Raw genomic sequence first — 112,252 nt, 5'->3', positions numbered from 1 at the left:
CGGTGCGGCGCGGGCGGTCGGAGCTGCGGCGCCGGGCGCGGGTAACGTCTCGCTGCCACCCGGGGGCGCCGCTCGACTGCGCTCCCGGGGCCAACAGCGCCCAGAGCGCTGCGGAATCGTCCACCACGAGCGCTTCGTCGGTACCCGCCCCCGGCGTGCCGGCACCCATGCGGAAGCCGAGGTCCGCCCGGTTTCCCCAGAGTGAGCCGAGCAGTAGTGCCTGCACCTGTTCTTCCTCAGGTTGGGCCGCCAACTGCTCCAGCGCGGCCAGCTCCTGTTCGGTTTCGACTGTGTCGAGCTCGGCCCGCTTGAACGGCCCGAAGGGGTCGACTCCCTGCCAGGGCCCCGCCTCGAAGTACCCGACGGCACCCAACAGCCTCCGGTAGAAGTAGCTCTCCGCCCACAGGAACGGCGCATCGAACCAAGGGCGTCCCAGCAGCCCCTTCCCCCACGTCTGCCACTGCTCCCGGTCCCGGTCGTCGCCGGGCGGCGGCAGGGCGATCACGCCGTGCGCAGTCTCCTCCTGGAGCGCGTCGAGGGCCCGGTGCTGTGCGGGTCCGTACGGAAACGCGGCGCGCACCCGCTCGATGAGCGCCGGGTGCCGCTCGGCGAGGACACTCCGGGCGAAGGAGCCGGGCTCGTCGCAGCGGATCACGGGGGCTTCGGTGAAATCGGCCATGCGGGGATTCTGCCTGCTCACGGCGCGCGAGGCCTGCGGTGGGTAGCTGCTCACGGTGGGCGGGGCCTGCGGTGGGTAGCTGCTCACGGTGGACGGGGCCTGCTCGTCACGGGCGGGGCCCACCCGGGGGGGGTACCTGCTCGTGGCGGCGGGGCGGCGCGGTGGGTACGGTCGGGCGGCTCTCGCGACAGACGCGGCCGATCCGCCTGCGTGCGGCAGATCCGCCTATCCGAAGGTCGCGGCCTCCAGCACCACGAACAACCCGGCGGCCGCATTGAGCGTCGACAGGGTGGACGCGGCCGTTCCCGCTGCCGCGACGACCGGCGCGAGGGCGGCGGAGGTCAGCGCGGACGACCAGCCGTTTACGGGCGGAACCGGGCCGAGCAGCGCCGCCACCCGCCGGGGCACCGGGCCCGCTTCGGCGAAGGCCGCGAGGCCCGGGAAACGGACTCCTCCGGAGGTGGGACCGGAGGCGGGACCGGAAGCGGCGCGCGCGGAAAGGAGCGCGGCCTTGGCGACCGCGCGGGCAGTCGTACGGCGGTCCCCGGTCGCCCGCGCGGCCTCCTCGTCCGCCCAGCGTTCGGTGCAGTAGCCCACGGCCTCGCGAAGCGGGCGCAACAAAGGGTTCGCGCAGCCCGCCAACCGGACGGCGAGCAGCAGCCGGTGGTGCCGCCCGGCCAGGTGGGCACGCTCGTGCGCGAGCAGGGCGTGGCGCTCGGTGTCGGTCAGGGCAGCCAGCATGCCGGTGGACACGAGAACGCGACCGGGCCGCCCGCCACTCCTGCCGGATGCGCTGCTTGCGCCAGGAAGCGCATAGGCGTACGGCTCTTCGTCGGTGAGGACCGCGATCTGCGAAGCCGTACGGAGCCCGGCAAGTGCGCGATGGGCCCCGGCCCGATAGCGGAAGTGCCGGCGGACCGTGGAACCCCAGCCCAGCAGGACCAGCGCGAGGGCGCCGATCGACACCTTCCCGGCGATCTCGTCGCACGGGACCGCCTCGCGCACTTCGGGGTCCGACCAGCTGTCGGGCAACGGGTTACCGGGAAGCTGGGCGGTGCCGACGATGACGAGGAGAACGAGGCTCACGGTGCTGCAGAGCGCGAGGATCGCGGCCACGGCGGTGAGGAGGCGGGCAGCGGCACGCGGATGCAGGTGCTGCTCGGCGAAGCGGGACATGGGGAGGGCGGTGAGCGGAAGGATCAGCGGGAGAAAGACGAAGATGCCCATCTGTCAGCGCTCCGGCCCCTCGGAACCGCCCGCTCCGCCCCATACGTCCGAGCCCCGAAGCCCCTGGCCCTCCTCCCCCAACCCTCCCGCCACACCTTCACTCTCACTCTCACTCTCACCGAGCAAGGTGCGCAGCAGTCGTTCGTCATCCGGGGAGAGGGCCGACACGAAGCTGGAGAGCACGGCGTCACGGTCGTCCTCCCTGTCGAGAAGTTTGCGCATCCGCAGCGCGACCAGCCCGGCCCCGTCAGCCACCGGCGTCCACTCGAAGGACCGCCCGGAACGGGTACGGGTGACGGCCCCCTTGGCGTAGAGCCGGGTCAGGATGGTGATGACGGTGGTGTACGCGAGTCCGCCACCGAGCTGCTCCTGCACCCATGCGGCAGTCACAGGACCGGGTGCCGACCCGAGCACGGACAGCACCTGCGTCTCCAGCTCCCCCTGCCCACGCCGATGCTCACGCGCCGGCATGCCCTCCGAACGCTCCGCCATGTCCGACTCCCTTCCCACCTGCCTCCCGCTGACCTCTTTGTCCGGCGGACATCGGGGCATCGTAGCTACTCGCAGCGCACCGGCACACGTGCCGGTCCGAGGACCGAGGGACTCACGGACCGGGAGACTCAACATGCCTGAAGCAGGGACATGCGCACCACGGACACCAACTGGCGCCATTTCGATGCCAGTTAGCATCTCTACATATTGTCATGACGCCACTGTGATGCCACACTGGCTCCGCTGGCGGATGAGGCCGTACCCCACCACAGCCTCGACCACCGCACCTTCCCTTTCCCTGCACCTGCATCCACACCCACACCCACACCCACACCCACTGCACCCACACCCGCTTCGGAGGACACATGCGGCATGAGACGTCGGTCGACCCGTCTGAGACCAGCACCCCAAGGACCGAGGGAGCCAAAGGGGCTGAAGGGACCGAAGTAGCGAGTGTGCGCGACGGCGAGCCCGTCACCTTTCCCGCTGCACGCCCCGTCGGCTGCCCCTTCAACCCACCTGAACTGCTTGGCGAATTGCGCGAGCGGGACCCGCTGGTGCCTCTGCAGTTTCCCGACGGCCACGTTGGGTGGCTTGCCACGGGGTACGACTCGGTCCGGTCACTGTTCGCCGACACCCGATTCAGTTCGAAATACGAACTCATGCACTACCCCTTCGCGGACATCGGGGAGCTCCCCGCCGCCCCGATCGGCGACATGACCGGGATGGATGCTCCCGAGCACACCCGGTTCCGCAAACTGCTCATGGGTAAATTCACGGTCCGCAGAATGCGGCAACTCACTGCACGCGCCGAGCAGATCACGGCCGAGTACCTGGACACCATGGAGCGCCGGGGTGGGCCGGTGGACCTGGTGACGGAGTTCGCCCAGCCCATACCGGCCCTGATGATCTGTGAGCTGCTGGGGGTGCCCACCGGTGACCGTGCGATGTTCCAGGACTGGACGATGCAGCTCACCAGCCATGTCATCGATCAGCAGGCGCAGGCGGACGCGATGAACGCCTTCGGCGAGTACATGTACAAACTGGTGCTCGCCAAGCGCGCCAACCCCACTGACGACGTGCTCAGTGAACTCACCGGCAGCGACCTCACGGACGAAGAACTCACCGGCGTGAGCAGCTTCCTGCTTGCTGCAGGCCTCGAAACCACCGCGAACATGATCGCCTTCGGCACGTACGCTCTCCTCCGCAACCCGGACCAGTTCGCCGCCCTTCGCGACGACCCCTCCCTCGCACCGAGGGCCGTCGAGGAACTGATGCGCTACCTGACCGTCGCCCAGACCACCCTCAAGACGGCGCTGGAGGATGTTGAGCTGCACGGCAAGGTCATCAAAGCGGGGCAGACCGTTGTGATGTCCATCGAGGCCGCCAACCGCGACCCGCTGCGCTTTCCTGATCCCGACGCTCTCGACCTGCAACGGAAAGCCACCGGTCACCTCGGTTTCGGCCATGGCATTCACCAGTGCCTGGGCCAGCAACTGGCCCGCGTGGAGATGCAGGTAGCCCTCCCCGCGCTGGTCACCCGGTTCCCCGACCTGCGACTGTCGGTGCCTGCGGAGAACGTGCCACTTCGAACTGGGATGAACATCTACGGGGTGCACAGCCTCCCGGTGACCTGGGGCGAGGCGTAGGGCGATGGCGGAAACCGAGCACGCCCGAGGCGGAGCCGAAGTCACTGTCACCGCCGACCGCGAACGCTGTCTCGGCGCCGGGATGTGCGTACTGACCGCCCCGGCGGTCTTCGACCAGGACACCGAGGACGGTCTCGTGCTCGTGCTCCGTCCCCGCCTGCCCCTCGCGGACACGGAGATGGCTGCCGTACAGGAAGCGGCCGCCCTGTGTCCCGCGAAAGCCATCAGCTGGTGATCAACGCAGCCACGAGAGGGCCGACCACCTGCTGATCAACTATGGCACGAGAGGGCCAATCACTTTGCGATCAATGCGGGTACGAGAGGGCTGGCAAGGTGGCAGGCTGCGCGGCGCCTACGGTGTGGTGGGCAACGACGCCAGCCACTCGATGAGGATCCGGTTGACGTCCTCAGGGCGCTCCTGCTGGATCCAGTGGCCGCAGTCCTTGAGGAGGTACGACCCGAAGAGGCCGGGCAGCGTGGCGGAGTACGCTTCGATCGCTTCGGACAGCCAGACGGTGGAAGCGTCCCTGTCACCTCCGACGAACAGCGCTGGCTGGGTGATCGGAGCGCCGTCGAAAGCGGCAAGACCTTCCCAGTCCCGGTCCATGTTGCGGTACCGGTTGAGTGCGCCGGTCAGACCGGTCCTCTCGAACTCACCGGCGTAGTGGTCAAGTTCGTCCTCACCGAGCCAGCCGGGTGTCCGTCCGGTGGGAAACCTGTCCCGCAGGGTCCCACCGGCCGCAGCGAAGTGCGGGTCCGGCTCGTCCGCTCCGGGCATGGTGTCGCCGGACATCGCAGCGTAGAAGCCAGCCAGCCACCCCCGTACATCCGGCTCAATCTCCGCCTCGGCCCGGCCTGGCTGCTGGAAGTAGGAAACGTAGAACTCCTCCCCGCCACCGTCCCGGCCCATCTGCGCGAAGACCTCGCTGAGCCGCGGGCCACCGCGCGGGGTGTAAGGCACACTCAGCAGTCCGACGGCGCGAAAGACATCCGGTCTGACCAGGGCGGAGTTCGCGGCGATGGTCGCGCCCCAGTCGTGCCCCACGACGATCGCACTCTGCTCACCGAGCGCGTGCACCACGGACACGTTGTCCTCAACCAGGTCGAGCATCCCGTACGCGGCTACGTCCGCAGGCCGGGAGGAACGGCCGTAACCGCGGACATCAATGGCGACCGCACGGTATCCGGCCGCCGCCAGCACCGGAAGCTGGTGCCGCCAGGAGTACCAGGACTCGGGAAAGCCGTGCACAAGCAGCACCAACGGCCCGCTCCCCTGCTCGACCAGGTGAACCCGCCCCGCGGTCGAGGGAACCAAGCGGTGGCTGGGGCCGTGGTCAGAAGCAGTTCTCAGAACGGGCTGCGGCATGGAATTCCTCCGGGTCCGAAACGACGTACAGCTCTGCCAACGATCATCTTGCGAACCAGCTCAACCCGCGAATCGTGTTGCCGTTCCGGCAAGTTGCAGTGCCTGCCGATTCGGTCCGCGCCCCACAAGTTCTCTCCTTCACCACGTCAGCGAGCATCGCAGCGCTACCGGAACCGCGCTCTCCCGTACCGCTGGGCGTGACGAGAGCGCCTCACCCACGCAACGGCACGCGACACCGAGCCGACTGCGCTGGAGCACCTACTCAGCGCCAACACCGTGAACGCCGCTCTGCGCGAGTCCCTCCAGCCCGCCCTCTCCCCCGCGGCGACCCCGTCGCCGCGAACGCCACGGCCGCCGCGGTGTATGCGGCGGCCGCGGACTCGCGCGACTCCATCACGGACTGCGTCTCAGGGCGTGATCTAGCGAAGGCGGGTTCGGCGAAGACGTGTGCCTCGCAAGGAAGTTGGAGGTCTGCACGACGGTCCCGGTACCCATCGAGGGCGCACTCAGGGGTGACGACTGACCGACCCGCGCTAGACCTCCTCCCCCGCGGCGGCCGCAGCCTCCCTGGCTACTCCCTCCAGCCGCTCCCAGTACTGCTCACGAGAGAATTCCGTGGGCATGTTCTCGTTACCGTCCTGCAGGCCGGCAGCCCCATCGATGTATTCGCGGACGATGTCGGCATGGCCGCCATGCCGGTTGGTCTCCGCGAGCATGTGCACCAGGATCCGATGCAGGGTCGCCTCGCTCCGGTCCGCCGGCCAGTGCGGGACCCTGCCGACGGAGTCCCACGACAGGGCCTCGATAGTGGCGTCTGCGTGCGCACACGCCTTCTGGTACAGACCGACGATGAACTCGCGGGACTCGTCGGCAGTGGCCCACATGTCCACCATCGGGTCGTCGTCGAACTTTGCCAGCCAGGGCATCGGCTCGCCGGTGAACGGCCGCCCGAAGGTGTCACCGAAGTATCCGACCTCGCATCCAGCCAGATGCTTGAGCAACCCCAGCAGGTTGGTACCGGTAGGGGTCATGGGTCGGCGGGCGTCATACTCCGAAAGCCCTTCGACCTTCCATACCAACGATTCACGCGCGGACTTGAGGTAGCGGTGCAGGTCCTGTTTCGGATCCGATGAGTTCATGCCCCACACCATCGCACCCAGCACTGACATCAGCCTGCTACGGGTAAGCCACTGGATCCCCCACCAAGGCCCTCCACCCCCTCCACCGAGGGGCCGAAAACCCACAGGAGCCCCTCTGGGGGCCTCTCGGCACCCCCGACACCCCATCACACCAGGTGCTTCGAGTTCGGCCGCCTAAGGCCCCATTCTGTGGGTCAACTTTTATACCGATTCACGAAAATCGTGGCTTTCGCACCTTTTGCCTCTGCACTCGGCTGACTCAGGACACGCATGTGAGAGGCGGCTCCGCAACGAGCACGCCGGAGAGATCCTCATCGCGGCGCTCGCTCTTTCGATGGAGCGACGCATAGCCAGGCTGGGGCATCGAGCAGTTCGCAGCCTTCACCGGAGCGACCCCCGCGGCTGGCATGCTCCCGGCGCTTTCCAAACCGGTCCAGTTTGCTCGGGTGGGCTGTCGAGCCGGGAGAGCTTGGGCATCCCACCGACCAAGGCACCGACGCGTGCTCTGGCTCTGACGCCTGCTCTGGCTCCGACGCCTGCTCTGGCTCCGACGCCTGGTCTGGCACCGGCTGGACGAACGTCGGCGCCCACGGTCACGGAGTAAGTGGAGCAACGTAACAGCCCTTACACCGGCCGGCTCCTCGCTCGGTGCCTTGGATTGGGAGGAATGATCACACCGAACCTGGTTGACCCACGCATCCCCACTCCCACTCCCCACTCGTCCAACAACATCTAGTGGCCATGCACCCACCTTTACCGGCTGCTGCCGCGACCGGTGGCTGGTGTCACTCTGGCGCAACTGCACCACGACACCGGTGCTGGTAGTCGGTGCGGAATCTCTTACTCTTCGACCGTTCCACGCGTGCGGAGCGCTGCTCTCGCTTCCCAGGTACTTGCCAAGTGTCTGGGGCCGGTGAAGGGGCCGCCTTCGGAGACGTGTGTTGTCCGCGGACAACAACTTCAGCCTCCCCGATGCTCTGCCCCACTCCCCCACTTGGCCGCTCGCGGTCTCTGCAAGCAGCTTCACTGCCCCGACCCGCCGCCCCCGTTGTTGTCCGCGGACAACACATCCACCCGTAGCAATCGGCCAGCCGGCCAACGGCACTCCTACTTCCGACCCATTCGGCGTTGTCCGCGGACAACAGAACCAGAGGTACTCCCTCGGCGGCCGCCCACCACCCAGTTTCATAGCCCATCAACCGGCCACTCATCCTGAACCCCAGCCCCAATGTTGTTGTCCGCGGACAACACTCTCTCGTAGACGATCTTGCGTTTGCCGGAAGACGGCCCAGCCTGGCGGCCTTGCGGATCGCGTCCCCACCTTCGCGACGCAGAACCGTCTCCAGCTCGCCGGACCGACGCGGGCCGAGAACGAGCCCAAAAGCTCACATTGCTTCTGCACCTACCGCGAGCCGACGACGCCACCAGAGGTCGGCACGCCACGGCCGAAGGTCGGCGAAGGGATCAGGCAGGGTGCGCTCAAGGTATATGGCGTCCAGAGAGGCCACCTGGTGCTTCAATTCGGCACGGGGCCGAAGAGGCAACTGTTGCAGAATCTCTTCGAGCACGTCACGCGCGTGACGCACATCGTCGAAGGAGCAGCCGCGGCACGAGCAGAAGGCATCCTGCGGGTATATGGGTTGCCGCCCAGGCGGGTGTAGGAACGCTTGATAGCACCGCAGTGCTTGGGCCGTGGCACCAGGGAAGATGTAGTAATTCATCGAGAGGCGCTCTGCTCGGTGTATTGCCAGGCTGGTTCGGGCGGAGAGCCTGTGGATCCGGCTAGGCGGCGGGACCTCCCAGGCCCGAGGACCATCGTGTCGACCGCGCAGAAGACTAGGCCGCTTACGCGGCATCGGTCTTTCGGTTTGAGGTCATGGTCAACATCCTGTCAGCCTCACGCCTTTGGATCCAAGGGTTAACGGGATAACTCATCGGCTCCGGCGCTCCTGCTGCATCCCCACACAGGCGGTCCCGGATGTTGTCCGCGGACAACATATCCACCCGCAACAAGCGGCCAGCCGGCAACCACCACCCCCACTCGACCCGCCACTTCCTGTTGTCCGCGGACAACAAAATGGGAGTTCCCTCGACCCACCACTTGTCCCGGGCCTGTGTCCGCACCCTCGGAACGAGTACTCAACGGAGGTGTTGTGTTGTCCGCGGACAACGAATGCACGACCGGGCAGAGAGTGGCTTCGGTCCCTTCAGCGTTCAAGTGAAGGCTTGGTTGTTGTCCGCGGACAACAGAGCAGTTAGTCACCATGTGAAGGCCGCGCGGGGGTCGCCAGGGAACGACAGCGGGGCGGGGTGTTGTCCGCGGACAACACATTCCGATGGGTGCGACCTCCCCCGGCGTCTCTATCGAGATCCGTTCCGTACCTCGGAGGCGCGCCATGAGGCGGCGGCTCCGCGTTCGGGAGCGAGTGCACCAGCGTCAACGCCTCATCCAGGCGGTCAATCTTTCGCAAGATTCAGCCCTGACATTGCTCAGTCCAGTCCCTCCAGTCCCTCCCTCCAGCCTCTCCCTCCGGCCCTCCGCAGTCGTGCAGCCGTCGATCACTACCGGCCCCCCCCAGGGCCGGACATTCGTGTTCGCCCTCGACCCGCGAACAAGTCGACGCTGCGAACCGGACCCTGCAGCCGCTGCCCTGTTCGTCGGCCGACGGTAGCCAGGGGAGTGGAGTTGCGCGGAAAGATCGGTCCCGGGGAGTGCCCTCGCCCGCGGGTCTTGCACACGGAGAAAGACGTCCAGCGCACGCTGCGGCGTTGCCGTGTAATGCCGCTCGCCCAGGCGGCATTCGCTTCGATCACCGCCCAGCATGTCCCCATCCTTCCCACGTCCACGACGATGGCAGAGGGCAGCGTCGCCTCGTACGCGGATACCAGCTCCGCCCCGAAAGCCGCCGCGCCCTCGCTCAGCGGGCCTGGACTCAGACGACCGTTTTTTCCGCGTACCGGCTCGTTTGTAGTTGAGCGTTTTGGCGAACACCGGAGCTGTAGATCTAACGCAGAGGCATGAGGAGAATCTCGCGACCGGTGAACCTGCGGGGGAGTTGAGCAAGCCAGTTCTCCGGCGCCTGGAGCAGTCCAATGCCCAGAACCGGGCGCTGCGTCCGCGAAACAGAGCCCAGCGTGCAGGTGCCCGGCTCGCAACCGAGTGGTACGACGAAGGACGGCAGCTGAACTGTGGACATGCCGCGCTCGTGCGCAGCCGTACGCATGGTCCGGGCGGGGAGGCTGTGAGCCGTGGTGGCAGTACAAGCGTGACGCTCTCCACCGCATTTCAGCCGGCCCCGCGCATATCGTCGACGCCACGAAGTGAAGCTCCGCAATCGGGATGTAGTCCCTCGCGCCAGAATCGTCACGGCTCACCGGCGCAGGGGAGTACGAGCCCAGTTCGCGGAAGGCCTGGAACGGACAGCCTGCAAGCGGAAAGGGCGCGCTACCGGTGGCTGCCAGCCGGTAGCGCGCCCCTGATGAGGATGGCCGCGGATCACATATAGGTGTGCAACTCCTCGATGAGTTCGACCAGTTCCTCCTTGGTGAGGCCGGCCGCCAGGGTGCGTGCCTGTTCCGCCTGGGATGCACCGAGCTGCCGTACAAGACCGCGCGCCGCATCGGAAGAAGATGCCTCGGCGGGACCGCCGCCCCTGTGGGAAGAGCGGGCGGATTTGTTGTCCGCGGACAACAGCTCGGGTTCTTCCTTCTGCTGATCCTCAGCGGCCTGTGCCGGTACAGCGATCGGCGAGGGGGGCGCAACAGAGGTAGGCGCGGGTTCCGCCACTGCGGTTCCAGCGGCCGGTGCAGCAGCCGGCGCAGGGGCGGCCGATGACTGCGGGGCGGAACCAGGCACGGGTGCCACGGGTGCTGCAACCGTTTCCGGAGCGGGCGCGGACGGTGTCCGAACGCCTGAAGAAGCCGCAGCGGGCCCAAGGCCGGGGCCAGCCACGTGGGGGACAGGAGTGAAATACGCTTCCGGCCCAGCGACGGAGTGCGGTGTGTTGTCCGCGGACAACAGAGACGTGGTGTTGTCCGCGGACAACACCTGCCCATCTTCAGCCCCCTCGGCCGCGGCCGCCGCCGCAGTCCTCCGCGCGAACGCCTCTTCGGTCTCGCTGGGAGTCCGGCCCGTCCTCTTGATCTGGTCGGCGAGCGCCTTCGCTTCCTCTCGCGCCTGCGCCTCCTGCTCCCGGTACTCCCTGAGATAGCCGAGAAGTCCCGGCACACCCAGTCCGGGCTCCTCCTTCAGCCGCCTGGCAAGCAGCCTGCCATCACGTTCGGGCAGCGAGCCGGTGCTGAGCATCCCCTGCAATTCTTCAGGGAGTTCAAGAAGAGCGAGCTGATTGGTGACCCATGAACGGTCGCGCCCGAGCCGCTTTGCCGCGCGCGCTCGGGCGCCCGTCGCCGACTCCTCACTACACACCAGCACGAGTTGCTGCACACCCCGGGCGCGTTCGACGACGTCGAAGTCCTCGCGCTCCAGGTTCTCCTTCAGCAGGTGGTCTATGAACGCCTCTCGGGAAGACGCAAGGTCGTCGCGGACGACGAAGTCCAAGGACTCCAGTCCTACGTGCGAGGCGCTCCGGTAACGACGTTCCCCGTTGATCAGGACGTACTGGGCGTCGCCGATCGAAGCCTCGTGCTGGGGCCACACCTTGAGGTAGGCAGCACGCGAGATGGCTACACATGCGGCGAGCTGCGTGTTGCGGAGTTCCTCGCCGAAGCGGGTCATCTCCTCGTCCGAGCCGAAGTTGCGGCGCGGGTTGAGGGGAGTGGGTGCAACGTCCTCAAGGCGGATCCGGGACAGCTCGTACGACGGTACGTCCCCCTGGACAAGGGCCTTGGCGCGGCCGCGGGCACTGCGGCCGCGCGGTACGCCGCCGAAGGAGGAACCGGTGCCGAGTCGGTCGGCGACGCTCATGAGGTGATCCTCCGTGCAATGGTGCGCATGATCTCGGACTGCTCGCAATCCGGGGCGTAGGTCAGCAGCGGTTGCTTCAGGCGAACGGCCTCACGCTGCTCCTTGCGCTCGGGCATGATGCCGATGACCGGCGGATCCCCGATCGCCTTCCAACTGTCAAGCGAGGAAGTGGCGATGTAGCCCTTGCGGCTGTCGTACATGTTGACGATGAAGCCGAGCATGGTGATCTCGACCTCCATGTCCGCGGTCAGATCCTGGATCTGGTCGAAGAGCATGTCGTAGGCGTCCGCGGAGGAGTCCTCGGCGAGAACCGGCACGAACACCCCACAGGTCTCCGGCTCTTCGTCCTCACGGGTGCGGCAGTAGTAGAGCGCGGTGTCCATGGAATAGCCAAGGCTCGGCGGACAGTCGACGACGATGTAGTCGAAGTCCCGCTCCAGCGGCTCCATGGCCTTCTCCAGGGCCGTCTCCTTCACCCGAACGAACCGGCTCGTGGCCAGCTTCGCGTCGAGCAGGAACGCGTCCTTGCACGCGGGCAGCAGGAACAGCCTGCCCGCGAAGCCGCTTTCCTCTATGGGGACGAGCAGTTCACGCAGTTCGCCCTTGGCCTCGCCGAGCATGTGCTTGGCCAGGCTGGGCTCCTCGATCCCGAACAGTTGATAGCCGAGCTGCTTGGTGAGGTGGCCCTGCGGGTCGAAGTCGATGAGCAGGACACGGTTTCCGGCCTCGGCGAGGGCCTGGGCGACACCGGAGGAGGTCGCGGTCTTACCGACGCCACCCTTCTGGTTGCCGAAGATGATGCGCCGTGCTCCGTTGGGGCGGGCCGGCCGGCGGGGGGAAGGGTGCGCCCCGAGCCAGAGCCGAATGGCCTGCGCGATGCCCTGGTTGAAAGGGAGGCCGCGTTCCTTGCAGTCGTTCTTGAAATCCCCGTACAGACCGGTGGGGAGATACGTCGAGAAGGAGCTGCCGCCGGTGGTGTCCACGATGGGGTGTTCGGACTTGGCCGAACGCCATTCCTGGACGCCTTCGGTGACGGCGTCCTTGATGTCGACGCCCAACTCGGCTGCTCTGACTTTGAGTTCTTGGCGCAGAGATGCTGGAAGCTTCGCCACTACCTTTTCCCGGTCGTCCGGGGCGTATGGGACGGTCATGCGGTTACCTTACTCACCTCGCTGGGGGTTTTGGTGACATTGGGGGCACGGAGGCGCCGCGTGTCGGCTACGAACAGGGGATGTTGACGAGGTGTCGAGGAGAGGGTGACCCGCAAGCGGAGGCTGAAGCGGGTGGTATCCACCCTGGTCCGCGGGCATTTCACACTCCCGCCAGCAACATCCCTCCCATGGTCACCATCGTCGCTGCCACCATCCCGTCCAGCACTCGCCACGCTCCCGGCTTAGCCAACAGCCCGCTCAACAGACGCGCTCCGTATCCCAACGTGGTGAACCACGTCAGGCTCGCCAGGACCGCCCCACCCCCGAACGCCCAGCGCAGGGAGCCGTGGTCGGAGGCAACCGAACCGAGCAGAAGAACGGTGTCGAGGTAGACATGGGGGTTCAGCCACGTCATCGCCAGACAGGTCAACACGGCGGCGCGTGCCGAACCTGTCGCCTCGCCGGACGCGCTAAGAGCAGCATCGGGAGCCGGGCGCAACACCCGGCGGGCGGCCAGGAGCCCGTAACAGATCAGGAAGGCTCCACCCGCGAGTCCGACCACCGTGAGGGCCGCGGGCCAGGCGGTGACGAACGCCCCGACGCCGGTCACTCCGAGCGCGATGAGAGCGGCGTCGGACACCGCGCAGATCGCGACCACGGCGAACACCGCATGCCGATGGGCTCCCTGCCGCAGAACGAACGCGTTCTGGGCGCCGATGGCCACGATGAGGGCGAGTCCGGTGCCGAAGCCCGCGAGGAGGGCCGCGACTACTCCTGAAGTGCTGGGTGTCATGGTGTCGACGCTAAGGACCCAGTGCTTTTCAGTCCAGCTAAAGATTCTTACGTACCATTAGCTCTCGTGATGGACGAACTCCCGCTGGACCAGGTGTACACACTGCTCGCCGTCGTGGACGAAGGCACCTTCGATGCCGCCGCCGCAGCACTCCATGTCACTCCGTCCGCCGTCAGTCAACGGATCAAGGCACTGGAACAGCGCACCGGAAGGGTGCTGCTCATGCGTTCCAAGCCGGTACGCCCCACCGAGTCGGGCGAGGTGATCGTACGGTTCGCCCGCCAGCTCGCCCTGCTGGAGAAAGACGCCAGGACCGAACTGGGGCTCGCGGAAACGGGCAAGAGCCGGCAGTCTTCGCGGCTGACCATCGCGGTGAACGCCGACTCGCTCGCCACATGGTTCCTGCTGGCTGTACGGCAGGTCCCTCAGGACCCGCCGATCTGTTTCGAGCTGCGCCGCGAGGACGAGGCGCACACCACGGCTCTGCTGCGCGAGGGCCAGGTGATGGCCGCAGTGACGTCGTCTCCGGTACCGGTGGCCGGATGCTCGGTCCGTCCGCTCGGGCTGGCCCGTTATCTGCCGGTGGCCACGCCAGAGTTCGAACAGCGGTATCTCGCCGGCCAGGGGTTGGCGGACGGACTGCGTGAGGCGCCGGTAATCGTCTTCGATCGCCGGGACGACTTGCAGGACGCCTTCGTGCGCTCGCTGCCCGGCAACAAAAAACAGGGAGCGTGGGGCGCGGGGACACTCCGGCACCACGTACCCACCTCAGAAGGCTTCTGCGACGCAATCGCAGCCGGGCTCGGCTGGGGACTCGTCCCCGAGCCACAGGCACTGCCGTTGCTGCGCTCAGGGGCTCTCAGCACCCTCACGACCGACCACACCGTGGACGTCCCGCTCTTCTGGCAGCAGTGGAAACTCGACTCGCCGGCATTGGCCGCCGTCGCGGGCGCGGTAGCCGAGACCGCAGCACGGGAGCTCCTACCCGCACACTGAGAGCACCTCGCGCCCCGAGCTAGGGACCTGTGGGGGGCCGCCGGGGGACAGTCCAGCTAGCGGGGGAGTACCGCCCTGATCGTCTTGCCGCGGCCACGCGCCCTGCGGCCACGGCCGGGCCGGGGGGACGTCGATACCGTGACCTCGCGGGCCAGCAACCGCACCATGTGCCAGCCGAAGCCCCCTCCACCCCCGTCGAAATCCGGTGTGCGCTCGTACGGGGCTTCCGGGCTGGGGTCGCTCACGTCGACGGTGAAGGTGTCGGGCGCCGCCGAGAGCGCGAGGGTGTAGCGGCCGCCACCGTGCCGTACCGCATTGGTGACGAGTTCGGAAACCACCAGGACCAGGGACTCCGCGGCATCCGGGTCCGGTGCGGGGGACAAGCCCTCCGCGAACGCCCTCGCGGCATCTCGCGCGTGCACGACCCCGGCAGGGCCCTCGCCGCTGACCTCTACGCCCGACGCCGCTCCTGACCGGCTTTCTGTCCTGCGGTCCGACTGTTCGATCAACTGCCTGCTGTTCATGCGCGTACGCCCCAATCCGTGATCGGTTGTACCGCCTTGAGGCAGGCGTATGCCCGATCCATCGGCACTCAGACGCACAGAGAGCGTTGCGGATGCGAAATACAGCTCGTACGGGTGATGGCGAGTGGCAGCCCTCCCACGATCTGACCGTAGATAAACTGTGCTGAGTAAGTGAAATACCCGAGTCTACGTACCCTAGATTTTGGGTCGCCACTGCAGATGCGGCCCGAATAGCGGGCGGCTGCACGTCACCCGCCGAGGGAGTCGCTTCCGGCAATGTCTGTCCCGCAGGCGGCGGCCACCGTTGCGACAGCTATCTGACGCGGCCAGCGGGGGTTGGGGGACCGCCCGCCACGGCCGTATGCGTGAGGAACGGGAGTCCTGACTGCCGCACGCTTTCCCGCCGGGCGCCGCATGCCGCGAACCGTCTCTTGTTGAAAAATCCGGTCCTTCAGTCCCTCCGTCCCTCAATCGTCCCTCCGAGTGCTCACGTCGTCGGCAGCTGGTCGGCAGATGGTCGGAAGCTGCACGGGCGTACGGGATCCGATCAGGCGTGCCTTTTTCCCGGCTGGGGGGAGGTCGCAGGGACCAACGCCGTTCAGTCCCTGCCGTTCGGTCCCTCCGTTCAGTCCCTCGGTAAAACACCAGGTCAGAGGGGTGAGCCTGGTTCTGCGGGAGGGACTGAGGGACTGAAGGGACTCAACTTTGCAGTATCCATCCCAATTGTGTGCGCGTGTGTATGCGGACGCGTGTAGTAGACAGGTATAAGCCTGAAGCGTTCATAACTAGGATTTTCAGTCCCTTCAGTCCCTTTCAGTCCCTGCTGGGGGTGAGTGCAAGCCGTTGACCTGCAGGTTTACCGAGGGACTGAAGGGCAGGGACTGAACGGGACGGTCCCCGCTGCTTTGGTCCCTCAGTCCTGGGAAGCGGAGAAACGAACGCTTGCCGGTCAGGAGTACGACGGCCGGCCACCGGCTGCTGCCCTTGCGGGCCAAGTCTGTGACCGACGCGCAGGGGAACGCGCCGATGGAAAGACCGCTCGCCCGCCGACGGCCCAAAGGGACTCAAGGGACTGAAGAACTGATACAACGGCAGTTCCCCGCGGAGAATGCCCACCCTTGCGCTAGGCTCAGGACCTCATAGGAAAGTTCAGTCCCTTCAGTCCCTCTTGCAGGCACTTACAGGGCGCTGACCAGCGCTTATCAGAGCCAGGTACGAAGAGGGACCGAACGCACCATCGCTGACCTCGACAAGGACGACCGCGTGCCGCGCCACGGTGAAACCAGTACCCCAGTCCCTTCAGGGACTGTGCGGGCACACGACGTTGCCCGCTGGTGTGCGGGCAACGGCTGGCCGGTTCACCCGTTGGCCCCGGGCCGGAAGACTCCCGCTGCCAACTGCCCGACCTGCAGGGAAGCCGGACACCACTCCCCGCGGGGCTGCCCGTGCCTCCCCGCGGGACGCTGGTGCCACGGCTTCCGGGCCGCGACCACCGACCTGGCCCGGATCGACACCTGGTGGGGCACGAATCCCGCGATGGGTGTCGGCGTTGCCTGCGGGCCTGCGGGTCTCGTCGTCCTGGACGTGGACGCGCACAGCGCCGAGGTCCCCGACCGGAGCAGGCTCCTGCCGGGAATCCCCATCCATGAACGTGTCGACCTGACGGGCCTGGGCTCGGGGTTCGACACGCTCGCCCTGCTCGCCGCGTACCGCAGCCAGCCGGACCCCGCCAAGGACGAAACGACTCTCCGCGTACGCACTCCCTCGGGAGGTCTCCACATCTGGTACCGGAACCCCCGGCCCGACACCCGCTACCGCTCGTCCACCGGCTCCAGCTCCAAGGTCGCCCTCGCCTGGCAGGTCGACATCCGGGCTGACAACGGCTACATCGTCGCTCCCACGAACCGCACGCTGCACGGCAGCTACGCCCCGGTCGGCGACGCGCGGCAGCCAGCACCGCTGCCCGCCTGGCTGGCCGACGAACTGGCGCGGACCGGGCACACGGGCGGCCAGGCCGCCGCAGGAGCCCCGGCAGGAATCGCGACCAGTCCCCCCGCCAGTCCCCCCGCCGGGATCCCCAGCGTGGCTCCCTCCACCACGCCCGAGGCGCTCAGCGCCTCTCTGACGCCCCGGAGTGTCCCGAACCCCCGTCTACGCATCCGACGTGCCCCAAGGACGGCACAGCGCCTTCTGGAGCCCCTCCTGGCCGAGGTCGCGGCTTGTGCGGCGACCCCGCAGGGGGCCAGCTTCACCGAGAAACTCAACCGGGCCGCGTACACCGCGGGAGGTCTCGTGGCCGGTGGTCACCTCACCGAGCCGCAGGTACGCGATCTTCTGGCGGAGGCTGCCGGAAGGGCCCGTCCGCACCAGCCGCAGCGCAACTCCACGATCATCGATTCCGGCCTTGCCGCAGGTGCCACCCGACCGCTTAACCCCCAAGGACGCCCATGAGCAGCGCCGAGAGCATGAGCTTCGACGCCACTGCCGCCGCTCAGCAGATGCTCGAATTTCCGGTCCCCGAACCCGATCAGGACCCTGCGGCGGGCACGGCGTTGCCCGCGCAACAGGCCGCAGGGCAGCCGGTGACGTCGTCCGCAGGCGTGCACGAGCCGTTCGACGCCCTCGGTCTGCTGCCGGGCATGCTCACCGACCGTGGCAACGCGAAGTTGTTCGCGCAGCTCTACGGAGACCAGTTCCGGCACGTGGAGGGCCTCGGCTGGTACTCCTGGGACCAGTACCGCTGGAAGCGCACCGGTGGCGAGAAGGCCGCGCTGTGGGCCGCGGGGGACATGGCCGAGCAGATGCCGGCCCAGGACCCGCGTGGTTTCTTCAGCGACCGTGAGCTGTACGCCCACCGCAAGCGCACCATGTCGACGCCCGGCATGAAGGCGCTCCTCACGCAGGCGAAGGCGTCCCCGGCGCTGACCCTCGACCCGGACGTGCTGGACGGTGACGCGTACGCGCTCTGCACCCCGGAGGGGGTGGTGGACCTCCAGACCGGGGACATGCGCAAGCCCAACCCGGTCACCGACCGGCACTCGCGTGCCACCAGCGTCGCGCCGGAGAACATGCCGACACCCCGCTGGCACAAGTTCCTCCACGACACCTTCGGCGACGACGACAAGGGCGTGGAGACCATCCGGTTCCTGCACCTGTTGCTCGGGTACTCGATCACCGGGGACGTCGGCGCGCAGGTCCTGCCGTTCCTCTTCGGCGCGGGCGCCAACGGCAAGTCCGTCCTGCTCGACGTGATGATCCAGATCCTCGGCGACTACGCCGACGCCGCCCCGCCCGGCTTCCTGATGGAGAAGGGCAAGTTCTCCGAGCACTCCACCGAGCTCACCGAATTGCACGGCCGACGGATCATGGTCTGCTCCGAGCTCAAGCCCAACGACAAGTTCGACGAGTCCCGGGTGAAGCTGCTCACCGGCGGCGACCGCATCAAGGCCCGCCGGATGCGCCAGGACTACTTCTCCTTCGCCCCCACTCACAAGCTCTGGCTGCTCGGCAACCACCGCCCCGAGGTCGGCACCGGCGGCCACGCCTTCTGGCGGCGCATCCGGCTCATCCCGTTCGAACGGGTCGTGCCCAACAAGCACAAGATCGACAACCTCGCGTTCGAACTCGTGCGGGACGAGGGCCCCGGCATCCTCCACTGGCTCATCGAGGGTGCGATGAAGTACCTGGAGACCAGGGACCCGCTCACCGGTCCTGATTCCGTACGCATGGCCACCGAGGCATACGAGTCGACGGAGGACCATATCGGCCGCTTCCTGAAGGAGTGCTGCATCAAGAGTCCGCCCACCGCCAACGGGCACGACCGCGCCTCCGACCTCCGCGTCGAGCAGGGCGTGCTGTACGCCGAGTACGGCACCTGGTGCAACGCGAGCGAGGGGATCAGGCCCGCGACCTCGCGTTCCTTCGCCAGCCGCATCCGTCAGGAGCTCGGACTGGCGTCGCCGAACGACATGATGAAGTCCAGCGGAAAGAAGTACTACCCGGGTCTGGGCCTGCTCTCGGACGAGGACGACCCCGCAGGTTCCGGACTTGTTTCCGGTCCTTCGAACGGCCCGGCAACCACATGACGCCCATTCGTGCACTGTGCCGCAACACCGGGCAGCCTTACGATGGGTACCGAGCCTCCGGGCAGACGCACAGACGGGGCCCGAAGAGTGGACCCGGCCCGGAGCGAGAAAACCGAGGCCGGTGCGTGGCCGGACACAACGAGGAGGGGCTTCAGCCATGAGCTCGCTACTGAACGAGAGCGATCTCGCCCACGAGAATGCGGTGGTGTGGCTGGAAAGCCCCGACGACCTCGACTACGTCCGCCAGGCGCTCGACAAGACGCCCCGCCGCCGTGGCAAGCCGCGCTACGCCAGGGACGGCCGGCTCGTCGGCTACACCGAGCTCGACGAGCACGCCGAGGCCGACCCCGACAGCGGCCTGCACAAGCGCCGCGTCTTCTTCCTGCTCCCGCACGACAGGGACACGGCTCCGGGCGGGTACTACGCGGAAGGCGCCCCTGGCGAAGCTGTCGACCCGCGCACCATCGACCCGCAGAAGGTCGGCGAGAAGACCCCGCGTTCCCAGCAGGGATCTGCTGCCGCTGCCATAGCGATGCCGTGACCGCACGCGACCGCGGGGCCGGGAGCTACTGAGGTACTCCCCGCGCGGGGCGTTGCGCGGGCGTTTTCAGCGCCAGGGAATGTGCCGCCAGGGGCTTCCCTCGTGCTCCGTCAGGAGGCGGTGGGCGGTGACGTTCTGCTCGTAGAAGGCGCCGTACTCCTCCTGGTCGAAGCGCAGCACCCGGCCCAGCGCGTACCCCGCGGAGAAGCTTTCCCAGGAGTCGTAGGCGGACTTGGTGAGGGCGCCCGCGTAGACGATGGCCTGTTCCGCCTCGGCCGGGGCGCAGTACCGCGCCGACAGCCCCCAGCGGGCCAGGTTCACCGCGCGGCCGTAGTCGTAGCCGACCGTCGTCGAGACCCAGCCGTCCGGGGGCAGCAGGCCGTCGGCGCGGAAGCGGGCCTCGTAACGCAGGATGCGACGGACCAGCGCCTCCATGGACTTGATCGTGTCGTGGTCGGCGCCCCTGTCGTGCAGGTGCCCGGCGGCGGTTTCGCGCCACAGTTCGGCGGAGGGGAGGTCGCCGCCGAGCCCTCGGCGCAGGTCCTCGCGGACGTGCAGCGCGAAGTCGGGCGCGGGCGGGCTGTTGCGGGCGTCCAGCAGCGCGTCCAACTGCAGCCGCCAGGTGGGGTGGTCGGTGACGGACCAGGAGTCACGGAGCGCGGCACGCTCCTTGTGGTACTCGCGGCAGACGGAGCCGACCTCGTTCCACGGCACGCCGTTGCCCACCGCGAGGTGCACCCCGCAGGCCAGGCCGTACGCGAGGGGGCCGTGCAGCGCGCCGTGGCGGATGGCGAGAAGGCGGCCGCCTGACGGAGTGTCGTCCTCGGCGTAACAGCGCAGCCAGAACGCACGGTGTGCGGGCGTGGAGGGGAGCAGGAGCTGGGCCGGGGTACCGACGTTCACACCGAGAAGCTGGTGCGGGTCGGTCCAGTTGAACTCGGCGATCCACTTGAGCGAGACCCCGTGGAACACCATGTCCGGGTGCCACGGCGGCAGCATCCCGCGAGTGAGTACGGGTTTGCAGCTGCGGCCTGCCGGATCCAGGTGCGGACGCCACCAGATCACGTCGGGCTCCGCGTCGGCCTCGGCGCGCGGAACCGGAATGTAGAGCTCCGCACCGGCGAGAGCACGGATCTGGGCCTCGGCGTCGCCGCGCAATGCCGCTTCGTGCAGCAGGCCTTCCGTCTCGGAGGGGGGCGTCCAGGCCGGGGGAGCGGACGGCGACATCGGTGCCGGAGCGGCCGGGAAGGACGGCGGCCGGTGGGGCGGATCGGGATTCATGACCACGGAATGTTCCGGTAGGGGCTGGTGGGGTCCTGGGTGAGGATGCGGTGCTGGGCGAGTGACTCCTGGTACTTGCGCTCGGCGATCTCGGCCCCGTCCTGGTCGAAGTGGAGTACTCGGGTCAGGGCGTAACCGAGGGAGAAGCCGGCCCAGGACGTATATGCCGTGCGGGCCGCCTCGCCGAGGGTGAGCACGGCTTGTTCGGCCTCCGGCGGCGTGATGTAACGGGCGCCGAGGGCCAGTCGAACCACGTTCACCGCTCGCCCGAGGTCGAAGGCGGCGAGGGTGTCCACCCGGCCCTCGGGGGCGAGGGCGCCGTCCGCCCTGAACCGCTCCTCGTACCGGACGACGGCCCGCAGCGTGTTGTCCGCCTCCGCCAGTTCGGCCGCGGACGCGTCGTGCGCGTGCAGCGTGCTGGAGACGGCGGCCGACCACTCCTGGTACGACGGCGTACGCCCCAGCCGTCGTACCAGCCGCCGCCTGGTGTGCAGTACGGACTCCTGGACGCGGCCGACCAGGCGGGTGGTCAGCAGCGCGTCGAGGGTCTCGCGGTAGTCGGCGCGGTTGTGGACGCCCCAGGGTGAGCGGAGGCGGGCGATGTCGGTGGCGTAGTCCTCGTAGGCGGCCCCGAGCTGGTTCCACACGAGGCCGTTGTGGACGGCGAGTTGGGCGCCGAGGGCGAGGCCGTGCGCGAGGGGCCCGTGCAGGGGACCGCCGCTGTGGGTGAGGAGCCTGCCGCCGAGCTGAGCGCCGGTGCGCGCGCAGGCGTCCTCCCATGCCTTGCGGTGCTTGGGGCGCGCGTCGAGAGTCACCGCGAACCGGGTGCCGAGGTTGACCGCGAGCTGCCATCCGTTGTCCGGCCAGATGCGCGCGAGCTCGCCGAGCGTGATCTGCCGGAACACCCACTCCGGATGCCAGGGCGGCAGCACACCGGGGGTCAGTACGGGGACACAGGTGCGGCCGGTGACCGGGTCGCGGTGGGTGGGCAGGGGCGGGGCGTAACCGGGAGTGTCGGCGTACAGACGCGGAACGAGGAGGTAGAGGCGGGTGCCGGAGAGAACGTCCAGGACGGCGTCGGTGCGCGCGGCGCCGTTCCTGCCCTCCTTTGCGTTCGCTCTTCGTCCTTCGCCACCGGGCCCGGCTCCCGACCCGCCGTCGCGGGCAGGCTCGTGCGCTGCGTGCAGCCGACGCTCGATCTCCGTCGGCGGCAGCGCGGCCCGCCCCGCCCCCGTCGACCCCGTCCCGGTCTCCTGCTCTGTCCCCGCCCCCGTGATCACCTGTTGATCCTACGAAACGCGGTGGCGGGGTGCGACAAGAGGTGAGGGTCGGCCAGGACGGAATCTCCGTGGCCACGGCGGCCAGGGAGTGCCAGAATTCCCGCCGTGAACAGCAACGACAGCATCAGCGGCAACGGCAGCAGCGGCGAAGACAGCAGCGGCGAAGACAGCAACGACGGCATCCTTCTCACCTCCTTCGCGGACCGGCCCGAGTTGATCGGGCAGGCGTACGAGATCGCTGACACCTGGCCGGAGTTCACCTCTCATGAGCCGGTCGTCGGAGCGTTGCTGAGCAGGGTGGTCGAGGAGTTCCCCGAGTACTGCGTGGTGGCGACCGAGGGGGGCCGCGTGGTCGCACGCGGGTTCAGCGTGCCCTTCAACGCGGTGCTCGAAGGCAGGGAGGAGACACCGGACCGGGGTTGGGACCAGGTGTTGTTGTGGGCGTTCGCGGACCGGCGGCACGGCCATGCGCCCACGGTCGCCAGCGCGCTGGAGATCACCGTGGACGCCGGTCACCTCGGCCGGGGCCTGTCCTACCGGGTGCTCGCCGCGATGCGCGAAGCCGTCGGCAAGCAGGGGCACGACGTGCTCCTCACCCCGGTACGCCCCAATGCCAAACATCTCAGGCCCCGACTGCCCATGGCCGACTACCTCACGGAACTCCGGACGGACGGGTTGCCGGCCGATCCGTGGCTACGGGTCCACGTCAAGGCGGGCGGCACCGTCGAGAAGGTCGCGGTCGCGTCGATGACGGTCAGTGGTTCCCTCGCCGATTGGCGACGGTGGACCGGCCTGCCTTTCGACCGTGACGGCGAGGTCGTGGTGCCCGCCGCGCTGGTTCCGGTGCAGTGCTCCCTCACGCATGACCGCGCTGTGTACGTCGAGCCGAATGTGTGGGTGCGTCACCGGTTGTCGCCCCACGCCCATTAGGCGCGGGGCGACAGCAGCAGCGTCACCCTGCGCAGAGGGGTCCGGTGCCAGTTACCGGAGGAATGCCGTCCACGTACCAGGCGTCGTCCTGCTGAGTGATCTGCCAGGCCACGCAGACGGGGCCCGCGGGGGCCGTGCCCTTGATGCGGAGGAACTGCCCACCGTGGAACGACTCCAGGGTGACCGGAGCGTTCCCGGGGCCGGCCGCCCGCAGCCGGTCCAGCAGGTCCTGGGCGTACTCGTCCGCGACGCTGTCCTTGAGGAAGAGGTTCTGCAGGCGGTCCGCGTCCTGCTCCCGTACGGAAGCGGCGACGTCGTCGCGCAGGGCGTGCGCCGAACGCGAGCCTTCCGGGGGTTCGTGAGCGATGGAGACGCAGATACCCGTGATCCAGAGGGCGAACGCGAGAAAGAGCAGGGTGACCAGGAGCTGCTGCTTTCGGGGGCGCACCGGGCGCGAGGTCAAAGCGACTTCTCCTTGGAGCGGGCGGTGTGCGAGGCGGGTTGCGGTGCGACGACTGGTCAGCTTAGTGCTCGTACGAATGTCATGGACGCGCTTAAATGCTGAGGGAACGGGACGGACCGGTCTTCGCGGGGTTGCGGCGATCGGTCAAGTTTTGCCGGGGTGCAGGTGGGTGCGTCGGCCGTCGTGGTCGAGGATGCAGAGGATCTCGGCCGGTCCGCCGTGGGCCCCGAAGGCATGCGGGATCATGGTGGAGAACTCCGCCGCCTCACCCGCCTCGACCAGAATCGTCCGTTCACCCAGGACCAGTTCGACGGTGCCGGAGAGGACCGTGAACCAGTCCCTGCCGGGGTGCACGCCCAGCGTCTGTGGCGGCCGCGTGGACGCGGGCTGGGTGACACGGAGCTTGGCCACGGTCGTGCCCTGCGGACCGGCCTCCCTGCTCAGCAGCCAGCTGGTCACGCCGTGCGCCTCGTCGCGCCGCGGCCGGATCACCACATCCTGGTCGGCGGCCGTCTCCACCAGTTGGTCCAGGGACGTCTCCAGCGCACGGGCGATCGGGGCCAGCTGGTCCAGGGCGATCCTGCGGTGGCCCGTCTCGATGCGGCTGAGAGTGGAAGGGCTCAGGAAACAGCGGGCGGCGAGGTCGTCGAGAGACCAGCCCTTGGCCACCCGGAGGCTTCTGATCCGCTTGCGTACGAGGTTGTCGAGTTCACCGTCTTGCGTCATACGCAAGAGTGTATGTCGTCCGAGCAACCTCGGCGTATGGTCGAGGCATGGATAATCATCAGCAGCACGGCCACATCCACGAGCACGGTTCCAGCCCTGGTTCCAGCCACGGTCCCGGCCCCGGCCACGGTTCCGGCCACACCCATGAGCGCAGTCTCACTCACGATCACAGCCACTCGCACGATCACAGCCACGCCCACGGCGAGGCGGACCAGTCCGGTCTGCCCGAGCTGCTGGACCTCGACGCAGAGGTTCTGCACTCCTACCTCTCCGAGGTGACCGACCTGCTCGGCGAGCTGACCGTGGACGCGCCGCCGCGCCACATCCTCGACCTCGGGAGCGGCACCGGCACCGGCACCCTGGCGCTGCTCCGTCGGTTCGAGGGGGCCGAGGTCACTGCCGTGGACATGTCGGAGGACATGCTGCAGCGCGTCACGGACAAGGTGCGGAACGCGGGAATCGACGGCGGCCGGCTTCGTACCGTTCAGGCGGACCTGGACACCGACTGGCCGCGTGACCTCGGCCCTGTCGATCTCATGTGGGCCTCGGCTTCGCTGCACCACATGGCTGACCCCGACCGGGCGCTTGCCGAGATCCACGCGACGTTGCGGCCGGGCGGGCTGCTGGCGGTCGCCGAGATGGACGCGTCCCCCTTCCCGCGCTTCCTGTCGGAGAAGATCGAGGCGGAGCTCGGCCGGCCAGGACTTGAGGAGCGCTGCCACGCCGCGCTCGCCGGACAGCACGCCGAGGCCGTGCCGCACCTCGGTGACGACTGGGGTTCGCGGTTGACCGCCGCCGGGTTCGCCGTGGCGGCCGAACGGCGTTTCGACATCCGGCTGAGCGCCCCGCTGCCCGCCGCCACCGGCCGCTACGCCCGAGCGACTCTGGCGCGTCTGCGCGACCACTTCAGGGACGACATGGACACCGAGGACATTGCCGCGCTTGCCGTACTCCTCGACGGGGACGGCCCCGGGAGCATCCTGCGCCGTGACGACCTCACGGTCCGGACGACGCGGCTGCTGTGGGTGGGCAGGAAGGTCTGACCGCGCAGCCCCCTGCGGGTTCCGAAGCCCGCGCAGGTCCCGCAGCCCCTGGAGGACCCGCAGGTCCCGCAGGTCCTGCAGCCCGGAGGACTCGCAGGACCCGCGGGATCTGTGGGGGAGGGTCAGGCGCCGGCCATCGTCAGCTTCGCTGCGAAGCCCAGGAACAGCACCCCGGCCGCCGAAGTCGCTCCGGCCGAAAGCCGCTTACGTCGGCGGAAGGCGGCGGAGAGCCGTGTGCCGCTGAAGATCAGCGCGGTGAGGTAGAGGAAGCTCGCCAGCTGCGCGAGCGCGCCGAGGAGGACGAAGGAGAGCGCGGGGTAGGCGTACGCCGGGTCCACGAACTGGACGAAGAAGGAGATGAAGAAGAGGATCGCCTTCGGGTTGAGGAGACTGATCACCAGGGCGCGACGGTACGGGCGTTCCAACTTGGCCGTCGCCGTCGCCGTCGCCGCGGATGCGGATGCGGTCGCCCCGGTCGCCCCGCCCGCACCGGCGGCCGTGGAGGTCCCGGTGGCGTCGCCCGCCAGCTCCGGATCGGCCTCACGGCGCGTACGCCACATCGACCACGCGGTGCGCATCATGCCGAACGCGAGCCAGGTCAGATAGCCCGCGCCCGCGTACTTCACCACGCCGAAGAGCAGCGCGTTCGCCTGGAGCAGGGAAGCGACACCCGCAGCCGACAGCACCATCAGCACGGTGTCCCCGCACCAGACGCCGGCCGCCGCCCTGTAACCGGAGCGGACGCCCCGGCGGGCGGCGACGGACAGTACGTACAGGGAATTGGGTCCTGGCAGCAGCACTATCAGGACGAGACCTATGAGGTAGGTCGGAAGATCGGTTACACCCAACATGCGCGGAGTGTCGCACGCGTGGCCGATGCTCCGCCTTCGCATTTCGCATACCGGAACACGGCAACCGGAATCCGGCATGCCGCTATGTCGCCCGTTGCCTTGACGTCAGGATGTCGCCCGTTGCCTTGACGTCAGGGTCAACGTCTAGCGTCGTGCACATGCGCATCGGTGAACTGGCGGAGCAGGCGGGGGTCAGCACCCGCACCCTGCGGTACTACGAGTCCCGCGGGCTGTTGCCCGCTCGGCGTGCGGTCAACGGATACCGCGTCTACGGCGACGACGACCTGCGGCTCGTGACGCAGATCCGCACGCTCCAGGACGTCGGGTTCGGGCTGGAGGAGACCCGGCCCTTCGTGGAGTGTCTGCAGGCAGGTCACCCCGCGGGGGACGCCTGCCCCGCCTCGCTCGACGTCTACCGGCGCAAGCTCGCCGAACTGGACGTACTGATCGACGAACTGCGTTCGGTGCGGGAGCGGGTGGGAGCGCAGCTGGTACGTGCGGAGGCCGACCTTCCGGACGGCCCCGACCCGCGCTGCGAGCTGACCCAAATCGAACCCACAGAGCTGACCGAACCGACAGAGGAGATGACTGACGATGGGTGGCAAGGCAGCGAAGGTGGACGAGGTGACGGACGCGAGTTTCGCGGACGAGGTGCTGCGGGCGGACCTGCCGGTGCTGGTGAAGTTCACCGCCGACTGGTGCGGTCCGTGCCGGCAGCTGGCGCCGGTGCTGAGCGCGATCGCGGACGAGGAGCGTGACCGGCTCAAGGTCGTTCAGCTGAACGTGGACGTCAACCCTGGTACAGCAGCTGCGTACGGCGTGCTGTCGACGCCGACCCTCATGGTCTTCCGGGGCGGCGAACCGGTGCGGTCGATGGTCGGTGCCAGGCCCAAGCGACGGCTGCTGCAGGAGCTCGACGACATGCGGTGACGCCTTCCGTGCCGTCGATGCGGCTCATCGCGTGGCCGTGGTCGCCGTGATCGCCGTGATCACCGTGATCACCGTGATCACCGCCAGTAAGGTGGGGCGACACGGCCAGGGAGGACAGGTGGCGCATGCCTGAGCGGAACATCGAGTTCGGCAAGTTCGGTGCCAGCGGCATCAAGGGCTCCGACGCGGTCGCGCGCCAACTCGACACCCTCGCGGGCGGCATCGCCACCCCCGTCACGGCCAAGCGCGGTCTGCTGGCCCGGCTGCACTACCTCACCAGAACGCCCCACGCCCGCAGGGCCGCCCGGGACGCGGGCCTCACCGTCACCGACCGCACCCTCAAGGCCTGGCTCGACGGAAAACGCACTCCCACCCGCGCCAACCTCGAACGAATCGACGCCGCTTACCGGACGGTGCGTCGTCAGAACGTCGCCCAGCACCTCCTCAAGCGTCTGAACCGGGCCGGCCGCGGCACCCGCGTCGAGATTCACCCCCTGAACCAGTCCCGGGTCGACCAGCGACTCAGCCGTGTCGTCGAGCACCGCACGATGAACGTCCGCCGCTGGGACCGCATCGTCGAGTCGTGGTCGGCCGGTGACCGGCAGGGCCTGGACGACGCCTGGACGGACACGATCGTCGACCTGGGCAGCCAGTGGGGCCAGTACGAGTACGTCACGAACGTGGGTTTCGCCGCGTAGCCCCAGGGCCGGCCACGGACCGGAGTCCTTGGGGAACAGGGCGCTGGTCCACGGACCGGAGTCCTCGGGGGAGAGGGTGCTGGTCTACGGACCGGAGCCCTCCGGGGAGAGGGCGCGGGTCAGGTGGTGCAGGGCCGCCTCGTCCACCGGCGCCGTCCCGGAGAGGGTGCCGACCAGGGCCTGGGCCAGGACGGTGGCCGTGCCGATCCGGGTGTCCTCGCCCTCGTCCCCGGTGAGCTTCCCGATGACGGCGTCGCGTACCGAGTGCGAGATGTCGGGGTTGCCGAAGAGGCCGGGGAAGGACAGCGCCATCAGGCACACGCCCACATTGGCGGAGAGGATCGTCTGCCCGGCCAGTTCCGGGGTGGCGCGCAGCCGTCCAGCCTCGCGGCAGCGTTCCACGGCCGACAGCAGGAGGGACTGGGCCTCCTTGATCGCCTCGGGCTTTGCGTCGCCGGCCTCTCCCGTGGGCGTGAACATCAGCCGGTAGAGGTACGGGTTGGCGAGCGCGAAAGAGACATGGCTGTCCCAGGCCGTGCGCAGGTCGGCCACCGGGTCGGCGGTGAGCGGGTTGTGCCGCTTGTTGGCGAGGAAGCGCTCGAAGCCCAGGTCGGCGACGGCGACGAGCAGACCCTGTTTGTCACCGAACTGCCGGTAGATCTCCGGCATCCCGACCTTGGCGCGGTCGCAGATGGCCCGGGTCGAGATCGCCGGCGCGTCCTTGGTGGCGAGCAGTTCCGCGGTGGCTTCCAGGATGCGCTCTCGTGCGGTCGGCATGGCTTCACGATAACAGCGCTAACAGCGGTGGCCAGGTCTTTTGGGGTGAGGAGCAAGACTCTAGTAATCGTTGATTACGTCATGTGTTAGCGTTGCCAACGTGATCCGGAGGGTGCCGCTCAGTGCGGCGCGTCCCCCTCTCTGCTCCGCCCATTTGTCAGCTGCTCGACCACTCGACCCCGAAGGAATCCTCATGGCGGCGTCCACCACCCTGCGTGAACTGAACGGCTTCTCCGAGGAGCTTCCCCGGCTCAGCGAGTCGACCCTGATCCTGATCGACTTCCAGAACACCTACCGCTCCGGCGTCATGCGGCTCGACGGTGCCGAGGAGGCCGTGGCTGCCGGGGCCAGGTTGCTCGCCGCGGCCCGCGCCGCGGGGGCCCCGGTCGTGCACGTGGTCAACGACGGCGGCGAGGGCACCCCCTACGACATCCGGGCCGAGATCGGTGCGATCAGCGACGAAGTCGCTCCCGCCGACGGCGAGAAGGTCGTCGTCAAGCAGTTCCCCAACGCCTTCCACCGCACGGACCTCCAGGAGGTCCTGGAGGGGCTGGGGAGCAGCGGGAACCTCGTGATCGCCGGGTTCATGACGCACATGTGCGTACTGTTCACCGCCCAGGGTGCCTTCAACCTCGGCCATCGTCCCACCGTCGTCGCCGAGGCCACCGCGACCCGCGCCCTCCGGGCGCCGGACGGCTCCGTGCTCTCGTCGCAGGCGCTGCAGACGGCGAGCCTGACCACCGTCTCCGACCTGTTCGGCACGGTCGTCCACACCGTCGACGAGCTCAAGGCCTGACCGGTCCGGGACGGCGACGGCCCCGGCCGGCCCCGGGAGGGGGCGGTTACCCCGGCAGCAGCCGGGTGGTGTGCGGGTCGGGAGATTTGGCCCACCAGTGGCCGTAGCGGCTGTAGACGCGCGGCTCGCGGTCGGCCAGAAGCGCGGTCAGCGAGCTTGCCTCATCGGCGAGTTGCTCCCACTGTTCGCGCGTCAGCCGGTGGAAGGCGGTGGCCTCGATGCCGCCGTCGACGGGGCGCCACAGCCCGGCCACGTAACCGTCGACCAGCAGGGTCGGCAGTACGTCGCCGTTGTTACGGATGACCAGTCGGCGGTACTCCGACGGGATGATGCGGCTGCGGTCGGCGTACGCCAGCAGGCTGCTGTCCCACATGGCCATGAGGCGGGCCGGCGCCGGAGTGTCCTGCGCCGGGCGCGGTGCGCCGGGGAGGTCGAACAGGGCGGCGCCCGCCGGGCCTTCCAACCGCTCGACCGCGTCGCCCAGCGATTCCAGCGCCTTACGGACAGCAGTGCGTCCCGCCTGGGTGAACTGGGCGATGTCCGCCACCGTCACCGGGCCGAAACCGGCCAGGCAGCGCAGGACGAGGGCCTGCAGCGCTTGCGTCTGCGCTGCCACCGCCGTCTCCGCCGCCTCCGTCTGCCGGGCCCGCGAGCCAACGGGGGCAGGAGCCGGAGCCGGGTGCGGGTGCGCCGCCACGTACGAGGGCCGGGCCCCGAACGACCACGGTCCGCCCGACGGCACATGGACCAGCGGCGCACACGCCCGCAGCCCCCACCAGGCGCCGGCCTGCAACTCAACGCCCAGCTGCTCGCCGACCCAGGCCTCCAGCTCGGCGCCGGTGCGCGGCCGGTCCGCGAAACTCAGCAGGTCCGGTACGAGGAGATCGCAGTCGGCGGGGGTGAGACCGGTGGCCGCGAAGCGGTCGCCGAGCCGCGAGGCGCGCAGGGTCGGCCGCATCGCCTCGCGGAACACCGGGTAGTCGTCGGCCCGCACCGCGTGCAGGGTGAGCCGCAGCAGGGTCGCCTTGACCACCGAACCACGCGTGAACGCCTCGTCCAGGTCGGCGGGGTCGAAGCCGCTGATCCGGTTCCACAGGGCGAGGTACGGCGACGGCGCGTGCTGCGCCTGTAGCGCGACCACCTGTCCGACTGCCTCCTCGACGCTCAACGGCTCTCGCTGCAGCAGGAGTTGGCGGGCCAGGGTGGCGCGGTTGAGCTCGCGTGCGGTGATCTCCATGCACAGGATTGTGCCTGTTCCGCACCCCGGCGGAGCCCCTTCGCGAAAGCGGTCCCACGACAGCGGGCGCAGCACCTGCCGCGCTCCTTCCGGGAGCCGGGCCGTGGGGTCCTGCTGCGGACGACCCTGGATGCCGGCAGACACCTCGGCCGGCCCCTTCCCCCGGCGGGAGCCTGCGTGCGGACCCGTTAAGCTGCAGGCGCCCCGCGGGGGAAGTCCGGTCGAATTCCGGCGCTGACCCGCAACGGTAGGCGGAGCGAACACCACGCTCCGTGAGCCCGATTACCCGCGGCGGTGAAGGCTCCTGACAATTCGCCGTGGACTGCGAGAGGTGCTGCACAGGGCGCCCCGCGTCCCGGGCCGCTGCTTCCGGCGCGCAGCGCACGGCCCGAGGCGAAGGCGAACCGCCCGTGGCCACTTCCTCCTCCACTTCCGCCACCACCTCCGCGACGCCCCCCGAGGCCCGCACCCGTACCCGCCCAGGTGCCGGCAGTGGCGCCGGACCCGCGCCGCCACGGCGGATGTCCGTGCCGGTGCTCGTCGTCGGGCTGGGGGCAGCGCTGCTGGTCTCCCTCGTCTGCGGGGCGGGCCTCGGCGCTTCCGGGCTCGGCTGGGGCGAGGTGGTGCGGTACCTGTGGGCCGGGCTGAGCGGCGGTTCCATATCCGCCGACAAGGTCTCCGCTTACACCATCGTCTGGGAACTGCGCTTCCCGCGCGCCGTGCTGGCCGCCGTCGTCGGGGCCGGGCTGGCCGGCATCGGTGTCGCCGTGCAGGCCATGGTGCGCAACGCGCTGGCCGACCCGTTCGTCCTCGGGATCTCGTCCGGTGCGGCCGTCGGCGCCAACGCAGTGCTGCTCTTCGGGGCGCTCGGCGCGCTCGGGGTGTGGGCGCTGTCGGCCGCCGCCTTCGGGTCCGCGCTGCTCGCGATGGCGCTGGTGTACGCGATCGCCCGCACCCCGCGCGGGCTCACCCCGCTGCGGCTGGTGCTGACGGGGACCGCGCTGTACTACGGCTTCTCGGCCATCACCACGTTCATGGTCTTCGCCGCCGAACGCGGCGAGGCCGCCCGTAGCGCCATGATGTGGCTGCTCGGCAGCCTCGGCGGCGCCAGGGTCCCGCACGCCGTACGGATGCTGGTCGGCGCCGACCACCGCAGGCTGCTGGCCGTCGCCCCACCGGCGGGCGCGGTGCTGCTGGTCTGGGTGGACATCCTCTCCCGCACCCTGCTCGCGCCTGTGGAGCTCCCGGTGGGCGTGCTCACCGCCGCCGTCGGCGTGCCGTGCTTCGTCCTGCTGATGCGCCGCAACTCGTACACCTTCGGAGGCGTGTGATGCGTGTCGACATCGAGGAACTGAGCGTCGAGATCGCGGGGGCCCGGCTGGTCGAGGACGTGACGCTGCGGGCGGGCCCCGGACAGCTCGTCGGGCTCGTCGGGCCCAACGGCAGCGGCAAGTCGACCCTGCTGCGCTGCGTCTACCGGGCGCTGCGGCCCGCCGGCGGGACGGTCAGTCTCGACGGCGAGGACCTGCACGCGATGACCGCGCGCGAAGGTGCCAGGCGGCTGGCCGCGCTGCCCCAGGAGGCCGCCGCCGAGTTCGACTTCACTGTCGCCGAGGTGGTGGCAATGGGACGGCTGCCGCACCAGCGGTCGGTGGCCCGCGCCACCGACGAGGACCGGCAGGTCTGCGCAACCGCGCTGGCCGAGGTCGGCGCCGCCCACCTCGCGGAGCGCGGCTTCCTCACCCTCTCCGGGGGCGAGAAGCAGCGCGTACTGATCGCCCGCGCGCTCGCCCAGCAGCCCCGCGTGCTCGTCCTCGACGAACCCACCAACCACCTCGACATCGCCCAGCAGCTCGACGTGCTGGCGCTGGTGCGCGGCAGCGGGCTGACCGTGCTCACCGCACTGCACGACCTCAACCTCGCGGCGCTCCACTGCGACCTGCTGTACGTCATCGAGGCGGGCCGCATCGTGGCCCACGGCGCACCGCACGACGTGCTCACGCCCGAGCTGCTCGCGGACGTCTTCGGCGTACGGGCGCACCGGGTGCCGCACCCCGAGTCCGGCGCCGTACAGCTGCTGTTCGACCGCCTTCTGCCCGCCACCTCCTGAACCTGAACGGACCCGCCCCCATGCGCAAGCCCCCGCGTCATTCCGTACGCCCCGCCGTCCTCGCACTCGCCCTCGCGACGGCCGCCGCCCTCACCGGCTGCGGCGCTCAGGTCACCCCGGCCGCCGGGGGCCAGGACGGCAGGGCCGCCGCCGGCTCCCACTACCCGGTGACCGTGGAGAACTGCGGCGAGCAGAAGACCTACACCAAGGCCCCGCAGCGCGTGGTCACCAACGACGTCGGCATCACCGAGATCATGTTCGCCCTCGGCCTGGAGAAGCACATGGCCGGCTTCGTGATGCCCGACGACAAGGGCGACCTCGCCTCGGTCCCCTGGAGCTCCGGCTACGACAAGGTCAAGTGGCTCTCGAAGAAGCAGATCAACAAGGAGATGGCCCTCGACGCCCGCGCCGACCTCGTCTTCGCGGGCTGGAACTACGGCTTCAACGAGGGCGAGGGATTCACCCCCGCCGACCTGAAGAAGGTCGGCATCGACTCCTACCTCCTGAGCGAGTCCTGCCGCAACGGACGGGGCGGCACCGCCCGCGGCGTGATGCCCCCGCTCGACGCGCTCTACACCGACCTGCTCAACCTGGGGAAGGTCTTCGACGTCGAGGACCGTGCCGAGGCCCTCGTCACGAAGTTCCGCAAGCAGGTGGCCGACGCGCAGGCCGGGGCGCTCAAGGGGGCCGACCGGCCGCGGGTCTTCCTGTACGACGGCGGCCAGGACAAGCCGTTCACGTCCGGCCTGTACGCCGCGCCCCACGACATCATCACCAGGGCGGGCGGCGACCACGTGATGAAGGACCTCAAGGACAGCTGGGCGACGGTGGGCTGGGAGACCGTGGTGGAACGGGACCCTGAGGTGATCGTGATCAACGACTACGGTGACACGACCGCCGAGCAGAAGCGGAAGTTCCTGAAGTCGTACCCGCCGCTCGCACAGGTCTCGGCGGTCAAGAACGACAGGATCGTCGTCCTCGACTACGCGGACCTGGTGGAGAGCCCGCGCAACCCCGCGGCCGTCGCCTCGCTCGCCGCGGACCTCAAGAGGCTCCGGGTGACCCGCTCCTGAGCCCGCCCGCCCGCGCGACGACGGCGGCTCACCACCGGTAGATCTCACCACCGGTAGATCTCACCACCAGTAGTTCTCACCACCAGTAGACGGGGTACTTCGGAGCGCCGCGCCGCAGCCGGGAGGCGACGTACTCGGTCAGCACCATCAGTACCGCGGCCCCGAGCAGCAGCGGTACGAACCGCCCCGGGGCCGGTGTCTGCAGCACGATGACCACGGCGGTGGCGCACGCGGGAGAGTGCGGGGTGCGGCCGATCGTCATCAGCGCCAGGGTCACCCCGGCCGCCACGGCCGCCGCCCAGGCGCTGCTGCCCATCGCCGCCAGCGTGCCGTAACCGGCCACGACCGCCAGCAGATGGCTGACGACCACGCTGCGCGGCTGGGCCAGCGGCATGGTCGGCGCGCTGTGCACGAGGGCGGCGCTGGCGGCGAGCGAGGGTATGAGCACGGGCTCGTGGATCGCCGCCCCTATCGCCACGAGGCCCAGCAGAAGCGCGGTGGCGACGCCCACGGTGTGCAGTGCGGCGGCCGGCGCGGGCCGGGCGGGGGCCTGGCCCGCGATCTTCCGACGGCGGACTCCTGGCTCCGGCGGCACCGGGGGGTCGGACGCGGGACGCGGGGCGGCGCCGAGACTCATGGGCAACGCATTTCGGCTGGACGACAGGGGGACGGGGGCAGGGGGGCGGGCGGTCGGCCGCGGGGCAGGTGCGGTCTGGATCTTACGTCAACCGTGCGTCACGCAGGATGTGTTGAAGCCCTGGCTTAAGGACGCACATGGTGACCTGCCACACGGACCGGACCGGACCGGACCGAACCGGCCGGGACCGCCACCGCCACCGCAGACGAAGCCCGCACGCGGACCGGACCCGTCACCCTGATCGAGGGCCGCCCCCGCGTGCGCCGCGCGAGCGCACCGCCCCGAGCGCTCAGTTCCCCTTGACGACCTTGCCCGCGTCGACCTTCTCGCCGGCCGAGTCCTCGATGACCGACGGCGGGATCGGCTTGTCCGCCTTGAGTGAGAGCCAGAGCAGGTCGGACTGTTCCTTGAGCGGGACGACCCGGTCGGGGTCCTTCTCGTCGTAGTCGATGGGCAGCGTGATCATGTTCAGGTTCTTCGGCTCGATGCCGGTCAGGCTGTTGGCGAAGCCGATCAGCGAGGTGACCGAGCTGAGCCCGGAGTCGGTGGTGAGCGTGCCCGTGGCGGTGTCGGCGAGGTCGAACAGCTTCTTCGGGTTGCTGAAGATGCCGATGTCCTTGACCTGGTCCATCAGGGCCTTGACGAAGGCCTGCTGGAGCTGGATGCGGCCGAGGTCGCTGCTGTCGCCGACGCTCTTGCGGGTGCGTACGAGGCCCAGGGACTGCTCCCCGTTCAGCTGGTGGGTACCGGCCGGGAGGTTGAGGTGGCTCTTGGGGTCGTTGATCGCCTTGTTGGTGGTGATGGGCACACCGCCGAGGGTGTCGACGAGCTTCTTGAAGCCGGAGAAGTCGACTTCCAGGTAGTGGTCCATGCGGATGCCGGACAGCTGCTCCGCGGTCTTGATCGCGCAGATGGGCCCGCCGACCTCGAACGCGGTGTTGAACATCTGCCGGTCGGCGGCAGGCTTGAGCTCGGTGCGGCCCTGACACTCGGGCCGGTGGACCAGGGTGTCGCGCGGGATCGAGACGACGCTGGCCTTCTCGCTCCCCTTGTGGACGTGCACGATCATCGCGGTGTCGGAGCGGGCGTTGCCCACGTCCTCGCCGTACTTCTGGTTCTCGTCGCCCTGCCGCGAGTCGGAGCCGAGGACGAGGATGTCGAGGGAGCCGTTGTCCACGTCCGCCGGCCGGCTGCCGCCGAGCGCACTGTCGACGTCGATGCTCTTGAGGTTCCCGTCCAGCGTGAAGTACAGCCAGCCGAGGCCGACTCCGCCGACGAGCAGCACACCGGCGAGGGCCCAGACCAACAGCGCGAGCTTGCTGCGCGGTCTGCGCTTGCCGCGCCGGTTCGCGGCTCTGCCTCTGCCACCGGACTGGGCGCGGCGGGCGGCGGCGCGGCCCGCGTACTCGGGGGCGGAGTCCGCACCGCGCACGTCCTCCTGCTGTCCAGGGGCCGCGGGCTGCTGCGCACGGCGGCCGCCGCTCTGCTTCCGGCGGCTGCCGGCGGACGGTATTCGGTCGCTCCTGCCACGGTTGCCCATGTGCTCCTCAACTCCTCGTGATGCCCGCGTACCCCCTGCCGCCATGGAACGGGGAATGGGAAAGTCGACACTTCGCGCACGCCCGGCGCGGACGTTGCCAGGTCAGACGTTCGAACATGCAGAAGGGTTGCACACGAAAAGGCCACACCTGCGCCGCCGGGTGTCCATGTAATGGGAAGCAATATTTGCGCTTCAGGGCAAGGCGGCCGACAAGGCGCGCAAAGGGGGCCGGAGTCTGGCGCACCATCCGCATACGGTACGAATTCCCATGTGAACGAACCCCTCCGGCCCGCGACCGTGCGCGCCTTCGTCGCCCTCGCCCCGCCCGACGAGGCGAAGGCCGAGCTCGAACAGGCCCTGCGCCCCGCCTACGACGCGCACCCGCGGCTGCGGTGGAACCGCATCGAGGACTGGCACATCACGCTGGCGTTCCTCGGTGAACTCCCGGTCGGGAAGGTCGCGCTGCTGCGCCCGCCGTTGGCCGGCCTCGCGGCCGGCCGTTCGCCGCTCTCCCTGTCACTGTGCGGTGGCGGGCACTTCGACGAGCGGGTGCTGTGGAGCGGTGTCGGCGGGGACCTCGACGCGCTGCACCGGCTCGCCACCGAAGTGCGGGACGTGGTCAGGGACTGCGGCATCCCGTTCGAGGACCGGCCGCTGCGTCCGCACCTGACGCTGGCCCGTGCGCGGCGGACCGACCCGGCCGCCGCCGCGCAGGCGGCGGCCGGGCTCGCGCACTTCACGGGCGGCCCCTGGCCGACCGACCGCCTGCACCTCGTCGGCAGCAACTTCGGCCGCGGCCCGGGGCCGATCCGCTATCAGGACATCGAGGCCTGGAGCTTCGCAGGCTGATCCGCGGGCCGGAGCGCTGGTACGTCGCGAAGCGCCGGTGCGTCGCAAGGCGCCCTCTGAGGGGAAGCACCGTAGCGCCGGGGGCAACTCCCTCCGGAGTTTGCTAGGCCGTGCTGCCGTCGGCGGACAGGAGCTCGACGTAGCCGTCGGTGCCGTGCACGCGGATGCGCTGGCCGTCACGGATCACGCGGGTGGCATCCGCCACGCCCACGACGGCGGGCAGACCGTACTCGCGCGCGATGACCGCGCCGTGGGTCATCAGGCCGCCGACCTCCGTCACCAGGCCCGCGATGCCGACGAACAGCGGTGACCAGCTGGGGTCGGTGAAGGTGGTGACGAGGATGTCGCCCGCCGCAAGGTCGGCGTCCGCGATGTCGAGGACGACGCGGGCCCTTCCTTCGACGGTCCCGGCCGAGACCGCCAGACCGGTCAGGGCGCCGTCCGGCACGTCGTCGCGGCGGTACGCGCCGAAGAGGGCCTCGCCGTCCGAGGTGAGCACCCGGGGCGGGGTGAGCGACCGGTGGGCGAGGAACGCCTCCTTGCGCCGGCGCAGGAGCCGTTCGTCGACCTGCTGCGAGCGCACGACCTCGCGCAGTTCCTGAAAGGTGAGGTAGAAGATGTCCTCCGGCTCCCGGAGCACCCCGGCCCGTGCCAGGCGGCCTGCCTCGGCCGTCAGAGCCTGCTTGTAGACGAAGTAGCGGCTGATGATCCCGTACTTCGGGTACTCCCGGTACCCGATGAAGGTGCGGACCCGGTCGATCGTGCGCCGGGTCTCGTCCGCCTTACGGTCACCGTCCGGCAGCGCCCGCAGACGTGCCAGCACCTCCTGTTCCTTGGCCTTCGCCCGCTGCCGCCCCTGTTCGAAGCGGTGCTCGGCGGCGCCGGGACCGAAGTTCCTGACGTTGTCGAGGATCACCGGGACGAGGGTGGTGGGACGCTCGCGCCAACGCGGCCTCGTGATGTCGATCTCGCCGACGCAGCGCATGCCGTACCGGTCGAGGTAGGCCTCCAGCGCGTCGCGCGCCTCGGGACCGCCGGGCACCTTCGCCAGCTCGTCCAGGAAGCTCTCGTCGTCGACGCGCGGCGAGGCGTCTACGGCGGACACGTCCTGCCCCTGTGCGTGCTGCACGTCCTGGAGGAACGCCACGACCTCCGCGCGGGGGCGGATCACGTCGGCGACGTCGAGCAGCGCGAGACCCATCTCCGAGGTGATGTTGTCCGGGGCGGACAGCGTGAGCGTGTCAGCGGCGTTCTTCTCGCCCAGCCACTCCTGGAGCTTTTCGTTGAGCCACCACGTCCCCTCCATCCCCGCCATGATCGCCTGCATGCTCAACGGGTCGCCGAGCACCCGCTTGTGCTCCTCGAAGGCCTCCAGCAGGAAGTCGAACAGGGCGGGGCCGGTCTTCGTGCTGATGTCGTGTGCCAACGCGGCGACGGAAGCCTCGCTGCGCCGGATCAGCTCGGTGACGACGGCCGGGTCGGTCTCGATCGGGGCGGGGGCGGGGGCGGGGGCCGGGGCGGGAGCGGTCCCGGCCGGCGGTGCGGGCGGGGCCGCGTCCGGCACCAGCGGGACGAAGTCGTCACGCTCCAGCACGGTCTCCAGCGCGTCCCTGACCAGCGGGTCGCCCTTGCCCATCAGGTCGAGCAGGGCGGCGCGGCCCGCGGGCGACGCCAGCCGCCGGGTCACGTCGACGAACAGCCGCCCGCCGGCCTCGTGCATGGGGACCATGGCCGTCAGCTGCCACATGGAGTACCCCAGCGGCTTCATGGCGTCGGTCATCATCTGCTGATGGCCGGTGGAGATGTAGACGCGGTTCTCCCGGTCGCCGGGCGCGGGGACGGGAACGGGGAACAGCGTGGTGATCGGCCGGCTCTGGACGATCTGGAAACCGTCGTCGGCCAGACACCACTCGATGTCCTGCGGACTGCCGAAGTGCGCCTCGATGCGCCGCCCCAACCGCACGAGCGCAACGACCTGTTCGTCGGTCAGCGCGGCCTGCTCCTGCTGCCGGTCGTCGAGCGCGACCTCCCGGGTGCCGCCGCCGGGCACCGCGTGCAGGGCCAGCCGCTTGGCGCCGATCGCCCTGGTGACGACCGCGTCGTCGCGCACCGTGTAGACGTCCGGGTTCACCAGGCCGGAGACCAGTGCCTCGCCGAGACCGAACCCGGCGTCCACGGTGGCGACCTTCCTGTTGCCTGTGACGGGGTCGGCCGTGAACAGGATGCCGGCCGCGCGCGGGAGGACCATCTGCTGCACGACCACGGCCATGTGGACCGTACGGTGATCGATGCCGTGCCGTCGGCGGTAGGTGACCGCCCGCTCGGTGAACAGCGAGGCCCAGCACCGGCTGACGTGCTGGAGGACCGCGGCGGGCCCCACGACGTTCAGATAGGTGTCCTGCTGGCCGGCGAAGGAGGCCGTCGGCAGGTCCTCCGCGGTCGCGCTGGACCGGACGGCGTAGGCGGTGTGCTCGCCGTGCCTGGCGAGCGCGCCAATGATCGCCGTCGCCGGTCCGTCCGGCAGGGCGATGCCCTGGACGGTCCGGCGGATCTCCGCACTGAGCGCCGCGATCGCCCGCTGGTCGTCCGGGCGTACGCGCGACAACCGGTCGAGCAGCTCGTCGAGCGCCGGCTCCCGCGCGACGACCTCCCGGAAGGCGTCGGTCGTCACGCAGAAGCCGCCGGGGACGCGGATGCCCTCGACCTGTGACAGCGCGCCCAGGTGTGCGCCCTTGCCGCCGACCACCGCGATCTGCGTTTCGTCGACCTCGTGAAGGTCTCTCACGTACTGCTCGTTCATCGTGTTCCTCTGACGCGTCGGTCCACCGCACTGGCCACCACGGACATTTCCGCAGGTTAGGGGCTGGGTCGACGATTCTGCGCCATCACGGGGGCCTTGCCGCAAGCCCCCCGGTGCGCTATATCTTGGGAGTGGCAAGGAGAGTGTTCTCCTTGCCTTCGCTGTGTCCGGGGGCGTTTTTCCCTGCTCCCGGGGCGATGCGAGGGCGCGTCCGGGGCCTCCCGCCGCTGCGAGCACTCTCGGCTCAGCGGCTCTCCTCCAGTACGTGCCGCAGGGTCTTGGCGAACTCCTCAGGCGCGCCCTGCTGGCCGAACTCCCCGCCCAGGAAGCCTCCGTGATGGCTCGGGAACACCGTCGGCGTGCTGCCGAGTCCCGCCGCCACACCTGCCGCGGCGCGAGCGGCGAACTCACCTTCGGACTCCTGCCCGGCCGCGATCACGATGCGGGTGGGGGCGGCGCGCAGGGCGTCGAAGTCGGGGGTGAACGTCGTGCAGCCGCGGATGTTCTGCCCGAGCAGCGGATCGTCGCGGCCACCGTCGTCCTCGGCCGGCAGGCCGAAGTCGGTGGGGGAGGGGGCGGGCTCGTTCGCCCAGTCGGCCGTGAAGGGCCCCTTCCGGCTGGTCACCGCGATGAACTTGGCCATCGCGGGCCCGACCCCGTCCCGCAGGTACGTCGCGTGGATGTCCGCGCAGACCGCCAGCGCGGCCTCCCGGTCCGGCAGTACCTGCGCGGTCGGCGGTTCGTGCGCGACGAGGGTGCGTACCAGCCCGGGGCTGTCCGCGACCAGGGCGAGCGCGTTGACCGCACCGCCGCTGCTCGCGAACGTGTCCACCGGGCCCGCCCCGACCGCCTCGATGACACTGCGCAGGTCCTCGGCGTGCTCCCGCGGCGTCGACTCCGCCGCGCCGTCGTCGCGCGTACTGCGGCTCACGCCTCTCGGGTCGTACGTGAGGACCGTACGGTCGGGGAAGTGGGAGGCCAGCGAGGTGAAGCCGCTCGCGTCCATCGGCGAACCGACCAGGAACAGAACGGTGTCGTCGTCCGTGCGGTTCCCCGCGGCACGGCGGATGTCGTAGGTCAGGGTGGCGCCGCCCACGGACAGCGTGCGGGTCTCTGCTGCGGTCATTTTCCTGCTCCTCGGGCGTGTGGCGGCGCGACGTGTGTCCTTCGTGGGCCGCTCGGTGTGCGCTGTATGAATAGACCGCCGCGGCGCCCGGAACTCATCGGTCACCCGCCCGCGCCCCCTGTCGGCAACGAAGGTGCAAGCAACGCGCGCCGGAGCGGAGTTTCATGCGTAAGGCGCATCGATTCCACTTGATAGGTTGCGTGGCATGGGAATGAGCTTGGAGGAGTCACTGCGGCTGACGGTGGCCGCGCTGATGCAGGCGACGGGTGACTCGCAGCGGGGGATCGCGGAGGCGCTGGGGCTGACGCAGACGCAGGTGTCGCGCCGCCAGTCCGGTACCGCCTCGTGGCAACTGGACGACGTGGACGCACTCGCGGGCCACTACGGAGTTCACCCGCTGGAACTGCTCGACGGCCCGACCCGGGCGTGCGACGCCCTGCCCGAGGCGCGGCTGCGCACGGCGAGGGAGAAGGAGAAGAGGGGGGCGGTCCGATGAGCGTCTCCGCCCCCCGCCCCGGCTCCCGCCCTGACTCCGGCTCCCGCCCCGACTCCGGCTCACGCCCTGACCTCGGTGCCGGTCCCTCCGGTGCCGGTCCTTCCGGTGCCGGTCCTTCCGGTGCCGGGTTCGACGCGATCGACTCGTTGCTCTCCGCCGTCGCCCCGCCCGCCGTGCTCCCCGATCCCGGTGTGCGCCGCGCGCTGCGCGAACGCGCCCATCTCTCCAAGGCCCAGATCGCCAGGGCGCTCGGCGTCAGCCCCAGTACCGTCGGCGGCTGGGAGGCGGGGCGCGACCCGGTCGGTGAGATCCGTACCAAGTACGCGTACCTGCTCGACGGGCTGCGGGAAAGGCTGGGGGACCCGGCGGCGCAGGCTGAAGGCGGGCCGGACGACGCCGACGCGGACGACGCCGACGAGGACGCCGGAGCGGAGCCGGGTCCTGAGCCCTACGACGCCGACTGGGCCGCCCCGGCCGAGCAGGAGCCCGACGGAGACGTCGAGGCCCTGGCCGCCCCCGAGCCGTGTGTGCTGTGCGGGCGCCCCGCCCTGCACCGGATGGACGGATTCGCGCAGCACCTGGACCCCGCCGACTGCCAGGCTGCGCCCTCCGCGGACCCCTCCCCGGAGACACGTGTGGAGAAGGACGCACCGAAGGCCGCGGCGACGGGCGCGGCGAGGGATACGGCGACGCGAACGCCGAAGGACGCGGCGAAGCGAACCGCCAAGCGAGCGGCAGCAGGGAAGCCGCCCCGTGGCCGTGCGTTCCAGGACGAGTCAGGGCCGGGCGACCTCATCACCGAGGCCGTCCGGGCGGCCCTCTCCGACCACGAGGGCGACGTCGACGACGCGATCGCCGCGCTGCTGAAGCGGGCGATCCCCGACGCGATGCGGCTGCTCGACGAGACCCGCAAGGGCGGCAGGTACGACGTCGTCGCCCACCCCTGGGTCCCGGACGTCCTGCGCAAACAGACCGCCAAGGGCGCGGACCAGATCTGGGAGGCCCGTCCGAAGTGGACCCGGCGCGAACTCCCGGCCGGTGCCCACGAGGTGACCGCGCTCGACATGAACGGCGCGTACCTCTCCGCCCTGAAGACCCACCTCCCGCTCGGCCAGCTCGAACACTCCACGGGCTTCGGCTTCGACCGCCGCCGCGCCGGGGTCCACCTGATCACCCCGCCCGAGTGGGAGCACGAGGACCTGTTGCCCAACCCGATCGGCAACCGTGACGAGCCTGGGCCGCTCTGGGTCACCGAGCCGACCCTCCGCCTGCTGCTGCGGCTCTCGGGGCCCAGGCACCAGCTCTGCGCCCCGCCCGAGATCCACGAGTCGTACACCTCGGGTGCGACGGAGGGCCTGCTGGAGAAGTTCCGGGTCGCGCTCAAGGAGGCCCGTGACACGGCGATCGCCGAGGACGACGAGGTGACGCTGGAGTACGTCAAGGCGATGTACTCGAAGTTCGTCTCGACGATGGGGGAGTCGAACTACAACCGGGAGCTGTACCGCCCGGACTGGATGCACCTCATCCGCTCCCAGGCCTTCGCCAACCTCTGGATGAAGGCGCTCAAGGCCCACGACGAGGGCCTGCACGTCGTACGGGCCATGGGCACCGACGAACTCCATGTGATCGGCGACTGGCGCGAGGTCTTCCCCGAGGGCCGGGGGGTCACCGAGGTCAAGGTGAAGGACGTGTACACCGTCGGCGACGCGCAGTAGCTCTCGCGAGGGCATGAGCCGGAAGAGGCGTCAGGGCCCGGAAGGGCGTCGGGGCCCGGAAGAGGCGTCAGGGCCCGGAAGAGTCGTCAGGGTCCGGAAGACGCTTTGCGGCCCCAGGCCGAGACCAACGGGGCGGTGGCCAGGTCGAGTCGGCCGGTGTCCACGTGCGTCAGATGACGGTCGATCTCCTCGTCGGTAGCGATCCCCGCCGCCACCAGCCGGCCCCGGATCTGCCGTACCGTCGCCGCCTCCAGGACGGTGCAGGCCGGTGAGGTGATCGGGAAGTAGGCGTCGGCCCGTACGTCGTGCAGCCCTGCCTCGCGCAGCAGCCGGGGCAGGGTCCTGCCGTAGGAGAGGTCGGCGCCCCGCGAGGCCATAAGTTCCCGGAAACCGGCTCGCAGCCGGTTGGCCAGCCGCTGCTCCGGCCCCGACTCGTCCGGGCACAACAGCGGCTGGAGTCCCGGGTCGGCGTCCTCCAGGAGCAGAACGCCACCGGGCTTCAGCGCCTGGACCATGCGGCGCAGCGCCTCGGCGCGGTCCACGACGTGCACCAGCACCAGCCGGGCGTGCACCAGGTCGAAGCCGCCCGGCGGCGGCGGATCCGCCGCGACGTCGTGGCGCAGGACCTCGACCACCGGGGAGGCGGCCTGCCGGGCCCACGACACGTCGATGTCCGTGCACACCACCCGTCCCGAGGCGCCGACCCGGGCGGCGAGACCCGCGGGGACCGAGGGGCCGCCCGCTCCCACCTCCCAGCACCGCATTCCCTCGGTGAGCCCGAGCCGGTCGACGTGCCGGAACGTCACCGGGTCGAACAGCTCGGCCAGCGCGCCGAACCGGACGCCCGCCTCCGACTGCTGGTTGTCCAGCAGATAGCCCTGACCCGCCGGGCCTTCCGGCTGCTCCGTGCCGCGCCCCGCCGGGCCTCCCGGCTGCTCCGAGCCGCGCGCGCCGCCCATGCCCCGACCGCCCTCTCCGTCCGTCGTCCTCGTCCGCCGCGGCGCGCACCAACTGTCAGCAAGGTCAGCACCACCGCCGTCGGTCAATCAGTCGTGCGAGGCGTCCTCCTGGGCCTCCTCGTTCGTGGAGAGCGCGTCCCCAGCCTCCCCGTCGTGCTTCGGGGGCAGGTCCGTCCGGCCCACGTCGTGGGTCTCGGCCTCCTCGAACTCCTTGAGGACCTCGCCGAGGGCGGTGCCGGGGTGGTCGGTGGCCGGCGTCTCGTGGTCCTGGGCGTCGTTCCCGCCGGTGTCCTGGTCGGACTGGTGCTGGGGGCTGGTCATGTGCGGTCACTCCCTGATCGGTGTGGATGTGCGTCCGCGTGTGGACGCGGGGGATGTGGGGATGGGGGGAAGCGGTCACGGGCCGCCGAAGTCGACCTCGGCCGTGTCGAGGACCCGGGCGCCCATGTTGCGCTCCATCATCCGCAGCGCCGCGTCGGCGAGGTCCGTATGGATGTGGGCGACCGCGTCCCGGGGGATGCTCACGTCGAGGTGACGGATGTGGGCGTCGAGCGCCGAGTACAGGACGCACTGCTCGGTGACCTGGCCGCACAGCACGACATGGTCGATGTGGTGCTGGGCGAGGAGGTAGCTGAGCGGTGTCTCGTAGAAGATCGAGTGCCGTGCCTTGATGACGAAGAGCGACTTCTCGTCGGGGGCGAGTGGGCGTACGAGGTCGGCGTGCGGTCCTTCCAGTGCGGCCTGGACGATCTCGCCGTGGTGCGAGCGCCACTCGCCGAAGTTGTCGTTGGCGTAGATCACGGGGACATGCGCGCGACGGGCCCGTTCGATCAGCTGCACGATGGCGGGGACGGTGGCCGCGGCGGACGGGAGCAGCTGGTCCGCGTCCTCGTGCGTATACGTGTTGATCATGTCGATGACGATGAGTGCGCTCTCTCCCATGCCTTCCACCTTGCCGTCCGCGGGCGCTTCCCGCTCTCTCGCACACCTGGCCGCCGGCCTCCGTGCGGGCCGCGGCACCAGGGCCCGCCACATCGGTGCCCCCGGGGGCAGATCCAAAACTCGACCTGCGCCGGTGTGTGACTGGCACGAACATGGGAAACCGGGCGTAGTGACCCAAGTGCGGCAGGCCGCCCAAGAGCGGCACGCCGCAGAACGGCTCGTGGAGGAGGCGAAGGTTCGATGCGTGCACTGACCTGGCACGGCAAGCGTGACGTGCGGGTGGATACCGTTCCCGATCCGCGGATCGAGGAGCCGACGGACGTGATCGTACGGATCACCTCGTCCGGTATCTGCGGCTCGGACCTGCACCTGTACGAGGTGATGGGCCCCTATCTCGATCCGGGCGACATCCTCGGCCACGAGCCGATGGGCATCGTCGAGGAGGTCGGGCCCGAGGTGACGGCACTGGCGCCGGGCGACCGGGTGGTGGTCCCGTTCAACGTCTCGTGCGGGCACTGCTACATGTGCGACCGGGGCCTGCACTCGCAGTGCGAGACCACGCAGGTACGGGAGCGGGGCATGGGCGCCGCCCTGTTCGGCTACACCAAGCTCTACGGGCAGGTGCCGGGCGGACAGGCGGAGTTCCTGCGGGTGCCGTTCGGGAACACCCTCCCGATCAAGGTGGAGCACGGGCCGCCCGACGACCGCTTCGTCTACCTCTCCGACGTGCTGCCCACCGCCTGGCAGGCCGTCGAGTACGCGGACGTACCGCCCGGTGGCTCCGTCGCCGTGCTTGGGCTCGGCCCGATCGGTGAGATGGCCGCCAGGATCGCCCAGCACCGCGGGGCCGGCCTGGTCATCGGCGTCGACCTGGTGCCCGCCCGGCTCTCCCGGGCGCACAGCCGCGGCATCAAGGCCATCGACCTGCGCGCGCACGGCAAGCAGATCGGCGACGCGATCCGCGACCTCACCGACGGGCGCGGGCCCGACGCCGTCATCGACGCGGTCGGGATGGAGGCGCACGGCGCACCGGTCGCCAAGGCCGCCCAGTGGGCCGCGGGCCTGCTGCCAGACGCGCTGGCGGAACCGCTGATGGCGAACGCGGGACTCGACCGGCTGAGCGCCCTGTACGCGGCCATCGACATCGTCCGCCGCGGTGGCACGATCTCCCTGTCCGGGGTCTACGGAGGCGCGGTCGACCCGCTGCCCCTGCTGACCATGTTCGACAAGCAGATCCAGCTGCGCATGGGCCAGGCGAACGTCCGCCGCTGGACGGACGACCTGCTGCCGCTGCTCACCGACCAGGACCCGCTCGGTGTGGACGACTTCGCCACCCACAGCATGTCGCTGGAGGAGGGCCCGAAGGCGTACGAGATGTTCCAGGCCAAGGAGGACGGCATGATCAAGACCCTGCTCAAGCCGTCGGAGTCCGCCGTCCGTAAGTGAGGGCAGGCCGCAGAAGTCCGCCGCTCGGAGGTGACGTCCGGGCGGCGGACCCCTGCGCAGGGAAGTGACCGAGTGACCTCCGGACGGCGAATCTCGCCGTCCGGAGCTGTGAGCCGGACAGGCGGCTTCAACTCCGCATTATTCTTCGGTAGTTAAGGCTGACAGGATGTCCGACATGTTGAGTTCTGCGAAATCCGCTGCCGCGCTCCGGCGCTCGGCACGCATATCGACCGAGGCACTGTTGGTGCTCGCGATGGCCGCGGTGGTCCTGTGGCTGCTGGGCCGGATGTGGTCAGTGGTCTGGCCGGTTGTCGTGGCCCTGTTGCTCACGACGCTGACATGGCCGCTGGTCCGGTTCCTGCGCGGGCGCGGCTGGCGCCCCGCGCTGGCCGCCTCGCTGGTGACCGTGCTCTTCCTGCTGGTCTTCCTGGGCATCGTGGCACTGATCGCGGTACCGGTCGCCTCGCAGTCGGGCCAGCTGAGTGACGGGGTGGTCGCGGGCCTCCAGCAGCTGCGCGAGTGGGCGTCGGGGCCGCCGCTGAACATCGGCGACGACCAGATCACCGGCGCCTTCGACTCGGCGGTCGAGCGCATCCAGAACAGCGCGGGCACCCTGGTCACCGCCTTCGGCACGGGCGTGAGCACCGTGGTCAACGGCCTGGTCACCGCGGTACTGGCCCTCTTCCTGATGTTCTTCTTCCTCAAGGACGGCACCCGCTTCCTGCCCTGGCTCACCCGGCAGCTCCCGGGCCGCCTGGCCACCGACCTCCCGGTGCTGGCCGACCGCTGCTGGGCCACGCTGGGCGCCTTCGTCCGCTCGCAGGCGCTCGTCGGCCTGCTCGACGCCGTCTTCATCGGCATCGGGCTGTGGATCCTGGGCGTGCCCCTGGTGCTGCCGCTCGCGGTCCTCACCTTCGTGTCCGCGTTCGTACCGATCGTGGGCGCCTTCTTCGCCGGCTTCGTCGCGGTGCTTATCGCCTGGGTGTCGAACGGCACCACGGACGCGTTGATCGTGCTCGCGATCATCGTTGTGGTGCAGCAGCTGGAGGGCAACGTGTTCCAGCCCATGATCCAGAGCCGTGGCCTCGGACTGCACGCGGCCGTCGTCCTGATGGTGGTCGTGCTGGGCGGCAGCCTGGCGGGTGTGGTCGGCAGCCTGCTCGCCGTACCGGCGGCCGCGCTGGCCGCGGTGGTCTGGAACTACGTACGCGACGAGCTCAGTGATCCGCCGGGACCCGGTGAGGCGGACGGGGCCACGGGCCCCGGCGGCGGGGAGGAGCCGGACCCCGAGCCGGACCCCGAGAAGTCACCGGCCGGCACCCCCGCGTCGGCGTAGCCCCCGGTACACACCCCCTGCGTCGGCGTAGCCTCCGGTACTCCCGGGACCGGCTACGCCGACGCTTTCGTTTCCGTCCCGTTCCGCCGCGGAAACCGCGCGCGGCGTCGGCAGCGGGGTGTCATGGGTCATTAGTACGGTTTGCGTATGTACGCACCGGGTAACCCGCAGAGCGAGCGCGGCACAGATTTGCGCCGTTTGTCCTCACTTTGTCGTTCTGGAGGTTCCATGTCGGACCAGCGCAAGAGTGCGTTCGCCACCGTCAATCCGTACACCGGGGAAACCGTCGAGGAGTTCCCGCAGATCGAGGGCAAGGAGGTCGACTCCGCCGTCGAGACCGCGGACCACGCGTTCCGTGCCTGGCGGCGCCGGCCGGTCGAGGAGCGGGCCGCCGTGCTGGAGCGCGCCGCCGGGCTGATGAAGGAGCGCAAGGAGGACCTTGCGCAGACCATCACCCTGGAGATGGGCAAGCTGATCGGCGAGGCGCGCGGCGAGGTCGACCTCGCCGCCTCGATCCTTTCGTACTACGCCGACAACGGTCCCGGATTCGCCGCCGCGGAGCCCCTGGACGTCGAGGAGGGCGAGGCCTACCTGGTCAGCGAGCCGCTCGGGGTGCTGCTCGGCGTCATGCCGTGGAACTTCCCGCTCTACCAGGTGGTGCGGTTCGCGGGGCCCAACCTCGTGCTCGGCAACACCCTCCTGGTGAAGCACGCCGGCATCTGCCCGCGGTCCGCCCTCGCGCTGGAGACCCTGTTCCGCGACGCGGGCGCGCCCGAGGGCGTCTACACCAACCTGTTCGTCAGCCACGACGAGATCTCGCGCGTCATCGACAGCCCGCTCGTCCGGGGTGCGTCGCTGACCGGCAGCGAGGGCGCGGGCTCCAAGGTCGCCGAGCGGGCCGGCCGGAACATGAAGCCCAGCCTGCTGGAGCTGGGCGGCAGCGACGTGTTCGTCGTGCTCGACGGCGAGAACCTGGAGCGCACCGTCGGCGCCGCGGTGTCGGGCCGGATGGCGAACACCGGACAGAGCTGCGTGGCGTCGAAGCGGTTCATCGTGCTCGACGAGTTCTACGACGACTTCGTGGCCGGCCTCCGCCGCGGGCTGGAAGCGCTGAAGCCGGGCGACCCGTCCGACGACGCGACCACGCTGGGCCCGCTCTCCTCCGAGCAGGCGGCCGAGGACCTGGTCGAGCAGATCCGCGAGACGGTCGAGCAGGGCGCGGAGCTGGTCACCGGCGGCAACCGGATCGACCGCCCCGGCGCCTTCGTCGAGCCGACCCTCCTCACCGGCGTCGAGCCGGGGATGCGGGCGTACGCGGAGGAGCTGTTCGGCCCGGCTGCGGTGGTCTACCGGGTCGCCGACGAGGACGCGGCCGTCGCCCTCGCCAACGACAGCCAGTACGGCCTCGGCGGTTCGGTCTTCTGCGCGGACGTCGACCGCGGCCGCCGGGTGGCCGAGCGGATCGAGACCGGCATGGTCTGGGTCAACCACCCCACCTCCACCCAGGCGGACCTGCCGTTCGGCGGGATCAAGCGCTCCGGCTACGGGCGGGAACTCTCCCAGCTCGGCATGCGGGAGTTCGTCAACCGCAAGCTGGTGCGGATCCTGCCGCCCGACGCGGAACTGCGGGGAATCGCGGGCTGACAGGCGCCCGAACCAGCAGCACCGGGAACTGACCGTCAAGCCCCGACCGCGGACCGCCGAGCCTCGACCGCGGACCGCCGAGCCTCGACCGCGGACCGCGGACCGCGGACCGCGGAGCCCGAACCGCGGGCCGCACAGCACACCCCCGCCCAGCACACCCCCGCCCAGCACACCCCCGCCCAGCACACCCCCGCCCAGCACACCCCCGCCCAGCACACCCCCGCCCAGCACCAACCGCACAGCACACCCCCCACACAGCACCAAACGCACAGCCAAGGAGCACCCGTGTCCGCAGTACCCGACATCACCCTCAACAACGGCGTCAAGATCCCCCAGCTCGGCTTCGGCACCTTCCAGATCCCGCCGGAGGACACCAGGGAGACCACCCTGGCCGCGCTGGAGGCCGGCTACCGGCACATCGACACGGCGCAGATGTACGGCAACGAGAAGGAGGTCGGGCAGGCGGTCCGTGACTCCGGGATCGACCGCTCCGACATCTTCGTCACCAGCAAGCTGAACAACGGCGCGCACGAACCCGACGACGCCCGCAAGGCGTTCGACCAGAGCCTGGAGGACCTGGGCCTGGACCACCTGGACCTCTTCCTCGTGCACTGGCCGCTGCCGGGCAAGGGCGACTTCGTGGAGACCTGGAAGGTCATGGAGGAGATCTACCGCTCCGGCCGCGCCAAGGCCGTCGGCGTCTCCAACTTCCAGCCGCACCACCTGCGCCGGCTCATGGAGGGCAGCGTGGTGGTGCCCGCCGTCAACCAGATCGAGGTGCACCCCTACCTCACCCAGGACGACGTCAGGGCCTTCGACGCCGAGCACGACATCGCCACCGAGGCCTGGTCGCCGATCGCACAGGGCAAGGTGCTCGACGACCCCACGATCAGCCGCATCGCCGAGCGGGTCGGCAAGTCGACGGCGCAGGTCACGCTGCGCTGGCACCTGCAGCGCGGTGACATCGTCTTCCCGAAGTCGGTGACGCAGAAGCGGATCGAGGAGAACTTCGACCTGTTCGACTTCGAGCTCACCGAGGGCGACATCGGTGAGATCTCCGCCCTGAACCGCGACGAGCGCACCGGCCCCGACCCGGACAAGTTCAACGGCTGACCACCACTGGCATGCCACCGCCCCCGCCCGGTCCGGCCGGGGGCGGCGGCGCGGGCATGTCCGCGCCCGTAAAACCCGTAAAACCGAAGCGCCCACACGGCTGTGCGAAGCGCCTACGCGGCTGTGCGAATCCGGCGGTGTGAATTCGGACATGTGAATTCGTACGTGTGAAACCGGTGGTGCGAGGAAGTCGACCACGGCACCCCCGAACACAACGAACGGACTGAACGTTGAGCGACGGACATGCCTCCAGGAACGCCCACGGGAACACCCCGGACGAGAACGCCCGCAAGAACATCTTCGTGGTCGGTCTCGACGAGGCCAACCTGCCGACCCTGAACGCGGTCCCGCACGCGGACGAGTACCGCTTCCACCCGCTGCTGACCATCGAGGAGCTCCAGGTCGGTGAGGTCTCCGTGCCCGACCTGATCGAGAAGGCGACCGCCGTCCTGGACGCCTTCGACGGCACCATCGACGCGATCGTCGGCTACTGGGACTTCCCGGTCAGCACCCTCGTGCCGATCCTGAGCGAGCGCTACGGCACCCGCAGCACCAACCTCGCCTCGACAGTCAAGTGCGAGCACAAGTACTGGAGCCGGCTGGAGCAGGAGAAGGTCGTCGAGGAGCACCCGAGGTTCGGGCAGGTGGACCTCACGGCCGACGACCCCGTCCCGCCGGAGGGCATGAGCTTCCCGATGTGGGTCAAGCCCGCCCTCTCGTACTCCTCGGAACTGGCCTTCGGCGTCAAGGACCAGAAGGAGTTCCGGGAGGCCGTCGAGGAGATACGCCAGGGCGTCTCCCGGGTCGGGCGGCCCTTCGAGTACGTACTCGAACAGCTCGACCTGCCCGAGGAGATGGCCGGGGTCGGCGGTCAGGTCTGCCTCGCCGAGGAGACGCTCACCGGGGTCCAGGTCGCCGTCGAGGGCTATGTGCACGACGGAGAGGTCACCGTCTACGGCGTTCTCGACTCCATCAACTACCCCGATTCCTCCAGCTTCCTGCGCCACCAGTACCCCTCCGCGCTGCCGGAGCCGGTGATCCGCAGGCTGCACGACGTGTCCGGGCGCGTCATGCGGCAGATCGGCATGGACCAGGCCACCTTCAGCATCGAGTACTTCTACGACCCGCGGACGGACGCGCTCAACCTGCTGGAGATCAACCCGCGGCACTCGCAGTCGCACGCCGAGCTGTTCGAGTACGTCGACGGCGTCCCCAACCACCACTGCATGCTCAGCCTCGCGCTCGGCCGCGACCCCGCGATGCCGCACCGGGCGGGCCCGTACCAGGTGGCCGCGAAGTGGTACTACCGCTGGTTCGCCGACGGCACCGTGCACCGGACGCCACGACCGCAGGACATCGAGCGGATCGAGCGGGAGATCCCGGGTGTACGGATCGACGTCGTGCCCGCCGAGGGGCAGCGGCTCTCCGACACCGAGCAGCAGGACAGCTACAGCTACGAACTCGCTCACATCTTCACTGGCGGCGACAGCGAGGAGGACATCCGCGCGAAGTACGACCGCTGCGTGGCCGCCCTCGGTCTGGAGTTCGCCGAGACCGCGCCGGGCGGCCGTGAACTGAAGAACGTCTGACCACATTTCGCGCGCGCCGCACGTCCGCAGGGCACCGGCGCGCCGCACGTCCGCAGAGCACCGACCGAAGGAGCTGCCCCACCGCATGCGTTACGTGAGCAACCTTCCGTACACCACCAAGGAGGAGGAGCACGTCGTCGTCCCCGCCAGGGACGGCACCCGCCTCTCGGCCCGCATCTGGCGCCCGGACTCCTCCGACGACGAGCCCGTGCCCGCGGTGCTGGAGTACATCCCCTACCGCAAGCGCGACCTGTCCGCCGTACGGGACTCCATCCACCACCCGTACATCGCCGGGCACGGCTACGCCTGCGTCCGCGTCGACCTGCGCGGCACCGGTGAGTCCGAGGGAGTCCTCGCCGACGAGTACCTGGAGCAGGAGCAGACCGACGCCGAGGACGTCCTCGCCTGGCTCGCCGAACAGCCGTGGTGCGACGGGAACACCGGCATGATGGGCATCTCCTGGGGTGCCTTCGCCGCCCTCCAGACCGCCGCCCGCCGTCCGCCGTCCCTGCGCGCCGTCGTCCTCGCCTCGTTCACCGACGACCGCTACGCCGACGACATGCACTACATGGGCGGCGCCATGCTGTCCGACAACCTCGCCGAGGCGGGCACCATGTTCGCCTACGCCACCTGCCCGCCGGACCCGGCGGTCGTCGGGGAGCGCTGGCGCGACATGTGGCACGAGCGGATGGAGAACACCCGCCCGTGGATCCTCAACTGGCTGCGCCACCAGCGCCGCGACGACTACTGGCGGCACGCCTCGGTCTGTGAGGACTACTCCGCGGTGCAGGTCCCGGTGCTCGCCTCCAGCGGCTGGGCCGACGGCTACTCCAACGCCGTCACCCGGGTGCTGGAACACCTGGACGTCCCGCGCAAGGGGCTCGTCGGCCCCTGGTCGCACAAGTACCCGCACCTCGGCGAGCCCGGTCCCGCCATCGGCTACCTCCAGGAAGTCGTCCGCTGGTGGGACCACTGGCTCAAGGGCGCCGACAACGGCGTCATGGAAGGTCCCATGCTGCAGGCCTGGATGCAGGACAGCGTGCCGCCGTCCACGTCGTACGAGGAGCGCCCCGGGCGCTGGGTCGGCGAGCCCTCCTGGCCCTCGCCGCACATCAAGCCCGTCAGCCGCCCGCTGCTGCGCCACCGCATCGCCGCGGAGGGAGCTTCGGTGCCGGACGGGGGCGGCGAGCCCATGACGGTGCAATCGCCGCTCTCCGTCGGCCAGTTCGCGGGCAAGTGGGCGTCCTACAACGCCCCGCCCGACCTGCCCTACGACCAGCGCGAGGAGGACGGCGGCTCCCTCGTCTTCGACACGGAACCGCTGCGCGAGCAGGTCGAGATCCTCGGCAGCCCGACGGTCGAGCTGGACCTCTGCGTCAGCGAACCCGTCGCCACCGTCGCCGCCCGGATCTCCGACGTCGCCCCCGACGGCAGCGCCACCCGGGTCACGTACGGCATCCTCAACCTCACCCATCGCGGCGGCACCGGTGAGCCGGAGGAGCTCGAACCGGGCCGCCGCTACCGGGCCACCGTCCAGCTCAACGGGGTGGCCCAGGCCTTCCCGCCGGGCCACCGCATCCGGCTCTCCCTGTCGACGTCGTACTGGCCGCTCGCCTGGCCCGCGCCCCGCCCGGCGCTGCTGAGCGTGTACGAGGGCACCAGCACGATCACCCTGCCGGTACGCCCCACCGACGAACCGGACGAGCTGCCGCAGCAGCCCTTCGGCGAACCCGAGGGATGCCCGCCGCTCGCCACCACCCGGATCAGCCCGCCGGAGGAGCGCTGGGAGGTGCGCCGCGACCTCATCGGCTACGGCTCGGCGCTGGAGATCGTCAAGGACCGAGGCACCGTACGCATCGACGGCATCGGCCTGAACACCGCTCTGCGCGCCGAGGAGCGCTACACCGCCACCGCCGACGACTTCACCTCCGTCACGGGCGAGACGGCCTGGACGATGCGCTTCGGGCGCGACGACTGGGACGTACGGGTGGAAACCAGGACCGAACTGCGGTGCACGGAGAAGGAGTTCCTCGTCGATGCGACTCTCGACGGGTACGAGGGCGGCAAGCGGGTGTTCTCGCGCACCTGGAACGAGACCGTGCGACGCGATTCCCTGTAACTTGCCCGAACACTCCGCGCCGAGCGCCGCGACCACCACCACCAGGTCCACCGACAGCCGTGGACAACAGCCAGGAAAGGACGTCCAGTGACCCTCGCCGACGCCGTGTTCGCCTCCGCGGGAGCGGGGGCACTGCTCGCGGCGGTGCTGCCCCGGGCACTGGCCGGGCGTCCGGTCTCGCTGCCGCTGATCTTCCTGGCGGGTGGCTTCCTCGTCTATCTGCTGCCGCTGCCGCTGCCGGAGATCGACCCGGTGCGCGACCGGATGATGACCGAGCACCTCACCGAGATCGGCGTGATCATCGCCCTGATGGGTGCGGGACTCGCGCTCAACCGGCCGGTGGGCAGACGACGTTGGTCCACCACCTGGCGGCTGCTCGGCCTCACCATGCCGCTGACCGTGCTGGTCACCGCGCTCGTGGCGTGGTGGCTGCTGGACTGGCCGCCGGCCGCCGCGCTGCTGCTCGCCGCCGTCCTCGCCCCCACCGATCCGGTGCTCGCGTCGGAGGTGCGGGTGGGGGAGCCCACCGCGGACGAGCACGACGAGGACGAGGTGCGGTTCTCCCTGACCAGCGAGGCGGGTCTCAACGACGGCCTCGCCTTCCCCCTCGTCTACGCGGCGGTCGCCGTGGCCGCGGCGGTGGGCGGCGGCTGGTCCACGGGCTGGGTCGGTGGCTGGGTGCTGGAGGACGTCCTGTTCAAGGGCGTCGTAGGGGTACTGGGCGGACTGCTGATCGGCCGGCTGCTCGGCTGGCTGTTCTTCCGGCCCCGCTCATCGGTGCTGCGGCTGTCCACGCACCGCGAGGGCTTCGTCGCGCTCGGCGCCACCTTCCTCTCGTACGGGGTGACGGAACTGGCGGGCGGTTACGGCTTCCTCGCCGTGTTCACCACCGCCTGTACGATCCGGGCGGCCGAGCGTACCCACGGCTTCCACAACGTGCTGCACGACTTCGTCGAGCAGGTCGAGCGGCTGTTCACGGCGGCGGTCCTGTTCCTGCTCGGCGCGTTCATCGCGACCGGCGGTCTCGCCGCGCTGACCTGGCGGGGCGCGCTCGTCGGGCTGGCGGTGCTGCTCGTGATCCGTCCGCTGACCGGCTGGGCGGGCCTGCTCGGCGGCAGCCTGCGGGGCCGGGAGCGGTGGGTGGTCGCGGGCTACGGCATCCGGGGCATCGGCTCGCTGTACTACCTGGCCTATGCGCTGGGGGAGACGAAGTTCCCGGTGCCGGAGCGGGAGTTGTGGGCGGTGGTGACGTTCACCATCCTGATCTCGGTCGTGCTGCACGGCGTCACGTCGGGGCCGGTGGTCACCCGACTGGACCGCCGCCGCAAGGGCGCGTCCGCGGAGCAGCGCGAGGAACAGTCCGCCGGGCAGCGCGAGGAACAGCAGGATGGCGCGTCCGCGGGGCAGGAGGAGGCGGCCGCGCAGCCGGACCAGCCTCACTGATCCCGGCCGCGCAGCCGTGCGGGGCCGGGATCAGGACGCCGGGTAGGGGGTCCGGCGCAGCTGCTCGGCCAGGTGCAGGGCGTTCACCGCGAGGGTGTGCGTGGTGGAGGCCACGGACTCCGGGGTCTCGTCCAGGTCCTGGTAGTCGGTGCCCTGCTGCGCCTCGCCGACCCAGTACGTCACCGCGCCGGGCGCCAGCGAGAAGCCGAGGTCGTTGAGGCCCTGGAAGAGGTCGGCGCTCACCTTGTGCGCACCGTCCTCGTTGCCCACCACGGCGACGGTCGCGACCTTGCCGTACGTCAGCAGGCGCCCCTCCTCGTCCGACTCGGAGAGCTCGGCGTCCAGGCGCTCCAGCACCCGCTGGCAGACGCTGGACGCGTGACCGAGCCAGATGGGGGTGGCGAGCAGCAGGATGTCGGCGGCCAGCACCTTCTCCCGCAGGGCGGGCCAGGCGTCGCCGTCCCCCATGTCGAGCTCGACGCCGGGGCGCACGTCGTGGTCGACCACGCGCACCGTCTCCACCTCGGCCCCCAGCTTCGCGAACTGCGCGCCGGCCTGTTCGGCCAGGTGCTGACTGCTGGAGGGCTTGGGGGACGGGCTCAACGTACAGACCAGGGACAACACGCGCACGGCGAACTCCTTTCGGCCCGAGGGCCGCGGGGGCGGGGATCGATCACGGGGATCTCTGACAGAGATCGATGACGGGGATCGACGTACCCAACAGATTCCCAAAATGTCGATTCCCACCCCTTGCGTCCCACCTCTTGCGCCCGTATGCGTGCCCGAGCGGGGTCACGGGTGCATGTGCGCGCCCTTGAGCACCTTGTCGACCGCGTTGCGCGGTCCGTGGACCGCGATGCCGACCAGGTCGAGGTTGTCCTTGCCCACGGCACGCACCGCCGCCCGGTTGTCCCGGTCGTTACCCGTGCCGAACAGGTCCGAGGTGAAGACCGACGCGGGCAGTGCGCGGGAGAGCGCCCGGGTGTGCGCGGCGGTCAGGTTCTCCTTGGTGCCCTCGAAGACCAGCACGGGCTGGCGGAACATCGGCAGGTACGGGGTGCCGTCGGCGTCCGCGTACGGTTCGCCGACCAGCTCGGGCACCGCCGTGCCGAGCCCGCTGACCAGGAAGGCGGTCACGTTCAGCCGCTGCCAGGTCTCCAGGTCCTCGCGCAGCAGCACGGCGATCTTGGTGTCGAAGCGGACGGGCGGCGCGGTGTCGGCCGCGGGGGAGACGGAGACGGGCGGCGCGGTGTCAGCCGCAGGGGACTCCGGGGAGGCGGAGGGGGTGGGGGAGGGGGAGAGGGGTGTCCGGTCGGTTCTCATGCTTCGAGACTCCCGCGTCGGGGACCCCCGGGTCTTGTACGTTCTTTGCGTGAGCCCCGAAGCGCCCCGGCCGGAACCCCGGCAGGAAGTCTCCGCCTGGCGGCCCCGGGTTCCGGGCATCGTCGAGGTCTTCCACGCGCGCTTCACCGAGCACGCGTACCCGATGCACGTGCACGACGCGTGGACCGTGCTCATCGTCGACGACGGCGCGGTCCGCTACGACCTGGACCGGTTCGCCCGTGGCACCCCGGGCGACACCGTCAGCCTGCTGCCGCCGCACGTGCCGCACAACGGCTCGCCCGCCACCGCGCGGGGGTTCCGCAAGCGGGTCCTCTACCTGGACATGACGCAGCTCGACGAGAGCCTGATCGGCGCCGCCGTGGACGGCCCCGACCTCGCCGACCCCGGCCTACGCCACCGGGTGGGCCTGCTGCACGCCGCCCTCGCACACCCCGGTGACGTGTTCGAGGCGGAGAGCCGGCTCGCCCTCATCGGCGAACAGCTGCGCACCCGGCTGAGCCCCGGGGCGCCGGCGCGGGTCCCGGCGACCGACCGGAGGGTGGCCAGGGATGTCCGCGAGCTCCTGGACGCCCATCTGGCCGCGGGGATCACCCTGGAGGAGGCGGCCCGCCTCGTGTACGCGCACCCCACCCATCTCGTACGGGCGTTCAGTGCCGCGTACGGGATCGCCCCGCACCAGTACCTGATGTCCCGCCGGGTCGACCGGGCGCGCCGGTTGCTCCTCGGCGGCCGGCCGGCCGCCGAGGTGGCGACGGCCGTCGGCTTCTACGACCAGTCCCATCTGACCCGGCACTTCAAGAAGATCGTGGGCACGACCCCGGGCCGGTACGCGAAGGGCGGTCCGGCGCATGCACCTGCCTCTGCCCCGGCCCCTGACCCGGTCAGCCGGGTACCGGATGACCGGCGGGGATGTCGGCTGCCTGGCTGAGCCGCAGGACCTCGGCGGGTGCGTCGGGGTGCAGCCGGGTCCGGACCGGCGCGAGCAGGAAGCCGGTGTGGTCACCGTCGGCACCGCTGTCGAGGCGCTCCACTATGCGACCGACGAAACACGCGGCGGCGTCGGTCAGCAGCGGTGTGCCGTCCGGGCCCTCGGTCCAGTCCAGACCGGCGAACTTGTCGGTCTCCGCGCTGCACCGGGCGCCGAAGCGCTCCGCGAGGTCGTGGCGTTGCGGGAGCAGGTGGACGGCGAGGAAGTCCGCGTGGCGGGCGAGCCGGTAGGTGTGGTTCTCCTGGGAGAGCCACACCATGAACAGCTCGGGACTCATCGAGCACTGGGAGGCGAACCCGACCAGGCACCCGGCGCGCCGGCCCTCGGCCGCGACGGTCACCACGTAGGCCGGGGAGTCCACCAGACCGAGGAACGAGTCGAAGCTCACGGTTACGTCTCCTGGCGGGTTGGCGGGTTGGCGGGTTGACAGGTGTGCTCGTGGGCGGGGGCGGGGCGGGTGTCCGCGCCCCCTGAGCGCGGGTCCCCCCGTCGTACGGTGTGAAACGGGTCGGACGGCGCCTCCGACGACGCCGCCATCGACAACGGCGCCTCCGACGACGCGGTCGGCACCGGGCGGCGGTCCGTCTGATGCGCGGGGTCGCGCCGCCGTCGATGATGGGTTCCGGGACCCGGCAGGAAGGTGGCGGTGGTGAGCGAGAAGGACGGCCTGCGGACCTACCGTGGCAAGCGGCACTTCGACCGGACGAGCGAGCCCTCCGGCGAGCGTGCGCGGAAGGACGGTGACGAGCCCGTGTTCGTGGTGCAGATCCACGACGCGAGCACGATGCACTTTGACTTCCGTCTGGAGGTCGACGGCGTACTCAAGTCCTGGTCGGTGCCCAAGGGGCCGTCCACCGACCCCCAGGACAAGAGACTCGCCCTCCCCACCGAGGACCACCCCCTCGACTACCAGGACTTCGAGGGCGTCATCCCGCAGGGCGAGTACGGCGGCGGCACCGTCATCGTCTGGGACACCGGCACCTACCGGCCGACCAGCCACGACAGGCGGAACCGGCCGGTGCCCTTCGCCGACGCGCTCGACAAGGGGCACGCCACCTTCGAGCTGCACGGCAGGAAGCTGCGCGGCGAGTACGCCCTCACCCGGTTCCACGGCCGCGAGGAGAAGAGCGGCGGATCCGCCGCCAAGCCCACCTGGCTGTTGGTACGAAAGGGCCGGACGGGGCAGCAGACACAGCAGACAGGTGACACCGCCGTCGGCACCCCCGACCCGCACCGGGCCCGCTCGGTGCGCAGCGGGCGCACCCTGCGGCAGGTCGCCGACGAGGAGAGCGGGCAGGGCCGGGAGCAGGGCTGAGCGGGCCGGTGGGACACGGAGCGAAGGAGGCGAGAAGTGTGAGCTCCACCCGGGAGCGAAGCGTGAGCTCCACCCAGGAGCTGCGGGTCGGCCGCCGTACCGTCGAGGTGAAGCGGGCCGACAAGGAGCTGTTTCCCGAGGACGGCATCACCAAGGCCGACCTGGCCGAGTACTACCGCCGGGTGGCACCGCGGATGCTGCCCGAACTGCGCGGCAGGCCGCTGATGCTGGAGCGGATGCCGGACGGCATCGACGGCAGCCGCTTCTACCAGAAGGAGATCTCCGACTACTTCCCTGAGTGGATCCACCGCACCGCGGTCGCCAAGGAGGGCGGTGAGGTCACGCATGTGGTCTGCGACGACACGGCCACCCTGGTGTATCTCGCGAGTCAGGCGTGCATCACCGCGCACCGCTGGCTGAGCCGCGCGGACCGGCCGCGCAGTCCCGACCGGCTGGTCTTCGACCTGGATCCGCCCGCCGACGAGTTCGGGCCCGTGCGCCGCGCGGCCCACCAGCTGCGCGAGCTGCTCGACGAGCTTGAGCTGCCGTCGGGGCTGATGACCACGGGTTCCCGGGGACTGCACGTGGTGGTGCCGCTGAACCGCCGGGACGACGCCGACGACGTGCTGGAGTTCTCCCGCGCCGTCGCGCGGGTGCTGGCGGACCGCCACCCGCGCGAGCTGACGACCGAGTCCCGCAAGGACGCCCGCAAGGGGCGGCTGTATCTCGACGTCGCGCGTAACGGCTACGCCCAGACCGTGGTCGCACCCTTCGCCATCAGGACCAGGCCGGGCGCGCCCGTGGCCGCGCCACTGGACTGGGACGAGCTGGACGCCCCTGAGCTGACGGCCCGCCGCTGGACGGTGACCGACCTCGGCGACCGGCTGGAGAAGGACCCCTGGGCGGGGCTGGCCCGCCGCGGGCGCGGCATCACGCGGGCGGCGCAGCGGCTGCGGACCTTGGCGAGGAACGAGGGCCGGAAGTAGCGCGTGGCAGGTCCGGCGGGGGACTCCGGTCCGGACCGGCACGTCCGGAGGGCCCGCACCCGGTTTCTGCGCGCGGTTTCCGCACGCGGCACGGGTCTCACACCCGGTTTCCGCGTACGGGCACGGTTTCCGCGTAGCGTACAGGCGCCATTTCCGCAGGCGGCGCCATTCCCTCGCGGCCACGGGGCGCCATTCCCGCAGGAGGCACCATCCGATATTCCCGCAGGAGGCACCATCCGATGCGGCACGAAGCGAATCCGCTCCCGCGCGGGGCGCCGTCCGCCGAATTTCTACCGGGCCGCACATACCGGTGGGCCGCCCCTTTTCGGGGCGGCCCACCGGCGCGCTGATACATCGTGCCAGGGGTCAGTCCTTGACCGCGTCCTTGGCCTTCTCCTTGGCCTTGCGGGCGTCGCCCTTGGCCTGGTCGCCCTGGCCCTCGGCCTGCAGACGCTCGTTGCCCGTGACACGGCCGGCCGTCTCCTTGGCCTTGCCCTTGGCCTGCTCGGTGGCGGCCTGTGCCTTTTCGTCCGCTGCCATGACGCTCAACTCCTCGCAATTCGCTTTCGAACGGGCTGCGAAGCCCTCATCGAAGCGGATGTCCCCGGTCCGAGATCTGAAACAGAAAGCACGGGAAGAAATTCTCCGCGCCCCGGCGGGCCTGATTGCCGCGCCCCTGCGGGCCCGAATGACGCGCTCCGGTGGGCCGATTCTCACGCGGTCCGGCGCAGTGTCCGCATCCGGACGTACGCATAGACGCAGCCGGCCAGGGCGAGGTCGGAAAGCAGCATGTAACCGATCGAGTACGAGTCCTTGGCGCTGTAGATGGCGCCCATCAGCAGCGGCGGTACGAATCCGCCCAGGCCGCCGACGGCGCCGACGATGCCGGTGACACTGCCCACCTGGGCCTGCGGGGTGACCTGGGAGACCAGGGCGAAGACGCTGCCGCCCGCCGTGCCGAGCCCGGCCGCCATCGCGAGCAGGGCGATCGTGCCGACCGGCGCCAGCGCCGGGTCGAAGGCCTGGACGATCGCGAAGAGGGCCACGGCGGCGAGGGCGACGGCCGTGACGAGCGCCGGGTGGAACCGGTCCGACAGCCGCCCGCCCAGGGGCCGGAAGAGGACGGTGACCAGCGCGAACCCGGCGGCCTTGGTACCCGCGTCGGTCGGCTGGAGCTCGTACCAGGTCTTGAGGTACGTCGGCAGGTACACGCCGAATGCGACGACTCCGCCGAACCCGATGGCATACAGCGCCGACAGCTCCCAGGTCACCCGCAGCCGCCCGGCCTGCCCCAGCCGCGAGGAGAGCGAGGCGGCCGGCACGATCCGGTCCGGCCGGTCCGTGATCAGGACGGCCCCCAGCGCCGCGAACACCACGAGGGCGACGGCGACGAAGACGAAGGGCAGGTTCTCCCCGTGCGCGGCGATGCGCGGGGTGAAGTATCCGGACAGCGCCACGCCGCCCATGCCCATGCCGAACACCCCGAGGGCGAAGCCCCTTCTGGCGGGCGGGAACCAGGAGTTGACCAGCGGGACGCCGATCGCGAACGTCGTGCCGCCGAGCCCCAGCAGGAAACCGACCAGCAGGAGCATCGGGTAGCTGTTCCTGGCGGGGATCAGCAGCAGGACCGGGACGACGGTGAGCGCCGAGACCAGCGGGAACATCAGCTTCGCGCCGTACCTGTCGGTGAGCGCACCCACCGGGATGCGGCCCACCGACCCCACCAGGACCGGAATCGCGACGAGCAGGGACTGCTGGAAGGAGCTGAGGCCGAGCCGTTCCTTGTAGCCGACGGCGAGCGGAGCGATCAGGTCCCAGGCCCAGAACGTGAGCATGAATCCGAGTGTCGCCACGAAGAGATTGCGGTACGCGGCGGCTGACGGCTTGCCGTCCGCTGCCTTGGCTGCCTCGGTCTGCTCGGTCTCCATACCGCCAGTCAAGACAGCGGACCGGGCCGGGGCGCGGGGAACTGGGCCGTACGCAGTACGCAGTACCCGGGGACCCGGGGCAGCCCCCGAGCCCCCACCGGTCCGGGGCGGCCCCCGAGCTGGAAGAACCCGGCGGCCCGGGGCGGCCCCCGAGCCGGAAACCCCTCGGAGCGCCCCGCGACCGCGTCGCCGCTACCCCTGGAGCAGGGTCCCTGCGGTCGCTACCAGGCCCAGGTCCATCCGCACCGCGCGGCTCTCGCCGTGGTGCGTGGCGGCGGAGGCGCGCGGGGCGTGGCCCGCCGCCGTCGTGGCCAGGACGTACGGGCCGGCGGCCGGGACCGCGAGCGTGTAGTGACCGTCGGAGTCGGTCAGTGCGGCGCCCGCCTGACGGCCGAGACGGTCGATCAGCGTCACCTTGGCGCCGGTGACGGGCACGCCCGCGGGGTCGAGGACGAGCCCGCGGAACGCGGCGAGAGCCTCCTGCGCCGTCTCGGGAGCCGTCTCCGTCGGGTGCGCCAGCAACGCGTCCTGCGCACTGCTCGCCCGCAGCTGCACGTGCTGGACGACCTCGCGCCGCTTCGGCAGGCACAGGGCGAGCGCGAGACCCACCACGACGGCGCCCGTGGCGATCAGGAAGGAGACGCGGAAGCCGTGCATGGTCGGGATCGCGACGCCACCCGCGTGCTGCGCCGTGTTGGCGAGCACCATGCCGATGACGGCGGACGACACGGAGGTGCCGATCGAGCGCATCAGGGTGTTGAGGCCGGTGGCCGCGCCCGTCTCGGACGGGTCGACCGCGCCGATGATGAGCGCGGGCAGCGAGGAGTAGGCGAGGCCGATGCCCGCACCGATGACGACCGAGATCACCACGGTCTGCCAGGCGGCGCTCATCAGGCCGAGCCCGGCGCCGTAACCGATCGCGATGATCAGCATGCCGAGGATGAGCGTCACCTTCGGGCCGTAGCGCGCCGACAGACGGGCGTAGACGGGCGCGGTGATCATCATCGTCAGCCCGAGCGGCGCGACGCACAGGCCCGCCGTCACCATCGACTGGCCGAGACCGTAGCCGGTGGCGGAGGGCAGCTGGAGCAGCTGGGGGAGGACCAGGGAGATCGCGTAAAAGGCGACCCCGACCATGATCGAGGCGAGGTTGGTGAGCAGCACCTCGCGGCGGACGGTGGTGCGCAGGTCGACCAGCGGGGCCTTGAGCCGCAGTTCCATCACTCCCCAGGCCAGGAACACCACGAGCGCCGCGGCGAACAGGCCCAGCGTGGTGCCGCTGCCCCAGCCCCAGTCACTGCCCTTGGTGACCGGCAGCAGGAGCAGCACCAGGCCGAGGGAGAGGCCCAGCGCTCCGGCGACGTCGAAGCTGCCCCTGGCGCGCAGCGGGCTCTCGGGCACGACGGTGAGCGTCAGGACGATCGACACCACACCCAGGCCGGCCGCGCCGAAGAACAGCGCGTGCCAGTCGGCGTGCTGGGCGACGAGTGCGGCGACCGGCAGCGCGAGACCGCCGCCCACGCCTATGGAGGAGGACATCAGGGCCATCGCCGAGCCGAGCTTCTCGGCCGGCAGCATGTCGCGCATCAGGCCGATGCCGAGCGGGATGGCGCCCATCGCGAAGCCCTGGAGGACGCGGCCCCCGATCATCACCAGGAGCTGGTCGGTGAATCCGCAGACCAGCGAACCCACCACCATGATCGCGAGGCTGACGATCAGCATCCTGCGCTTGCCCGCGAGGTCGCCGAGGCGGCCCATGATCGGGGTGGACACCGCACCGGCGAGCAGGGTCGCGGTCATGACCCAGGTGGCGTTGGACGGCGAGGTGTTCAGCAGCTGCGGCAGGTCCTTGATCACCGGAACGAGCAGCGTCTGCATGACCGCAACGACGATTCCGGCGAAGGCGAGTACGGGGACGACGCCGCCTGTTCGGCGAGTGCTGGTCGTCGACTGAGACATTGCGGAGGGCCTCCGGAAGGCGGTCTCGGGAACGGCGAGGATGCGCGGGAGCAGCGGAGCGCGAACATCGGCGTGTGGGGGCGGGCAGGTTACGTGTAGCTCGAACCTGTTTCCCGGGGCGACTATTCCGACGGTCGCCGTACGAGGAAAACCTTGACCTTCCCATTGCCTGAAGCGGGAGGACCGCTTCCGGTTTTGGGTGTGTTCGGGGGTTTCCGGCAGCGGCACTCCTTACGGTGCGGTGACGTGACAGCGTGCCCGGCGGGCGGAGGTGCCACCGGCCCCTAGCGTCGGTGCCATGCGTGTACTTGTGACAGGCGGGGCGGGCTTCATCGGCTCGCACATCGTCCAACAGCTGCTCTCCGCCGACCGCGAACCGGTGGTGTTCGACGCCCTGCTCCCGGCCGTGCACCCCGTCCCGCCCCGGCCACCGGCGGGTGTCGAAGGGGTGCACGCGGACGTACGGGACGCGGCGGCGGTCCGGCGGGCGCTGCGCGGCGTGGACGCGGTGTGTCATCAGGCGGCCATGGTCGGCCTCGGCAAGGACTTCGCGGACGCCCCCGACTACGTCGGCTGCAACGACCTGGGGACCGCGGTGCTGCTCGCCGGGATGGCCGAGGCGGGGGTGGGGCGGCTGGTGCTGGCGGGTTCGATGGTCGTGTACGGGGAGGGGCGTTACGACTGCCCCCTGCACGGCACGGTGCGGCCGGGTCCGCGCAAGGAGGCCGACCTGTCCGCCGGACGGTTCGAGCCCCGGTGCCCGCGCTGCGGGGCGGAGTTGGCGCCGGGAGCGGTGAGCGAGGAAGCGCCCGCCGACCCGCGCAACGTGTACGCCACGACGAAACTGGCGCAGGAACACCTGGCGGCGGCCTGGGCACGCGGCACCGGAGGCAGGGCTCTGTCGCTGCGCTACCACAACGTGTACGGCCCCGGGATGCCGCGCGACACCCCCTACGCGGGCGTGGCCTCGCTCTTCCGCTCGGCCCTCGCCCGGGGTGAGGCGCCCCGGGTCTTCGAGGACGGCGGGCAGCGGCGGGACTTCGTCCATGTGCGGGACGTGGCGGCGGCCAACGTGCTGGCACTGGAGTCGCTCGACGCACGGGAACCGGGCGCGCTGACGCCGTACAACGTGGGCAGCGGTGATCCGCACACCGTCGGGGAGATGGCGGCGGCCCTGGCCACCGCGCACGGCGGTGAACAGCCCGTGGTGACTGGCGAGTTCAGATTGGGCGACGTACGGCACATCACGGCCGACCCGGCGCGCCTGCGGGCAGACCTGGGGTGGCGCCCGGCGACGGACTTCGCGGCAGGCATGACGGAGTTCGCGAAGAGCGGGCTGCGGGGGGAGTGAGGGGCGCCGGGAACGGGGGGCGGAGGGGGAGCGCGGTGGACGGAGGAGGGGTGCCGCGCTCGCCGCTACGCCCGTGCCGCGGGGGACGGAGGAGGAGTGCCGCGCTCGCCGCTACGCCCGTGCCGCGGGGGACGGAGGAGGAGTGCCGCGCTCGCCGCTACGCCCGTGCCGCGGGGAGCGTGACCTCGAAGCGGCAGCCGCCGGGGACGTTGCGTACTTCCGCGCGGCCCGCGTGCGCCTCCACGATGCCGCGCACGATGGCCAGACCGAGCCCCGCGCCCGCGGGCGGGGTCCGGGCCGCCGTACCGCGCCAGCCGGTGTCGAAGACCCGGGGCAGGTCCTCCGGCGGGATGCCGCCGCAGCCGTCGGTGACGGAGACGACCACGGTGCCGTAACCGGAGCCGGAGCCGGAGCCGGAGCCCGAGCCGGAGCCGGAGCCGGAGCCCGAGCCGGAGCCGGAGCCGGAGCCGGAGTAGGTATTGGAGCGGGTGCCGGTATCGGCGTTGGGGCCGGTGCTCGTGTCCGGGCCCGCGCCGACCACCGTGCCGGAGCCCGCCCCGACCACTGTGCCGGCGTCCGCGTCGGCCCGGTGTTCGGCGGTGATCGCCACCGTGCCGTCGGCGGGCGTGTGGCGGATCGCGTTGGTCAGGAGGTTGGCCAGCACCCTGGTCATCTCCTTGCCGTCCACCTCCACCGGCACCGCGTCGACGCGGTCGCCGACCAGGTGCACCCCGCGCTCCCTGGCGAGTGGGTCCGCGCCTTCGAGCACCTCGCCGACCAGGTCGTAGACCGACATCCGGGCCGGTGCGAGGGCCAGCGCCCCCGCGTGGATGCGGGAGAGTTCGAACAGGTCGCCGACCATCGAGTTGAGCCGGTCCACCTCGGTGCGGATCTGCCGGTGGTAGCGCGCGGTGTCGCGCACCATCCCGTCCTCCAGCGCCTCCGACATGGCGCGCAGCCCGGCCAGCGGGGTGCGCAGGTCGTGCGAGATCCAGGCGACCAGTTCCCGCCTGGACGACTCCAGGGCGCGCTCGCGCTCACGCGAGGCGGCCAGTCGCGCGCTCGTCGCGGCCAGCTCGCCGCTGAGGGCGGCCAGTTCGGCGGGGGCCGGTCCCGGCGGCGCGGTGAAGGTGCCGCCGATACCGAACTCCCTTGCCGCCAAGGCGAGTTCCCGGGTGCGTACGACCAGCTGCCGGCCGAGCAGGAGGGCGCCGGCCAGGGACACCGTCGCGGCCATCGCGACGACCAGGGTGACCACGGAGAGGTCGTGGGCGGACAGGAACATCGCCTGGGCGACGGCGAGGGTCCCGGCGAGCATCGCGATGACCGCGACCGCGACGACCACGGCGAGCGACACGGCGATCGAACGGCGCCGCAGCAGCCGCAGGACGAGGGCGCCGAGCAGACCGGCCGCGGCTGCGCCGAGGAACGCGTACAGAGCGATCAGCAGAAGGTCCTGCACGGCTCTCAGCCCTTCTCCGTCGAGGTGGGGCCCACTTGCCGCGGGCCGCCGGTTTCATGGTGCCGCGGGCCGGTGCCGATCCCCCGGGGGGCGGCCTCCTCGTGCCGCGGGCCTGGTTCGTTCTTGTGCGGGCCGGTGTCATCCCGCCGCGGGTCGAAGCGGTACCCGGCGCCCCAGACGGTCTGGATCAGTCTCGGGGCCGCGGGGTCGTCCTCGACCTTGCTCCGCAGCCGCCGCACGTGCACGGTCACCGTGGAGAGGTCGCCGAACTCCCACCCCCACACCTCCCGCATCAGCCGCTCCCGGCCGCACACCTCGCCGGGGTGCCGCAGGAAGTAGGTGAGCAGGTCGAACTCCCGCAAGGTGAGCGCGAGTTCACGCCCCTCCCTGGTCGCGCGCCGGCCCACCGGGTCCACCTCAAGGCCGGGGGCCCGCAGCGGGGGCCCCGGCTGCGCCGCGACGGTGGCCCTGCGCAGCACCGACTCGACCCGCAGGACCAGCTCCCGCGGGCTGAAGGGCTTCGTCACGTAGTCGTCCGCGCCGACCTCAAGGCCGAGGATGCGCTCCTCCTCGTCGCTGCGCGCGGTCAGCATGATCACCGGCACCGGGCCGCGGGCCCGCAGCTCGCGGCAGACCTGGAGTCCGTCCATGCCGGGCAGCATCAGGTCGAGCACCACCAGGTCGGGCCGGTGCAGACCGGCCGCGCGCAACGCGCCCGGCCCGTCCTCGGCGCGGTCCACCGCGAAACCGGCCCGCTCCAGATAGCCCGTGACCACCTCGGCGACGGTCGGGTCGTCGTCCACGACCAGGATTCTCCGCACGTGTTGCATGCTCCCAGCCTCGCACCGGCTCACACCGGGCAGGCACCGGGAACGTCCTGGCCGGGGGCGACGTCCGTGTTTCGTAAGGTCTCCCTGCCCCGTTTCACCCCCTTCCGGTTCGTACGGTGAGGCCGTGACCGAATGGAACCTCTCAGGCAAGTCCCCGGCGGAGCGTGCGGCCGGCGGCCACTGCGTGGACGTCGTACTGCCCTGCCTCGACGAAGCGGCGGCCCTGCCCTGGGTGCTGGAACGCATCCCGCCCGGCTGGCGCGCGATCGTCGTGGACAACGGCTCGACCGACGGCTCCGCCGCCCTCGCCCACCGCCTCGGCGCCACGGTGGTGACCGAGGAGCGGCGCGGTTTCGGTGCCGCCTGCCACACCGGGCTGCTCGCGGCGAGCGCCGACATCGTCTGCTTCTGCGACTGCGACGCCTCGCTCGACCCCGCACTGCTCGTGCCCTTCACGGACCAGGTTGCCCGCGGCGAGGCCGACCTGGTGCTGGGCAGAAGGCGCCCGCAGGGCCGCGGCGCCTGGCCCCCGCACGCGCGGGCCGGGAACCTGGCACTGGCCCGGATGCTGCGCCGCAGAACAGGGCTGCGCCTGCACGACCTGGGGCCCATGCGCGCCGCGCGGCGCACCGCGCTCCTGGGCCTGGGCCTCACCGACCGGCGCAGCGGCTACCCGTTGCAGATGGTGGTCCGGGCGGCGGACGCGGGCTGGCGGGTGCGGGAGAGCGAGGTGCCGTACCTGCCGCGGGCCGGGAAGTCCAAGGTGACCGGCACATGGCGGGGCACCTGGCACGCGGTACGCGACATGCGCGCGGTTCTCGCGGAGGCCCCGGCCCCCGTGGCGGTGACCCGATGAGCCGCCCGCCCACCACCCTCCTCGTCGTCGCCAAGGAGCCGTTGCCGGGACGGGTGAAGACGAGGCTGACGCCTCCCTACTCCCCGCACGAGGCGGCCCGGCTCGCCGAGGCCTCCCTCGCCGACACACTGCGAGCGGTACGGGACACCCCGGCCGACCGCCGGGTGCTGGTCCTCGACGGCGCGCCGGGCCCCTGGCTGCCCACCGGGTTCGAGGTACGGGCGCAGTGCGGCGGCGGGCTCGACGCCCGGCTGGCCGCTGCCTTCGCCGGGTGCGCCGCGGGCCCCGCCCTGCTGATCGGCATGGACACCCCGCAGGTGACACCCCAACTCCTCTGTCGGGGAGTCGATTTCACCGATACGGACGCCTGGTTCGGGCCCGCGGCCGACGGCGGTTTCTGGGCGCTCGGGCTCGCCGTTCCCGACCCGGAACTGCTGCGCGGGGTTCCCATGTCGACGGCGCACACCGGCGCGGTCCAGCGCGGCAGGCTGGAGGCGGCGGGCCTTCGGGTGCGGGACCTCCCCGTCCTGCGGGACGTCGACACGGCGGCCGACGCGCACGCGGTGGCCACCGAGATTCCCGGCAGCCGGTTCGGGCGGCTGCACGCGGCTCTCGGCGGCGCGACAACCGCCGGCGCGGCAACCGCCGGCGCGGCAACCGCCGGCGCGGCCCGTGCGGGAGGGCCGAGGTGAGCGTGGCGGCCTGGCGGGCCGACCCGTACCGTGACGCCCTGCTGACCGGGCAGGGACCGCTGTTCCTGCGGCGTGACGACGGCTGGCTGCTGCCGCTGGAGGTGGAGCGCTGGTGCGCGGTGCCCGACAGCGCCGACGCCACGGTGCTGGCCCGCTGCCGGGGAACGGTGCTCGACGTCGGGTGCGGGCCGGGACGGCTGGTGGCGGCCCTGGCGTCGCGCGGACGGGTCGCGCTCGGCCTCGACGTGAGCCACGAGGCGGTCGCCCACACGGAACGCAGGGGCGGCGCCGCGCTGTGCCGTTCCGTCTTCGACCCGCTGCCGGGCGGCGGGCGCTGGGAGACCGTCCTGCTGATGGACGGCAACATCGGCATCGGCGGCGACCCCGCGGCCCTGCTGACGCGCATCGCGGAACTCACCGCCCCACGGGGCGCGTTGATCGTCGAGGTGGCGGAGCTGGATCTCGACGAGTGTGTCGAGGTACGGGTAGACGACGGCAGGGGCGCCACCGGTGCGGCCTTCCCCTGGGCCAGGACCGGCGCCGGGGCGCTGCTCCGCTACGCGGGGGCGACCGGCTGGCTGGCCGACGAGACGTGGCGGGCCGAGGACCGCGAGTTCGTGCGGCTGAGCCGGGGTTGAGCGAGTTCGTGCGCCTGGATCGGAGTTGAGCGAGTTCGTGCGCCTGGGCCGGGGTTGAGCGCTCAGGCATCCGTTCCCCTGGCGGGGCTTCGGGGGACTCTCGGCGGGCGTGCCGTCGGCCTTGGGGCTTGCGTACGGCTTGGGGCTTGCGTACGGCTTGGGGCTTGCGTACGCCGCCAAGCCGGACCAGGTCCACCTCCCGGCGCGTCCGCTCAGCCGGGCCGGCGGCGACCCCACAGTGCTCGTACCACCCTTGGCACGGTCAGCAGCACGCCCGTGACGACCGTCACCGCGAGCAGCGCCGTCAACCATCCCCGCAGGTAAGGCAGCGGCAGCACCGAGGAGTTGGCCGGCGTGCCGGGGCGCAGCAGCACCGGCAGCGCGACCAGCGTCAGACATCCCGCCACGAGCAGCGCGCCGCGCACCGTCCCGTACACGCGCGGGCGCAGACCGGCGACGAGCAGCCCCACGCCCAGTACCAGCGGTGCGATCAGCACGTCGTGTGCCAGGATCGCGCCGCCCACCCACAACCCGACCTGGACGACGTCACCCGTACCGAGGACCAGCACCGCGCCTACCCCCATCAGGACGACCCCCAGGGCGCCGGCCACCACGCGCCCGAACCCGGGACCCCCGTACCCGTGCCTGCCCTCGGCCCTGCCCCCGCCCCTGCCCCTGCTCCTGCCCTTGTCCTTGTCCTTGTCCTCGATCCTGCTCCTGGCCATCACCGCACCTCCAGTCGCACGACCCACTTGGTCTGCAGGACGCCCGGCCGGTTCGGGGCGATGACGCGTGCGGGGAAGCCGTGATCGGCGGACAGCGTGCGCCCGTTGAGCGTCAGCGCGAGAAGGGTGAGCGGGTCGTGCGCGTACTCGGCGCCCAGCTCCGTCACCCGGTACGCGCCGTGCCGCTCCAGCGACTCCACCCGTAGCCCGGCGCCGGGTGGTGCGCCGGCCCGCTCCAGCAGGTCCCGGACGCGTACGCCGGTCCACCGGGCGCTCTTGCTCCAGCCCTCGACACAGGCGATCGGCAGTTCGACCTCCGTCTGCGGCAGCGCGCGCAGCTCGTCGAGGCTCAGCAGGAAGGGCCGGGGCCCCGCGACATCGAGCCGCCAGTCCGCCACGGAGCGCAGCGCGGGCAGGACGCCTGCCGCGACGGCCGTCCGGTTCACCGGCAATCCCTGGGGGCCGTGATCGGGATGGCGCGGCGTGAGCAGGTCGACCCGTCCCAGCGGGGTGAAGGACTGTCCGACCGTGGTCACGGTGACCGCGCCGACCGCCGCCGCGAGCCCCAGCAGGAGCGAGCGCCGGTCCGGCCCTGCGCCGTCGGCCGACAGTGCGACGGTGGCCTCCGCGCCACGCCGCCAATGCGCGGCGATCTCAGGCAACTTGACCGCCAGGTGCAGCAGCAGCGCGCCCACCAGCAACCAGCCCACCGCGAAGTGCACGGGGACGAAGGAGAACGGCCACGGGTACCACTGCACCGTGTTCAGCAACCCGCTGAACAGCTCGAACGTCGCCGCTCCCACCAGCACCGCCACCGAGACCCGCTCCAGCGCGTGCCGCACAGAACGCACCGGGGGCCGCACGAACAGCCGTGGGTACACCGTCCAGAGCTTCACCACCAGCAGGGGGACCGCCGCGGTGCCGCTCGCCACGTGCAGCCCCTGGCTGACCCGGTACCCCCACACCGGCCTGCTCGGCAGCGCGTCGACCGCCCAGCCGGGCGGGTGCTGGAGGTAGTGGCTGACCATCCCCGTGCCGAAGCAGACGACGACGGCGACACCCAGCAGCCGGCCGACGGAGGTGGCCGTACGGGCGTCGTGCAGCCGCCCCGAGAAGACGAGGAGTGACGGAACTTTCATGCCCTCCATGACACCGCCGCCGCGTCCCGTACGGGGCGTGTGACTCCTTACGAAACACGGACGCCGGGGGCGGCGCGGCGCCGGGGAACCGCTCGCGCTGCCAGGCTGAAAGACGTGATCAGCCCCCGCACGCCGAAGAACTCCGACACCGGCCGCACCCGGCCGACAACCACCCTCGGCAACACCGCAGACCCGCGTCCCGCGAAGCTCGAACCGCACGACCCGCGTCCGGCGAACGTCCCGCGTCCCGCGAAGCTCGAACCGCACGACCCGCGTCCGGCGAACGACCCGCGTCCCGCGAGTGACCCCCCGCCCGATGCCGCGCCCCCGCCCGATGCCGCGCCCCCGCCCGATGCCGCGCCCTCGCCTGGCGTCGCGCCCGAACCCCGCGGTGGTCCGCGCCCCCGGTGGCGCGTCCTGCGCGTCGGCGTCCTGCTCGCGGCGCTCGTCACCGTCCTGGCGTGCACCGTCCGGTACGACGGCTACCGCACGGACCCCGCGGGCCTGTCCTGGTGGTACGCGGCCTCCTGGCTGTTGTTCGCCGCCGCGGCGTGGGCACTGCGGGCGGTCCCGGTGCGCCGGGCCCTCGTGCTCGTCCTGGCCGGGTCCGCGGCGGTGGCGGCCACCGGGTTGCTCGCCCCGCCCCGTACCAGCACGGACGCCTACCGCTACGCGTGGGACGGCCGCGTCCAGGCGGCGTCCGTCTCCCCGTACGACCACCCCCCGGCCGACCCCGCGCTCGTACCGCTGCGCGACAACTGGCTCTTTCCCACCGGGGCCGACTGCCAGGGTCCCGACCTCGCGCGCGTCCCCGCCCCTGAGGGGCAGCTCCACTGCACGCGCCTCAACCGCCCCTCCGTGCACACCATTTACCCACCGGTGGCCGAGGCCTACTTCTACGCCGTCGAGAAGATCTCGCCGCCCGGCGCCGGTCTTGTCCCGTTCCAGATCGCGGGCGCGGTGCTGTCCTTCGCCGTCACGTCGGCCCTGCTGTGCGTCCTTGTGCGAGTACGCGCCCGTGCCGGAGCCGCCGGCCGCGGCGACCCGCGCACCGCCGTCTACTGGGCCTGGTGCCCCGCGGTGCCCGTCGAGGCGGTCAACAACGCCCATGTCGACGTCCTGGGCGTGCTGTTCACGGTCCTCGGGCTCGGCCTGGTGGCGTTCGGGCACCGGCTGCGCGGGGGAGCGCTGCTCGGTGCGGCCGTCGCGACCAAGCTGATGCCCGCCGTCGTCCTGCCGGGCGCCCTCTCGGGCGCCCTGGCGGGCGGGCTCCCGGGCGTGCGGCGGGTGCGGCACGCGGCGGCGGTACTGGGGCCGGCCGCGGTGGTCGTCGTCCTCACGTACCTCCCCTACGTCCTCTCCTCGCACGCCTCCGTCCTCGGCTATCTGGGCGGTTACGTCGAGGAGGAGGGGTACGGGGACGCCGCGGCGCGCAGCCGCTACGCGCTGCTGCGCCTGCTGCTGCCCGATGCGTGGGCCGTCCCCGCCCTGGTGGCAGGCGCGGTGCTGGTGAGCGGCTACGTACTGTGCCGTGGCGACCCCGAACGCCCCTGGCGCGGAGCCCTGTTGGTGACCGGTACCGCGTTCCTGCTGCTCACCCCCGGCTACTCCTGGTACGCGCTGCTGCTCGTCGCGCTGGTCGCCCTGGACGGCCGGTGGGAGTGGCTGACGGTGGCCGCGGCGGGTGCGGCGGCGTACGTCGCGGGGCAGGCCTTCGGCTCCCCGGGGACGGTGAGCACGGTCGCCTACGCGGGTGCGGCGGCGGCCGTCCTGGTCGGCTGCTGGTGGCGCGCCCGCACGGCGCGGGGCCGCTTGACCTTGACACGGTGACAAGGCCTTCACTGTGCCCAGGAGGTGATCCCGGTGACAGGAAGAACGCGGGGACAGGACCAGGAGACGGCGGCGGCCCAGGACCGCCACAGGCTGCTGGGCGCGCTGGAGGACCCCCGGCCGTCGGTGCGGCTTCGGGCGGCGATGGCGGTCGGCACCGCTCCCGGCCCGAACTGGGTGGACCGGCTCGTCGAGCGGTGTGCGATCGAGCCCGAGTTCCCCGTGCGCGAGGCGCTCACCTGGGCCCTCACCCGCCATCCGGCGTCGATGACCGTGCCCGCGCTGCTCCGCGAGGTCCGCGCGGCGGGTGCGCAGGCCCGGAGCCAGGCCCTGCACACGCTGTCCAAGATCGGGGACCGCCGGGCGTGGCCCGCGATCACCCCGGCCCTGTTGTCGGACGGCGATGACGAGGTGGCGCGCAGCGCCTGGCGGGCCGCGGTGGTGCTCGTACCGGAGGGCGCGGAGGCGGAGTTGGCCACGGCGCTGCTCACCCAGCTGGGGCGCGGCGAACGGGAGACGCAGCTCAGCCTCAGCCGGGCGCTGATCGCGCTCGGTGAGCCGGCGGCGGCGGCCGTCCGTGCGGCGACGACGGACCCCGACCCCCGGGTGCGCGCGCACGCCCTCGCCACGCAGCGGCTGCGGCGCGACCCGGACGCCGGGTTCGCGTTCGCGATCGAGGAGGCCGGGCGCGTGGTCGCCCTGGGCACCGCCGACCGGTGAGGATGGCCATCGGCAGATGGCGCGGGTGACGAACGGATCGGGTGACGGACGGTGTTGATCGGCGAGCTGGCACGGCGGTCCGGGGTCAGCGCCCGGATGCTCAGGCACTACGAGACGCTCGGCCTGGTGCGGCCCACCGCGCGCACCGGCGCCGGCTACCGCGAGTACTCCGCCGAGGACATCCGGCGCGTCTTCCACATCGAGAGCCTGCGCTCGCTGGGCCTGTCGCTGCGCGAGGTGGGGCGCGCGCTCGACGACCCCGGCTTCACCCCCGCGGAGCTCGTCGACGACCTCGCCCGCCGCACCCGCGCACGCATCGCCGCCGAGCGGGAACTGCTCGCCCGGCTGGACCGGATCGGCGCCGCGGAACCCGCGGGCTGGCAGGACGTCCTGCGGGGCGTCGAACTCCTTCAGGCCCTGGGATCGCCGAGCGCGGGCAGGCGCCAGAGCGCGGCGCTGTCCGCCGTCGACGGGGCGCCGGTGCCGGTGGAAGCCCTGGCCGAGGCGGTGCTGGGGGAGCGGGATCCGCATGTCGCGGGCGCCCTGCGCTGGGCGCTGGCGCAGTCGGGTGACGGGGGGCGGGAGCGGCTGGCCGAGGGGCTCGGCTCACCGGATGCCGCCGTGCGCGAACGCGCCGTGCGGGCCCTCGCCGAGATCACGGACGAGGCGGCCACCGCGCTGCTGCGGGAAGCCCTCGCCCACCCCGACCCCGTGGTCCGCAGGCACGCGGCGCCGGCGCTCGCCGCGCGCCACGTGGCGGACGCGGTGCCCACGCTCGTCGAGATGGTCGCCGCGGACACCAACGACGTCGTCGCGGCCGACGCGCTGGGCGAACTGGCGGCCCGCCCGGCGGTGGCGGAGCGCGTCACCGGCGCGCTGGTGGCCCGTATGGCCCGAGACGACGCCGGTTCGCCGGCCCGCCGGCGCCTCACCCAGGCGCTCGCGGAGATCCCGGGGGACGCCGCGGCGCGCGCTTTGACGGAGCTCTCCCACGACGAGGACCGCACCGTCGCGCTGACCGCGGCCTACATCCTCGGCCTGCGCGAGGCGGCTCCGGCGGGTGACCGTGAGGCGGGCCCGGCGGGTGACCGCGAGGCCGGCCCGACGGGTAGCTGTGAGGCCGGTTCGGCGGGTGACCGTGAGGCCGGTCCGACAGGTGATCAGGAGACCGGCCCCACAGGTGAGCAGGAAGTCACCGGAACGTGAGTGCCCCGCGCGCGGACGCCCCGCGTCAGCGCAGCGGGCGGGGCAGGCGCACCCGTACGAGAGTGGTCTCCACGCCGCTGTCGACCAGCCTGCCCCGCGCGTCGAACGCCGCCGGGCCGTCGGTCATGCCGAAGTCGTTGTCGTTGAGCAGGACGAGCGTCGACGGGCCGTCGACCGCGACGCCCTCGATCTTGCCGGGGACGCCCGGCACCTTGTTCAGGTCGACCACCAGGCGCTTGGGCAGCACCGGGACGCCGGCCGCCGCCGGGTCGGCGAGCTGCTCCAGGGAGGGCGAGGTGGCCGATTCCCAGCGGGAGTCCAGAATGTCGTTACCGGGCCGCAGGCGTACCTCGTGCAGCCGGGCCGCCTTGTCCGTACGCTCCTGGACCAGCAGCCGGTCGCCGCCGAGCGCCACCAGCGCGGAGAGCTTGAGCTCGGACGTCTTCGTCTGGCCGGGCTCGACGGTCCCGACGGCGTCGAAGCGGTAGGCGTACTCGGCGGTGACCTTGTTCCTGCGCGGCGAGAACCGCACCAGCCGGGTGGTACGGGACTCCTCCCCGGCCTCCTTCCCGGGGTTGAGCAGCGGGCTCTGCAGGCCGATGACCAGGTCGCCGCCCGGCAGCAGGGCCAGCCCCTCGAAGCCGCGGTTGACCTTGCGCTTGAGGAGGACCGCGGGCAGCGACTCGACCACCGGGTAGTTCGCGCCGGTCAGCCGCAGGCCCTTGGGCACATGACGGGCGAGCACCCGCCCGCGCGCGGAGACGTGAACGAGCGAGGGCCCGTACTCGTCGGCCAGCCAGAAGCTGCCGTCCTTGGCCCTGACGAGGCCCTCGGTGTCCAGCCCGTCCGGGTTGTACGGGAGCGGCTCGGCGGCCCGGTAGTCGTACGGCGCCTCGTCACGGGCCCGCTGGTTCGGCAGGCCGGTCACGGGCGCGCCGGCGCTGTTGGTCAGCGGAACCGACCCGATCACCTGGACCCGGCCGCCGACGGTGCGGATCTTCACGATCGCGGGGTTGAAGCCGGGCACCGGGAAGGTGCGCCGCTTCTCCTCGCCGACCTCGATCTGGCCGTTGGGGCCGCGGTCGGTGACGGTCCAGTACTCGCCCGGCCGCCCGGCCGGGTACAGGTCGCTGCCGATGCCGCCCAGGTCGACCCCGCGGTCGTCGCGGACGGTACCCGGCAGCAGCCGGTTGCTGAAGCCGGCCAGCCCGATGTCAGGCAGCGTCGAGGTCGAGACGACCCGGGCGCCGTCCGGGCGGTGGTGCGTCGGCGCGGACGCGTCGGCGGTGCCCACGACCGTGGTGAGTGCGAGCACGGCGGACAGCGGCAGCACCAGGGCGGCGGGGCGGCGCAGATTCACGCCGAAGAGCTCGGTGCGGCGCGGGGGACACGGATTCATGCGGGGGAACTCCCTGTGGGATGTGTGCGTGCGTGCGCGTGGGATGCGTGCGTGCGTGCGCGGGCGGACGCCCACGGCGGGGCCGGGCGGAACGCCCACGCCGGGGGGGCAGGGCAGGTGGGACCGAGCGGGCGGGAGGTCCTAGTAGCGGTCCAGGATGAGCTGCGTCTTGAGGATGTCGCCGCGGTACAGCCAGCCCTTGGCCTCGGCGACGGCGATGGAGTCGTCGTGGAGGTCGGCCGCCGCGGTGCGGGAGTCCGTCTTGAAGGACAGCTCGACGACGTACTCCGTGCCCGTGCCGCCCGCCCCGACCACCGGCAGCACCTCGATGCTCGCGTCGTCGGACGCGCCCCACTCGCCGCCGTAGACCTTGGCCGTCACCGGGCCGTGCGCACGGGACGCGCCCAGCGTGCTCGCCCCCCAGCCGTCCGCCTTGGTGTCCTCCAGCTTGCCGGGCAGGTCGTCGACCAGCCAGCCGCGCCCGGTGGCGTCCGAGGGCAGCGCGGTGCCGGAGTAGCCGCCGGCGCTCCGCTCGTCCTCGTTGCTGAAACTCAGGGTCTGCTTGGCGTAGCCCCAGTCGACCTCGGCCTCGTAGTTGGTGTCGCCGCTGTCGAAGCCCGCCGCGTTGGCCGTGTTCAGGGCCGCGTCGAGGTTGCCGCCGGTGACGGGGAACCTCTTCTTGTACGTCTCCTCGAAGGAGGAGCCGGCCTTGTGGCGCAGCCGCACGCTCCATCCCTCGGCGTCGAGGGCGCGGCTGTCGGTGTCGTAGTAGCTGTACGAGCGCGCCTTGGGAGAGCCGGTGATGCCGAAGGCGGAGCGGACCGCCGCGCTCGGCGCGTGGGACGCGTCGAGCGCCGCCGCCGTGAGGTTGATCTTCACCTCGTACGTGGGCACGGCGTTGGCGGCGGCGTGCGCGGGGGTGGCGGGGGCGAGGAGCGCGGCGGAGAGGGCGAGGACGAGCGCCGAACCGGCGACGGCCGGGCGCGGGGCCCGGGAGGTGAAGGTCATGCGGCAGATGATCACGGCCGTGCGTGAGGGTGGGGTGACTGCCGGACGAGGGCCCGGTGAACCGCAGACGACCGCCCGGAACCGGTGCGCGGCCACCTCCCGGCGCGTGCCCGTCCCGTCCGCCGGGGTGTCCCGTTCGACGGGGCGACGGGCGGACGGTCCTGCGCATCACCTGCCGGTCGTCGCGATTCGTCAGGCTCTGTCCGCCTTCGCGGTCTACGGTACGAAGACACCGCGTGGCCCACCGCGGACTTCTGAGGAGGACTCCTGTGCCACCGTCCTGCGACCCCCAGCACGCTCCCGCCGGCGATGTGGGTGCGGCGCTCATGATGATCGACTCCCGCCTCCAGGGCATCTACGACGCCAAGGCCGAGTCCGGCCCCGAACAACGGGCGGTGATCGACCGGTTCGTCGCGTCCCTCGGCCGCGAGGAGGCCGAGGACGTGCGCGACGGCACGTGCACCCTCATTTACATGTTCATGACCTGGCTGCGAAGGGCCTACGAGGACCACGACAAGGACGTCATCGAGGTCGTGGTGCCCAACCTGGTGGCCACGATGCGCAGGATGCCCAAGAGCGTCCGCCCCGAGGCCATCCCCACCATGGCGGGTCTGCTGGTCGCCGCGGCCACCGGGCTGAGCCCCAGCCTCTGGCGCAACCAGTACGGATCGTGGAGCGATCACGAGCTGACCCCGCTGGACGCGACCGCCCTGCTGCTCGCGGAGCACATCAACCGCATCACCGACGACTCCGACTTCGCCACCCGCATGATCAGCGACGCGCTGACCGGCGCGGGCGCGGACTGACGGACCCCGGCCGCGCGGGGCCCGCCGGGTCCCGGCCGCTCGTCAGGACGGCGCGCTCGGGCTGAGCGCGCGCTCGCGCCTGGCGGCGGCGGGCGGCCCGGTGCGGCCGGGAAGTACCGCGTACAGAGCCCCGCCGACCAGGCCCGACAGTACGAAGCTGCAGTCCACGCCGCCGGTCAGCGCGAGCAGCGGGCCCTCGTACAGCGGGGTCGACACGGCGGCGAGGCCGACGGCGGCGCCCGCCGCCCAGGCGCACGTCGCGCCGGGGTGCCAGCCGCCGGTGAACCAGTAGGCGCCGCCCCTGGCACGCCTGTTGAAGACCTGGAGCGCCTCGGCGTCGTACTCACCGCGGCAGCGCACGTAGCCGATCGTGGTGATCACCGCCCACGGTGTGCCGATCGCGGTGAGCAGCAGCACGAAGGAGGTCATCGCGGACTGGGCGTCCCAGACGAAGTGGCCGGCGAAGACGAACGCGGTGGCGACGACGGCGGCGATCGCGGTGGCCTGCGTGCGGGTGGCGCGGGGCACGATCGCGTCCAGGTCGAGCCCCATCGAGTACAGCATCAGCCCCGCGTTGCCCACCGAGCCCGCCGCCGCGGCGAGCAGCAGCGGCACCAGGTACCAGGTGGGTGCGGCGTCCACCAGCGGGCCCGCGTAGTCGAGGGCGGCGCGTGCGGCGAGCGCGGTGTACGTGCCGAAGAGCTGCGGCAGCAGCAGCCCGGCGAGCAGCCCCAGGCAGGTGGCGGCCAGCACCCGACGGCTGCCGTGCCGGCGCGGGGAGATGTACCGGGTGTAGTCCCCGAGCAGCGTGATGAAGGCGATCGGCCCGCTGAGTCCGGCGGCGACGGCGGACAGCAGCCAGGTCGGCCAGAAGGAGCCGAGGAGGTACGGGGTGCCGGGCGGCGCCGCGGCGGTGAGGTCCGGGGCGTACGCGATCAGGCCGAGCGCGAGCAGGGCGGTCATGGCGACCGCGAGGACCTTGCTGAGGCGGAGCAGCAGCCGGTAGCCGTAGACGGCGCCGACGACCGTGCAGCCGGCGAGGGCCGCGTAGGCCGCGGCGTGGGCGGCGCCGCTGTCGGGCAGTCCGGTGAGGCGGACGAGGGTGCCGACGATGACGTCACCGCCTATCCACAGGGTCAGCGCGGTGTAGCCGAGCGCCAGCAGCAGCCCGACCACCGAGCCGATGAGCCGTCCGCGCACGCCGAACTGGGCGCCGCTGGAGGTGGAGAGGTTGGTCGCGGTGCGCAGCGAGACGAGGGCGAGCGGCGCGGTGACGGCGACGCCGACGACGGTGCCCGTGACGACCGAGGTGACGGCGGGCCACAGGCCGAGACCGAAGGAGACGGGCAGCCAGCCGAAGACGATCACCCCCAGGCAGAGGTTGGAGCCGAGCAGGATCGACATCAGGTCACGGGGGCCGCTGGTGCGTTCCGCCTCGGGGATGGTGTCGACGCCGTGCTGTTCGAGCAGCCGGGGTGCCGGGGCGTGGGTGTCGTGCTCGCTTGGCATGGAGGGCATGGGGAGCTTTCCCGATCGGCCGGAGGGTTTTTTGAGTGATGCTCAAATACATTCACTGCCGTACGCCGGAGGGAACGGCGCGAATTCACGCCGCTCAATGTGGCGTAGCTCAAGGTTGTGCGTCAATGCTTCCGGCATCGCCATCTCATGTTTAGAGTGGTGTTCTAACTAGCGCGTGGCTGGTGCCAGGAGGAGTGACGGCGTGCGACTGACCCCGACCGAACGTGACCGGCTGCTGCTCTTCGGAGCGGCGGAGCTGGCGCGGGCCCGCAGGGCGCGCGGGCTGCGGCTCAACGTCCCCGAGGCGACCGCCCTCATCGCGGACACCGTCTGCGAGGCGGCCAGGGACGGCCGACGGCTCGCCGAGGCGATCGAGGCGGCGCGCGGCGTGCTGGGCCCCGACGACGTCCTGCCCGGTGTCTGCGACGTGGTCACCGAGGTCCACGTCGAGGCGGTCTTCGACGACGGCTCACGGCTCGCCGTGGTGAGCGACCCGATCGGCGGCGGCTCGCTCGGCGCCGAGGCACCGGGCGCCCTGCTGCCGGGCCCCGGGTACGAGGAGCCCGCACCGGCCGTCCGGATCACCGTGCGCAACACCGCCGAGGTGCCGGTCTCGGTCACCTCGCACTTCCACTTCTTCGAGGCGAACCCGCGGCTGGAGTTCAGCAGGGCCGCCGCTTACGGGATGCGGCTCGCCGTGCCCGCGGGCTCGTCCTTCCGCTTCGGGCCGGGCGAGAGCGCGGAGGTGGGCCTGGTGCCCATCGGCGGCGCCCGCGTCGCGATCGGCTTCGCCGGCCTGGTGGACGGCGCACTCGACGCACCGGGCGCCCAGGAGGAGGCCCTGCGCAGGGCAGCGGCCTGCGGCTACCTGGGGGCGGAGCAGTGACCGCCGCCCGCCGTACCGCCGGCGCCCGCCCGCCCGCTGCCCGCCACGCCGCCGGCGCCTACATGCCGGCTCCCGGCCGGGCCGTCCGGGCCGCCCGCGCCGCCACCCGCCCCACCCCTCGACGTCAGACGGAGGCCACCCGATGAGCGCCGGCATCACCCCTTACGAGTACGCCGCCGTGCACGGCCCCCGGGCCGGGGACCGGGTACGGCTCGGGGACTCCGGGCTCACCGTGCGCGTGGAGTCCGACTCCCAGCTGCCGGGCGAGGAGTTCCTCGCCGGGTTCGGCAAGACCGCCCGCGACGGCCTGCACCTCAAGGCCGCGGCCGTCCGCGACACCTGCGACGTGGTGATCAGCAACGTGCTGCTCATCGACGCCGTGCAGGGCATCCGCAAGGTGTCCATCGGCATCAGGGAAGGCCGCATCTCCGGCATCGGGCGGGCCGGCAACCCCGACACCCTCGACGGCGTCGACGTCGTCGTAGGCACCGGGACCAGCATCGTCTCCGGCGAAGGCCTCATCGCCACCGCGGGCGCCGTCGACACCCACGTCCATCTGCTCTCCCCGAGGATCATGGAGGCCTCCCTCGCCTCCGGCGTGACCACGGTCATCGGTCAGGAGTTCGGCCCGGTGTGGGGCGTCGGCGTCAACTCGCCCTGGGCGCTGCGCCACGCCTTCAGCGCCTTCGACGCCTGGCCGGTCAACATCGGCTTCCTGGCCAGGGGTTCCTCGTCGGACGGCGCGCCCCTGGTCGAGGCGCTCGCCGAGGGCGGGGCCTCCGGGTTCAAGGTGCACGAGGACATGGGCGCCCACACCCGCGCCCTGGACACCGCGCTGCGGGTCGCCGAGGAGCACGACGTCCAGGTCGCCCTGCACAGCGACGGGCTGAACGAGTGCCTGTCCGTCGAGGACACCCTCAAGGTCCTGGAGGGGCGTACCATCCACGCCTTCCACATCGAGGGCTGCGGCGGCGGGCACGTCCCCAACGTCCTGAAGATGGCGGGCGTGCCCAACGTCATCGGCTCGTCCACCAACCCCACCCTGCCCTTCGGCCGCGACGCGGTCGCCGAGCACTACGGGATGATCGTCTCGGTCCACGACCTGAAGACCGATCTGCCGGGCGACGCGGCGATGGCCCGCGACCGGATCCGCGCCGGCACCATGGGCGCCGAGGACGTGCTGCACGACCTCGGGGCCATCGGCATCACCTCCTCCGACGCCCAGGGCATGGGCAGGGCGGGGGAGACCGTACGGCGCACCTTCCAGCTGGCCGGGAAGATGAAGGCCGAGCGCGGCGCGGAGGGCGACGACGACAATGCCCGCGTCCTGCGCTACATGGCCAAACTCACCATCAACCCCGCCATCGCCCACGGCCTGGCCCACGAGATCGGCTCCGTCGAGGTCGGCAAGATGGCCGACATCGTGCTGTGGCGGCCCGACTCCTTCGGCGCGAAGCCCCAGCTCGTCCTCAAGTCGGGCTTCCCCGCGTACGGCGTCACCGGCGACCCGAACGCCGCCACGGACACCTGCGAACCCCTCGTGCTCGGCCCGCTGTTCGGGGCGCACGGCGCCGCCCCCGCCGACCTGTCGGTGGCCTTCGTCGCGCAGGCGGCCCTGGACCAGGGCAACGACACGATGCCCACCCGCCGCCGCCGGGTCGCCGTCCGGCACACCCGCGGCATCGGCCCCGCCGACCTGCTCCTCAACTCCCGTACCGGGGCAGTCGACGTCGACGGCCGCACCGGCCTGGTCACCCTCGACGGCGACCCGCTGCGCTCGCAGCCCGCGGACTCCGTCCCGCTCAACCGCCTGTACTTCCTCTGAACGCCGGCCGCCCGCGACTGACTCGCACGGCCGCCCCGCCCCCGCCGAACCCTTCGTAAGGATCACCATGTTCCGTATGCCCGCCGAGTGGGACCCGCACGAGCGCACCTGGATGGCCTGGCCCGGACCCAACACGACCTTCTCCGACCCCGGGGAACTCGCCGACTCCCGCGAGGCCTGGGCCGCCGTGGCCCGCGCGGTACGCCGTTTCGAGCCCGTCACCATGGTCGTGGGCCCCGGCCAGGCGGACAGCGCCGCCGCTCTCCTGGGCCCCGCCGTCGACCTCGTCGAGCACGAGCTGGACGACGCCTGGATGCGGGACATCGGCCCCACCTTCGTCACCGACGACGCGTCGGGCGAACTGGCGGCCGTGGACTGGGTGTTCAACGGCTGGGGCGCCCAGGAGTGGGCCTCCTGGGAGCACGACGCCAAGATCGCCGCGCGGGTCGCGGACCGCGCTTCCGTACCCGTGCACAGCTCCCGGCTGGTCAACGAGGGCGGCGGCCTGCACGTCGACGGCGAAGGCACCGTCCTGCTCACAGAGACCGTCCAGCTCGGCCCCGAGCGCAACCCCGGCTGGACCAGGGAACAGGTCGAGGCCGAGGTGCACGCGAAGCTCGGCACCACCAAGGCCATCTGGCTGCCGCGCGGCCTGACCGGCGACTACCCCCCGCACGGCTTCGGCACCCTCGGGCACGTCGACATCGTCGCCGCCTTCGCCGCGCCCGGCGTCGTCCTGGTCCACTCCCAGCCCGACCCGGCCCACCCGGACCACGAGCTGTGCAAGGAGATCGCAGCCCTGCTGCGCACGCAGACCGACGCCAAGGGCCGCACCCTGGAAGTGATCGAGGTCAGGGCGCCGCTGGGCCTCAAGGACGAGGAAGGCAACTGGGTCGACCACTCGTACATCAACCACTACCTCTGCAACGGCGGCGTCGTCCTGTGCGCCTTCGACGACCCCCGCGACGAGGAGGCCGCCGCACTCTTCCGCGGACTCTTCCCCGACCGCGAGGTCGTCCTCGTCGACGCCCGTACGATCTTCGCGGGCGGTGGCGGCGTTCATTGCATCACCCAGCAGCAGCCCGCCGCCCGGGGGCCGCTCGGACATCCGCGGCCGATCGGGTAGAACGTACGAGTGAAGAACGCCCCCGCCACCGGACCGGAGCACGCCCCCGCTCCCCGCCGCCGGAAGAGCGCCCCGCCGCGTGAGAGCGTGCTCGCCGCCGCCATGGCGGCCATTGCGGAGGACGGCCTGGAGAAGCTGACCATGGCCGGGCTGGGGCGGGAGGTCGGTATGAGCAGCGGCCACCTGCTCTACTACTTCCACTCCAAGGACGAACTCCTGCTGCGCACCCTGGAGTGGAGCGAGGAGCAGCTGGGCGTGCAGCGCCGCTCCGCGCTCGCCCGGCAGGTGCCGGTGCGCGAACGGCTCGACGACTTCGTGGAGCTGTACGTGCCCCGGGCGCCGCGCGACCCGCAGTGGACGCTCTGGCTGGAGCTCTGGAACCGGGTGCGGGCCATTGACGACGCGGCTCGCACCCGGCTGCTGGACATCGAGCTCTCCTGGCACCGCGACCTGGTCGCGCTGCTCGTCGAGGGCGCCTCCCGCGGCGAGCTGCGCCCGGTGGACGCGGAGGGCTGCGCGACGAGGATCAGGGCGCTGCTCGACGGCTTCAGCACCCATGTGGCGATGGGCCTGCCAGGCTCGGACCGCGGCCAGGTCCTCGCCCACATCGGCGACTTCCTCGACGAGACGCTGAGCCCGTGAGCCCGTGAGCCCGTGAGCCCGTGAGCCCGTGAGCCCGTGGCCCCCCTGAGCCCTCGCGTACGGGCTCCGGCCCGCCCCCGGACGAGAGGGCGGGCCGGAGCCCCGGCCGAAAAGGCCGTCGGGCAAAAGGCCGTCGGGCAAAAGGCCGTCGGGCAGGTTCAGTTGCAGCCGGCCGGCACCTCCCGCGAGGCGTCCTGGATCAGGGACCGCTGGGCGGCCTTCAGCCGCTTCACGTCCGGCTTGACGACCTTGCGGTCGTAGGTGAGCAGGCCGTTCAGCTCGCCCTCCACATCGGTGATCTGTGTGTAGACCGCGCCGTTCCCGCCCTTGCAGGCCAGCGCGCGCACCTCGGCCAGCTTGGTGAGGTAGTCGTCCGTGTACGTCGCCGGGTCCACGTCGACGTAACTCTGCTGCACCGCCCAGGCGTGGCCGGGCACGGCGAGGCCGAGGCCGCCGTACTCGCCCGCGACCATCGCGCGCCGGCCGTCCGGCTTCGGCAGGGCCGGGCTCGGGTAGCCGTGTTCGTCGATGATGTCGCCGGTGCCACCGTCGGCGCCCAGGTTGAGCCCCGACATGCTGTTGACCGGCCGGGTCGGGTCCCAGGCCTTGGCCTGGTCGGCGATCCGGGCCATGTCGTACTGGCCCCAGCCCTCGTTGAAGGTCACCCACATGGCGACCGACGGGTGGCTGCTGTGCTCGTCGATCATCTGCTTCAGCTCGTGCTCGTACTGGGTGCGCGCCGCGGCGGAGGGGTTGGTGCCCGCCTCCATGGCCGGCATGTCCTGCCAGACGAGCAGCCCGAGCCGGTCGGCCCAGTAGAACCAGCGGTCCGGCTCGACCTTGATGTGCTTGCGCACGGAGTTGAAGCCCATCGCCTTGTGCATCTTCAGGTCGTACGCGAGGGCCTCGTCGGTGGGCGCGGTGTGCAGCCCGTCGGGCCAGAAGCCCTGGTCGAGGGTGGCCATCAGGAAGACGGGCTTGCCGTTGAGCATCGTGCGCGGGGTGCCGTTCACCTTCTCCACGGACACCGAGCGCATCCCGAAGTAGCTGCTCACCCGGTCGGCGCCGATGCTCACCCTGAGGTCGTAGAGGAACGGGTCGTCCGCCGTCCACAGGTGCGGCCGGTCGATCCTCAGGGTGAGCGGGCCACCGGTCCTGCCGCTCGCGGTGGCGACCTTGCGGCCCTTGGCGTACGCGGTCGCCGTGACCGGCACCCCGGCGCGTACGCCCCTGGCCACCACGGTCAGCTGCTTCTTGGCCACGTCAGGCGTGAGCAGCAGGTCGTCGGCGTGGTCGGCGGCCACCGGCTCCATCCACACCGTCTGCCAGATGCCTGACGACGGGGTGTACCAGATGCCGCTCGGGTCCAGGCGCTGCTTGCCCATCGGCGGGTTCTCCGCGCCCTCGGCGTCGGTCGGGTCGTACACGCCGACGATGAGCTCCTGGGTGCGGCCCGGCTTCAGCGCGTCGGTGACGTCGGCGCTGAACTTGTCGTAGCCGCCCTTGTGTTCGGAGACCTTGGTGCCGTTGACGTACACCTCGGACTGCCAGTCGACGCCGCCGAAGTTGAGCTTGAGGCGCTTGCCCGAACCGATCCGCCAGTCGTGCGGGACGGTGAAGGTGCGGCGGTACCACATCCGGTCCTCGTGCCGCTCGATCCCGGAGAGCTGGGACTCGATCGGGTAGGGGACCAGGACCTTCTCGGGGAGCTGCTTGCCGACCGGGGGCTGCTGGCCCGCGGTGGCCGGGGCGAACTGCCAGGAGCCGTTGAGGTTCTGCCAGTCGGCGCGGGTGAGCTGCGGGCGCGGGTACTCGGGGAGCGCGTTCCTCGGGCCCACCTCGTCGGCCCAGGGGGTGCGCAGCTGGTACGTGGAGTGGTTGGGGCCGCTGCTCCAGAAGGCGCCGACCGCCTTGCCGTCGGCGGCGGTCAGGCCGCCCTTGCCGTCGTAGGTGAGGTCCGCCTGGCCGGGCGCCTTGCCGTCCTTCTTGCCGACGACGGGCTCGGTCAGCGCGACCAGCAGCGCGCGCGGGTCGGCCGGGTCGGCCCGCACCGCCCCGAGCGGCCAGTTCGCCCCGCCGATCACGGCTTGGAGGTGCTCGGTCAGGTCGGCCGGGGGCGGCGCGAGCTGCTGGGCGAAGTCGAGCTTGAGGGTACGGCCGTCACCGAGGACGGTGGTGTTGATGGCACCGTCGTACTCGAAGCCGTCCGGCAGCCGGAACGCGTCCGCGGGGACGGCGGTCTTGGCGCCGCCCGGCGGGGTCCAGCGCAGGTGGAGGTTGGATCCTCCGATGTGCTCGAAGTACTCGACCTTGATGTCGTAAGCCGTGCCGGCGGTCAGTTCGACGGGGGCGGAGGTCTGCTCCTTGTCCCAGTCGTCGACCCAGTGGTCCACGGTGAGCTTCCCGTCGATCCAGAGCCGGAAGCCATTGTCGCCGATCACGGAGAACGTCGTCGGCCCGGACTTCTCCGGGACCACCTTGCCGGTCCAGCGCACGGACGCGTCGTCGGCGCTGCCGGTGGTGGACCTGAGCCGGGACTCCAGGCTGTTGAAGTCGATCGTCGGGTCGAAGCCGGTGGTCCTCAGCTCGTCGAAGTCGAAGGCCCCGGAGGCGGACTGGGTGTAGTACTCGCCCTTGAGGCCGTGGGGGACCACCGGCTCCGCGGCGGCGGCGCCTGCGGGCGGGGTCGCGGTCAGTCCGGCCAGGGCGAGAGTGCCGGCCAGGAGCAGGGCGACTCGGCCTTTTCGGTGGGGTGCGTGGGGGGAACGGAGTCTGCTGATGCGCACGGATCCTCCTTCTGAGGAAGGGTGGCGGCTCGCTGCTTCAGTCTGTACAACGTTGGAAGGAAGGGCAGTTGGCATGACAGCACGGCTCCCGGGTTCTGTCCAGGGACATGACAAACACACCCGTCGGGCGGGGTCACGCACCGATGACGGGGCCATACACCGATGCGGAGGAGATCCCCTTGCGGGTGAGTCTCAAGGACGTCGCGCTGCACGCCGGCGTTTCGATCAAGACGGTCTCGAACGTCGTGAACAACTACCAGCACGTCACCCCGGCGATGCGGGCCCGGGTGCAGAGCGCCATCGACGAACTGGGCTACCGGCCCAACCTCACCGCCCGCCACCTGCGCAAGGGCCGTACGGGCATCATCGCGCTCGCCGTTCCCGAACTCGGCAACCCGTACTTCGCCGAGCTCGCGGGCGCCGTCGTCGACGCGGCGGCCACCCATGACTTCACCGTGCTGCTCGACCACACCGGCGGCAACCGCGAGAAGGAGGTGCTGGTCAGCCAGGGGTTCCGGGCCAGAGTCATCGACGGTCTGATCCTCAGCCCGCTGGAGCTGGAGGCCGAGGACCTGCTCGGGCGCGAGGACGACGTGCCGATGGTGCTGCTCGGTGAGCGCGAGTACGACCTTCCCTACGACCACATCGCGATCGACAACGTGGCGGCGGCCCGCATCGCCGTACGTCACCTGCTCAGCAGGGGACGCACCAGGATCGCCTTCCTCGGCGCGCGCACCGACTCCGCGAACCGGCCCGCCCACCTGCGGCTCGCGGGCTGGCGGGCGGAGCTGGCCGACGCGGGACTGGCCGCGCCCGACTCCCAGGTGGGGCCGACCGGTGGCTGGGACCGGGGCGACGGGGCCGAGGCGATGGCCAGGATGCTGGACGCGGGGGTGCGGCCCGACGCGGTGTTCGCGTACAACGACCTGGTCGCGATCGGGGCGATGCGGGTGCTGCACGAGCGGGGCTTGCGGGTGCCGTGGGACGTGGCCGTGGTCGGGTTCGACGACATCGCGGAGGGCAGGTTCGGCGCGGTCACGCTGACCACCGTGTCACCGGACAAAACAGCCATAGCGCGGCTCGCGGTCGAGTCGCTGCTGCGCAGCCTGGCCAACGGCTCCCAGGGGGAGGGCCGGGAGATCACCGCGCCGTTCCGGCTGATCGAGCGCGAGAGCACGCTCGGAAGGCGCTGACGCCCCAGGAGCCCCAGGAGCCCCAGGTTCCGCGGGATGGGCCGGATTTCGGACGGAGGGGTTTACAGCCCCCTTCCAACGATGTAAAAACCTCCCCGAGCGCACAGCGAACCGTACGCAGTTCCGAACACCCAGACCCGCCGCACGAGTTGACCGCAAGAGCCGAACTCCCCGTGAGCGCCGACGGCGCCGGGGCCGCGCCATTTGGGGACTCCATGAAGCCGACCGCATCCCTTCGCCGCACCTCCCTCCAAGTCCTGCTCGCCACCGGCATCGCCGCGAGCCTCGCCCTGGTCTCCGGGTGCGCCAAGCCCGAGAACGACGGGGCGAGCGACCAGAGTTCGCAGAGCGGCTCGGGTTCGCAGGGCGACTCCGGCCAGGTCGTCGCCTCCCCGACCGGGGACGCGGGCCCGACCTGCGCCGTCGACGCCTACGGCGGCGAGAAGCTCGACCTGGCCAAGGCCACCGTCGGCTTCTCGCAGTCGGAGAAGGAGGCCAACCCCTTCCGCATCGCGGAGACGGCGTCGCTCAAGGCCGAGGCGCAGAAGCGCGGCGTCAAACTCCTCACCGCCAACGCGCAGTCGCAGTTCTCCAAGCAGATCACCGACGTCCAGGACCTCATCGCCAAGGGCGCCGACCTCCTGGTCATTGCCCCGCTCAACTCGGACGGCTGGGAACCGGTGCTGCGCGCCGCGGGGGCCAAGCACATACCGATCGTCACCGTGGACCGCAAGATCAACGCGACCGCCTGCAAGGACTACGTCAGCTTCATCGGCTCGGACTTCGTCGAGCAGGGCAAGCGCGCCGCCGACGAGATGATCAAGGCGACCGGCGGCAAGGGCAAGGTGGCCATCCTGCTCGGCGCGGCGGGCAACAACGTCACCACCGAGCGCACCAAGGGCTTCGCCGACCGGCTCAAGGAGAAGGCCCCCGGCCTGGAGATCGTCTTCCAGCAGACCGGTGAGTTCGCCCGCGAGAAGGGCCAGCAGGTCACCGAGCAGCTGATCCAGTCCAAGCCCGACATCGACGGGATCTACGCGGAGAACGACGAGATGGGCCTCGGCGCCGTCAACGCGCTCAAGGGCGCGGGCAAGAAGGCCGGCGACGTCAAGATCGTCACGGTCGACGGCACCAGGGGCGCGGTCCAGGGCATCGTCGACGGCTGGATCTCCGCGGTCATCGAGTCCAACCCCCGCTTCGGCCCGCTCGCCTTCCAGACCCTGGACGCCTTCACCAAGGGCGAGAAGGTCGCGCAGAACGTCGTCATCCAGGACAGCGCCTACACGAAGGACAACGCCGCCGCCGACGTCTCCAAGGCGTACTGACGTGCTGTCGGTGACCTCCCTCAGCAAGACCTTCCCCGGCGTACGGGCCCTCGACGGAGTCGAGTTCACCGCCCGCGCCGGGGAGGTGCACGCCCTCATCGGCGAGAACGGCGCCGGCAAGTCCACCCTGATCAAGGTGCTCACCGGTGTCTACCGGCCGGACCCCGGTTCGGGCCCGGTGACCTACGACGGCGCGCAGGTCCACTTCCGTACCCCCCTCGAAGCACAGCACGCGGGCATCTCCACCATCTACCAGGAGGTCAACCTCGTCCCCCTGATGAGCGTGGCCCGCAACCTCCTGCTCGGCCGCGAACCCCGTGGGCGCCTCGGCCTGATCGACTTCCGGCGTCTGCACCGCACGGCGCAGGAGGCACTGCGCGAGCTCGGCGTGCGCGTCGACGTCCGGCGCCCGCTGCGTGAACTGGGCGTCGGCGCCCAGCAGATGGTCGCGCTGGCGCGCGCCGTCGCGGTGGACGCCCGGGTCGTCGTGATGGACGAGCCGACCTCCTCGCTGGAGCCGCGCGAGGTGCGCACCCTGTTCCGGGTGATCAGGATGCTCCGCGAACGCGGCATCGCCGTCATCTACGTCAGCCACCGGCTGGAGGAGCTGTACGAGATCTGCGACGCGGTGACCGTGCTGCGCGACGGCAAGGTCGTCCACACGGGCCGCATCGAGAACCTGGACCGGCTGCGCCTGGTGTCGCTGATGCTGGGACGCGACCTGGGGACCGTGCAGGAGGAAGGCCTCACGAAGTTCTCCGGCGAGCACGACACCACCGGCGAACCGGTGCTCACCGCACGTAATCTGACGATACGTCACCAACTGCACGGGGTGACGCTCGACGTGCGGCCCGGGGAGGTCGTCGGCCTCGGCGGCCTGCTCGGGTCGGGCCGCAGCGAGACCGCCAAGGCCATCGCGGGCGCCCTGCCGCTGGACACCGGCGGCGTCCTTGTCGCCGGCCGCCCGGTGCGCCCCGGCTCCACCCCCGCGGCGATCCGCGCCGGCATCAGCCTGCTCCCCGAGGACCGCAAGGCCGAAGGGATCGTGCCGGGCCTCTCGGTACGGGAGAACATCGCGCTCGCCGCACTGCCGGGGCTCTCCCGGTTCGGCCTCGTCGACGAGGCCCGCATCGACCGCATCGTGGACACCTTCATGAAGCGGCTGAGCATCAAGGCGGCGGGACCGCACCAGAAGGTCGGCGAACTCTCCGGCGGCAACCAGCAGAAGGTCCTCCTCGCCCGCTGGCTCGCGATGAACCCCAAGGTGCTGCTGCTGGACGAGCCCACCCGGGGCATCGACGTCGGGGCCAAGGCCGAGGTGCAGAAGCTCATCGACGAACTCGCCGACGACGGTCTAGGCGTGCTGCTGATCTCCTCCGACCCGGAGGAACTCATCGAGGGCTCCGACCGCGTCGTCGTCCTCAAGGACGGCGCCGTGGTGGACGAACTGCGCGGCGACGCCGTCACCGAGGACCGGCTGATGCGGGCGATCGCCACCGCGGGCGGGTCGGGCGAGCCTGCCGCACCCGAGGCCGTCCGGGCGGCCGGGCAGGGCGACGACCAGGCGGCCGACCAGGCAGACCGGGACCAGGCAGACCGGGACCAGGCAGACCGGAGGGACCAGCCATGACCGAACTCACCGTGGGCCGCGACTCCCTCGACCGCGCCAGGCTGCTGCGCCTGCTCCAGGACTACGGCGTCTACCTCGGCGTCGCCGTCCTCCTGATCGTCAACATCGCCCTCACCCCGCACTTCCTGTCCACCGAGAACTTCCGCACCCAGGCCGTCCAGGTCGCCCCCGTCATCGTCGTGGCCCTCGGCATGGCGCTCGCCATCGGCAGCGAGGGCGTCGACCTGTCGGTGGGCTCGGTCATGGCGCTCGCCACCTCCCTGGTCTCGCTCTACCTCGGTTACGGGATGTGGTTCGCGTTCCTGGCGGCCCTGCTCGGCGGGGTGCTCGTCGGCGTCGCCAACGGCGCGCTCGTGGCCTTCGTCGGTGTGCAGCCGATCGTCGCCACCCTGGCGCTGATGGTGGCCGGACGAGGACTCGCCCTGGTGCTGCTGCCGCAGCTCAAGGACGTCCGCGACCCCGGCATGGCGGCCCTCGGCTCGGAAGCCGTGTTCGGCATCCCCTACCTGGTGCTGATCGCGGCGGGACTCGCGCTGCTCGTGGCGTTCGTCGTACGGCGTACCACCTTCGGCAGGCAGCTCCTGGCGATCGGCGACAGCCGGCCCGCCGCGCAGCTCGCCGGACTGCCCGTCCGGCGGGTGCTGATCCTGGTCTACGTGGCGTCCGGCATCCTGGCCGCGCTCGCGGGAGTGCTCGCCACGGCCCGCCTCACCGCCAGCGACCCGACCTCACTCGGCACCCTGATGGAACTCTCCGCCATCACCGCCGTCGTGGTCGGCGGCACCCCGCTCAGCGGTGGCCGGGTCCGCATCGGCGGCACCGTCGCCGGAGCCGTCCTGATCCAGCTCCTGACCGCCACGCTCATCAAGCACGACCTGCCGCCGTCGTGGACCCAGATCGCCCAGGCCGTGGTGATCGTCCTCGCCGTCTACGCGGCCCGGGAACGAGGGAAGCGATGACCACTGCCGGAATCGAGAAGCCGGCGCCCACGGCGCCCGCCCCCGACGAGGAACCGCCCGGCGCGTCCCGCCCGGAACGCCTGAGCGCCCTCGCCCAGCAGCACGGCGCCCTGGTCACCCTGGTGATCGCCGTGATCGCCGCGTCGCTGAGCTTCGACACCTTCCTCACCGGCGACAACCTCCAGAACATGGCGCTGTCCTCGGCGTTCCTGGCGGTCGTCGCGCTCGGCATGACCTTCGTGATCGTCACCGGCGGCATCGACCTGTCGGTCGGTTCCCTGTTCGCCCTCGGCGGGGTGCTCGCCGCCTGGGGTTCGCAGTACGGGACGCTGGTCGCCCTGCTCCTGCCGCTCGCCGTGTGCGGACTGATCGGCCTGGTCAACGGCCTGCTGATCGCCCGCTCCCGGCTCGCGCCGTTCATCGTGACGCTCGCCGCGATGCTCGGGGCGCGCGGCATCCTGCTGTCGGTCACGGACGAGGGCTCGAAGACGTACCTGGTCGACAAGTCGACCTTCTTCGCGACCCTGGGCCAGGACACCCTGTTCGGGGTGGGCCTGCCGGTCTGGATCACGGCGGCGCTGTTCGTCGTCGGCGCGCTGGCACTGCGGCGCAGCCGGTTCGGCCAGTACGTCTACGCGGTCGGCGGGAACGAGGACGCGGCGGCCCTGATGGGCGTGCCGGTGGCCCGTACGAAAATCACCGTCTACACGCTTTCCGGCCTGTGCGCGGGCCTGGCCGGCGCCCTGAACGCGGCCTGGCTCGTCTCCGGGGTGACCATCCTGGGCTCCGGCATGGAACTGGAGGCCATCTCCGCGGTCGTCATCGGCGGCACCCTGCTGACCGGAGGCTTCGGCTTCCTCAGCGGCTCGCTCGTCGGCGTTCTGCTGCTCAAGGTCATCCAGAACGTGATCAACCAGATCGGCTCGCTGGACTCCGCCTACCAGCAGGTGGTCAGCGGGGCGTTCCTGGCGGTGGTGGTGATCGCGCAGACCTGGCTGGGGCGCAGGCGCAAGGTGCTGTAGCGGGCTGCGGGCGTGTCATGCGGGGTCCGCGTGGGGATGTCGCGCTGCGGGCGTGTCGCGCGGGGAGCTACTTGCCGCGGGCGTGTCCCGCGGGGTCCGCGTGGGGATCTGCGGGGTCCGCATGGGGATCGCGGGCCGGCCGTCGCCGGCCGGCCCGCGGGGAGGATCAGACCAGGTCGAACCGGTCCAGGTTCATCACCTTGTGCCAGGCGGCGACGAAGTCGCTCACGAACTTCGCCTTCGCGTCGTCGCTCGCGTAGACCTCGGCGAGCGCACGCAGCTCGGAGTTCGAGCCGAAGACCAGGTCGGCCCGGGTGCCCGTCCACCTGACCTCGCCGCTCGACGCGTCCCGGCCCTCGAAGGAGTTCGAGTCACCGGAGACCGAGTGCCACGTGGTGCCCATGTCGAGGAGGTTGACGAAGAAGTCGTTCGTCAGCTTCCCCGGCGTGCTGGTGAGGACACCGGCCTGCGAGCCCTCGTAGTTGGCGCCCAGCACCCGCAGCCCGCCCACCAGGACGGTGAGTTCCGGGGCGCTCAGGTCCAGCAGGTTCGCCCGGTCCACCAGCAGGTACTCGGCCGGCAGCCGGTTGCCCTTGCCCAGGTAGTTGCGGAAACCGTCCGCGGCCGGCTCCAGGGCGGCGAACGACTCGACGTCGGTCTGCTCCTGCGAGGCGTCCACGCGGCCCGGCGTGAAGGGGACCTCCACGTCCGTGCCCGCGTCCTTGGCGGCCTTCTCGACGGCGACGCCGCCCGCGAGGACGATCAGGTCGGCGAGCGAGATGCGCTTGTTGTCGCTCCGCCCGGCGTTGAACGCCTGCTGGATGCCCTCCAGGGTGTGCAGCACCTGCGCCAGCTGGTCGGGGTCGTTGACCTCCCAGCCGTTCTGCGGCTCCAGCCGGATGCGGGCGCCGTTGGCACCGCCCCGCTTGTCACTGCCGCGGAACGAGGACGCCGAGGCCCAGGCGGTGGACACCAGCTCGGACACCGTCAGGCCGGAGGCGAGGATCTGCTCCTTGAGGGCGGTCAGCTCGTCGGCGCCGACGAGCTCGTGCTCCAGCGCGGGCAGCGGGTCCTGCCACAGCAGCGTCTCGCTCGGCACCTCCGGACCCAAGTACCGTACGGCGGGACCCATGTCACGGTGCGTCAGCTTGTACCAGGCGCGGGCGAACGCGTCCGCGAAGGCGTCCGGGTCGTCCTTGAAGCGCCGCGAGATCGCCTCGTACGCCGGGTCGAAGCGCAGCGAGAGGTCGGTCGTCAGCATGGTGGGGGCGTGCGACTTGGACGCGTCGTGCGCGTCGGGCACGGTGCCCGCGCCGCCGCCGTCCTTCGGCCGCCACTGGTGGGCGCCCGCGGGGCTCTTGAACAGCTCCCACTCGTAGCCGAAGAGGATGTTGAAGAAGGTGTTGTCCCAGGCGGTGGGGGTGTCCGTCCAGATCCCCTCCAGACCGCTGGTGATCGTGTCGCCGCCCTTGCCGGTGCCGTGGCTGTTGCGCCAGCCGAGGCCCTGCTGCTCCAGCGAGGCGGCCTCGGGGTCGTCGCCGACGGAGTCAGCGGGACCCGCGCCGTGCGTCTTGCCGAAGGTGTGGCCACCGGCGATCAGGGCGACGGTCTCCTCGTCGTTCATCGCCATCCGGCGGAACGTCTCACGGATGTCGCGGGCCGCGGCGATCGGGTCCGGGTTGCCGTTGGGGCCCTCGGGGTTGACGTAGATGAGGCCCATCTGGACCGCGCCGAGCGGCTTCTCCAGCTCGCGGTCGCCGGTGTAGCGCTCGTCGTCGAGCCAGGTGGTCTCGGGACCCCAGTAGACGTCCTCGTCGGCCTCCCAGACGTCCGCGCGGCCACCGGCGAAGCCGAAGGTCTTGAAGCCCATGGACTCCAGGGCCACGTTGCCGGTGAGGATCAGCAGGTCGGCCCAGGAGATGCTCTGGCCGTACTTCTTCTTCACCGGCCACAGCAGCCGCCGTGCCTTGTCGAGGCTGACGTTGTCCGGCCAGCTGTTGAGCGGGGCGAACCGCTGCTGACCCGCGCCGGCGCCGCCGCGGCCGTCGGTGATGCGGTACGTGCCCGCGCTGTGCCAGGCCATCCGGACCATCAGCGGGCCGTAGTGGCCGAAGTCGGCGGGCCACCAGTCCTGCGAGGTGGTCAGCACCTCGGCGATGTCCCGCTTCACGGCGGGGAGGTCCAGGCCCTCGAACGCCTTCGCGTAGTCGAACTCCGCGCCGAGCGGGTTGGCCACGGCGGGGTTCTTGGCGAGGATCTTCAGGTTGAGGCGCTCCGGCCACCACTGACGGTTGCCGCCACCCTGGGTGGGGTGCTTGGCGCGCCCGTGCACGACGGGGCAGCCCCCGGTTTCGCCCGTTGCGCCTGTTTCGTCCGTCTTCGAGTCGGTGACGATCGCATCGTGGTTGTCAGCCATGGAAGTCCTCTCGCAGCTGGGCAGTTTCAGCCGGCTTGCGGATTGCGCAAGTTGGCGGATTCAGTGAGTTGAGTGGGCGGGTGGCCTTCTTGGACTTCCTGCTGTCCCTTGGACCTCGGCCCTGGCCCTTCACCATGAACCGATCCTATGGTGGACAGGTTCCAGGTCAAGAAGCTCACCTGTTCCATATTTCATCGGAACTGTGCCAACGGGCGATAAACTCCGAGTGACCTTGCCGACATCGGATGGGTGGTCCGTCATGAGTGACCTGCTGGAACGGCTGCGCGGACGCGGCTGGCGGATGACCTCCCAGCGGCGTGTCGTCGCCGAGGTGCTTGACGGCGAGCACATCCACCTCACGGCGGACGAGGTGCACGCCCGCGCGGTGGGCCGTCTCCCCGAGATCTCCCGGGCGACCGTCTACAACACGCTGGGCGAGATGGTCTCCCTCGGTGAGGTCGCCGAGCTCTCCACCGACGGCCGTGCCAAGCGGTACGACCCCAACGCGCGCCGCCCGCACCAGCACCTGGTCTGCTCCGGGTGCGGGGTCATCCGCGACGTGCACCCGGTCGGGGACCCGCTGGAGGGCCTGCCGGCCGACCAGCGGTACGGATTCTCCGTGTCCGAGGCGGCGATCACCTACCGGGGGCTCTGCCCGGCCTGCGCGTGAGCGTACGGGGGAGGGCCCGCCGCGCCGTCCGCCGTGACGGGAAGGGCCCTGTGCAGCGGCGTACTTGAGCCGGTCAGGGGCCGGCCACTGCCCCCGTGCCTGGCCGCGACGATCTCCGCGGCGATCGACAGCGCGGTCTCCTCCGGGGTGCGGGCCCCGAGGTCGAGACCGATCGGTGAGCGCAGACGCGCCAGTTCTCCTTCGCCGACACCCGCCTCACGCAGCCGGTCCAGCCGCTCGGCGTGGGTACGGCGCGAACCCATCGCCCCGACGTAACCGACCGGCAACCGCAGCGCGTCGGCCAGCAGCGGCACGTCGAACTTGGCATCGTGCGTGAGCACGCAGAGCACCGTGCGCCCGTCGGTCGCGGTACGCCGCAGATAGTGGTGCGGCCACTCCACGACGACCTCGTCCGCGTCCGGGAACCGGGCCTTGGTGGCGAAGACGGGCCGGGCGTCGCACACGGTCACGTGGAAGCCCAGGAACTTGCCCACGCGCACGAGCGCCGCCGCGAAGTCGACCGCACCGAACACGATCATGCGCGGCGGCGGCACCCGGCACTCGACGATCAGGGTGAGCCCGCCGGGACAGCGCGACCCGTCGGCGGAGACCTCCACCGAGCCGGTGCGGCCGAGCTCCAGCGCCGCCCCGGCCTCCTCCCGCGCGAGGAGGTCCAGCGGCGCGCCGCCGCCCAGGCTTCCCTGGTACGAACCGTCACCGCGCACCAGCAGTGCCGCGCCCATGAGTTCCGCGGGGCCGCGGACGACCCGTACGAGCGCCGCAGGGCCGCCCGCGGCGAACGCGGTGATCACGGGTCGGGCACGGGCATCGGCCCGCACCGGCGTGACCAGGACCTCCACGGTCCCGCCGCAGGTCAGACCGACGGCGAAGGCGTCGTCCGTGCTGTAGCCGAACCGCTCGACCACGGTCCTGCCGTCGTCGAGTGCCTGCCGGCACAGCTCGTACACCGCTCCCTCCACGCAGCCGCCGGAGACCGAGCCGATCGCGGCGCCCGCCCCGTCGACGGCGAGGGCGGCGCCCGGGCCGCGGGGAGCGCTGCCGCTCACGCCGACCACGGTGGCCACCGCGAACTCGCGTCCCTCCCCGGCCCAGGCACCCAACTCCTCCAGGAGATCAAGCACGTTCGGCGCCCGCCACGGCGGTGGCCGACAGCACGCGGTCGGGCCGGATCGGCAGATGGCGGTGGCGTACGCCGGTGGCGTGGTGGACCGCGTTGGCGATCGCCGCTGCCGCGCCCACGATGCCGACCTCGCCGATGCCCTTGATCCCGATGGGGTCGTCCTCGTCCAGGTCGTCGTGCAGCCAGTCCGCCTCGACGTTCGGGACGTCGGCGTGCGAGGCGACGTGGTACCCGGCGAGGTCCGCGCCGACGTGGGCACCCGAGGCCCGGTCCCGTACCGCCTCCTCGTGCAGGGCCATGGAGATGCCCCAGGTCATCCCGCCGACCAGCTGATTGCGGGCGGTCAGCGGATTGACGATGCGGCCCGCCGCGAAGATGCCGAGCATCCGGCGCACCCGCACCTCGCCGGTGCCGACGTCCACCGCCACCTCGGCGAACTGGGCGCCGAACGAGTGCCGTTCACGCTGCGGCAGCGCCGCGAGCGCCGCCGCGGTGTCGGAGGTGACGGTGACGCCCTCCGGCGGTAGGTCGACACCGGGGACGAGCAGCGCGCGCAGTTCCGCGGCGGCGGAGGTGATCGCCAGTGCCCAGGAGCGGGTGCCCGCCGAGCCGCCCGCGACCATCGCGGGGCCGAAGTCGCTGTCCCCGATCCGGACGCGCACCCGGTCGGGCGTCGTCTCCAGGGCGTCGGCGGCGATCAGTGTGAGGGCGGTGCGCGCGCCCGTCCCGATGTCGGCGGCGGTGATGCGGACGGTGAAGCCGCCGTCCGGCTCGGCCGTCACCGAAGCCGTGGAGGGCATGGCCCCGGCGGCGAAGGAGGCAGCCGCGGTACCGGTGCCCAGCAGCCAGCGTCCCTCGCGGCGCTGCCCGGGCCGCGGATCGCGGTCCGCCCAGCCGAACCTCGCCGCACCCTCGTGGAAGCAGTCCAGCAGCCGCCGGCCGGCGAACGGCAGCCCGGACACCGGACCCCGGTCGGGTTCGTTGCGGGAGCGCAGGACGATCGGGTCGATGCCGCACTTCTCGGCCAGCTCGTCGATCGCGCTCTCCAGCGCGAACGACCCGGGGGCCTCCCCGGGGGCGCGCATGAACGTCGGGCCGGGCACGTCGAGCGGCACGACCTGGTGCGCGGTGCGGTGCGCCGGTGCGTCGTAGAGGACCCGGCTGGGTGTGGCGCACGGCTCCAGGAACTCGCCCCGCGTGGAGGTGAGGTTCAGCGCGGTGTGTTCCAGCGCGCGCAGCCTGCCGTCCGGGTCGGCGCCGAGCCTGACCCGCTGGGCGGTGGGGCTGCGGTAGCCGGTCAGCGAGAACACCTGACGGCGCGTCAGCACCACCCTTACGGGCCGTTGCAGAAGGGTCGCGGCCATCACCGCGGCGATCTGGTTGGCCCGTACGCCCTTGGAGCCGAAGCCGCCGCCGATGTGCTCGGAGCGCACCCGCACCGACGCCGGGTCGAGCGAGAAGAGGTTCGCGAGTTCCCCCTGCACCCAGCCCGCGCCCTGGTTGGAGTCGACGACCTCCAGCCGGCCGTCCTCCCAGCGGGCCGTGGTCGCGTGCGGCTCCATCGAGCTGTGGTGTTCCTCGGGGGTGCTGTACTCGGCGTCCACGACCGCGGCGGACCGGGCGAGTTCGGCCGCCAGGTCGCCCTTCTCGGTCTTCGAAGGGGCGTGGGGCGCGCCAGTCGCGGGGACCGCCCCCGGCCGTCCGGCGTAGAAGTCCACGTCGTGCGGCTGCGGCGCGTAGCGCACCACGAGCGACTCGGCGGCTTCCCGGGCCTGTTCGGACGTCTCGGCGACGACCAGCGCGACGGGCCAGCCCGCGTACGGCACCAGGTCGTCCTGGAACAGCGCGGTGGCGGGGTCGGGGGTCAGGCCCATGAACGAGGGGAAGTCGGTCTCCAGCCGGGGGGCGTTCTTGTGGTGCAGCACCGCGAGGACACCGGGCATGGCCAGGACCGCCTCGTCCTCGACGGCCAGGACGCGCCCGCGGGCCACGGCGGACGACGCCAGCCAGCCGTGGGCGAGCCGGTCGAAGGGGAGCTCGGCCGCGTACCTGGCGGCGCCGGTGACCTTGTCGTACCCCTCCACCCGGGTGTGTGCGGTGCCGACGGAGCCCCTGAGGGGAGTCGTACTGGTCATCGGGCGGCCTCCTCGGCGAGTTCGGTGAGCACGGCGACCACGAGGTTGCGCATCAGGGTGACCTTGTAGCCGTTGTGCGGCAGCGGCACGGCCGCGGCCAGCTCGGCGTCCGCGGCGGCCGCGAAGGAGTCGGCCGTCGCGGGCGCCCCGCGCAGCACCCGCTCGGCCGCCGACGCCCGCCAGGGCCGTGACGCGACGGCGCCGAGGGCGAGGCGCACGTCCCGGACGGCACCCGCCTCGATCTCCAGCGCGGCGGCGACCGAGCCGATCGCGAAGGCGTACGAGGCGCGCTCACGCACCTTGCGGTAGCGGGAGAGAGCGGCCACCGGGGTGGGCGGCAGCGCGACCCCGGTGATCAGCGCGCCGGTGGGCAGCGCGGTCTCCAGGTGCGGTGTACTGCCGGGCGCCAGATAGAGGTCGGCGAGCGGCAACTCGCCCGCGCCCTCGGTCGTTTCGTACGTCACGAGAGCGTCGAACGCGGTCAGGGCAACGGCCAGGTCGGAGGGGTGCACGGCCACGCAGTGCTCGGACGCGCCGAGGATCGCGGCATTGTGGTGCTCGCCCTTTACGGCCGGACAGCCGGTGCCGGGCGCGCGCTTGTTGCAGGGCTGGGTGACGTCGGTGAAGTAGCCGCAGCGGGTGCGCTGGAGGAGGTTGCCGCCGACCGTGGCCATGTTGCGCAGCTGGCCGGAGGCGCCGGCGACCACGGCCTGCGTCAACGCCGGGTAGCGCAAGCGCACTTCGGGGTGCGCGGCGAGCGCGCTGTTGCTGACGGTCGCGCCGATGCGCAAGGTGCCGTCCTCGGCGCGCTCGATGCGGTCCAGTGGCAGACCGCGCAGGTCCACCAGCCGGGCCGGCCGCTCCACGCCGGTCTTCATCAGATCGACGAGGTTGGTGCCGCCGCCGAGGAAGCGGGCCTCCGGGTCGGCGTCCAGGAGCGCGAGCGCACCGGACACGTCATGCGCGCGCTGATATCCGAACTCCCTCATGCGACGGCCCCCTTGGCGCTGTTCTCGGTGCTGGCGGCCGTGCCCGCGGCCTGCTCCGGGGCGGAGCCGGCCGCACGGGCGACGGCCTGGACGATCGACGCGTACGCGCCGCAGCGGCACAGGTTGCCGCTCATCCGTTCGCGGATCTCCGCGCCGGTGAGCGGTGGTGGCACTGCGGCGGGCCGCAGGTCCTCGGTGGCGGCGCTGGGCCAGCCGGCCGCGTGTTCCTCGATGACCGCGACGGCGGAGCAGATCTGCCCGGGGGTGCAGTAGCCGCACTGGAGGCCGTCCAGGTCGAGGAAGGCCTGCTGCACCGGGTGCAGCCTGCCGCCCTCGGCAAGACCTTCGACAGTACGGATCTCACGTCCCTCGGCGGCAACCGCCAGCTCAAGACAGGACAAGGAGCGGCTGCCGTCCACCAGCACGGTGCAGGCGCCGCACTGACCTTGGTCGCAGCCCTTCTTGGTGCCGGTCAGGTCGAGCCGCTCGCGCAGGGCGTCGAGCAGGGTGGTGCGGTGGTCGACGGTGAGTGAGTGCTTCTCGCCGTTCACGTTGAGCACGATGACACTGGACGTGGACAAGGCCATGGTCAGTCTTCTTTCGCGTGCGTAAGCGGTGGAATTCACGGTTAGAGTGGACTCAACCGGACAGTTGTCCGCTACCGCAGAACGTACCGGACAATTGTCCGCTTCACAAGGGCCGGGTGCGTCGGCGATCCCCACGAGGAGGGCACATGCACGAGAAGAAGTCCGCGCCCGTCCGCGTCGACGCGCAGCGCAACCGCGAACGCATCCTGGAAGTCGCGCTGGCCGAGCTGACCGAGGCCGCGGACGTGCCGTTGAGCACCATCGCCAAGAAGGCGGGCGTCGGGCAGGCCACCTTCTACCGCAACTTCCCGCACCGGGAGGCGCTCGTCCTGGAGGTCTTCCGGCACGAGATGCACCAGGTGGCGGACAGCGCGAGCCAGTTGCTGGAGTCCGCGGCGCCGGACGAGGCACTGCGCGAATGGCTGGACCGGCTGGCGCAGTTCGCGATGACCAAGGCGGGCCTCGCCGAGGCGATCCGCCAGGCCACCAGCGCGCCCGGCGCCCCGGCGAAACCGGGCCACGCCCCGATCACCGACGCCGCACAGCTCCTGCTGTGCGCGGGCGAGGAGGCCGGCACGATCCGCGCCGGAGTCACCGCGGACGACCTGCTCCTCGCGGTCGGCGGCCTCTGGCAGATCGACCCCGAGGGCGACTGGCAGCCACGCGCGGGCCGGCTCCTCGACCTCGTCATGGACGGCCTGCGCGCGGGCGCGACGCGTCGGGCGGACTGAGCGGCGCGGGCGGGGTGGGTGGCGCGGGCGGGGTGGGTGGCGCGGCCGGGGTGGGCGGCGCGGGCAGGGTGGATGGCGCGGGCGGACTGAGCGGCGCGGCCGGGGTGGGTGGCGCGGCTGGAGTGGGTGGCGCGGCCGGCGTGGGGAGCGTCAGCCGACCAGCAGCACGAGCTTTCCGCGGACCAGCCCCTGCTCGCCCGCCCGGTGCGCCTGGGCGACCTCGGACAGCGGGAAGGTCCGCGCGACCGGGAGCGAGAAGCGACCGGCCCCGACCAGTTCGCCGATGCCGTCGAGCGCGTGCAGCGCGCGGCCCGCATCGCCGCTGCTGAACCGCACCCCGTGCTCCCGCGCCCCCTGGAAGTCGGAGACGGCGAGGACCCGTTCGGGTGCGCCTGCGAGCGCCACGAGTTCGGCGAGCACCCCGCTCCCCGCGACGTCGAGCGCGAGGTCGACACCCTCCGGAGCGAGCGCGCGCACCCTGGCCGTAAGCCCGGCGCCGTAGCTGACCGGCTCGGCGCCCAGGGAACGGACGTAGTCGTGGTTCGCCGGGCCCGCTGTGCCGATCACGCGCGCGCCACGCACCACGGCGAGCTGCACCGCCGCACTGCCGACGCTCCCCGAGGCGCCGTTGACCAGCAGGGTCCCGCCGCCCAGGACGCCGAGCTGGTCGAGTGCGCGGGTGGCCGTCTCCACGGCGGCGGGCAGCGCGGCGGCGCCGGCGAAACCGAGGGAGGGCGGGACGGGCGCGTAGTGGGACAGCACCGCCAGCTCGGCCTGGGCGGCCCCGTCGGCGGAGAAGCCGAACACGCGGTCGCCGACCGCCACGCCCGTGGCCCCGGGACCGAGCTCGTCCACGATGCCGGCCGCCTCGTACCCCAGGGTCTGCGGCAGCCCCTCGTCCATCAGGCCCTGGCGCTTCTTCCAGTCGCTCGGGTTGACCCCGGCCGCGCGCACCGCGATCCGGACCTGGCCGGGGCCCGGGTGCGGATCGGGAAGGTCCACGAGTTCGAGGACCTCGGGGCCGCCGAACCGGCTGTAGCGGACTGCCTTCATGGCGCGCACCTCTCCGTCGTTTCGCGGGACGCGACCGGCCTGTTCAGTCCCGTGGCCAGGGTCGCCCGTCAAGGCGCTCGCTGTCCCGGTTGAAACGCCCGAGGCCGGCCGCGAACTGTGCGGCCTCCTCCGGCGTCCAGTTCTCCAGCACCCGGGCCAGACCGCTCAGGTTGGAGCTGCGGTCGCTCGCCAGCCGCCGCCGTCCCTCGTCGGTGACGGCGAACTTCCGGGCGATACCACCCGCCGGGTCGGGGATCCGCTCGACGACCCCCGCGCGCAGCATCGCCGCGGTCTGGCGGTTGAGAGTGGAGGCGTCCAGCCCCAGGGCGTGGCTCAGTTCGCTGATCGACAGGGGCCCCTCCGCGAGGATCCGGCTCAGCAGGATGTACGCACTGCGGTCCAGCCGCCCGTCACCCCGCCCGGTGAGCAGGTTCATGTGCCGGCCGAGCAGCATGGTCTCGAACTCGATCTGGTCCAGGGGCTTGTCCACGCGAGGTTCCTTCTACTGCGAGCGCGCCTCCCCCCGCAGGGCTGGGGGGAATGGGAGGAAGGTCACCTGCCGTAGATATACCACGGCCGCTCCGGCGCACGATCGGGGCGTACGAGGATACGGAGGGCCCTCGGACTGCGGGCCCCCAGGCGGTAGGACCTCACTCGGTGGGCCCTCAGACCGCCGCCCACCCGTCGTCGACCGGCAGCACCGCGCCGTTGACGAACGCGGCGGCGTCCGAGGCCAGGAAGACGATCGCGTCGGCCTGTTCCGCCGCGCTGCCCAGGCGCCCGATGTTCGCGCGGATCAACTGCCCGATCAGCGCCGGGCCCTGGGCATCGGGGGCCGCGTCGACCTGGATCGCGGTCCTGGTCGGGCCGGGGGAGACGGCATTGGCACGGATGCCCTGCTTGCGGTAGGCGGCAACCGCGGTGTGCGCGGCCGGAGTTGACCGGTCGTGCACAGGGTGGGCGCGCAGCTCGACAGCCCGGTTCATGGCGATGTTTGTGCATCGTACATGCCACGTGTATCGCACACATCGAGGTCCAGGCTTCCGCCGTGCGGACAGGAATCCCCCCCCGGGAGTGGCTCCCCCGAGGGGGGCCCCAGGAAGGGCGGCTCCTCCGGTCAGGGGGCGATCGACGGCCGGCCGGGGGCCGGGTAGTGCGGGAGCGCGATCGCTTCGGCCGGCGGGGTGAACAGCGCGCCGGCCCGCGAGGAGAGGCGGCCGGCCAGCGGCGTGGCGGCGGCGCGCAGGACCGCGCGGAAGAGCGCCTGCTGCGGGCCGGTGCGCGGGTGGGCGATCCGGGGAGCGCCGGGCGGCAGCTTCTGCGCCCGCTCCACGAGGGGGCGCAGCAGCTGCTCGTACCGGGTGAAGGCGGTACGGGGGGTGTCGTGCCGGTTCAGCTCGCCGGCCAGGACGTACGCGCCGGCCAGGGCGAGGGTGGTGCCCATGCCGCTGATGGGCGAGGGGCAGTACGCCGCGTCACCGAGCAGCGCGACGCGCCCGCGGCTCCAGACCGGCAGCTTGACCTGCCCGACGGCGTCGAAGTAGAGGGAACCGTTGTCGAGGGCGTCGAGAATGCGCGGGGTCTCCCAGCCCGCGTCCGCGAAGGTCCCGCGCAACACTGCCACCAGAGCGTCGGTGTCCAGCCGGTCCAGCCCGCGCACGTCGCTGACGAGACTCAGGAAGGCCCGGACGCTTGCGGTGCTGTCGGGGTTCTCGGCGTCAGCGGCGTCAGCGGGGTTGTCGGGGCCGCCGCCGGTGCTGTCGGGCCGCAAGGAGACCTGGCGTCCGCGTCCGGCCGCGAACACCCGCCAACGGTCGTCGTCGGCGGCGGTACGGGGGAGAGTGAGGTGGGCGGTGTAGAGGCCGAGTTCGTGGACGGGGGCGTCCGGCATGATCAGGTCCCGGCTGCGGGAGCGCAGCCCCTCGGCGAGTACGACGACGTCGAAACGGCGTCCGGCGCTCCGGACGAACTCGACGTCGACGCCGTGTCCGTCGTCGTGCAGGGCGCTGATCCGGTCGCCGAAGACGTAGTCGGCCGAGCCGGCGGAGTGGTTGTGGAGGATCCGGGCGAGGCGGCCGCGCAGGATCTCCAGCTCGGCGGTGAGGCCGCCGGTGTCGTCGGCCCCGGCGGCGAAGGAGGCGTAGGGGCGCCCGCGTCCGTCGATGAAGTCGGTGCCCGTCTCGCCCGTGTGGGCGGCGCGGACGGCCTCTTCGAGCCCCATCCGGCGCAGGACCGTCCGCCCGACGCCGCGTACGTCGACGTTCTGACCCTCCTCGCGGAGACGGTCGAACCGCTCGACGACCGTGACGTCCCACCCGGCCGCCCCGAGCCACCAGGAGAGGGCGGGCCCTGCGATGCTCGCGCCGGAAACCAGCACACTCTTGCGTCCCAACACGACTCCTCTTGTACGCCTCGCAGCCGGTCCGCCGCGACCCGGCACACCGGTGGGAGCGGCATCCGACTCGTCGGCCGGCGCCGTACGGGCACGCCGGCCGACTCTGCCTGGGACTCCAGGCCGACTCTGCCTGGGACTCCGGGCCGACTCTGCCTGGGACTCCGGGCCGACTCTGCCTGGGACTCCGGGCCGGCTCTGCCTGGGACTCCGGGCGGGCTCCGCCCGGGACTTCGCGCGGGCTCTGCCTGGAACTCCCCGCGGGGCTCCGCCCGGGACTTCGCGCGGCCTGGGCCAGAGGCTTCCGTGCGGGCTCTGCCGGTCAGGCCGAAGGTGTCGGCTTGGGCTCGTTGGGGTTCACCACGACGACGCCCTCCCCCTCCAGCTTCAGCTGCACGGCCTCGCCCGAACCGCCCTTCACCATCGAACCGACACTCTGCGAGCGGTGCAGCGACGTCTGCAGCCCGGGGCTCCACGCGACGACCGCGTCGGTGTCCACATGGACGGGCGCGTCGGGCGTCACCGGCAGCACCAACGGGATGCCCGCACTGGTCAGGGCCAGGCGGCCGGTGCCGCTGAACGTGCAGTTGAACAGCCCGCCGCCCGCCATCCCCGCACCCTTGACGGTGGTGATGTCGTACTTCAGCGAGGCGTCGAAGCACAGGACGTTCTTGCCGTTGACCGTCAGGCCGCGGTTCTCGTCGATGTCGACGAGGAAACAGTGCGCCGCGTCGGCGGCGAACCACGCCTCGCCCTCACCGGTGACGGTCATGAGCGCCAGTCCCTCACCGGTGACGGCGCGCTTGAGGAAGTTGCCCACGCCCTGGCCCTGCCGCTCGAACTCCAGGGCGCCGCGCCAGGCGACCATCGTGCCCTGCCGGGCTCTGGCCTCCCCCTTGACGGCATAGCGGACGGCCATCGCGTTCTCCAGGGTGAGCCCGGGGGCGGTGGCGGGCCGGACGAGGTTCTCGGGATCGAAGAGGTTTCGTTGCATGCGGCTCCCAGTACCCCGTCGGGAGTCCGCCAGTCCCCGTCGTCGCTTACGGCGGTTCGCGGCAGCAGCCTCAGTGGTGGCAGTGCCAGGCGGAACCTGTCCCCGTCCCGTCGCCCGTTCCTCGGCCGCGGGTGCCGGTGCCGGGGGCGCGGTTCGTGCCGGTGGCCGCGTCCGGCGCGTCGGCGCGGGGGAGCGGCGGTTCCTGGGGGACCCCCGTGATCCGGGCAAGTACGGCCGGCTTCAGGTACGCGGGGACGGGCTCCGGCGGTTCCACCGACTCCACCGACTCCACCGGTTCGGCCCGGCCCGGCCGGGGCTCGGACGGCCGGGCGCGGGCACCGAAGAAGTAACGCGCGGTCTCACGTGACATGGGAACTCCGAACCGAAGAGGAGGGGCGCGGGACGCCTGTTGCGCACAGGCGATTCGGCGCGGAGGCCGGGCCGGATTGTCCTTCCGGCCAAGTACGCACGGACAGCCCAGCGAAGGCACCCCCCGAACTGACGCGCACGGACCGCGACCGCACCCGCGCACGGACCCCGACCGCACCCCTGCACGGTCCCCGACCGCACCCCCGCACGGACCCCGACCGCACCCGCGCACCACCCCGCGAAGACCTCCGCAAGGCGCCCCCGCAAAACGCACCCGCAAACACCACCGAAAAAAGAATTCCGAGAACGGCCCATCCCCGGAGCCGTCCGCTCCGAAGTACAGATGTGACCAAGATCCTGAGCAAAGGCGTCCGTTTGCCGCTCGCAGCGCTGTCCGGGCTGCTGGCCGGTTTCGCGTCGCTGGCGGTTGCCGAGCTGGTGGCGGCCTGGGTACGGCCCGAGTCAGGCCCGCTGGTCGCGGTCGGGGGAGCGGCGATCGACCGGACCCCCGTCGCCGTGAAGGACTGGGCGATCCGCCAGTTCGGAACCAACGACAAGCTGGTACTGCAACTCGGCATCCTCGCGGTCCTCGCGCTCCTTGCGATGGTGATCGGTGTGCTGGCCCTGCACCACCGGCGGGTCGGTACGGCCGCAGTGCTGATGTTCGGCGTGGTGGGCGGTGTCGCCGCGACCGGACGGCCCGACTCCACGGGCCCGGTCGACGCCCTGGCCTCGGTGGTCGGCGCGCTCTGCGGCGCCGCCCTCCTGTACCTGCTGATCGGACGGCTCACCCGGCCGCCCCGCCACGCCGCCTCCGTACCCGCCCAGGGCGATACGGGGGGAGAGACCGTGGGCAGCCCGGTGGGCTGGGACCGGCGCGGGTTCGTGATCGCCGCAGGGGCGGCCGCCGTCGCCTCGGCGGGCGCGGGCTTCGTCGGCAGGTCCCTCTCCGGCTCGCGGGGCGAGACAGCCGTGGCGTCGCGCGGCACGGTCACCCTGCCCCGGCCCGCATCGGCGGCCCGTCCGATCCCTTCGGGAGCTGTCCTGCACACCCCCGGGATCAGCCCCTTCGTCACCCCCAACAAGGACTTCTACCGCGTCGACACGGCGCTGGTGGTACCGAAGGTGGATGCCACCGCGTGGCGCCTGACCATCCACGGCAAGGGCGTCACCCGGCCCCTCACCGTCACCTTCCAGGACCTTCTCGACCGTCGGCTGATTGAGCGTCACATCACCCTGACCTGCGTCTCCAACGAGGTCGGCGGTCCGTACGCGGGTACCGCACGCTGGATCGGCGTACCGCTGGCGGAACTCCTCAAGGAGGCCGGAGTACGCCCTCCCTCGCGCGGCGGCCCCGCCGACCAGCTGGTGGCCCGTTCGGTGGACGGCATGACGATCGGCAGTCCCGTCGAGGACCTGATGGACGGCCGTGACGCACTGCTCGCCGTCGGCATGAACGGCGAACCGCTGCCTTTCGACCACGGCTTCCCGGTCCGGATGGTCGTGCCCGGCCTCTACGGGTACGTCTCCGCCTGCAAGTGGATCGAGGACATCGAGCTCACGACCTTCGACGACTACGACCCGTACTGGGTGAAGCGCTCCTGGTCCAAGCGGGCCCCGATCAAGACGCAGTCGCGCATCGACACGCCTCGGCCGTTCGCCACCCCGAAGGCCGGCACGGTGATGGTCGCCGGCGTGGCCTGGGCCCAGCACCGCGGCATCGACAAGGTCGAGGTACGCGTCGACGAGGGGCCCTGGCAGCGCGCCGACCTCGCCGCCGAGGACACCACGGACACCTGGCGTCAGTGGTCGATGCCCTGGAAGGCGGCCCCCGGCAGCCACACCCTCACCGTCCGCGCCACCGACCGCACCGGAACCACCCAGACCGAGCAGCGGGTCGGGACCGTTCCCGACGGGGCGACCGGCTGGCACTCCGTGGTCCTGACCGTCGGATGAGTCCCGCGGCCCTCAACTCCCACCCGCAAGCCCACCACCGCAACACCACCCAAGCTCACCACCGCAACACCACCCAAGCCCACAACCGCAACACCAACCAAGCCCACAACCGAATCACAAACACAACCCTCAGGAGCAGCATCATGAACGCACTTCGTTTCCGTCGCGCCGCCCTTGCCGTGTCCGCCGTCGCGATCCTGCCCCTCACGCTGACCGCCTGCGGTGACGGTGACAAGAAGGACGCCGCCGCCGGACCCTCCGCCTCCGAGCCCGCCGCTCCGGCCGCGTCCTCGACGCCCTCCGACATGACCCCGATGAACGGCCCGTTCGGTCCGGGCTGCGCCGGCGTCCCCAAGGAGGGCAAGGGCAGCTTCGACGGCATGGCCAAGGACCCCGTCGCCACCGCCGCCTCCAACAACCCGGCCCTGTCCACCCTGGTGACCGCCGTCAAGAAGGCAGGCCTGGTCGACACCCTCAACAACGCCAAGAACATCACGGTGTTCGCCCCCACCAACGACGCCTTCGCCAAGCTCCCCAAGGCCGACCTCGACGCCGTCCTCGCCGACAAGGCCAAGCTGACCGACATCCTCACCTACCACGTCGTCGGCGAGAAGCTCGCCCCCAAGCAGCTGGAGAACGGCACCTACCCCACCCTCCAGAAGTCCACCCTGACCACCGCGGGCTCCGGCGAGGCCTACAAGGTCAACGACACCTCCAACGTGGTCTGCGGCAACGTCCCGACCGCCAACGCCACCGTCTACATCGTCGACACCGTCCTCATGCCGAAGAAGTAGCAGGACGGGGAAGGCAGGCCGGACGGTTCGTCGGTTCCGGCCGGGCGCCCGCCGCCTGTTGAAGGGGCGCACACCGATTCACCGGTGTGCGCCCCTTCGGCGTGTGTCACTCAGGCGGCGGACCAGCCCCTCACCAGCTCCGCGGTACTTGCCCGCGCCCGCCGGGCACCGGAATCCGCGTCGCGGTAGCCCGCGACAGTCGAAGCCGCGGCCCCGTGCGGTCACCGGATCGGTCACCGGACACCCGACCGCAGGCGGCGCGGGCAGATGTGTGCGACCGTTGACATGCGGCCGGTCTCGTGCTCGCCTGCCCCGCTCGCGGCGGGAACCATGGGCGTGACCCGCTTCCGGACCCCGGCCGTCGAGAAGGGAACTGTCATGATCGTTCTCGGCGTCATCCTGCTCGTCATCGGGCTGCTGGCCGGCATCTCCGTGCTGACCACCATCGGTGGCATCCTCATCGTGGTGGGCGCGATCCTGTGGATCCTCGGAGCCACCGGGCGCGCGGTCGGTGGTCGCAAGCACTATTTCTGACGAGGTCGCACGCACGACCCTGATCCGGCCGCCGCAAGCACGCAGGCACGCCTCTGATCAGGTCGCAGGCGCTGGTCCTGCGTACCAACTCCCGAGCCCGGCACCCCCATGGGTGCCGGGCTCGTCGGCGTTCGAGGGGGGTTCGTCCCAGGTGGTGAGTGGTGCGCCGGGTGGGCCCGGGAGTGTCCGGGCAACTTAGTTGAGCGGAGGCTTGTCAAGTTTTCGGGAATTCGCTATATAAGAAGGCGTAGGGCATCGCACCCGACGAGAGAAGAGGAGTGACCTGTGATGCTCATGCGTACCGACGCTTTTCGGGAACTGGACCGGATGGCCCAGCAGTTCTGGGGAACGACGGCCCATCCGGCGGTCATGCCGATGGACGCCTACCGCGCCGGCGAGGAATTCGTCGTCCACTTCGACCTGCCGGGCATCGATCCCGAGTCCATCGACGTGGACATCGAGCGCAATGTGCTCACCGTCAGGGCCGAGCGCCGCACCGCCGCCCCTGAGGGCGCGGAGATGATCGCCTCCGAGCGTGCCTCCGGACTGCACACCCGCCAGCTCATCCTCGGCGACACCCTGGACACCGAGCGCATCGACGCCTCGTACGAGGGTGGGGTACTGACGCTGCGGCTGCCGATCTCGGAGCGTGCCAAGCCCCGCAAGATCGCCATCAGCGGGACCGAGCGGGAAGCACGGCAGATCCGGGCCTGAGGCGCGCCCAACTCCGGTCGCTGTCACCCGTTTGCCGGTATCTGTCGACACCGCCCACGGCGCGGGGTGAACTGAACACCTCCTGCCCCGGCCCCGTCGCGCAGCACGCGTTACGGAGGTCGCCCCGTTTTACGGAGGTGGGCGGGGGCAGACGCGGCTCGGGTGCTTCGGCAAGCAGGCGCCTGTTCCGTATCCGTCAAGGTCCGGGGTCGCCTGCTGCCCTCCCGTGGGATCTCCCCGGCAGAAACGCACTGCGTACCGCGTACCGAGCACCGGGTGCCCAGTGCCGAGCACTGAGCACCACGTGCCCCGTGCTGCGTGCCGAGGGAGCTTGCAATGACCGCAGTTCTGGCCGAACCACCGCCGCGTACCACCCGCTCCGGGCCGGCCGGGCGCCTCTTCCAGGAGGCGCCCGGCTCCGGTGCCCTGTTCGACCGCGCCGCGCTCGCGCGGGGGCCGGAGCGGGAGGCGCTGCTCCATGAGGCGGTGGCGGTGTGGCTGCCGATGGCGCACCGGATCGCGACCAAGTACCGCGACCGCGGCGAGGCGCTGGAGGATCTGAAGCAGGTGGCCGCGCTGGGCCTGATGAAGGCGGTCACCCGGTTCGACCCGTGCCGGGGCATCCCGTTCGAGGCGTTCGCGGTGCCCACGATCGTGGGCGAACTCAAGCGTCACTTCCGCGACCACCTGTGGTCCGTACACGTCCCCCGGCGCGTGCAGCAGTACCGCAGTCAGGTCCGGGCCGCGCGCCGGGAGCTGGCCGAGCACTCCGGTGAGGAGCCCGGACCGGGAGAGATCGCCGCTCGGGCGGGGCTGACGGAGGACGAGGTCCGCCAGGGCATGGAGGCGGCGGAGACCTTCTCCGCCCTCTCCCTCGACCACGCCCTCAGCGCCGGCAGCACGGCCACCCTCCAGGATCTGCTGGGCGCCCCGGACGCCCGGCTCGCCCACCTCGTCGACCGAGAGGCGGTGAAACCGATTCTGCGATCCCTGCCGGTCCGCGAGAAGAAGATCCTCTACCTGCGGTTCTTCGCCGAGATGTCGCAGGCCGAGATCGGCAAGGAGATGGGCATGTCGCAGATGCACGTGTCACGGATCCTCACCAGGATCTGCACCCGCATCCGCAGGCAGGTCCTGGACTCCGACAGCAGGCAGGTCCTGGACTCCG

At 71.2% G+C, this 112,252-nt stretch carries 99 protein-coding genes, 2 pseudogenes and 1 riboswitch (2 of these 102 running past the window's edge); of the genes and pseudogenes, 52 read left to right on the top strand and 49 right to left on the bottom strand.

Annotated features, from left to right (window positions below; genetic code table 11):
• The 3 genes from ACIQM4_RS19070 to ACIQM4_RS19060 all read right to left on the bottom strand — a co-directional run.
• A protein-coding gene (locus tag ACIQM4_RS19070) for a damage-control phosphatase ARMT1 family protein (RefSeq protein WP_401592754.1) crosses the window boundary here: on the bottom strand, positions 1 to 679 show its 5' portion. Its footprint begins 674 nt before the window's first position; the window shows 679 of its 1,353 coding nt (coding positions 1-679); its start codon is at positions 677 to 679; its stop codon lies beyond the left edge, outside the window.
• A gap of 225 nt (positions 680 to 904) precedes the next feature.
• The gene (locus ACIQM4_RS19065) at positions 905 to 1,906 is read right to left on the bottom strand and encodes a M56 family metallopeptidase (protein WP_401592752.1); all 1,002 of its coding nucleotides are present in this window, start codon (positions 1,904 to 1,906) and stop codon (positions 905 to 907) included.
• A gap of 3 nt (positions 1,907 to 1,909) precedes the next feature.
• Positions 1,910 to 2,398, bottom strand: coding sequence for a BlaI/MecI/CopY family transcriptional regulator (locus ACIQM4_RS19060; protein ID WP_401592750.1), 489 nt, complete (start codon positions 2,396 to 2,398; stop codon positions 1,910 to 1,912).
• A gap of 662 nt (positions 2,399 to 3,060) precedes the next feature.
• Between ACIQM4_RS19060 and ACIQM4_RS19055 the strand changes: the two genes are divergently transcribed.
• Positions 3,061 to 4,047: a cytochrome P450 gene (locus ACIQM4_RS19055; protein WP_401592748.1), complete on the top strand. Its 987-nt coding sequence runs from the start codon at positions 3,061 to 3,063 to the stop codon at positions 4,045 to 4,047.
• A gap of 4 nt (positions 4,048 to 4,051) precedes the next feature.
• Entirely contained in the window at positions 4,052 to 4,282 is a 231-nt protein-coding gene (locus ACIQM4_RS19050; protein WP_401592746.1) for a ferredoxin, read from the top strand.
• A 117-nt stretch (positions 4,283 to 4,399) separates the two neighbouring features.
• Here the strand turns inward: ACIQM4_RS19050 and ACIQM4_RS19045 are convergent, their stop codons facing one another.
• The 6 genes from ACIQM4_RS19045 to ACIQM4_RS19020 all read right to left on the bottom strand — a co-directional run bounded on the left by ACIQM4_RS19045 (position 4,400) and on the right by ACIQM4_RS19020 (position 13,420).
• Positions 4,400 to 5,413 carry an alpha/beta fold hydrolase gene (locus ACIQM4_RS19045; protein ID WP_401592744.1) on the bottom strand — a complete coding sequence of 338 codons (1,014 nt, stop codon included), beginning with the start codon at positions 5,411 to 5,413 and terminating at the stop codon, positions 4,400 to 4,402.
• A gap of 533 nt (positions 5,414 to 5,946) precedes the next feature.
• Positions 5,947 to 6,552, bottom strand: a complete 606-nt coding sequence (locus tag ACIQM4_RS19040; protein WP_401593173.1) for a DinB family protein — start codon at positions 6,550 to 6,552, stop codon at positions 5,947 to 5,949.
• Positions 6,553 to 9,114: 2,562 nt separating this feature from the next.
• Entirely contained in the window at positions 9,115 to 9,837 is a 723-nt protein-coding gene (locus ACIQM4_RS19035) for an ATP-grasp domain-containing protein (protein WP_401593171.1), read from the bottom strand.
• Positions 9,838 to 10,048: 211 nt separating this feature from the next.
• Positions 10,049 to 11,476, bottom strand: coding sequence for a ParB/RepB/Spo0J family partition protein (locus tag ACIQM4_RS19030; protein ID WP_401592742.1), 1,428 nt, complete (start codon positions 11,474 to 11,476; stop codon positions 10,049 to 10,051).
• Positions 11,473 to 12,627: a ParA family protein gene (locus ACIQM4_RS19025; RefSeq protein WP_401592740.1), complete on the bottom strand. Its 1,155-nt coding sequence runs from the start codon at positions 12,625 to 12,627 to the stop codon at positions 11,473 to 11,475. Before ACIQM4_RS19025 ends, ACIQM4_RS19030 begins: the two co-directional genes overlap by 4 nt.
• Positions 12,628 to 12,787: 160 nt before the next feature.
• Complete coding sequence (locus ACIQM4_RS19020) at positions 12,788 to 13,420, bottom strand: LysE/ArgO family amino acid transporter (protein WP_401592738.1); 633 nt, start codon at positions 13,418 to 13,420, stop codon at positions 12,788 to 12,790.
• A 69-nt stretch (positions 13,421 to 13,489) separates the two neighbouring features.
• Here ACIQM4_RS19020 and ACIQM4_RS19015 point away from each other — a divergent pair, with 69 nt between their 5' ends.
• Positions 13,490 to 14,416, top strand: coding sequence for a LysR family transcriptional regulator ArgP (locus ACIQM4_RS19015; protein WP_401593169.1), 927 nt, complete (start codon positions 13,490 to 13,492; stop codon positions 14,414 to 14,416).
• Between the two features lie 56 nt (positions 14,417 to 14,472).
• Here the strand turns inward: ACIQM4_RS19015 and ACIQM4_RS19010 are convergent, their stop codons facing one another.
• A complete protein-coding gene (locus tag ACIQM4_RS19010; protein WP_401592736.1) occupies positions 14,473 to 14,940 on the bottom strand; it encodes an ATP-binding protein in 468 nt (155 codons plus the stop codon).
• 1,263 nt (positions 14,941 to 16,203) lie between these two features.
• Between ACIQM4_RS19010 and ACIQM4_RS19005 the strand changes: the two genes are divergently transcribed.
• From ACIQM4_RS19005 to ACIQM4_RS18995, 3 genes are all read left to right on the top strand, one after another.
• Positions 16,204 to 17,391 (top strand): bifunctional DNA primase/polymerase, encoded by a 1,188-nt coding sequence (locus tag ACIQM4_RS19005; RefSeq protein WP_401592734.1) that lies wholly within the window; start codon positions 16,204 to 16,206, stop codon positions 17,389 to 17,391.
• Positions 17,388 to 19,025, top strand: a complete 1,638-nt coding sequence (locus ACIQM4_RS19000; protein WP_401592732.1) for a phage/plasmid primase, P4 family — start codon at positions 17,388 to 17,390, stop codon at positions 19,023 to 19,025. Before ACIQM4_RS19005 ends, ACIQM4_RS19000 begins: the two co-directional genes overlap by 4 nt.
• 157 nt (positions 19,026 to 19,182) lie before the next feature.
• On the top strand, positions 19,183 to 19,566 hold the full coding sequence (locus ACIQM4_RS18995; RefSeq protein WP_185035767.1) for a DUF6009 family protein: 384 nt from the start codon (positions 19,183 to 19,185) through the stop codon (positions 19,564 to 19,566).
• 66 nt (positions 19,567 to 19,632) lie between these two features.
• Here the strand turns inward: ACIQM4_RS18995 and ACIQM4_RS18990 are convergent, their stop codons facing one another.
• Both ACIQM4_RS18990 and ACIQM4_RS18985 read right to left on the bottom strand, forming a co-directional pair.
• On the bottom strand, positions 19,633 to 20,847 hold the full coding sequence (locus ACIQM4_RS18990) for a DUF1266 domain-containing protein (RefSeq protein ID WP_401592730.1): 1,215 nt from the start codon (positions 20,845 to 20,847) through the stop codon (positions 19,633 to 19,635).
• Complete coding sequence (locus ACIQM4_RS18985) at positions 20,844 to 22,127, bottom strand: DUF1266 domain-containing protein (RefSeq protein WP_401592728.1); 1,284 nt, start codon at positions 22,125 to 22,127, stop codon at positions 20,844 to 20,846. Before ACIQM4_RS18985 ends, ACIQM4_RS18990 begins: the two co-directional genes overlap by 4 nt.
• A 180-nt stretch (positions 22,128 to 22,307) precedes the next feature.
• Between ACIQM4_RS18985 and ACIQM4_RS18980 the strand changes: the two genes are divergently transcribed.
• On the top strand, positions 22,308 to 23,057 hold the full coding sequence (locus ACIQM4_RS18980) for an N-acetyltransferase (RefSeq protein WP_401593167.1): 750 nt from the start codon (positions 22,308 to 22,310) through the stop codon (positions 23,055 to 23,057).
• 22 nt (positions 23,058 to 23,079) lie between these two features.
• On the opposite strand, the gene ACIQM4_RS18975 is transcribed toward ACIQM4_RS18980, so the two are convergent.
• Together ACIQM4_RS18975 and ACIQM4_RS18970 are read right to left on the bottom strand one after the other, a co-directional pair.
• A complete protein-coding gene (locus ACIQM4_RS18975) occupies positions 23,080 to 23,520 on the bottom strand; it encodes a hypothetical protein (RefSeq protein WP_401592727.1) in 441 nt (146 codons plus the stop codon).
• A gap of 144 nt (positions 23,521 to 23,664) precedes the next feature.
• Positions 23,665 to 24,246, bottom strand: a complete 582-nt coding sequence (locus tag ACIQM4_RS18970; protein ID WP_401592726.1) for a helix-turn-helix domain-containing protein — start codon at positions 24,244 to 24,246, stop codon at positions 23,665 to 23,667.
• Positions 24,247 to 24,293: 47 nt separating this feature from the next.
• Between ACIQM4_RS18970 and ACIQM4_RS18965 the strand changes: the two genes are divergently transcribed.
• Positions 24,294 to 25,289 carry a class I SAM-dependent methyltransferase gene (locus tag ACIQM4_RS18965; RefSeq protein ID WP_401592724.1) on the top strand — a complete coding sequence of 332 codons (996 nt, stop codon included), beginning with the start codon at positions 24,294 to 24,296 and terminating at the stop codon, positions 25,287 to 25,289.
• 122 nt (positions 25,290 to 25,411) lie between these two features.
• Here the strand turns inward: ACIQM4_RS18965 and leuE are convergent, their stop codons facing one another.
• Positions 25,412 to 26,140 carry a leucine efflux protein LeuE gene (leuE, locus tag ACIQM4_RS18960; protein ID WP_401592722.1) on the bottom strand — a complete coding sequence of 243 codons (729 nt, stop codon included), beginning with the start codon at positions 26,138 to 26,140 and terminating at the stop codon, positions 25,412 to 25,414.
• A gap of 158 nt (positions 26,141 to 26,298) precedes the next feature.
• On the opposite strand from leuE, the pseudogene ACIQM4_RS18955 reads away from it, so the two are divergent.
• The 3 genes and pseudogenes from ACIQM4_RS18955 to ACIQM4_RS18945 all read left to right on the top strand — a co-directional run.
• Positions 26,299 to 26,682, top strand: a pseudogene (locus tag ACIQM4_RS18955) (MerR family transcriptional regulator); the annotation flags it as partial.
• A 52-nt stretch (positions 26,683 to 26,734) separates the two neighbouring features.
• Positions 26,735 to 27,070 carry a thioredoxin gene (trxA, locus tag ACIQM4_RS18950; protein WP_401592720.1) on the top strand — a complete coding sequence of 112 codons (336 nt, stop codon included), beginning with the start codon at positions 26,735 to 26,737 and terminating at the stop codon, positions 27,068 to 27,070.
• Positions 27,071 to 27,195: 125 nt separating this feature from the next.
• Positions 27,196 to 27,768, top strand: a complete 573-nt coding sequence (locus ACIQM4_RS18945) for a transcriptional regulator (RefSeq protein WP_401592718.1) — start codon at positions 27,196 to 27,198, stop codon at positions 27,766 to 27,768.
• Positions 27,769 to 27,852: 84 nt separating this feature from the next.
• Here ACIQM4_RS18945 and ACIQM4_RS18940 read toward each other — a convergent pair whose 3' ends face one another.
• Positions 27,853 to 28,545, bottom strand: coding sequence for a TetR/AcrR family transcriptional regulator (locus ACIQM4_RS18940; RefSeq protein ID WP_401592716.1), 693 nt, complete (start codon positions 28,543 to 28,545; stop codon positions 27,853 to 27,855).
• 193 nt (positions 28,546 to 28,738) lie between these two features.
• On the opposite strand from ACIQM4_RS18940, the gene ACIQM4_RS18935 reads away from it, so the two are divergent.
• Complete coding sequence (locus tag ACIQM4_RS18935; RefSeq protein WP_401592714.1) at positions 28,739 to 29,341, top strand: isochorismatase family protein; 603 nt, start codon at positions 28,739 to 28,741, stop codon at positions 29,339 to 29,341.
• A gap of 46 nt (positions 29,342 to 29,387) precedes the next feature.
• Here ACIQM4_RS18935 and ACIQM4_RS18930 read toward each other — a convergent pair whose 3' ends face one another.
• Positions 29,388 to 30,578, bottom strand: a complete 1,191-nt coding sequence (locus ACIQM4_RS18930) for a winged helix DNA-binding domain-containing protein (RefSeq protein ID WP_401592712.1) — start codon at positions 30,576 to 30,578, stop codon at positions 29,388 to 29,390.
• 176 nt (positions 30,579 to 30,754) lie between these two features.
• Positions 30,755 to 30,887: riboswitch (cobalamin riboswitch) on the top strand.
• 212 nt (positions 30,888 to 31,099) lie between these two features.
• Here ACIQM4_RS18930 and ACIQM4_RS18925 point away from each other — a divergent pair.
• Genes ACIQM4_RS18925 through ACIQM4_RS18915 form a run of 3 tightly spaced genes read left to right on the top strand, consistent with a single transcriptional unit; the run spans position 31,100 to position 33,761 of the window.
• Positions 31,100 to 31,909, top strand: a complete 810-nt coding sequence (locus ACIQM4_RS18925; protein ID WP_401593165.1) for a FecCD family ABC transporter permease — start codon at positions 31,100 to 31,102, stop codon at positions 31,907 to 31,909.
• The gene (locus ACIQM4_RS18920) at positions 31,909 to 32,688 is read left to right on the top strand and encodes an ABC transporter ATP-binding protein (RefSeq protein WP_401592710.1); all 780 of its coding nucleotides are present in this window, start codon (positions 31,909 to 31,911) and stop codon (positions 32,686 to 32,688) included. Before ACIQM4_RS18925 ends, ACIQM4_RS18920 begins: the two co-directional genes overlap by 1 nt.
• A 20-nt stretch (positions 32,689 to 32,708) precedes the next feature.
• Positions 32,709 to 33,761, top strand: coding sequence for an ABC transporter substrate-binding protein (locus tag ACIQM4_RS18915; protein ID WP_401592708.1), 1,053 nt, complete (start codon positions 32,709 to 32,711; stop codon positions 33,759 to 33,761).
• A 76-nt stretch (positions 33,762 to 33,837) separates the two neighbouring features.
• Here the strand turns inward: ACIQM4_RS18915 and ACIQM4_RS18910 are convergent, their stop codons facing one another.
• Both ACIQM4_RS18910 and ACIQM4_RS18905 read right to left on the bottom strand, forming a co-directional pair.
• Complete coding sequence (locus ACIQM4_RS18910) at positions 33,838 to 34,398, bottom strand: HPP family protein (RefSeq protein ID WP_401592706.1); 561 nt, start codon at positions 34,396 to 34,398, stop codon at positions 33,838 to 33,840.
• 289 nt (positions 34,399 to 34,687) lie between these two features.
• Complete coding sequence (locus ACIQM4_RS18905) at positions 34,688 to 35,938, bottom strand: LCP family protein (RefSeq protein WP_401592704.1); 1,251 nt, start codon at positions 35,936 to 35,938, stop codon at positions 34,688 to 34,690.
• Positions 35,939 to 36,208: 270 nt separating this feature from the next.
• On the opposite strand from ACIQM4_RS18905, the gene thpR reads away from it, so the two are divergent.
• Positions 36,209 to 36,787: an RNA 2',3'-cyclic phosphodiesterase gene (thpR, locus tag ACIQM4_RS18900; protein WP_401592702.1), complete on the top strand. Its 579-nt coding sequence runs from the start codon at positions 36,209 to 36,211 to the stop codon at positions 36,785 to 36,787.
• 103 nt (positions 36,788 to 36,890) lie between these two features.
• Here the strand turns inward: thpR and rph are convergent, their stop codons facing one another.
• Together rph and ACIQM4_RS18890 are read right to left on the bottom strand one after the other, a co-directional pair.
• A complete protein-coding gene (rph, locus tag ACIQM4_RS18895) occupies positions 36,891 to 39,587 on the bottom strand; it encodes a rifamycin-inactivating phosphotransferase (protein ID WP_401592700.1) in 2,697 nt (898 codons plus the stop codon).
• 244 nt (positions 39,588 to 39,831) lie between these two features.
• Entirely contained in the window at positions 39,832 to 40,713 is an 882-nt protein-coding gene (locus ACIQM4_RS18890) for an alpha/beta fold hydrolase (RefSeq protein WP_401592698.1), read from the bottom strand.
• A 205-nt stretch (positions 40,714 to 40,918) separates the two neighbouring features.
• On the opposite strand from ACIQM4_RS18890, the gene ACIQM4_RS18885 reads away from it, so the two are divergent.
• Together ACIQM4_RS18885 and ACIQM4_RS18880 are read left to right on the top strand one after the other, a co-directional pair.
• Positions 40,919 to 41,209, top strand: a complete 291-nt coding sequence (locus tag ACIQM4_RS18885; RefSeq protein ID WP_401592696.1) for a helix-turn-helix domain-containing protein — start codon at positions 40,919 to 40,921, stop codon at positions 41,207 to 41,209.
• Positions 41,206 to 42,924, top strand: coding sequence for a helix-turn-helix domain-containing protein (locus ACIQM4_RS18880; RefSeq protein ID WP_401592694.1), 1,719 nt, complete (start codon positions 41,206 to 41,208; stop codon positions 42,922 to 42,924). Before ACIQM4_RS18885 ends, ACIQM4_RS18880 begins: the two co-directional genes overlap by 4 nt.
• An 86-nt stretch (positions 42,925 to 43,010) precedes the next feature.
• On the opposite strand, the gene ACIQM4_RS18875 is transcribed toward ACIQM4_RS18880, so the two are convergent.
• From ACIQM4_RS18875 to ACIQM4_RS18865, 3 genes are all read right to left on the bottom strand, one after another.
• Positions 43,011 to 43,883: a class I SAM-dependent methyltransferase gene (locus ACIQM4_RS18875; RefSeq protein ID WP_401592692.1), complete on the bottom strand. Its 873-nt coding sequence runs from the start codon at positions 43,881 to 43,883 to the stop codon at positions 43,011 to 43,013.
• Between the two features lie 87 nt (positions 43,884 to 43,970).
• Complete coding sequence (locus ACIQM4_RS18870; protein WP_401592690.1) at positions 43,971 to 44,204, bottom strand: hypothetical protein; 234 nt, start codon at positions 44,202 to 44,204, stop codon at positions 43,971 to 43,973.
• Positions 44,205 to 44,279: 75 nt separating this feature from the next.
• On the bottom strand, positions 44,280 to 44,825 hold the full coding sequence (locus ACIQM4_RS18865) for a cysteine hydrolase family protein (RefSeq protein ID WP_401592688.1): 546 nt from the start codon (positions 44,823 to 44,825) through the stop codon (positions 44,280 to 44,282).
• Positions 44,826 to 45,065: 240 nt separating this feature from the next.
• On the opposite strand from ACIQM4_RS18865, the gene ACIQM4_RS18860 reads away from it, so the two are divergent.
• The 7 genes from ACIQM4_RS18860 (at position 45,066) to ACIQM4_RS18830 (ending at position 55,515) form a co-directional block, all read left to right on the top strand.
• On the top strand, positions 45,066 to 46,271 hold the full coding sequence (locus tag ACIQM4_RS18860) for a zinc-dependent alcohol dehydrogenase (protein WP_401592686.1): 1,206 nt from the start codon (positions 45,066 to 45,068) through the stop codon (positions 46,269 to 46,271).
• Positions 46,272 to 46,437: 166 nt separating this feature from the next.
• Positions 46,438 to 47,607 carry an AI-2E family transporter gene (locus ACIQM4_RS18855; protein WP_401592684.1) on the top strand — a complete coding sequence of 390 codons (1,170 nt, stop codon included), beginning with the start codon at positions 46,438 to 46,440 and terminating at the stop codon, positions 47,605 to 47,607.
• Between the two features lie 228 nt (positions 47,608 to 47,835).
• On the top strand, positions 47,836 to 49,251 hold the full coding sequence (locus ACIQM4_RS18850; protein WP_401592682.1) for an NAD-dependent succinate-semialdehyde dehydrogenase: 1,416 nt from the start codon (positions 47,836 to 47,838) through the stop codon (positions 49,249 to 49,251).
• 285 nt (positions 49,252 to 49,536) lie between these two features.
• Positions 49,537 to 50,364: an aldo/keto reductase gene (locus tag ACIQM4_RS18845; protein WP_401592680.1), complete on the top strand. Its 828-nt coding sequence runs from the start codon at positions 49,537 to 49,539 to the stop codon at positions 50,362 to 50,364.
• Between the two features lie 230 nt (positions 50,365 to 50,594).
• A complete protein-coding gene (locus ACIQM4_RS18840) occupies positions 50,595 to 51,953 on the top strand; it encodes an acetyl-CoA carboxylase biotin carboxylase subunit family protein (RefSeq protein WP_401592678.1) in 1,359 nt (452 codons plus the stop codon).
• Positions 51,954 to 52,038: 85 nt separating this feature from the next.
• Entirely contained in the window at positions 52,039 to 54,072 is a 2,034-nt protein-coding gene (locus ACIQM4_RS18835; RefSeq protein ID WP_401592676.1) for a CocE/NonD family hydrolase, read from the top strand.
• Between the two features lie 87 nt (positions 54,073 to 54,159).
• Positions 54,160 to 55,515, top strand: coding sequence for a cation:proton antiporter (locus tag ACIQM4_RS18830; RefSeq protein ID WP_401592674.1), 1,356 nt, complete (start codon positions 54,160 to 54,162; stop codon positions 55,513 to 55,515).
• Positions 55,516 to 55,545: 30 nt separating this feature from the next.
• Here ACIQM4_RS18830 and ACIQM4_RS18825 read toward each other — a convergent pair whose 3' ends face one another.
• Together ACIQM4_RS18825 and ACIQM4_RS18820 are read right to left on the bottom strand one after the other, a co-directional pair.
• Positions 55,546 to 56,145, bottom strand: a complete 600-nt coding sequence (locus ACIQM4_RS18825) for a flavodoxin family protein (RefSeq protein WP_401592672.1) — start codon at positions 56,143 to 56,145, stop codon at positions 55,546 to 55,548.
• 162 nt (positions 56,146 to 56,307) lie between these two features.
• Entirely contained in the window at positions 56,308 to 56,838 is a 531-nt protein-coding gene (locus tag ACIQM4_RS18820) for a DUF2000 family protein (RefSeq protein WP_401592670.1), read from the bottom strand.
• Between ACIQM4_RS18820 and ACIQM4_RS18815 the strand changes: the two genes are divergently transcribed.
• Positions 56,837 to 57,787, top strand: coding sequence for an AraC family transcriptional regulator (locus tag ACIQM4_RS18815; protein WP_401592668.1), 951 nt, complete (start codon positions 56,837 to 56,839; stop codon positions 57,785 to 57,787). The two genes, ACIQM4_RS18820 and ACIQM4_RS18815, sit on opposite strands and share 2 nt — an antisense overlap.
• Here the strand turns inward: ACIQM4_RS18815 and ACIQM4_RS18810 are convergent.
• Positions 57,741 to 58,235, bottom strand: coding sequence for a flavin reductase family protein (locus ACIQM4_RS18810; protein WP_401592666.1), 495 nt, complete (start codon positions 58,233 to 58,235; stop codon positions 57,741 to 57,743). The genes ACIQM4_RS18815 and ACIQM4_RS18810 overlap by 47 nt on opposite strands.
• A 261-nt stretch (positions 58,236 to 58,496) precedes the next feature.
• Between ACIQM4_RS18810 and ACIQM4_RS18805 the strand changes: the two genes are divergently transcribed.
• Both ACIQM4_RS18805 and ligD read left to right on the top strand, forming a co-directional pair.
• Positions 58,497 to 59,162, top strand: a complete 666-nt coding sequence (locus ACIQM4_RS18805; RefSeq protein ID WP_401592664.1) for a DNA polymerase ligase N-terminal domain-containing protein — start codon at positions 58,497 to 58,499, stop codon at positions 59,160 to 59,162.
• A 62-nt stretch (positions 59,163 to 59,224) separates the two neighbouring features.
• Positions 59,225 to 60,148 (top strand): non-homologous end-joining DNA ligase, encoded by a 924-nt coding sequence (gene ligD / locus ACIQM4_RS18800; RefSeq protein ID WP_401592662.1) that lies wholly within the window; start codon positions 59,225 to 59,227, stop codon positions 60,146 to 60,148.
• A gap of 366 nt (positions 60,149 to 60,514) precedes the next feature.
• On the opposite strand, the gene ACIQM4_RS18795 is transcribed toward ligD, so the two are convergent.
• The 3 genes from ACIQM4_RS18795 to ACIQM4_RS18785 all read right to left on the bottom strand — a co-directional run bounded on the left by ACIQM4_RS18795 (position 60,515) and on the right by ACIQM4_RS18785 (position 64,035).
• Positions 60,515 to 60,688 carry a CsbD family protein gene (locus ACIQM4_RS18795; RefSeq protein ID WP_401592660.1) on the bottom strand — a complete coding sequence of 58 codons (174 nt, stop codon included), beginning with the start codon at positions 60,686 to 60,688 and terminating at the stop codon, positions 60,515 to 60,517.
• A gap of 173 nt (positions 60,689 to 60,861) precedes the next feature.
• On the bottom strand, positions 60,862 to 62,076 hold the full coding sequence (locus tag ACIQM4_RS18790) for a nitrate/nitrite transporter (protein ID WP_401592658.1): 1,215 nt from the start codon (positions 62,074 to 62,076) through the stop codon (positions 60,862 to 60,864).
• A 192-nt stretch (positions 62,077 to 62,268) separates the two neighbouring features.
• A complete protein-coding gene (locus ACIQM4_RS18785) occupies positions 62,269 to 64,035 on the bottom strand; it encodes an MFS transporter (RefSeq protein ID WP_401592656.1) in 1,767 nt (588 codons plus the stop codon).
• Positions 64,036 to 64,333: 298 nt separating this feature from the next.
• Between ACIQM4_RS18785 and ACIQM4_RS18780 the strand changes: the two genes are divergently transcribed.
• Positions 64,334 to 65,386, top strand: a complete 1,053-nt coding sequence (locus ACIQM4_RS18780) for an NAD-dependent epimerase/dehydratase family protein (protein ID WP_401592654.1) — start codon at positions 64,334 to 64,336, stop codon at positions 65,384 to 65,386.
• 157 nt (positions 65,387 to 65,543) lie between these two features.
• On the opposite strand, the gene ACIQM4_RS18775 is transcribed toward ACIQM4_RS18780, so the two are convergent.
• Together ACIQM4_RS18775 and ACIQM4_RS18770 are read right to left on the bottom strand one after the other, a co-directional pair.
• A complete protein-coding gene (locus tag ACIQM4_RS18775) occupies positions 65,544 to 66,848 on the bottom strand; it encodes a sensor histidine kinase (RefSeq protein WP_401592652.1) in 1,305 nt (434 codons plus the stop codon).
• 5 nt (positions 66,849 to 66,853) lie between these two features.
• Positions 66,854 to 67,678 (bottom strand): response regulator transcription factor, encoded by an 825-nt coding sequence (locus ACIQM4_RS18770; protein WP_401592650.1) that lies wholly within the window; start codon positions 67,676 to 67,678, stop codon positions 66,854 to 66,856.
• 184 nt (positions 67,679 to 67,862) lie between these two features.
• On the opposite strand from ACIQM4_RS18770, the gene ACIQM4_RS18765 reads away from it, so the two are divergent.
• From ACIQM4_RS18765 to ACIQM4_RS18755, 3 genes are read left to right on the top strand one after another with little or no spacing between them, the layout of a single operon-like run.
• Positions 67,863 to 68,534 (top strand): glycosyltransferase family 2 protein, encoded by a 672-nt coding sequence (locus ACIQM4_RS18765; protein WP_401593163.1) that lies wholly within the window; start codon positions 67,863 to 67,865, stop codon positions 68,532 to 68,534.
• On the top strand, positions 68,531 to 69,226 hold the full coding sequence (locus ACIQM4_RS18760; RefSeq protein ID WP_401592648.1) for a DUF2064 domain-containing protein: 696 nt from the start codon (positions 68,531 to 68,533) through the stop codon (positions 69,224 to 69,226). The genes ACIQM4_RS18765 and ACIQM4_RS18760 overlap by 4 nt, the downstream gene beginning before the upstream one ends.
• Positions 69,223 to 69,864 carry a class I SAM-dependent methyltransferase gene (locus tag ACIQM4_RS18755; RefSeq protein WP_401592646.1) on the top strand — a complete coding sequence of 214 codons (642 nt, stop codon included), beginning with the start codon at positions 69,223 to 69,225 and terminating at the stop codon, positions 69,862 to 69,864. Before ACIQM4_RS18760 ends, ACIQM4_RS18755 begins: the two co-directional genes overlap by 4 nt.
• Before the next feature lie 212 nt (positions 69,865 to 70,076).
• On the opposite strand, the gene ACIQM4_RS18750 is transcribed toward ACIQM4_RS18755, so the two are convergent.
• Together ACIQM4_RS18750 and ACIQM4_RS18745 are read right to left on the bottom strand one after the other, a co-directional pair.
• Positions 70,077 to 70,589 (bottom strand): hypothetical protein, encoded by a 513-nt coding sequence (locus ACIQM4_RS18750; RefSeq protein WP_401592644.1) that lies wholly within the window; start codon positions 70,587 to 70,589, stop codon positions 70,077 to 70,079.
• Positions 70,589 to 71,737: a molybdopterin-dependent oxidoreductase gene (locus tag ACIQM4_RS18745; protein WP_401592642.1), complete on the bottom strand. Its 1,149-nt coding sequence runs from the start codon at positions 71,735 to 71,737 to the stop codon at positions 70,589 to 70,591. Before ACIQM4_RS18745 ends, ACIQM4_RS18750 begins: the two co-directional genes overlap by 1 nt.
• A 408-nt stretch (positions 71,738 to 72,145) precedes the next feature.
• On the opposite strand from ACIQM4_RS18745, the gene ACIQM4_RS18740 reads away from it, so the two are divergent.
• The 3 genes from ACIQM4_RS18740 to ACIQM4_RS18730 all read left to right on the top strand — a co-directional run bounded on the left by ACIQM4_RS18740 (position 72,146) and on the right by ACIQM4_RS18730 (position 75,484).
• Complete coding sequence (locus tag ACIQM4_RS18740) at positions 72,146 to 73,558, top strand: glycosyltransferase 87 family protein (RefSeq protein ID WP_401593161.1); 1,413 nt, start codon at positions 72,146 to 72,148, stop codon at positions 73,556 to 73,558.
• A 93-nt stretch (positions 73,559 to 73,651) separates the two neighbouring features.
• Positions 73,652 to 74,278: a HEAT repeat domain-containing protein gene (locus ACIQM4_RS18735; RefSeq protein ID WP_401593159.1), complete on the top strand. Its 627-nt coding sequence runs from the start codon at positions 73,652 to 73,654 to the stop codon at positions 74,276 to 74,278.
• A 51-nt stretch (positions 74,279 to 74,329) separates the two neighbouring features.
• A complete protein-coding gene (locus ACIQM4_RS18730) occupies positions 74,330 to 75,484 on the top strand; it encodes a HEAT repeat domain-containing protein (RefSeq protein WP_401592640.1) in 1,155 nt (384 codons plus the stop codon).
• Between the two features lie 25 nt (positions 75,485 to 75,509).
• On the opposite strand, the gene ACIQM4_RS18725 is transcribed toward ACIQM4_RS18730, so the two are convergent.
• Positions 75,510 to 76,883 (bottom strand): esterase-like activity of phytase family protein, encoded by a 1,374-nt coding sequence (locus ACIQM4_RS18725; protein WP_401592638.1) that lies wholly within the window; start codon positions 76,881 to 76,883, stop codon positions 75,510 to 75,512.
• 141 nt (positions 76,884 to 77,024) lie between these two features.
• On the bottom strand, positions 77,025 to 77,891 hold the full coding sequence (locus ACIQM4_RS18720; protein WP_401592636.1) for a hypothetical protein: 867 nt from the start codon (positions 77,889 to 77,891) through the stop codon (positions 77,025 to 77,027).
• A gap of 269 nt (positions 77,892 to 78,160) precedes the next feature.
• Here ACIQM4_RS18720 and ACIQM4_RS18715 point away from each other — a divergent pair, with 269 nt between their 5' ends.
• Positions 78,161 to 78,697, top strand: coding sequence for a hypothetical protein (locus ACIQM4_RS18715; RefSeq protein ID WP_401592634.1), 537 nt, complete (start codon positions 78,161 to 78,163; stop codon positions 78,695 to 78,697).
• Between the two features lie 42 nt (positions 78,698 to 78,739).
• Here the strand turns inward: ACIQM4_RS18715 and ACIQM4_RS18710 are convergent, their stop codons facing one another.
• Positions 78,740 to 80,215, bottom strand: a complete 1,476-nt coding sequence (locus ACIQM4_RS18710; RefSeq protein WP_401592632.1) for a cytosine permease — start codon at positions 80,213 to 80,215, stop codon at positions 78,740 to 78,742.
• A gap of 202 nt (positions 80,216 to 80,417) precedes the next feature.
• Between ACIQM4_RS18710 and ureA the strand changes: the two genes are divergently transcribed.
• From ureA to ACIQM4_RS18690, 4 genes are all read left to right on the top strand, one after another.
• On the top strand, positions 80,418 to 81,101 hold the full coding sequence (gene ureA, locus ACIQM4_RS18705; RefSeq protein ID WP_401592630.1) for an urease subunit gamma: 684 nt from the start codon (positions 80,418 to 80,420) through the stop codon (positions 81,099 to 81,101).
• Between the two features lie 142 nt (positions 81,102 to 81,243).
• Positions 81,244 to 82,926 (top strand): urease subunit alpha, encoded by a 1,683-nt coding sequence (locus ACIQM4_RS18700; RefSeq protein ID WP_401592628.1) that lies wholly within the window; start codon positions 81,244 to 81,246, stop codon positions 82,924 to 82,926.
• A 67-nt stretch (positions 82,927 to 82,993) separates the two neighbouring features.
• Positions 82,994 to 84,052, top strand: coding sequence for an agmatine/peptidylarginine deiminase (locus ACIQM4_RS18695; RefSeq protein ID WP_401592626.1), 1,059 nt, complete (start codon positions 82,994 to 82,996; stop codon positions 84,050 to 84,052).
• Positions 84,053 to 84,061: 9 nt separating this feature from the next.
• Entirely contained in the window at positions 84,062 to 84,694 is a 633-nt protein-coding gene (locus tag ACIQM4_RS18690) for a TetR/AcrR family transcriptional regulator (protein WP_401592624.1), read from the top strand.
• A gap of 158 nt (positions 84,695 to 84,852) precedes the next feature.
• Here the strand turns inward: ACIQM4_RS18690 and ACIQM4_RS18685 are convergent, their stop codons facing one another.
• Positions 84,853 to 87,480 carry a PA14 domain-containing protein gene (locus tag ACIQM4_RS18685; RefSeq protein WP_401592622.1) on the bottom strand — a complete coding sequence of 876 codons (2,628 nt, stop codon included), beginning with the start codon at positions 87,478 to 87,480 and terminating at the stop codon, positions 84,853 to 84,855.
• A 179-nt stretch (positions 87,481 to 87,659) separates the two neighbouring features.
• On the opposite strand from ACIQM4_RS18685, the gene ACIQM4_RS18680 reads away from it, so the two are divergent.
• From ACIQM4_RS18680 to ACIQM4_RS18660, 5 genes are all read left to right on the top strand, one after another.
• A complete protein-coding gene (locus tag ACIQM4_RS18680; protein WP_401592620.1) occupies positions 87,660 to 88,673 on the top strand; it encodes a LacI family DNA-binding transcriptional regulator in 1,014 nt (337 codons plus the stop codon).
• 215 nt (positions 88,674 to 88,888) lie between these two features.
• Positions 88,889 to 89,998, top strand: a complete 1,110-nt coding sequence (locus ACIQM4_RS18675) for an ABC transporter substrate-binding protein (protein ID WP_401592618.1) — start codon at positions 88,889 to 88,891, stop codon at positions 89,996 to 89,998.
• Between the two features lies 1 nt (position 89,999).
• Complete coding sequence (locus ACIQM4_RS18670; protein ID WP_401592616.1) at positions 90,000 to 91,628, top strand: sugar ABC transporter ATP-binding protein; 1,629 nt, start codon at positions 90,000 to 90,002, stop codon at positions 91,626 to 91,628.
• Positions 91,625 to 92,587 carry an ABC transporter permease gene (locus ACIQM4_RS18665; protein ID WP_401592614.1) on the top strand — a complete coding sequence of 321 codons (963 nt, stop codon included), beginning with the start codon at positions 91,625 to 91,627 and terminating at the stop codon, positions 92,585 to 92,587. Before ACIQM4_RS18670 ends, ACIQM4_RS18665 begins: the two co-directional genes overlap by 4 nt.
• Positions 92,584 to 93,609, top strand: coding sequence for an ABC transporter permease (locus ACIQM4_RS18660; RefSeq protein WP_401592612.1), 1,026 nt, complete (start codon positions 92,584 to 92,586; stop codon positions 93,607 to 93,609). The genes ACIQM4_RS18665 and ACIQM4_RS18660 overlap by 4 nt, the downstream gene beginning before the upstream one ends.
• A gap of 166 nt (positions 93,610 to 93,775) precedes the next feature.
• Here the strand turns inward: ACIQM4_RS18660 and katG are convergent, their stop codons facing one another.
• Entirely contained in the window at positions 93,776 to 96,025 is a 2,250-nt protein-coding gene (gene katG, locus ACIQM4_RS18655) for a catalase/peroxidase HPI (RefSeq protein WP_401592610.1), read from the bottom strand.
• Between the two features lie 259 nt (positions 96,026 to 96,284).
• On the opposite strand from katG, the gene ACIQM4_RS18650 reads away from it, so the two are divergent.
• Positions 96,285 to 96,695 (top strand): Fur family transcriptional regulator, encoded by a 411-nt coding sequence (locus ACIQM4_RS18650; protein WP_401592608.1) that lies wholly within the window; start codon positions 96,285 to 96,287, stop codon positions 96,693 to 96,695.
• Here the strand turns inward: ACIQM4_RS18650 and ACIQM4_RS18645 are convergent.
• The 4 genes from ACIQM4_RS18645 to ACIQM4_RS18630 are packed head-to-tail and all read right to left on the bottom strand — an operon-like array spanning position 96,665 to position 101,547.
• The gene (locus ACIQM4_RS18645) at positions 96,665 to 97,837 is read right to left on the bottom strand and encodes an XdhC family protein (protein WP_401592606.1); all 1,173 of its coding nucleotides are present in this window, start codon (positions 97,835 to 97,837) and stop codon (positions 96,665 to 96,667) included. The two genes, ACIQM4_RS18650 and ACIQM4_RS18645, sit on opposite strands and share 31 nt — an antisense overlap.
• Positions 97,830 to 99,971, bottom strand: coding sequence for a xanthine dehydrogenase family protein molybdopterin-binding subunit (locus tag ACIQM4_RS18640; protein ID WP_401592605.1), 2,142 nt, complete (start codon positions 99,969 to 99,971; stop codon positions 97,830 to 97,832). The genes ACIQM4_RS18645 and ACIQM4_RS18640 overlap by 8 nt, the downstream gene beginning before the upstream one ends.
• On the bottom strand, positions 99,968 to 100,960 hold the full coding sequence (locus ACIQM4_RS18635; protein ID WP_401592603.1) for an FAD binding domain-containing protein: 993 nt from the start codon (positions 100,958 to 100,960) through the stop codon (positions 99,968 to 99,970). The genes ACIQM4_RS18640 and ACIQM4_RS18635 overlap by 4 nt, the downstream gene beginning before the upstream one ends.
• Complete coding sequence (locus tag ACIQM4_RS18630; protein ID WP_401592601.1) at positions 100,957 to 101,547, bottom strand: (2Fe-2S)-binding protein; 591 nt, start codon at positions 101,545 to 101,547, stop codon at positions 100,957 to 100,959. The genes ACIQM4_RS18635 and ACIQM4_RS18630 overlap by 4 nt, the downstream gene beginning before the upstream one ends.
• A 146-nt stretch (positions 101,548 to 101,693) precedes the next feature.
• Here ACIQM4_RS18630 and ACIQM4_RS18625 point away from each other — a divergent pair, with 146 nt between their 5' ends.
• The gene (locus ACIQM4_RS18625; RefSeq protein WP_401592599.1) at positions 101,694 to 102,278 is read left to right on the top strand and encodes a TetR/AcrR family transcriptional regulator; all 585 of its coding nucleotides are present in this window, start codon (positions 101,694 to 101,696) and stop codon (positions 102,276 to 102,278) included.
• A gap of 150 nt (positions 102,279 to 102,428) precedes the next feature.
• Here ACIQM4_RS18625 and ACIQM4_RS18620 read toward each other — a convergent pair whose 3' ends face one another.
• The 6 genes and pseudogenes from ACIQM4_RS18620 to ACIQM4_RS18595 form a co-directional block, all read right to left on the bottom strand.
• Complete coding sequence (locus ACIQM4_RS18620) at positions 102,429 to 103,331, bottom strand: NADP-dependent oxidoreductase (RefSeq protein WP_401592597.1); 903 nt, start codon at positions 103,329 to 103,331, stop codon at positions 102,429 to 102,431.
• A 43-nt stretch (positions 103,332 to 103,374) separates the two neighbouring features.
• On the bottom strand, positions 103,375 to 103,821 hold the full coding sequence (locus ACIQM4_RS18615; RefSeq protein WP_401592595.1) for a MarR family winged helix-turn-helix transcriptional regulator: 447 nt from the start codon (positions 103,819 to 103,821) through the stop codon (positions 103,375 to 103,377).
• Between the two features lie 175 nt (positions 103,822 to 103,996).
• Positions 103,997 to 104,239 (bottom strand): annotated as a pseudogene (locus ACIQM4_RS18610) (SDR family oxidoreductase); the annotation flags it as partial.
• A 209-nt stretch (positions 104,240 to 104,448) separates the two neighbouring features.
• Entirely contained in the window at positions 104,449 to 105,726 is a 1,278-nt protein-coding gene (locus tag ACIQM4_RS18605) for an FAD-dependent monooxygenase (RefSeq protein WP_401592593.1), read from the bottom strand.
• Positions 105,727 to 106,045: 319 nt separating this feature from the next.
• On the bottom strand, positions 106,046 to 106,717 hold the full coding sequence (locus ACIQM4_RS18600) for an AIM24 family protein (RefSeq protein WP_401592591.1): 672 nt from the start codon (positions 106,715 to 106,717) through the stop codon (positions 106,046 to 106,048).
• Positions 106,718 to 106,787: 70 nt separating this feature from the next.
• Entirely contained in the window at positions 106,788 to 107,087 is a 300-nt protein-coding gene (locus ACIQM4_RS18595; RefSeq protein ID WP_401592590.1) for a hypothetical protein, read from the bottom strand.
• A gap of 344 nt (positions 107,088 to 107,431) precedes the next feature.
• Here ACIQM4_RS18595 and ACIQM4_RS18590 point away from each other — a divergent pair, with 344 nt between their 5' ends.
• The 5 genes from ACIQM4_RS18590 to ACIQM4_RS18570 form a co-directional block, all read left to right on the top strand.
• Positions 107,432 to 109,042 (top strand): molybdopterin-dependent oxidoreductase, encoded by a 1,611-nt coding sequence (locus tag ACIQM4_RS18590; RefSeq protein WP_401592588.1) that lies wholly within the window; start codon positions 107,432 to 107,434, stop codon positions 109,040 to 109,042.
• A 143-nt stretch (positions 109,043 to 109,185) separates the two neighbouring features.
• The gene (locus tag ACIQM4_RS18585) at positions 109,186 to 109,836 is read left to right on the top strand and encodes a fasciclin domain-containing protein (protein ID WP_401592586.1); all 651 of its coding nucleotides are present in this window, start codon (positions 109,186 to 109,188) and stop codon (positions 109,834 to 109,836) included.
• 378 nt (positions 109,837 to 110,214) lie between these two features.
• The gene (locus ACIQM4_RS18580) at positions 110,215 to 110,370 is read left to right on the top strand and encodes a DUF6131 family protein (protein WP_401593157.1); all 156 of its coding nucleotides are present in this window, start codon (positions 110,215 to 110,217) and stop codon (positions 110,368 to 110,370) included.
• A 288-nt stretch (positions 110,371 to 110,658) separates the two neighbouring features.
• Entirely contained in the window at positions 110,659 to 111,084 is a 426-nt protein-coding gene (locus ACIQM4_RS18575; protein ID WP_401592584.1) for an Hsp20/alpha crystallin family protein, read from the top strand.
• A gap of 336 nt (positions 111,085 to 111,420) precedes the next feature.
• Positions 111,421 to 112,252 carry the 5' portion of a SigB/SigF/SigG family RNA polymerase sigma factor gene (locus ACIQM4_RS18570; protein ID WP_401592582.1) on the top strand. 53 nt of this gene lie beyond the right edge of the window, so the window shows 832 of its 885 coding nt (coding positions 1-832); its start codon is at positions 111,421 to 111,423; its stop codon lies beyond the right edge, outside the window.

The sequence above is a fragment of the Streptomyces sp. NPDC091272 genome, from assembly GCF_044757485.1.
Classification (GTDB): domain Bacteria; phylum Actinomycetota; class Actinomycetes; order Streptomycetales; family Streptomycetaceae; genus Streptomyces.
This window is presented reverse-complemented; position numbering and strand designations above follow the sequence as displayed.

Excerpts from the sequence above, each read along its gene's own strand:
- ACIQM4_RS18600 (WP_401592591.1), bottom strand. The coding sequence starts at position 106,717 with ATGCAACGAAACCTCTTCGATCCCGAGAACCTCGTCCGGCCCGCCACC.
- ACIQM4_RS18890 (WP_401592698.1), bottom strand. The coding sequence starts at position 40,713 with ATGACCGCAGCAGAGACCCGCACGCTGTCCGTGGGCGGCGCCACCCTG.
- ACIQM4_RS18945 (WP_401592718.1), top strand. The coding sequence starts at position 27,196 with ATGCCTGAGCGGAACATCGAGTTCGGCAAGTTCGGTGCCAGCGGCATC.
- ACIQM4_RS18710 (WP_401592632.1), bottom strand. The coding sequence starts at position 80,215 with ATGCCCTCCATGCCAAGCGAGCACGACACCCACGCCCCGGCACCCCGG.
- ACIQM4_RS18850 (WP_401592682.1), top strand. The coding sequence starts at position 47,836 with ATGTCGGACCAGCGCAAGAGTGCGTTCGCCACCGTCAATCCGTACACC.
- ACIQM4_RS18875 (WP_401592692.1), bottom strand. The coding sequence starts at position 43,883 with ATGGGCGGCGCGCGCGGCTCGGAGCAGCCGGGAGGCCCGGCGGGGCGC.
- ACIQM4_RS18910 (WP_401592706.1), bottom strand. The coding sequence starts at position 34,398 with ATGAGTCTCGGCGCCGCCCCGCGTCCCGCGTCCGACCCCCCGGTGCCG.
- ACIQM4_RS18970 (WP_401592726.1), bottom strand. The coding sequence starts at position 24,246 with ATGACGCAAGACGGTGAACTCGACAACCTCGTACGCAAGCGGATCAGA.
- ACIQM4_RS18650 (WP_401592608.1), top strand. The coding sequence starts at position 96,285 with ATGAGTGACCTGCTGGAACGGCTGCGCGGACGCGGCTGGCGGATGACC.
- ACIQM4_RS19055 (WP_401592748.1), top strand. The coding sequence starts at position 3,061 with ATGCACTACCCCTTCGCGGACATCGGGGAGCTCCCCGCCGCCCCGATC.
- ACIQM4_RS18835 (WP_401592676.1), top strand. The coding sequence starts at position 52,039 with ATGCGTTACGTGAGCAACCTTCCGTACACCACCAAGGAGGAGGAGCAC.
- ACIQM4_RS19000 (WP_401592732.1), top strand. The coding sequence starts at position 17,388 with ATGAGCAGCGCCGAGAGCATGAGCTTCGACGCCACTGCCGCCGCTCAG.
- ACIQM4_RS18575 (WP_401592584.1), top strand. The coding sequence starts at position 110,659 with ATGCTCATGCGTACCGACGCTTTTCGGGAACTGGACCGGATGGCCCAG.
- ACIQM4_RS18700 (WP_401592628.1), top strand. The coding sequence starts at position 81,244 with ATGAGCGCCGGCATCACCCCTTACGAGTACGCCGCCGTGCACGGCCCC.
- ACIQM4_RS18660 (WP_401592612.1), top strand. The coding sequence starts at position 92,584 with ATGACCACTGCCGGAATCGAGAAGCCGGCGCCCACGGCGCCCGCCCCC.
- ACIQM4_RS18760 (WP_401592648.1), top strand. The coding sequence starts at position 68,531 with ATGAGCCGCCCGCCCACCACCCTCCTCGTCGTCGCCAAGGAGCCGTTG.
- ACIQM4_RS18640 (WP_401592605.1), bottom strand. The coding sequence starts at position 99,971 with ATGACCAGTACGACTCCCCTCAGGGGCTCCGTCGGCACCGCACACACC.
- ACIQM4_RS18780 (WP_401592654.1), top strand. The coding sequence starts at position 64,334 with ATGCGTGTACTTGTGACAGGCGGGGCGGGCTTCATCGGCTCGCACATC.
- ACIQM4_RS18925 (WP_401593165.1), top strand. The coding sequence starts at position 31,100 with ATGTCCGTGCCGGTGCTCGTCGTCGGGCTGGGGGCAGCGCTGCTGGTC.
- ACIQM4_RS18820 (WP_401592670.1), bottom strand. The coding sequence starts at position 56,838 with ATGAGAACCGACCGGACACCCCTCTCCCCCTCCCCCACCCCCTCCGCC.
- ACIQM4_RS18665 (WP_401592614.1), top strand. The coding sequence starts at position 91,625 with ATGACCGAACTCACCGTGGGCCGCGACTCCCTCGACCGCGCCAGGCTG.
- ACIQM4_RS18930 (WP_401592712.1), bottom strand. The coding sequence starts at position 30,578 with ATGGAGATCACCGCACGCGAGCTCAACCGCGCCACCCTGGCCCGCCAA.
- ACIQM4_RS19030 (WP_401592742.1), bottom strand. The coding sequence starts at position 11,476 with ATGAGCGTCGCCGACCGACTCGGCACCGGTTCCTCCTTCGGCGGCGTA.
- ACIQM4_RS18995 (WP_185035767.1), top strand. The coding sequence starts at position 19,183 with ATGAGCTCGCTACTGAACGAGAGCGATCTCGCCCACGAGAATGCGGTG.
- ACIQM4_RS18905 (WP_401592704.1), bottom strand. The coding sequence starts at position 35,938 with ATGGGCAACCGTGGCAGGAGCGACCGAATACCGTCCGCCGGCAGCCGC.
- ACIQM4_RS18880 (WP_401592694.1), top strand. The coding sequence starts at position 41,206 with ATGAGCGTCTCCGCCCCCCGCCCCGGCTCCCGCCCTGACTCCGGCTCC.
- ACIQM4_RS18620 (WP_401592597.1), bottom strand. The coding sequence starts at position 103,331 with ATGAAGGCAGTCCGCTACAGCCGGTTCGGCGGCCCCGAGGTCCTCGAA.
- ACIQM4_RS18580 (WP_401593157.1), top strand. The coding sequence starts at position 110,215 with ATGATCGTTCTCGGCGTCATCCTGCTCGTCATCGGGCTGCTGGCCGGC.
- ACIQM4_RS18990 (WP_401592730.1), bottom strand. The coding sequence starts at position 20,847 with ATGAATCCCGATCCGCCCCACCGGCCGCCGTCCTTCCCGGCCGCTCCG.
- ACIQM4_RS18790 (WP_401592658.1), bottom strand. The coding sequence starts at position 62,076 with ATGGAGACCGAGCAGACCGAGGCAGCCAAGGCAGCGGACGGCAAGCCG.
- ACIQM4_RS18745 (WP_401592642.1), bottom strand. The coding sequence starts at position 71,737 with ATGGAGGGCATGAAAGTTCCGTCACTCCTCGTCTTCTCGGGGCGGCTG.
- ACIQM4_RS18920 (WP_401592710.1), top strand. The coding sequence starts at position 31,909 with ATGCGTGTCGACATCGAGGAACTGAGCGTCGAGATCGCGGGGGCCCGG.
- ACIQM4_RS18725 (WP_401592638.1), bottom strand. The coding sequence starts at position 76,883 with ATGAATCCGTGTCCCCCGCGCCGCACCGAGCTCTTCGGCGTGAATCTG.
- ACIQM4_RS18965 (WP_401592724.1), top strand. The coding sequence starts at position 24,294 with ATGGATAATCATCAGCAGCACGGCCACATCCACGAGCACGGTTCCAGC.
- ACIQM4_RS19010 (WP_401592736.1), bottom strand. The coding sequence starts at position 14,940 with ATGAACAGCAGGCAGTTGATCGAACAGTCGGACCGCAGGACAGAAAGC.
- ACIQM4_RS19060 (WP_401592750.1), bottom strand. The coding sequence starts at position 2,398 with ATGGCGGAGCGTTCGGAGGGCATGCCGGCGCGTGAGCATCGGCGTGGG.
- ACIQM4_RS19020 (WP_401592738.1), bottom strand. The coding sequence starts at position 13,420 with ATGACACCCAGCACTTCAGGAGTAGTCGCGGCCCTCCTCGCGGGCTTC.
- ACIQM4_RS19040 (WP_401593173.1), bottom strand. The coding sequence starts at position 6,552 with ATGAACTCATCGGATCCGAAACAGGACCTGCACCGCTACCTCAAGTCC.
- ACIQM4_RS18625 (WP_401592599.1), top strand. The coding sequence starts at position 101,694 with ATGCACGAGAAGAAGTCCGCGCCCGTCCGCGTCGACGCGCAGCGCAAC.
- ACIQM4_RS18785 (WP_401592656.1), bottom strand. The coding sequence starts at position 64,035 with ATGTCTCAGTCGACGACCAGCACTCGCCGAACAGGCGGCGTCGTCCCC.
- ACIQM4_RS19065 (WP_401592752.1), bottom strand. The coding sequence starts at position 1,906 with ATGGGCATCTTCGTCTTTCTCCCGCTGATCCTTCCGCTCACCGCCCTC.
- ACIQM4_RS18595 (WP_401592590.1), bottom strand. The coding sequence starts at position 107,087 with ATGTCACGTGAGACCGCGCGTTACTTCTTCGGTGCCCGCGCCCGGCCG.
- trxA (WP_401592720.1), top strand. The coding sequence starts at position 26,735 with ATGGGTGGCAAGGCAGCGAAGGTGGACGAGGTGACGGACGCGAGTTTC.
- ACIQM4_RS18860 (WP_401592686.1), top strand. The coding sequence starts at position 45,066 with ATGCGTGCACTGACCTGGCACGGCAAGCGTGACGTGCGGGTGGATACC.
- ACIQM4_RS18675 (WP_401592618.1), top strand. The coding sequence starts at position 88,889 with ATGAAGCCGACCGCATCCCTTCGCCGCACCTCCCTCCAAGTCCTGCTC.
- ACIQM4_RS18855 (WP_401592684.1), top strand. The coding sequence starts at position 46,438 with ATGTCCGACATGTTGAGTTCTGCGAAATCCGCTGCCGCGCTCCGGCGC.
- ACIQM4_RS18635 (WP_401592603.1), bottom strand. The coding sequence starts at position 100,960 with ATGAGGGAGTTCGGATATCAGCGCGCGCATGACGTGTCCGGTGCGCTC.
- ACIQM4_RS19045 (WP_401592744.1), bottom strand. The coding sequence starts at position 5,413 with ATGCCGCAGCCCGTTCTGAGAACTGCTTCTGACCACGGCCCCAGCCAC.
- ACIQM4_RS19015 (WP_401593169.1), top strand. The coding sequence starts at position 13,490 with ATGGACGAACTCCCGCTGGACCAGGTGTACACACTGCTCGCCGTCGTG.
- ACIQM4_RS19035 (WP_401593171.1), bottom strand. The coding sequence starts at position 9,837 with ATGCGGTGGAGAGCGTCACGCTTGTACTGCCACCACGGCTCACAGCCT.
- leuE (WP_401592722.1), bottom strand. The coding sequence starts at position 26,140 with ATGTTGGGTGTAACCGATCTTCCGACCTACCTCATAGGTCTCGTCCTG.
- ACIQM4_RS18935 (WP_401592714.1), top strand. The coding sequence starts at position 28,739 with ATGGCGGCGTCCACCACCCTGCGTGAACTGAACGGCTTCTCCGAGGAG.
- ACIQM4_RS18720 (WP_401592636.1), bottom strand. The coding sequence starts at position 77,891 with ATGACCTTCACCTCCCGGGCCCCGCGCCCGGCCGTCGCCGGTTCGGCG.
- ACIQM4_RS18795 (WP_401592660.1), bottom strand. The coding sequence starts at position 60,688 with ATGGCAGCGGACGAAAAGGCACAGGCCGCCACCGAGCAGGCCAAGGGC.
- katG (WP_401592610.1), bottom strand. The coding sequence starts at position 96,025 with ATGGCTGACAACCACGATGCGATCGTCACCGACTCGAAGACGGACGAA.
- ACIQM4_RS18630 (WP_401592601.1), bottom strand. The coding sequence starts at position 101,547 with ATGGCCTTGTCCACGTCCAGTGTCATCGTGCTCAACGTGAACGGCGAG.
- ACIQM4_RS18870 (WP_401592690.1), bottom strand. The coding sequence starts at position 44,204 with ATGACCAGCCCCCAGCACCAGTCCGACCAGGACACCGGCGGGAACGAC.
- ACIQM4_RS18865 (WP_401592688.1), bottom strand. The coding sequence starts at position 44,825 with ATGGGAGAGAGCGCACTCATCGTCATCGACATGATCAACACGTATACG.
- ACIQM4_RS18585 (WP_401592586.1), top strand. The coding sequence starts at position 109,186 with ATGAACGCACTTCGTTTCCGTCGCGCCGCCCTTGCCGTGTCCGCCGTC.
- ACIQM4_RS18750 (WP_401592644.1), bottom strand. The coding sequence starts at position 70,589 with ATGGCCAGGAGCAGGATCGAGGACAAGGACAAGGACAAGGGCAGGAGC.
- ACIQM4_RS18915 (WP_401592708.1), top strand. The coding sequence starts at position 32,709 with ATGCGCAAGCCCCCGCGTCATTCCGTACGCCCCGCCGTCCTCGCACTC.
- rph (WP_401592700.1), bottom strand. The coding sequence starts at position 39,587 with ATGAACGAGCAGTACGTGAGAGACCTTCACGAGGTCGACGAAACGCAG.
- ACIQM4_RS18815 (WP_401592668.1), top strand. The coding sequence starts at position 56,837 with ATGCTTCGAGACTCCCGCGTCGGGGACCCCCGGGTCTTGTACGTTCTT.
- ACIQM4_RS18940 (WP_401592716.1), bottom strand. The coding sequence starts at position 28,545 with ATGCCGACCGCACGAGAGCGCATCCTGGAAGCCACCGCGGAACTGCTC.
- ACIQM4_RS18885 (WP_401592696.1), top strand. The coding sequence starts at position 40,919 with ATGGGAATGAGCTTGGAGGAGTCACTGCGGCTGACGGTGGCCGCGCTG.
- ACIQM4_RS19050 (WP_401592746.1), top strand. The coding sequence starts at position 4,052 with ATGGCGGAAACCGAGCACGCCCGAGGCGGAGCCGAAGTCACTGTCACC.
- ACIQM4_RS18770 (WP_401592650.1), bottom strand. The coding sequence starts at position 67,678 with ATGCAACACGTGCGGAGAATCCTGGTCGTGGACGACGACCCGACCGTC.
- ACIQM4_RS19025 (WP_401592740.1), bottom strand. The coding sequence starts at position 12,627 with ATGACCGTCCCATACGCCCCGGACGACCGGGAAAAGGTAGTGGCGAAG.
- ACIQM4_RS18695 (WP_401592626.1), top strand. The coding sequence starts at position 82,994 with ATGTTCCGTATGCCCGCCGAGTGGGACCCGCACGAGCGCACCTGGATG.